Raw genomic sequence first — 114,563 nt, 5'->3', positions numbered from 1 at the left:
GCTGACCGTCCAGGTCATGCACGGCGACCTGGCAGGTCCCAACGTCCTGCTGAAGAACGACGATGTTGCCGCGATCGTGGACTTCGGGCCACCCACACCTGGGTACCTCGCCTGGGAAATCGTGCGTCTCGGCTGTGACCCCAAGAGCGTCCTGTCCAACGGTACGGAGAACTGGCTCACGGGATACACCGACCTCGCCCTCGCCTATCGAGACGCCAACCCCAAGGCACCCGCGGACGACCTCTTGTCCTCGCTTCGCGTCGGCTGTGCAGCCAAACTCTGCGCGACCTTTCCGTTGTCGGCACCAGTGGAACGACCGCACCTCGTCGACGCCGCACTCGAGTCCTACGCGCGGGCACGGCACGAGGCAGCATTGATGCTGCTCGACCGGCTACCCGCCTTGGACGAGACCTTACGTAGCACTATTCGCTGAGTGCATGCCCTTTCGCTGCGAGGACTGCGCGCCATTCCAGCGTCGGCACGCGGCATGATCAATCCCTTCTGGATCGCCGCAACGTCCACATCCTGCTCGTCGACCACCGCACGTACAGGATCAAGCTCCAACCAGGCGGCCACCTCGAACCACCAGACCACCTGGCCTGAGTTGGACCAGGACAGCGTGGACACAACCCGCCGCATCCTGAACGAGCTCCCGAGCCACGTTCACCGCACCCTCTGCCGGATCTCCGAGGGCGCACCTACATAGACCGGCTGTCCGAAGCCGACGTGCGGGCCAGGGATCGCGCACAAGCCCGTCCAGCACGGCATCCTGGGTTCAGCACCGTCGCAGAAGTCGCCGCCGTCCCGCCGGAGGTCTGGATCCGGCTGCCGCAGTTCGCGATCAAGCGGGGTGACGAGCTCAGCTACGCCCTCGACCTGTTCCGCCAGGCGGGCAGACATCACCGGTCGATCTGTTCCTGCGGTGCCCCCGGGAACTCGGTGAACCCTTCGATGATCACGAAGGTCGCATCAAGTTGATCCGACGCAGTTCCGTCCGCTGTCGTGTCTTCGAAATGAAGGAGATTTCTGTTATGTCACAAGGTTTTGAAGTCCAGATCGGTACCTGGAACACCTGGGAACGCGGCATGTACCCGAAACGGGCGGGTGAGAAGGAGCGCTACGACGGTCAGGTCGAGGTCATGCGCACCGAGTTCCCCTGCCATGTGTGGGCGGTACAGGAAATCGGCAACCTGAAGGCGTTCCGCATGCTGGCCGATGACCTGGAAATGAACTGCATGGTCCGCTGGCCGGGCTGGTGGCGCCGGTCCCGGCCTGCGTTCGACCCCGGCGGCCACGGGTTCGGGGTCGGCGTGCTGTGGGATCCGGCGATCGAGGCCATCCCGAACGGCATCGTCGCGATGCGGGGCGCGATGCGCACCTACACCCGCGACGTGTTCTTCCACGGCGTGGCGTCTACCGTGCTCGATATCGGCGGCCACCCGATCCACATCGCGTCCGGGCACGCCACGCCCTGGGGAGCGCCGCAGATTCTGGGCGAGGCGAAACGCTGGGGATCGATCATGACCCGGCCGCACCGTGGTCTGCCCGGGAACTTGGGCAAGCGCGTCATCGCCGGAATGCTGAATACCGACTCGAACGGCATCACCGGCGACAAGATCCGGGGGGCCGACGGAACGTGGCATTACCACATGGCCGACCCGTTCCAGGGCCGGGCCTGGATTCCCGACATGATCTACCAGGTGCCGCAGCCGTACGTGGTCGACCACGCCACCGGCAAACCCGTCCCGATTTGCGACCGTGCCCAGGGCGACATCCTCTGGGCTGGTGGTCTGCGCGACACCTCCGCGGTTCTCGACCTGCCGTTCGAGCCGACGACCGGCTACCACCCCGTCGACCCGTTCATGCCCCGCGACATCGACCATCAGCGCGTCAACACAGAAATGCTGGAACTCGCGACCGTCGTGTCGGTCGAGGTGCTCAAAAGCGCCCGTGCGGAACGGTTGACCGATCACCGGGCGAAGCGGACCACACTTCGGCTGCCCTCGGCGGCCTGACGACGCGACGGCGGACAGCAACCCGGGCTCGCCGGCGCCCACCCGTCTACGCTGTGCTTCGGCACGCGGGGGCGGCTTGGAGAGGGTGTGAGGGCGTGGACGACGGTACGCAGCTGGGTGTCCGGCAGGGCTCGCTGGCGGTGGTGAGGTGACCGGCGCCGGCGGCGCGGCACGGGCGGTGCAGGAGTTCCTTGATCAGGCGCACCACTACTCGCCGCTTATCATGGAAGCGTTCGGCGTCCACGACGGCGACGCCTACCTTGCCGCCGTGACCGAGATGGGCGCGGTCGGGGCGACCGGGGCGGCGATGGTGACATGGGCGTCCGTGCTGGCCGCCGTCGGTACCGATCCCGCGGTGGTGCTGCCCGACCACGTGGCCATCCTTCCGGTCGACAAGCCGGACCTGATCTATCGTCACGCCAGGGCGTTGATCAACACGGCCCGCGCGTGCAGCGGTTCCCCGGACGAGGCGACCGTGATGATCTCGCGGTGGCGCACGACCAGCGACGCACTCGAGGACTTGCAGGTGTGGTGGCTGGTGCGGCTCCTGGTTGGCGTCACGCACCCGGTGCTGGAACAGCTGGGCGGCCTCGGCCAGTACGGCTCGATCTACGAACTCGTCACCGGGCTCTGGCAGGACACGCTGCCACGCAAGTGCATCGCACCGACCGCGGCGGGCTTGGCCGCGATCTCAACAGGCAACATCGACACCGGCCTGGACCATCTGATGCGGACCCCACCCGAAGAACGGCTCAACGCCCTGCTCCTGGTCGCCCACGCCGTCCTGCGCGACGGACAGGTCAGCGCGATCGCCGTCCTCGATGAGGACGGCACCCCCGCCGGGGTGGCCACGGTGGACGACCTGACCGACCCGGGACATCGGCTCGCGGCCAAAGTCGCGCAGGCCATAGCCGCCCAGGACCGAGACGGCTTCGCCGCCTGCAAGCCGAGGATCGCCGAGCTAACCGTTCTCGAGCTCGACAGTTTCATCACGACCATGGCCGTGACCATCGGTCAGTACATCGGCCAGCGCTTCGCCAAGCTCACCTGACATTCTTCCCTCCGGCCAGATTTTGACCGCCGGTGGCCAGGCATTCCGCATCCTTTCGCGGGAACTCACGCGCCACGCCGGGACCATGGTGCGCACCGAATCACCACCAGGTGGTTCACCGGTGAACCAGTTCACAGGTGAACCAGTCGAAGGGCTAGTGGTGGCAGACGATCTGACCTGGCGATTCGAGCTGAAGCTGCGTGATCGCGACGAATGGGTGCCGATCACGCGGAGATGGCCGGCGGCCTGCTCTACGCCGAGCACGTCGGGGTGCACGAGATGGTCGGCATCCACACCGAGGCCGAGGACGCCGCGGCGGAGGAGCTGGACAAGGTCGCCGCCCTCCTGGTGGAGACCGGTGAACCGCTGGGCATGACCGGCGCCCGGATCCTGGTATGGGAGGACTGCCAGATCCGGGGAGAACCTGCAGTGGTGCGCGAGGCGACGGCGGATCAGTTGGCGATCGACCGGCTGCGCCTGGTTACCCGGGAGGTCGAATAGGCGCTGCGACAGGTGGGGCACGCGCGCAAGCTGGTACGCAACTAGATGATCAAGGCCGCGACCGTGGATCGGCTGGGGCGCAACACCATCGCCCGCGTGGTCGACGGAGCATGGTCGCGGCGGCTGGTCCTGCAGTTCCTGGCCGGGTACGACCTCATCGAGGGCATTCGGGACGCGCTGCCGTGGATACGCTCCACCCCCGCGATCTACGCGGGAATGGAGCCTGATCCCGGCATGGAGGAGCTCGGTCCGTTCTGGTTCGGGCCCCTGCGCGTGGAACTCGAGCCCACCGGGCAGGTCTACGCCGGTGTGCGCGACATCGACGGCCCCGACGAAGAGAATCTCCTCGATCCCAGAGGCGAAGATCCAGACGTCGTCGATGCCTTTCGCAAGGCCGAAGCCGACCGCGCGGCTGGCTACGTCGAGGAAGTACTGCCACACCTGACCAGAGCCGGGTTCCGGCTCTACACCAGCGACGGCACACCGGCCACCCGGGCAGGCCTGGCCCGCACCATCAACGGCACCCGGCTGCAGGTGCGGGACGGGTAGCCCGGCGCTCGGCTCGCACTATGTCGTGTCCGGTGGGAAAACTGTCGGACTCGCCTGCCACCCTGAAGATCAGCCTTATCTGGAGCGAGCAGAGAGTTCTCGATGACTACGCGTGCGTCGGATCCGGATCGGTGGCTCGCGCAGCGGTGCGCGTGGCTGCGGTCCACCCTGGAACCGGATCCCGTCGGCCGGTGCCGTCCGTATGTGCTCACCCCGGACGGCGCGGTCTACACCCGCCCGGATCGGCGCTGGGAGGACCGCCGGTGGGCCACGATAAACCGATCCCCTGGGGAAGCCTGGCGGATCGTGCGCACCAGCACCGACAGACCCCGGACCCATTCGCATTCCGTGCCGGTGCACCACACGATCACCGCCGCGGAACGCGACGCCCGCACCCGGGCGCGGCAGGCCCGCGCGACACTACGTCGGCTGCGCCGCTGGCAGGACGATGTCGACCGCGCGATCTTCCACGGCGCTCACACCTGGACCAGCATCGGCTTCCGTGACTTCGTCCTCGGCATGCCCGCCCCGCAGGCCCGCTGGGTCCTGCTGCGGCTCCTGGCCCACCTCCAGGACGGGCGGTGCGCCAGCTGCGGCACCACCCCTGAGCGCCTGGTGCTCGATCACGACCACGAGTCGGGCCTCATTCGCGGTGCTCTCTGCGACGGATGCAACGGCGCCGAAGGCGGCGGCTTCGGCGCCGATCGGCGGGAGCTCCGCCTGGTCGCCTACCGGGCGAACCCGCCCGCCGCCATGTTCGGCTGGCCCTTCCCCGGCGCCGGGGAACGGTGAGAACGGGCAGACCCGGGTCGGTGAACGCTCACCTGCCTGCCGCCTCATACGATCTTGCGCATGTCAGGCACGTCCGGCACCGGAAGTTCCCGGTACACCACCTATATCTCGGTGCAGGCCTACAACACCGCCCATCCGGAAGCGCCGATTGCCACTGAGCGTCGATGCCCGCAACGTGCTGCGCAGCTTCACTTGCGCCGGCGCCGGGCTGGAGGACGACCTGACCGGCGACGAGAAGAACCACACGCTGGACTTCCTGCCCGGCGGCGCACCCGGGCCGGAGGACCCGGACAGGGTCGGTATGGTCATCGCTTCGCGTTGGGGCAACGGCCCCTACCTCGTCCTGGCCGAGAACGTCCCGCTGCGCCAAGCCTGGGAAGCCATCACCGCGCGGTGGCCCTCTACGATCGTCCCTGGCATCGCACGGGATTCTTCGGCCACGACACGGTCGATCTCCTCGTCGGTCGGGCGCGGCAGGCCGTAGTGATCCAGCAGTTTCCCCAGGCCCGCACTGGCCGAGGTCATCGAGCGTTAGATCTTGCGCAACCGCTCACCCAGGGGCATCACCCAATCGGCCATCACCGGACCTCAGCCCTGATTGCCCGGTGACCGTCGTTCCAGCCACCGCCGCCGCAACACCGGCGTAGCCAGCGCGGCGGAGACAGGCTCGCTCTCGACGTCACGGCGCCACGCTTTCAACAGCCGCCGCAGCGCGGCCGGACCTGATTCCTCGGAACTCATGCCCTGCTCATCGCGATCGAACAGGCGTTCGCTACAGCCGCCTCCCGGGAGTCTCAACGCGGTCACAGCGGGTTGGCCACTCCACATCCAGGCGCGACGCCCGAAGCGGGGCGCTGGCGGCGATGATTGCGCAGCTGGTCAGGTCGTCGAGCACGATATCCACCCGGCGTCGTCACCCCGATCGAAATCGTGGCGCCGCGTCCAGCCCGCACCGTGCCTGACCAGGCCCTACACCCCTACATGGCAGGTTCTCGCGTATCCCGGCGGTTCCCTATCACTGGCCTGACGACCAAGCGCCGGTGTCCGGAGAGGCGACGCGGTGTCCTGTCGATTCGCGCGGGTCACGATGCGCTCATCGACAGGACAGGGTAAGGCCCGGGCTCCCGGAAGCTGGGAGGTTGCCGCACCACGCCCTCCGGTGCACGACGTCGCCGACCTGGCGTGCGCGGGTCGTGGACTTCAGCGGATGCTGCGCGGTCAGGTCCGCGTGGCCGACGCGACCGTGGCCTGCACATCGACGCGGTAGCGATCGTAGTCTTGGCCGTGCCCGAAGCGGCTGAGGTGCAGCTCGGCGGGAAGCAGCCGCGCCTGCGCGGCGGCGTCGACCGGACCCGGCCGGGTGCTCCATCGACTGAGTGCGCTGAGCACGACGGCGGGGACACGGCTGGACGTGCCGGTCAGATGCGGGAACCGGTCGAAGACGGCGTCGACCCGCAGCCCGCTGGACAACTGCAGCAGGCAACGGTCGTGCCACACCACCGCGGCGCACTCGGGCCGCAGCCACGTGGAGGTGTGGACCTGGGTCAGCCACGTATCGGCGTCCGCGGTGACAAGATCGTCCGGGACGAACCGGAGGTGCACGGCGGCGGTGTTGACCGCATGTTTCCAGCTGGAACGCCGGTCGTCGTGTGCGCCGGGTGGGAACTCGTGGTCGACGTTGACCACCGTCTCCGCAGGAGCTGTCCAGGTGTGGTTGTCGAGGTACGGGGTGGGGACCCGGGTCACCACCGCGATGCCGCTGCCGCCGGGGTCGGGTGGTAGTTCCCAGGTGACGACGTCGGCGGCGTGCCCGTCCTCCACCATCGGCTGTGGCGCACGGACGGCGGGGAGCTTGCTGATCCAGTCCGAGGGATCGCGGTGGGGACGGGGATCGGTCGCGGTCAGCATCACTGGCACCCCTGCGGCCTCGACGAAGTCGCGGCGCACCCGCTCGGTGTCGGATCCGGGTTCGCGGCGGCGGACGACGGGGACGTCTGGATCGGCGGTGGCCAGCAGCCGGTCGGCGACGGCCGCGGCCGTGGGGCCACCGCGCCAGGTCAGCTCGATGGTGCCGTGATCGGTGATCGTATACGCGACACGGGGCCCGTCGAGCAGGCCGGTCTTGTGCTGCAGGGTCAGCGCGAGCCACCCCACGACCCGCTGCTGATCATGACGAACCTCGGACTCAGTCACCCGGCCGATCCTACCCAGCCCCTGTTGCTTCGGCAGCAGGTTCAGATTCGGGTACGGCGCGCTGCTGTTCACCGTGAAGACAATCCAGTGCTGAGTACGCCGCGGCCGATGAAGGCGCACGTATTTTCCGGATCAAGTCCGCCTCAGGTCGTAGAGCCTCCACGCCTCGTTCAGCAGAAGAACCGGAGCCGCGGCCGCGGCCGCGATATCGTCGATCTTCGTCGACGCCCGGCCCCAGGTGCTGCCGTCCGGGTTGGTAGTGATTCCGCCGGAGCCAATGAGGCTGAGGCGGCTCGCGGGCGTGCCGTGCGCGAAGCCGCTCTGCGACCGCCACAACACCTGGGTACCGACGCTGATCGTCACGCCGTCCGAGGTGCCCTGAGGGTGGACAAGCTCGACCGCGTCCTTGATCACCTGCGTCATGTTCAGGCTCCAGGATCGGATCTTCGACGTGTCATCGATCCCGATCTTGTTCAGCGCGATCGCGGCTTTGGAGATCCGGTCGTCGAGATCCGCCAGGAGTTTGTCGACCTCCGCCTTGTTCTCGGCGGCCAGTGCCCTGGTGTCCGTGACCAGCTTCCGATACTGGTTGTAGTTGTCGACCACGATCCGCAGACTTCGCTCAACGCGGGTAGCGCGATTGGCGGGCGCCAAGACCCACACTGCTTGCGCCGCGCCCATCAGCGCCGACCGCAGGACCGTGTAGTACGCGGCCGGGTAGATGATCTTGGTCGAGGTCAGGGATGCACGGAAGAAGTCGAGGTGCTCGACCGCGTTCAACAGCGCGTTGTATGCCACCGCCGATGTCGGCAGCAATGGAAAAGCTCTGTCATCGGCGGCGACGCTGCTTGCTGGCGCAGGAAACATCGGAGGCTGGTCCATTCGGGATTGCCAGGCATCGATCCACTCGAACATCGTGTTGAGGCGCTGGTCCCACCCGTCAAGCATCTCCATCACGGCAGTTTAGTGGCCTGCTCCAAAGGGCGTTGTCGCCGCGCTCCTGCGGGGAACGATGTCTGGGCCCCGACGTGGTCGTTGCGACGTTTCGGACCTGCAAGCCGCGCCGAGATGGGAATGAGGCATGCCTGCTGACGATTGAGTCAGGTGGCTCCGGAGAGGCATATGCCAGCCTGGGTCGAGTATCTCGATGCCGTCCGCGGTGGCCCGGTCGATCTGGGACCCTCTGTACATGACTGGTGACGCTGACATGGACCGCGATGAGCAGGGCCCGAGTCCGACCTGGACGCTGTGGAGTTCGGCCTACGCCTATGCGCAGGTGATGCGCGAGCTGATGACGGTCAAGCTCGATCCCGCCGGGGAGCGTGCTGAGTACTTCGACGTGCCGACCATGCTCGTCGCCTACGCTCTCGCGAAATACGCTGAGGAGGAAGGCATCGAGGCTGCCCGGCCCTCCGACCTGGCTGACCTGTCCGGCATGGCCCTGTGGGAACGCCTGGAAACACCGCGGCTGCTGGCGTCCCTGGCATCGTTGTCGCTGGACAATCAGGAGGTGGTCCCCGCCGCCGGGGAGCCCGCGCACGAGCTTTTCGTTCGGATGAAATCCGAGGTTGACCGCGCCGCCCGGCCGACGAGCACGCGCTCTGGCGGACAACGCCAAGCTCGGACCGGAACCGGTAAGCGGAGCTGGTTCGAGCGCGGCGAGGATGGACAGGCCTTCGTGGCGAACATGCTGATGAGCTGTGTATCCCCGGCCGATCGTGCCCGCGGTGTCACGTCCTTGCGGGCCATCGTCGACAAGGCCGAAGGCGCCGAGACTGAGGTCCTCCAGTACCAATACTCAAATCCACGATCTTACGAGTTGTCCGAGTACATGGCCCCCGATGAGCCCCTCCCGCCGCGCGGCTCCGCGGCGTGGGGACGACGTGGGCTGAGGGCGGCGCTGAGCGGCCACACCCTGTTGATGCACTACCTCTCCTCGATCCAGGATCGCGACTTCGACCCCAGTTTTTCTGCCTTCCTGTCGGAACCCCGGAAACCGGGTGAGCCGGAGACCGCCCAGGCCGAGCGTGAACAGCTGGCGAAGAAGGTCATGGACCTGCAGATGGTGTTAGCCGACCATGCGCCCGAAGTCGCCGAGGAACTGCTGCGGCTTCGACCTTCAGACAGCGACGTCGCTGTCGAGGCGATCTTGCACGAGGCGCGCCGGTGGTGGACCACGACCGGATACGACGCCACGATCGATGATCTCCTGCCGGCGATGACCGTGCTGTTGGACGGGCTGGTCGTCCCCGAACGCCGGGAGGACGTGCAGAAAGTCCTGCAGATCGTCACCTCTGGAGGGAACGTGCCCCTGGATCGCGCCAGGAATCGAATCCGCGGATCAGCCGCCGATCAGCCGTTCGAGGCAGCCCACCTGGCGGCAGCCTTCACCGCCGCGTTGTGGCAACAACCAGCGTGCGTTCCGGACCCAGACGAGGAATACCTCCGGCTGGCCACCGCGGGTGTGCGGTTGGCAGAAGGCAAGATCGATACACGCCGAGACACAGCGACACCTGCGTCCCAGCCGCAGCCCTCGGCGAGGAAAGCGGACGTCCGCAAGAAAGCCGCTCGGAAGGCATCCCGGAAATCTCGACGACAGGGACGCCGATAGCAGCGGCGGTCTCGGGCCTCGTGCCGCAGGCGGCACGCGTGGTGACAACGGACCAGGGGCGGCCCTCGGGCGCCCCTGGTCCTAGACTCAGCCGCCGTGACCTCCAGCGCCGTGCCGTCGTGGCCTGCTGCCCTGGCCGCCGCCGAAGCGATGACGGCCTGGCACCAACGCGGTGCCCAGGATCCGGATGCGAAGTTTCCCGTCGAGACCACGCGGCTGCTCGCTCTCGCGTTGTGGCGGGTCGCCGCCGAGCACCGCGTGGCCGTCTCGGAGGCGGTACTGGGCGGGCCGGTGTTCGGCTACCTCCGCTGCCCGGAGCGCTTGCTGGCCGAACCATCCCCGCCGGACGCACCCGCGTTCCCGGCCGTCGATGAGCTCAAATCCGTTCTGAGTCACGCGGATTGGGTCATGTCCACCAACTTCATGCAGCACAGCGTCGGCCGGGATCTGGGAAACACCGACGACGGGCGGCCGGACTTCCCCACGGTCGGGGAACGCCTCGATGAAATCGTCCAGGACCCCGGCGGACAGCCACCACTGCCGGAGGCCGCGACGGTGCGCGACCATGCCGGGGTGGTCGGGCCCGCGCTCACCTACCGTGAGTGGCTCCCCACGGACACCGAGCGCGAGATCGCGAAGACCGCGCTGCTCGCGCTACGGAGTTCCCCGGTGGAGCCGACCACCTTTGACCGCTCGTGGCTGGCACGCCTGCGGCGGCTCGCCCTTGCCGGCAAAGTTCTCCGCGGCCTGGCCGGCCTGCATCGGCCAAACAGCTCACCGCTCCTGATCGACCTGCTGACAGCAACCGCAGACCTGTTCGAAGTCGTGACAGAACCCGTGGCGAGTTTGGAGTCCGCGTGGTCTGCGCGTCCCGTGCAGCAGCGGTTGCCCAGCTGGGAACGTCTCCACGTGCCCTTGGGAACCAGAGCCAGGGTCGTCGACACCGAGCACATCGCGGCGTGGGACGTCGGCTCCACGCTCATGGCCGTCTGTACCGGCGACGTCGACCACTGAAACGATGCCACGCTCCGTTTGCAGGCACCCAACCGGAGCGGCATCGACACAACCGCTGTCCCGATTTCACAATCGATGCCGAGGGCCTGAACTGGAGGATAGGGTGACGGCATGAATGCCGCGCGTCAGCAGCTGCTGAAGGAGACCGCCGGCGCCGCCCAGGCGGTGCGTGAGGTCGCGCTCGCGAACCCGGTCGAGCCCGACACCGCCTACCCACTAGGTGAGGTGCTGGACCAGCTCGGTGCGGCACACCGGCGCCTGCTGGAGGCGATCACCGGCTATCCGCACGAACTAGCGGTCGATCCTGACACCGGAGGCATCGACAAGGCCGCGCATCTGCTGGCCAACCTCGTCAGCGCCGTGTCACGTGTGGTCGTGCGTTACCACGGCCAGCGGGAATTCCGGCTGTTCGACCGCGACTCCTTTGCCCTCGTCCTGCGCGAGGCGCTGGTGCAGGCCACCCACTTTCTGGCCGAACTCGGCCCGATCGAGAGCGATGTGCACCGCTATGCCCGGTACCTCGCGCGGGACATGGCCGATCCACGCTGGCGCGCCGCGACGGTACACGCAGCCGCGTTCGCCGAAAGCGCGTGGAAGCGCGCGGTGCGACCGGAAAAGACAGTGCACGAACTCGGGCTGGCGATGCTGGCGGTCAGCCTGTTCGCGACGCACGTCGAGACCGGCGTCAGCTTCGGCCCACAGCCGCAGCTGCGGCTGCGGACTCAGGATCTGCTGGCACCGGTTGCCAAGGACCCGATATGGGTCACCGGGCAGATGGACCTCAAGCGATCCTCGACCGCTGAGGACCGTCAGCACCAGATCGCCGAACGAGACCAGCGGATGGACCAGCTGAAGTCCCGCATCGAGACCGCCCTCGTCGTGGCCGGCGTCGACCTTCACCACCCGGGACCGCAGCATCGCGTACTGGTGGCGCAATGGCGGTACCTGCAGGAACCGGCTCCCCAGGATCACGGCAGCGACCTGGCGATCAACGGCTACGCGTTGCCCTACACCTGGCGGGCGCACCTCGCGGAGGGCGCGGTGCGCGCCTTCGAGTACCTGACGAGCGCTCCGCTCAGCCCGGCCGTGCGGCCGGGCTGACCCCGCCGCCCCGTCGGGCGAACAGTGGGCACTACGCGGGTTCCCGGTGGCCCAAGTGGCGGGCGCCAATCTGCGCGTCCCGGCAGATCCGCTCCACGGTGTCGCGCAAGCTGGACGTCTGCGGGATCACGACCTCGCCGGGGATTCCGAGACGGTCGTCTGGCTCGAACCACGTGGCCATGTCGGCGGTGGAAAATTCGGCCGCTTCGGGCCTGCTCGCGTGGCGGGTAAACGTCTCGATCAGCTCGACCTGCAGGAAGTACAGCAGCGTCCGCCCGCGATGCGCGGCGACCAGGTCCTGTAGCGCGGGGCGATAGAAAGTGGAGCTGAGGATGCCTTCGACGATGACCGGCCAGCCCGCGTCGAGCAGGAAACCCGCCGAGTGCGTGATGAAGCCCGGCGTCAGGCCGCCAGGAACATCCTTCTTCTCCCACAACAGCTGACGCCGCATCACGTCCTGTCCCAGAACGGACAGCCCGCGCCCGTGCCGCCGGCGTACCGCCTCCGCCACCGACGACTTTCCCGCGCCGCTCGGCCCCCTGAGGATGATCAAGAGGCTGTCCGGTGATCCGACCTGTTCACAATCCAGCACGACGACGAGAATGCCAGCCGGGTACGACACCTTTTGGTGCAGGCACGCCGCACCATCAGGACGCTGGGAACGCCACACCGTGAACCCGCCTCGGACGGACTCGTTGCTCGCGGTCGCCGGGCGCGGCTATCGGTTGGGGCACGTGTCGGCCACCGACGATTGGCTCGCTGACACGCTGGCCGTGCGGGTTAGGCGCGAGCCCAGAAGGCGTCGTCAAGGATCCCGTCGGCGGCCAGTTCCTCGTCGTACATGTCGTGGATGCTGTAGCAGGTCCACGCGATCGCCAAGTACTCCCCGAAGGCGTAGCCGCCGCTCGACGGCCGTGTGCGCAGATGCGCCAGCGCGGTGGCCGCGGCGGCCTCCGTGCGCCAGATCGGCATGGCTTGTCCGGCATCGGGGCCCGGCACCAGATCACCGGGAAGTTGGCTGCGCAGCGGCGTCAGGACAGACCGCACGGTCGCCCGGAACTCCCATCCTCCCGGGAGCCCCTCCATCGGCCCGGTGATCGCCAACGCGCGGCCCTGCAGCGCTAGACGGACGTCACGTACATATCCGTCGAACACCGTCCGGACGAGGCCGGTGCACCGGTCGTGGACCTCGCTCACCAGACTCAGGTGAGAGCGCAGGACGGTGAGCTCGGACAGCAACTCGGGCTGTGTCCGCAGCCGCAGATCGGTCCTGTCAGCCTCGACCAGACCGCTCATCGCCGCGGTGACCAGGGCTCCTTGTTCAGGGTGCTCCTCGGTCACCACCGCGGTGATCACGGCGTTGCGGGCCTCGGAATTCCAGCCCGGAGAGTCCACGAGCCGCGACAGTTCAACCTCATCCACACCCCCAGTATCAACTCCGCCCGGGGCAGGTGCGACACACAGCGGGTCCGGCGAGTACCGGCTTCCAGCCGTGTCTCACCGGCCGGGACCGGCACAGGCTGGCAGACTTCACGGCGTGCGCAGCTTCGACGATGAGCAACGATGCCCGGCAGGGCCGCGATGGATCACCCAGATACGCCTGGGGACCGCCGCGCAAGACCTGGGGGACGCCTATGCGCGTACCGTCCGGGCCTGGTGCGGCCAGCAGGGTCTCGACCCGGGCGTACTGCGGTTCGTGGACCGTCCGTTCCGGCACATCACCCTGTCGCTGGTGGACATACCCGCCGACGACGTGTGCACGGGCGTCCTCGCCCGGCTCGAGCAGGAACTGGCCGACCGGCTGGCCGGGTTCAAGCCTTTCGCGCTGTGGTTCGGCCCGGCGGTGGTCAATGAGGTCGCAATCGAGCTGTACGTGCAGCCGTCTCCCCACCTGAACGCGCTGCAAAACCGGGTCGCCAATGCCTACCGCACGGTGTTCCCCGACCACGACCCCGCACCGGTCGGCAAAACGTTCAGGGGTCATTCCGCGATCGCTTACTGTGCAACAGGCTTTCCCGATCAGGGCCTGGCAGGGGCGCTGCTGCGCACTGCTAGCCCGCACGGCGGATTCCTGGGGCCGGCCACGACTGTGATCGAGCAGGTCCTTCTCGCTCCCACCGATGCCTGGTCCCGCCACGGCATGTGGTGGGACGAAGCTCGTGCCCGGGAAATCCCGCTCGACCGCCCCGCGCAACCGGCGCCTCCCGCGAGGCAGCAGCTCGAATGGGACGCGATGCAGCGGCTGGTCGAGCAAGACCGCCGCCGTCAGGCTTGGCTGTTGGACTGGCGTGACGAGATCGCCGCGGCGGCACGGTATGCGCGGGTCCCGATCCCGAGTTTCACGCCGGTCGCCACTCCTGCCGAGCACATCATCCCCCGGCTCGGGCCGGAACTGACCGCGATCGCCCGCGCTGGCGCGAGCATCCGTCGTATGGGTGCCGCGGCTATCGCCCGCGATCCCCGTCACCCGGATTCGATGTACCTGCAAGGACAACTGAGCGGCGCCATCGAGGCGCTGGAAACGGGGCTCGGCCAGCGACTGCGCCTGCCCTTCACGGAAAGCCGCTGGCTCGCCGAGGCCCTCACTGGCGATGACGGACCCGCCCCCGACCTGCCCAGCACCTAACCGGAAGCGCCTTCTCGATCGACCCGCGAACTGGGAGACGTCGCCACAGAAAGCCCGCTACCACAGATTCGAGTGCGGAAATCTGATCGTCACGGCCGCCGGGTCAGCGGCTCGTCTCCGGCTGACTCCTCGACCGGAAGACTGGGGAACAGTGGATGCTCGAGGTGTGCGTGCGCCCACGAACACCGCGAGGCAACCTGGACAATCCAGCCGGTTCTCGCCGACGTCAGGTCCGACCGAGCGGTAGCGGGCTGACGTCGCCTTGATCGCGGCCGAGCAGGATGTTCGCCATGCCATGCACGTAGCGATAGCCGTGCTCGCGGTAGCCGGTCTCCAGCCGCCCGACCAGATCGGCGACCAGTTCGGCCCGCGTCTCCGGCGGTGCGTCACCGGTGGGATCGGAGAAACGCATCGCGGCCTCGGCCACGTCGGCGAAGTCGGGCATCGGGAGGCGATCGTAGCCGCTGATGGTGATCGTCATCGGCGGCAGCGAGTGCGGCAGCAACCGCTCGACCAGCTCGCGCATCGCGGCCTCGTCAGGCCCGTCGATCCAGGACACCCGCCACCGCTGCCCGGCGGGACCGTCCTCAGGCAGGACCTGGACCACCGCCTTCGCGTGGTGGGAAAGGTCCATATGCAGAAATTTGGCCTGCCGATCAGGGGCCGATGCCGCGCGTTCAGATGCCATGACCTCATCTTGTCCCACCGCCCCTGAGTGTGTCACCGAATCGTCACGGCGAGTCCCGACCTGTGTGGACGGGAGAACGCACGTCAGAGGTAGGTCATCCTCGTCCGCTGTGGCTCGCCGGGCTCGTAGCCGTCGGGCAGGCCCGTGGTCTGCGACAACCGGGCGCCGCCGAACATCGTCGCGTCGGTGATGTTCGCGCCGGTCAGATCCGCGTGTTCCAGGTTGGCGTACTCCAGGTCCGTGCCGGCCAGGTTCGCCCCGGTCAGGTTCGCGTGGGACAGGTTCGCCTCAATGCAGCCGCGCGTTGGACAGGTTCGTGTTCGGCATAGTCGCGCCGAGCAAGTCGGCCTCTTTCAAGTGCGCCTCGCTCAGGGAGGCCACACTCAGATCCGCTGCCTCCTTCCGGACACCTCGCATCCGTGCCTTGTCCAGCCGCGCACCGACCAGCAGCGACCTGCGCAGGGACGCGGTCTCCAGGGCGGCCTTCCGCAGATCGGTGTAGGACAGATCGACATTGCTCAGGTCGAGTTCGATGACACCTGGTCCCCGCCCCGGCTGGGAGCCCTACCGCCTCTGGCTCGACGCCGCCCAGGCCGAGCAGATCGGCTACGACCCGATCGCGCTCGCCGCCGAGCCGGATCTGCTGCGCCAGCTGATCGCGGACTCCCCGCCCCACCGGCGCTGCTGATCCTGAACCACCCGCACAACCCCACCGGCGAGGCCTTGGTCCAGCAGGGTATGGACCGGTTGATCGAGATCGCGGCCGAGCATCACCTGCCCGTGGTGTCCGACGAGGTCTACCGCCTCTTCGCCGCCGGCTACGTCTCCGCCGCCCACGCGCCCGCGCGGGATCCGTACCGGCACCTCGTGGCCGACTCCTGCTCCAAAGCGCTCGCCGTCGCCGGGCTGCGGGTCGGGTTCCTGCACAGGGCCGCCGCGGGCCCAGCCGGTCCTCGGTGCTCTCTGCCGGTTTTTCGGCGACGGGATCGCCGTGCACAACGACTCCCGCGATTTCCACAACATCCACTTCCGGGCCGTGCTCGCGGGGGCCCGGTGTTCGTGAAGGTCTTCGAGGACGCGAGCTACTGGAGCCGCTGGACGCCGAGATCGCCGACCGTGTCGCACACCTGGACACGATCGACCCCGAGGCCGCAGATCGGGTCCGTGACCTGCACGCCCGATGGGGACCCACCACCCTGCCCGGAGACATCGGCCTGATGCACGGCGACTTCCACTGGCGCAACATCGGCGTGGCCGCCGGGCAAGCGGTCCTGTTCGACCTCGACAACGTACAGGCCGCGCCGGCTCTGCTCGACCTCGGAAAAACTCGACGACCTCGACCACCTGCCCGACCCCGACCGCTCAAGTGATGCTCCTGTCTGGGCTTCATGGACGGGTATCAGGCCGGGTGTCTGGTTATCGTGCGCAGTCGCCGCCGGAGGATCCGAGTGCCATCGGCCGGGGATTTCCGAAATGAGTCCCCGGGGTGTCTCAGGTGGTCGAGGTCCGCTGGATGTTCAGCAGGGGCGCGTCGGTGTCCTCGAGGTGGTCGAGCACCGCGTCGACGCCATTGCGGATGGAGAGGGCGACTTCGGTGCTGGTGAGCGGAATCAAGGTCATCAGCTCGACCAGGACCTTCCGGTCGGCTCCGAAGATCACGTCGAAGTCGTCGAGATAGGGGTGGCCGCAGACGAGGACGCCGGTGATGTCCGTGTCGGCGAGGAGCGGTTGGTCGTTGCGGATCACCTGGTTGTTGACGACGCCGCGCCGATTCTCCTGGACGATCTCGAGGGTGGCTTGGACGAGGTAGAGCCCGGCGCCGTCCTGGCCGTGCTCGACGGAGCACACGAGTTCCTGCGGGTACACCGCGGTGATGGGCTGGCCGGAGAGGCCGTGGGTGGCGAAGGAGACGTACTCGGGGCGTTCATGCCGCCAGATCTCGACACCGTCGACGTCGGTCGCCCGCGTGCCGTTGCCGAGGTAGCGGGTGAGGTGGTCGTCGAGGGTCTGCTCGGTCATGGTTGCAGCAGCTCCGTGAGATCGGCGGGGAATCCGTACTGGCCTTTGGTGATCTCGGCCGGGGTGTGGCCGTTGGTCTCGGTCGCGGTCTTGTCCGCGCCGCGGTCGAGCAGGAGCTTGATCATGGCGCCGTCAGGCGATGTGCGCCACCGGATGACCGCGAGGTGCAGCGGTGTCGCGCCCGGCGTGTAGACGGCCTGGATGTCCGCGCCGGCGTCGAGCAGTGCGCGGGCGGCGTCGACCTTGCCCTCTTGGACCGCGAAATGCAGCGGCGTGTAGTTGCTGCGGTTTTCGGTGATGTTCACGTCGACGCCGTCGGCCAGGCGGCGCCCGATCGCGGCGACGTCGCCTTTCTGTGCCGCGTAATGAAGTTCGTCGCGTCCTTCGCGGTCCGGATTGGTCATCACACCTCGTTTCCGTTGCACCGTATGCTACCTGGCCTGTATCGCCGGGATTACGGTGATAGTTCGTATTTGTGGCTGTGGTTGGCCTCGGGTGTTTCCAAGCGGTAGCGGCCGGGCTGGTTCTGGTCTTCGATGACTTTCTCGCGGGAGTAGCCGTTCGCTTCGGCTTCGGCTTTGTACCGCCACCATTCCGAGCCTGGCTGGTGCCCGAATTCGTATTTCCCGGGTTCGGGCACGGTCATACCGGCGGGGTCGGGTTTGCCGGTGTCGGGGTCGATCTTGACGAGGCTGCCGTCGGGGTTGTGCGCGGCGGGGATCCGTTCCCGGGACGCTTGGCACACGAAGTCGCCGGAGCCGTCCGGCTGCCGCTCGGCGTCCCGGTAGATCGTTCGTTTGGTGGATTGGCGGAGTTTGACCCGGTTCCGGGTCGGTTCGTAGACCGGCCGTGGACCCGGTGTCGCCGGATCGTCGTGACCTGGAGAATGGGGGTTGTCGCTGTCGTGGTGGCGGCCGAGACCGTCCTTGATGAGCTTCCCGGCGCCGAAGGTGGCGGCGGCGATGACCATGTCGCCGGTGATCTTCCCGAGCGCCCGGTCGCCGCGGCCGGCGGCCCAGTCGTCCCAGGCGACCATCGACTTGAGGGTGTCGACCGGATGGGTGAGGTTGTGGGCCATCGCGGCGACCGTGCCGCCCGGGTCGCTGACCGCACCCCACAGCCCTTCGAGCAGGCCTTGGGCGCTGTCTACCATGCCGCCGTAGAAGTTCGCGTCGGCCTGTTTCCGGGAATCCTGTGGCGCCAGCGCGGCCTCGGCCTTCAGCGCCTCGGCACACCGGTTCCCTTCACCGAGGAGTTGCTGGCGTGCCCGGTGCAGGATGTCGCTGGCGGCTTGGCGTTTCGCCTCACCGGGGTCAGTGAAAGGCGGTGGCTGCACGACGGTCGGGTCGCCGCGCTCGATGTTCGCCCGGTTCTGCGCGTCGGCCTGCGCGCAGGCGTCGCCGTGGGCCTCGACCGCGCGCTGGGTGTCGGCCTCGCCTTGCTTCCACTGGGCGATCGCCTCCGCAGCCTGGGCCTGGGCCCAGGCCAGGCAGTTCGCGAGGTCGGTCAGCGCGAGCGCGGCGTTGTCCAGCGAGTCCCCGGCAGTGCCCCAGCGCGGCACTTCGGTCTGGTGATCGTCATGGAACTGGTTCGACGCCGGCCCCTGCCACGCCCCGGTGTCGATCCGTTTCAGCGCATCACCCACCTCGAGCGCGTCCCGCGCCCGCTCGTGCAGCACCCGGGCGTTCTCAAATACCGCGTCCGGGTCCCCCGGCACCAGCGCTTTCGGATCGTCAGTCTGCCCCAGCCCCGCGACCATCACCGGCCGCCCCCGACACGGGGCGGCGCGCTGACCGAGCCGAGCCCAGGATCGGTTTTCAGGGCTGCGAGGTTGGTGTGCTCGACCGCGCGGTAGGCCTTCGCCGCCGTGCCCAGCAGACCCCCGAGATCGCGAGCGCGATCCGCCAGCGCGTCCAGCCCGACACTCCACCGCCCGCAGAACTCCGCCAACGCGGCATGAACCCCGTCATGCCCGTACAACCGCGGTTCACCGCACAGGCCGCGCAACTCGAAACCCTCCTGGTCGCTCACGACCTCGCTCATGCCTTTGGACGCGCTTTCCAGCACGTCGAGCTCCACATGAAAACCCGGACCATCCACCCCTCGCGATCCCTCCACTGATGCCACCGGCTCCCGCCGGTCCTGAACGCTCGTCAACCCCGCGGTTTCCCAATCCGCATTCGAGCTACGAAATCCGCAGGTGCCGCCTTTGAGAGCACTGGAAATCGGTGTCCGTCATCGGGATCGAGCATCACCGCGACCCCCTCTGGCACTAATTCCATAAAATCGTCGCCCGTCGTGGACAAGTAGTCACATTCACCGGCGTGCACTGCGAGCCGATCCAGCGATGAGAACACCACCGTCCATCGCCCCCGGTCACCCAATTCGGTCACCAGCAAAGCAGTCCGCCGCGGCCGCCGCGCGTAAACCGTCGAGGTCGCGAACACGGCCATGACGTCACCCGGGCTGCGCAGACCGGCCTTGACCTGGCGGGCGACGGTCACGAGACGCGGCTCACCACTCCCCCGCTCACCATGCACGCACGAGACCGTACTAGGAGTGACCCTCCTTGATCAATCCACCCCCGCGACAGCAAACGAGCCCGGACTGGCAGTAAACCGGCTCAGGGGATCACCTGTCGCTGTCCATAATGCGGCGGCACTCGCCTCTGGCCACACCTCGCTCGAGGGCTTCCTGCTCATACCAGCTCTCGGCATCAGAGGTCCTGGGCGCGACTTCCCGGATCACGGTGAACGGGAGCGGCCTTCTGCGGCTCCGTCAACTGCGGCGGTAAATTCCTCAATTGCCCGGCTGCGGAGTCCGTCGCCACGGCGGGAAGTTCTGATAGTTTTTCCAGCGCATCGAGCACCAGACCGGGAGTTTTGAGAATCGATTGGTTCTTGGTGAGGAACGACATTTCGGTAGGCGACAGGTTCCGCGCGACAACGATGCCGTCGACCTTGAGCAGAAAGAGGGAGCCGACCTGGATGCAGGCGCTCTCCTGATTATCCAGCGAGGTGATCAGACGGGCGACCGCTTCCGCCTGCTTTGAGTCCACCTCGGCCTGCGGCTGTTCAAGGAGGCGTACTTCGACGGCGCGCGCGATCCGCGCGACTACCTCGTCGGACTGGTCGGAGGTAAGCCAACGTCGGAATCGGGCGAGCCGCAGACCGAGCCACGATCCGACGATTGGCGGCATCGATTCCGTGATGTCCGCGCCTGACGCGTCCAAGAGGTCGACTAGGGCGAGTTCCACCTCGCTCACGTTGGACCTCGACGACAGGTAGATCGAGATAGGAATGGTGGACGGTTCGGCCGCCGACTTCACCGGTTCTACGGCCTGGAAGATGTGTCCACGACCTGAGAGGGCGGCTTCGTAAGCGGCGATAAGCCGTTTTATAGGCCCCGTGACGCGGGACTGTCCTGCCGATACCGCTGATTCCGCTACGTATACGATCCACTGGCTTCCGCCACCCGCCGTATGGCGAGGAATTTCCGGCGGCTTATTCTGCCCTTCCCTGGCCTCCGCGGGCTGATCATGATCAGGCAGAAGTGTGTCAACTGTACGTACCTTCTGAGCTTGCAGTCCCCGCTGCCCCCGCCCGACCTCGAACTCCACACGCTGGCCTTCGTCGAGCACGCGGAAGTCGACACCCTGGATCGCCGAGTAATGCACGAACACGTCGGACCCGCCACCGTCGGGCGTGATGAAGCCGAATCCCTTCTCCGCGTTGAACCACTTGACCGTCCCGCTCATCAGCCGCCCACGCTGAGCGCTTTCGTCCTGTTCCATCGTCGCCCCTCCGGCCGTAAGCTGCGGTTGACGCCCACTATCCCGGCACGAGCCGGAGGCGGCAAGCGCTCCTATCGCTTCAACAAACTGTCGCGTTCCGCGACTACAGCGACTCCAGGGGACATACCATCGACATCAACGACGTAGCCGATGTCGACATGAAACGATTCCACATAGGTGAATGAGCAATGACCACAGACTCCAAGAAGTACCAGGAAGACCTGGACTACTTCACCGACTACGCACGGGACGACTGGGTTCCCCTGCACAACGTGTTCGTGTCCGCGAGCAACATCCTCGGCGCCGCCAGCCTGCCCCAGATCACCCAGACCGCCGAGACCATGCTCGGCGCGCTCTTCACCCGGAACGTGCGCGTCGGTGACCTCACCGCCCACGAGCCCGGATTCCAGCCCTGGCCCGGGACACCCCGCGAGTGGCTGGAGCGTATCCGTGACAATGTCGAACAACGCCGTGACATACCCGATCCCGGCGAACTCGGCTGGCTCCATACCCCCGCCTAACCGGGCCTAGCCGCCCGCGTTGCGGCCCTCAACCGACCGGCCATCAGCCACGAGGAGCAGCGCCATGCCCACCACGGCCGAACCGCGCGTGGGAGCCCGCGTCCTGCTGCTCGACGCCCAGGACCGTGTGCTGCTCATCCACGCGTGCGATCCCGACGAGCCCGGGCACCGATGGTGGGAACTCCCCGGTGGCGGCGTCGAGGCCAGCGAAACGCTGCATATGACGGCCCGCCGCGAAATTGAGGAAGAGTCCGGCATCGTACTGTCCACAGTGGACCGGAAGCTGTGGACCCGCGAGAGCCGCTTCACCTATCGCGGCCGCGACCATCACCGTCTCGATCACGTCTTCCTCGCCAGGATCAGCGACGACCAGCCCACGGCCGGTCCCACCCCGACCGAGAACGAACGCGCGAGCGTCCTCGAACGCCGCTGGTGGACGATCGCCGAGCTAGAGGCCACGACAGACAAGCTGCTTCCCGCCAGCCTTCCCGCGCTCGTGGAGCGCCTGTTCACAGGCCGGTTCCCGGTTAAGCCGGTTCAGGTGACCGACTGATGACGCCGCGATGTCGTCTCTGCGCGCGCTCTCCACGCGATCGTCCCGTTCGGATGGTCAGTTCTGGGTCACCGGCCATGCCGCGGCGGGGTGACACCGAGCCGGGCACGCGAAGATGTAGAGCATGTTGCCGAGGAACAGGCCGTACTGGTCAGAGTTGAACGTGAAGTTCTGCTCGGGCTGGTCCAGGTGCTTGTCGAATCCGGTGTCCTCAGGCACTTGGCACACGAAAGCCATCTCCGCACCGCAGGGACAGATGAAGTACTCCCGTGCCTGCGCCCAGCACGGGACACCACCGACCTTGAACTCGTCCACCCCGTTTCCCCGAGCGGCGAACACCTCGTCCGCGGGCCGATCGTCCAGCAGCGCGTCTCCGAGCGACCACACCGTGATCCGCTCGGTCGCCGGGCTGAGCTCCAGCAGACGCGGTTGAAGGTACAAGTCCACATCACTGGTGGCGCCGGTGCCGTCGCGGTGAAGCAAGATCCGCCAGAACGCGCCCTCACTGTGAAAGCTCCCCGGCGGCCGGTCCCAGAACTGCTCCGGCAACTGCCCGGATCCATCATCGGCTCCGACCGCGTCGTTGTGCACGGGGCACTGGAAGACCAGCAGATGCTCCCCGCCGAACACGGCGACGTCGACCGGAATGTCGACCTGGAAGAACAACACCATCCGTTCGCCGCAGTAGCACATCGGCCACGGCTCCCCCGCAGGAAGGATCGGCCACCCGCCGACCGAGTCGCGGGCGCCCTGCTCAACCGCCCCGCTCCTCTCACGTACGACATACATCGGGATACCCGCCTCGTGCACCACAGGCTGCTCCGGCAACGCGCTCATCCGCACACCGTAACCGTAAGCCGAGCTCGCGAGCGTGAAGGAACCGATGCAGGCCAGTACCCTTCGGCCGATCCGAGTACCAGAAGAAGCCATGTGGATGGTGCTGGTCATCCCGCAGCTGTTCAAGTCCTTCGCGCTACTGATCGAGCGAGTCGAAGCGACCATGCCCGAACGGGATCCCCTTTGGTCCCCGAACCGACCTAGGTCACGTTTCGAACGGCTAGCGGTCACCGATCACCCGCATGCTATCGATCCGGTCATACAGCTGCCCACCGGACGGCCCGGCGCTCCATCACGGCATGGTCTCCTACGGCTGCACTGACTGGCCGCCTGACCCCGGCCACGGCGTGTGGACCTCCGTGGCTGGTGGCGCCGACGCACCAGCGGTGTTGCAGGCCAACCGGTTACTAGGAGCAGCAACAGACACCGATGAGCGTGGTCCGCCGGTTCCGGATGCTCCGGTACCGGCGGAGCACGTGCCCGTTTGGATGCGAAAGGCCTGCGGCAGTCAATGGCCTCAACTACAAGGGCTCCGCGATTGTCTTGGTGACTCGTCGGTTAGGTGAACCGGCTCGTGACCAGCGTTTTGTCGTCGTGGCGTTTCGCACGCGGCAGAGTCCGCGCGTCAGGGTCGACGTCGTGTTCCCAGGTGTGGCAGCGGGTCAGGATGTCGTGGAGGTCTGGCGCGGTCATCACGCTGATGGTGGGCCAGTCGGTGATGCCCAAGTGCTCCATGGGTGTATAGGCCCCGTCGGTCGCCACGATCGCCCACGGAATCCGGTCGACAGAGATGGTGGCGCGGATGGCCTGGTAGGCCGCGGCCGGGTCGGTTTCCGCGATCCAGTAACCGCCGGGCCGGTTGCGGCGTGCCGTTTGCTGCCGCTGGAGTGCGACCAGCAGCCCGCGGTGGATGTCGTCGAATCCCGTGCCGGCGGCGAGACGCTGCTTGTACTGCAGGCGTTCGGGAATGTCGAGGTGGTCGAGCCGAGGGTCGGTGATGGTGCGGCCGGGCAGCACGAGGAGGTTGTCGCCGAGCATGAGCACGTCGACCTGGCCGTCGCGATGGCGCAGGATGGTCACCGTGCTGGACGGGGATCTACCGGCGGTCAGGCCCAGCTGGGTCGTGGTGGCAGCGATCGCGTCGGCGAGGGCGCCGGCCAGATCGGTGCCGGGATCGTCTTCGAGGCGGTCGCGAAGGTGCCCGCCGAGAGTGTGGGCGTAGGTGGAAGGACTGACCGGGACAGGTGCGTGGGCGCTGGCGCCGTCGAGCACGATGACGGCGTCGCGGGTGGTGAAGACCTTGTCATCGCTGTCGTGGAATGGCGGGTTTTGGGCGACGCTGACGTGGACGGCGTTCATCGTTGCTGTCGGGTCATGCGGCGCGCCAGGAGGAGTTGTCTCGTCGACGCAGGGACGCGATCCGGATGTCGAGTTCTTGCACAGCGTCGATGTCGCCGTGGTGGGCGCGGCGGATGAAGGAGCCCAGAGTGTGCAGATCCCGAAGGCCGGTGAGCGTGGCAAGACCGGGCCAGTCGCGGGGATCGTAGCCGTAGGCGGTGGTGAAGGCGTCCAGTTCGGCGGTGCTGCGTCCGAATCGGATGCCGCCTTGCAGGGTGGGCGCGAGGTCGAGTTCGCGGGGGCCGCAGGCTGGTTCGTCCCAGTCGCCGAGTAGTGCGGTGTGCCCGTTCCAGAGAGTGTTTCCGGGGTAGGCATCACCGTGCAGCATCCCGACGCCGAGGGGGAAGTCGAGGCCGGCGTACTCGGCAAGCAGGCGGTCGCGTTCGGCCACCAGCCACACCTTGCTGTCGCTGGACAAGGTGGCCGAGGAGGTCACGAGGTCCGCGAAGTACCGCAGCGGCGCGGCCGCGGGCAGGTCGATGGGCGGCGAGGGCAGGGCATGCAGCTTGCGGAGGAGCGCTCCGAGGTGCGCGGCGCCGGGCAGTCCTCGCTGGTTTTGGTCGTAGTGCTGCCAGAAGGTGACGACGAAGGCGCCGGCGTCGATCGGCTGGCTGACGTCGGCTGGTTCGGTGCACGGGAAGTCGTGGTCGCGGAGCCAGCGGGTGAGGTGGATGGCGCGCTCCGCGCTGGCCCAGGCGGTGTGTGGGGCGATCTTGGCGATCAGACCCTGGCCGGGGCCGGGGATGCGGTAGACGGTGGTGGCGTGCCGCCGAAGTAGAACCGCGTTACCGGGGTCGAGGCCCGCTTTGTGGCACGCGTGGACGAGGGCGGCGGTGTCCGGGTGATCAGGCACGAGCTGATGGTAGTGCTCGTGGCGCCTGCTGGGCCGCGGTCAGGTAGCCGGTGAGGCGGTCGGCGAGCTCGGCGACGTCGCCGTGACGGCGCCCGGCCAGGGCGTGCGCGTCCGCGCGCAGGCCACCGATGGCGGTGTCGATCTGCCGGATCCGGAGCCGGGTGTCCAGGGTGAGGACGGGTTCGGCGGCGGCGAGAGCACCGGAGACGTTGCCCTGGCCGAGCCGGGCGCGGGTCACGTCCAGCCGGGCCAGTGCTTCGTCGCCGTAGGAGCGGTCTTCCAGCGGGCCGGTCTCGTAGCCGTCGATCGCGGTAAGGGAGTGGCGTTCGGCGCGGTCGTAATCGCCGAGCAGCGTCAGGGCCCCGCCCTGGTAGTAGGTCAGCTTCGTCGCCGGGAAACTGAGCAGCCCGCCGAAGTCGACGACATCGTCCCGGGCGGCGGATGCCGGGTCCAGGTCGCCGAGCCGGGCCAGTGCGTCGCGCGCGGACGGGGCGTCTCCGGCTCGTGCGGCTGACCTGGCGGCGATGGCCAGCAGCCGCTGGCGCGATTGCGTGCTGACCGGGTACTGGAGACCTTCGCAGGCCCGTGCGGCGGCTTCCCCGGGTCGCGAGGACCATTCGAGCATCAGCGCCGCGGAACCTAACGTCCAGGCCCGCAGCGCGTCGCTGCCCGCGACGTTCGCGAAAGTGCTCGCCGACCGCAGCTGCTGCAGCGCCGCTTTGGGGTCGCCCGCGTTCTGGCTGGCGTGCGCCAGCAGCAGGCACAGCACTCCGGACAGGACAGTCGCTTCCTGCGCGCTGCGCGGGCGGTACGCGGTCTGGGTGATGGCAGCCAGGGTTTTCTGCGCGTCGCGGAGGTCGTCGACCACGGTGGACAGTGGCGTGTGGACATAGGCGACGGCGATCCTGCACAGCTCGTCGCGCAGGTAGCGCAGCAGTTCGTCGCTGGAGGCCAGCTGGGCGGCCTCGTCGGCCATCGTCATCGACAGCTTCGCGCCGTCCCGGATCTGCCCGCCGAGATCGAACCGCTCAGGGGCGCCGGCCGGGTCGCCGGGTCCGGCCCCCACCATTGCCCAGAACCGGTTCTTCACCTCTCCAGACGCCTGGTTCAAGGCCACGGTCAGCAACTCCTGAGCTTCCCTGCCCGGTGTGACCGACGATCCGGGCGCGCTCCAGTGGTTGACGGTGCTGGGGCTCAGCCCGAGATGCTCGGCAAAAGTAGTCAGGTTCAGATTCAGCGCCGATTTCAGAGCCATCGCCGATTGCGCCGTCCACCGGAAATTCATTGTCCACGCCCTCCCTATCCCGCTCCACTGTGCCGTCCGGAACCGTGAGCTGCAATAGGGGCTGCAACGCGCATTGCAGTGTACTGCAAGTGGCTGCAACCCGACGGGGTTCCGCGGCAGGCGCGAGCGAGGCACGATCACAACACGGCCGAGACGCCAGGAACGCCCTGGTTATCCGGCCGGCACCAACGGATTCCTGTCGGTTCCGGCCCTGGATCCGGAAAGAGACGACAACGCGAGGAACACCGTGACCTCCGACAGCACGGACACCTGCCTCATGGTGGCCATTATTCACCAGGACGACGTCCTGCAATGCACCCTGACACCGCCATTCCAGGAACCGGAATGGCAATTACCCTCGGTCCCCCACGTACCGGAAAGTTCGATCGAGCACGCAGCCACATGGCTTCTGTCCGATTGGGGTTTCCCCCGAACCCCGCTACACCGGCTCGGGGCCACCAGCCAGACGGCGCACGGCGTGGTCCAGGCCGGAACACTGGTGATGGCCACCGTCGCCCACCGCACGGACCTGCGCATGCGGGCCCCGGACGTCCGCGGCGTGCGGTGGCGTCATCTGCGCGACAGCTCCCCCGGCTCGCGAAGCGCCGTCGACCGCCTCCTGGAAACCCTCCCTCTCACCTCCGAGGAAGCACCGGCCGCACCTACCGGCGCGCACACCTCCCTCTGCGCCTCGCCGGAGAGGGAGGGGTGAGACCCGGCTCGCCCGCGCCAGCGCCGCGACCCTCTCGAACTCGAATGTCACCACGACCAGGTGCTCCGCGCCGTACGCGCCGTGACCAGCTCGCTGCCCCGGACGGCCCCCGACGCCGGCAGCGCAGGCGGCCGCCACTGTCCGGCGCCTTCCCGCCCCGGCGCGGAGCACCCACCCCCATGCCACGTTCACGGCCCTTCGAGGAGCTGATCCCCGTGACACACCAGACCGCTGCCCCATCCGCCACCACCGTGCTCGTCGTCAAGCGCGGTGTGACCTTCGCCGTCGGAGGCCACTGCTGCGACACCTGGGCCTGGAAACAGGCCGGCTACCAATGCGACCACGGGTTCGTCATGTGGCAGTCGCAGGTCGTCGAGGCCCGCTACGCCGCATCCGGCCAGGACGACTCCCGATGATCACGACACAACCGTCCCGGACCGCGCGGCCCACGAACCCGGCCGCTGGCCTGCTGGCTCACCGCGCCGTCCTCGACCTGGACCTCCCGCAGCTTCTCCTGCTCGGCCGCTAGGCCGCCGTACCATGCGTCCGGCTCCCGTCCGCTGCGGCGACTGCGCCCGCGACCACCACACCTGGGGACCGGCGGACACCGAGCCGGAGCGCGACGTCACCGCCTGGACCGTGCGCCTGACCCGACGACACTGCGTCTGCCGCTGTCGCTGCGGGAAAAGCGAAACCACCGTCGTCGCCCGCGCCCGCCGAGCGGACCCGCCCACCGCCTACCTGCCGTTGGCCGGATCCCTGGATCTCGAACGGGAGCGCGCGGTGCTGCTGGCACCCACGGTGCCCCGGCACAGACTGCCCGCCGTCGCCATGTTCGCCGCCGATCTGCTCCCCCACCGCCCGCAGCCCGTGCGGCTCGCACGGCCAGTGGTCCCGTTCGCCGCCACACGACCGGTACACCGGCCACTGCCAAGCCCTGACCTCGCCGTCATGGAACGCGTGCTCACGAAGCTTCACCAGCTGCCCACGAAAGGCCCCAAACACGTGCCCCCGACCAATCTAAACCCCGGCCCACCCTCGTGAGCCCGCTCGGAGCGGTTCCGGCACTGCCGTGGATCGGCACGCTCGTCACGGCCGTCATCGACGGGCACACCATCACCGGCACAGTCATGCCCTACCAGCACTCCCGGGTTCTCCCAGACGACCTTTCCCGTCGCCCTCGGGGCACGGTGGCGCACCATGACCGCAGCCACCGTCACCGAGCTTCCCCACCAGCCACCAGGCCGCCGCGAACCCGACCGGATCGGAGAATGCGCCCCCCACCGCCGCGACGAGATTCGGCCCTCTGATCCTCATCGCAGCCGACCCGGACGCCTGCGAGCCGGTCATTCCCGCGCAACGCTCCACCACCGTGGACACGCAACCCGTGATGCCGTTGCGTCCGCGGTCGGCGACGACATCGTCTTCCACATAAGGAGAAGCCGTGACATACGTCCTCGCGCAGACGTTCACCGACGAGGTGATGACGCGTCTCGACAGCTACGACCGTGCCGCGCACCACGCCGATACCGCGTCCCCGCAACAACTGGCGCAGGCAGTGCTGCTGCTGACCGGCGCGCTGCGGGTATTGCTGGATCAGCACCAGATCGACACCAACGGCGACTGCGAAGCATGTCCTCGCCCGCGGTGGCGGCGCCGGACCCGGTGTCAGCTCCCGCTCAAGATCAATGTCCTGCTCACCGACCTGAGCAACATCGCCGAAGCCACCGGCCGACACGCACTGCGCCCCACCAGCTGAGCCGGACACAACCGGACAGGCAAAGCACCTCGACGGCCATTAAGCACGCCTCGGTTTCCTCCTTGCTTGTGTCCAATGGTGCGCCAGCGGACAAGAGCCTGAACGAGCGCACGGTGGCCGTTGACGTTCTGCTCTTAATGCGGTCGTCGGCGTTGCCCTCGATGGTGAGAGACCTACCTCGCCGAAGAAAATCCGCCTACCGGATAGGGTGAACGTTCCGATCGGGGTGTGATGTGGGGGCGGGCGAATGACCAGGTTCTCGGCAGAGGTCGAACACGTGCTCCGGTCTTCTGGCTGGGAACCAGGGAGGCGTGTCGATACCACTGCCTGGCGGCGCACGCTGGAAGCTGACGGACTGGTGCACATGCATGAAGCTGCTGAACGATTCCTTACCGAGTTCGGCGGGTTGCGGGTGAACCTCAGTGGCGGCGGTATCTCGCGAGCCCGCGAGCCCTTCGAGTTCAACCCTGGTGACGTCGAGTCGGAGACGGACAGGTTTGCCGACTGGGGCACTCATCTCGGCATGAACCTCTTCCCGATCGGCGAACTCGACCGCTACTTCCTCGGAGTCTCGGAGCACACTGACATCGTCCTCGTGGAAACCTGGGTCGCGAGTTTCGGAACCGGTGATACAGCCCTGGAAAACCTGATTCTCGGTGTCGCCCCCAAAGTCATCTCCGAACCCTCATAACCGTGCCGGGCTATCGCGTCCTGCCGCCGGTGGGTGGATACCCACTGCTGCAAGGGTTTTGTCGTCGTGGCATTTCCGGCCAGTGCCGCGTCCGCGTGTCACCCGACTGATCACCGGTTCCGGCATCACCCGCGGCGCCCACCAACGCGTAGTCGCGCAGCCGGATCCGCGGCACGGCTGGCGCGGGTCGAGACCGCTGGCTGGCCCGATCCTGGTCCGCGCTCGTCACGGCTGTGAGCGCCCACGTCACCGAGACCGTCTCGTGCCGCCGGTACCTACGGCGTCGGTCGAATGGTCACGATCCGTTGGGGCGCGGGCGGCCAGTTCCTCACAGCGTCGGATCGCGTCGCGGATCCGCTCCCGGCTGCCGTGTTGGTCGAGACTGGCGTCGCTCAGCTCGGCGAACCGCCGCGTGTAGTAGCCGACTCCGCGGATGTCGGGGATCTCGTCGCGGACGATCTGGATCCGGCTGGGAGTTGGTGCGTCCGCGAACACCGTCTCCCGCCCGTCGGCGTCGGTCACGATCGTGAACGCGGGCCCCGGCGTGCCCCCTAGGACTGGCCCGAATGCGGGGTCCGGCGTCAGCGCCAGCCGCGCTCCGAAGTGCAGGACCCGTACGGTGCAGGCCCGCTCGTCGATGCAGTTTGCCAGCCAGCGCAGTTGAGCGGTCGCGACACGAGGATCGCCTCGCCCGTACTCCAGCACCGTCAGCGCGCTCTCGTTGACCACAAAGGTCGCCTCGGCCGGGGGATTACGGCGCAGCACGGCCATGCGCCGCGGTTGCAGGAGCGCACCCGCGATCGCGGGCAATGGCTGGGACGCTGTCCGCATCGACCACGTCTGCTCGGCGTAGGCGCCGTCCATCAGCAGGTCGGGGAACTCCAGCCCGCCGTAGGAGCGGATCGACACCGCGGTTTCTTCAGCCCGGCATAACGCGACCGCGTCGGCACGAATGCGGTCGAGTGTGTTCGTCGTGGTCACGTCTTCTCCGTTCTCGGGCGGATTCTGGCGCTCACCGGTTCGTCTCACCGGTGGGCGCACACGAGGAGGTGGGGTCACGGCACCTGCACGATGTGACGAGCGTCGGCGGCGAGGACCAGTACGGTCCAGGCCGATCGTTCGGTCCCGGTCATCTGCTGCCATCGTGTGCCGAAGGCCCGCGGATCGTCGGGCCAGGACGCCGCAGGATCCAGCGCACGGACTCGGCGGCGGACGAGGACGTCGCCGGGCTCGAGGCAGCGGAAGTCGCTGCTGAGGTCCGCGACCGCAGCCCCGGCGATCAATGATCCGAGCCGCGGCACATGCCCGAGGATCGTGGCGAACTTCTCGCACGGCACGGTCCGCCACCGGGACTCCAGTTCGCGGGCGACCCATGCCGCGGTGCGCAGGTGACCACGGACATGGCCGAGGCCGGATACCTCGATCACGTCCGCCGACAACTCCAGAATCACTTGGGGTGAGGGAAAAAGACTCGCCCGGCCCAGTGGCGTGTCATAGCTCGTGCCGAATCCCGCCGCGTTGTCCCGATAGACCGCGCGGGCGCGCTCGGGCGGCATGGTGCACCGCAGGGTCGCGCCGACCAGCGCGTCCCACAGATCACTGGACCGGACCCGAGCCACCGGCCCGGCCTCGAGCAGAATGTCGTGCAGCCCAGTGCCGGAGTCGGCGAGCGCGGCCGGATCGACGACGTCGACCCGCGGGTCGGTATCGGGTGGCCCGTCGACGAGTTCGAGGTCGATCTGATGGGCGCCGTCACGGAGTGGGGTCGCCGTCACCAGCCATACCGCGTCCGACGAGCACATCAGCCGCCGCAGGCAACCTTGGTCATCCAGCCGCCACCCGGGATGGTCGGCCATCACCGACGGCCGCCGACTAGCCCGGTCGCCCCCCGTGGCTTCTGGTGGCGTCGACACCGTCACCGTCCCACCTGCTTCCGCAACGTCGCGACGACCAGCTCGGCGGCCTGCCCGGTCGCCGCGCACACGTCACGGGTGTCACCGACGCGGCCGAGCAGCGAGACCCCGACCGCGGCGTCGTCGGCCAGGCCGACCGTGACTGTGCAGTACCACTGCGGATCCCGGGTCGTGACCACCGACGGGAAGCCGCCCACCGTCCCTTCCCGCCACACCCAGCCCTCCTCCGGGCTCCGGGAGGGATACACCGCGCTCAGGCCCTGCCGGTGGGTCGTCGCGTAGACCACCCGCACGGTCCGTGCTGTCGCTGGGTTCTCCCACAGGCAGGTCGGCCCGGCCGGTTCGTTTCGGTCGGGGCTGCCGCTGGCCTCGATGCCCAGGATCTGCTTGACCTGGACTGGGGTGAGGGCGGTCGCGCACGGATGACCGGACAACACCGTGCCCGGCAGCGGGTCACGCACCGCGGGCGCCCCCGCGTACGGCGGGACCCGGGTCGTCAGCCCGATCGTCCGGGTTGTCGTCGGCGACGGCGGCGGGCTCACCGGGGCTGGGCCGCATCCGGCCACGACCGTCGCGAGCACCAGCAGCGTGCTCGGTCCAGCCGCCCTGGCCAGCCTGGTCATGCTGCCGCCTCGATGATGACGTCCGCGCTGACCATCAGATGGTCATTCGGTGTCGCGCCCTTGCTGAGGAGTGGATGGCCGTGGACCGCGTACGTGTCGGGGTCGAACCGGGCCGGTGACTGCTTCGAGAGCACGATGCGATCGATCCGCAGCGCGGTCTCCGGGTCGGTCGTGGTCGGGGTGAAGTCACCGGCGACCTGGCCCGCGTCCCACCACCCATGCTCCAGAAATCGGTCCATCCCTGTGTGCGTGACCCAGGTGCCGTCCGGACGCCGGATGCCTTTCTGGCTGCGCATCCACGGACGGCCCACCCGGTCGCAGAGCGCACCCCAGTTCTCATAGACCGTTTCGCCCTCGGCGGAGCTGGTGGTGTTGAAGTCACCGGCGTACAACGCGTTCTCCGCCGCGACCTGACCGTCCTGATCCGCCTGCTCTATCAGGCCGCTCGGGCCACGGGATCCGTTCCAGTGCACGCATTTCAACCGGAACGGGTGGCCGTTGATGGTGGCGGTGAGGGTGTTGGCCAGCTGGGTCCGCCTGCCGGCGAGCCGATAAGGAGTGCCCGGTTCGACGGTGCGGGGGTCGACGAACAGGCCGGGGACGTTCACCGACCCCGGGACCTTGGAAATCCAGGCACGGTAGGGGACTTCGCCGAACTTCCGGCCATCAGGCCCCCGGGTCGTCCACAGCGAGCCGAGCAGCTTGAGGACCTCCTCGAGCGGATCCGGATCGTGGGACGTGTCGGTGTAATGGGTGCACTCGGACAAGTACAGCGCGTGCGGCGGTTCCTCCAGCGGGCACAAGGTCGCCGCGAGCTTGTCGTGATCGTGAAACCTCGTCCGGCGGTTGTATCCCGCGCGTTTCACGTTCGCTGTCGCGGTCCGGAGCCGTAGCTCGGTGCCTGTCATGTCGTCTCTCCCCTCGTCGACCACGGTCTCAACGCGGCCGTCAATCGTTCTTTCCGTGCCTCACGCGCGTTGCGGGTCAACCACGACCGCACGCGTCCCTCCGGCACACCCACGAGGACCGCGATGTCGACCACAGGAATCCCGTGCGCCCGCCACTCCAACACCGTCCACAAGCGATACGGCGACCGCTCCAAGCGCGGCATCCACCGCACAAACGCACCACCGTTCGTCTGTGGCCCGAACCAGTCGGCGTCCGGGACATCCTCGCCGTGCGCCTCGATAACGAGCTCGCCGATCGTCGGCCACCACGCCGACCGGGCACTCAAGCTGCTGCGCCGCAGGGGCGCCCGTGCCGCGACCGCATCGAGGCCCGGCATCACGCCACTCCCCCGGCACCACGTCCGTACACGCGACCGCTACCCACCGGCACGCTCGGACGCAGAGTCGGTGATCGCCGCCGGCGCATACCGCGCGACGAACGGCAGATGATCGGAAGCTTTCCTTGCCAGATCAGTGGCGACGACCTCGCACGACACCGGCCCGGGCACGACGTTAGATGTGACGATCACGCCGTCGAACCGGCGCGGCCCGCACGCCTGGTCACCCGGCCAATGCCCCACGGTCGCCGCCCACGGGACTTCCAGCGCCGCAGCCGCATCGACCAGGCCACCATCACACAGCACCCGACCCGCCGTCCGATCCGCCGCCCAGCCCCGCGTCCCATCGGCGTTGGTCCAGGTCCGGCACTGGTAGGTGAACTCGGGATGCCAGTCGACCGTGCGGCACGGCTCGCCGCGCCGCACGCGGTACGGGTCGTGGTCGTACTCCGGCCACGGCCCGCCGGTGGCACGGGGTGGCCAGCCCGGCAGGTCCGCCGCGACTCCGTTCCGGTCCAGTCCCACCAGCGTCGCCCGCGGGTGAGGCGGCCGGTACACCCGCTTCACCACCACCTCGCTCTCGTCGGCGCGCTGACGCAGCCCATGCGGCCGTGCATGGAACGACCCGTGCGCCACCGGCTCCCGTGCCCCGACATCGAGGTCCAGCTGCAGATACGCGTGCCACAGCGCCTGACCGGCCACCACAGCGAACCCGCCCGCCGGGCTCAGCTCGTCCGACCACAGCAAACCCAGGTGATAGCGCTGATTTCCGACCGCCACGGCCGGCCGGTTGCGCTGATACTCACGCCGCAAACCGGTCGCCTCGGTCAGCGTCCGCAGCCGCCACCCCGCGCGCCCTGCCTTACTCCGCCGACCGGCCCCCGGCCACCAGCGACGACACCACCTTGTGCCGCCTAATCCGGCCGCCCGGTCGTCGGCGATCAGCTCCTGCACAGCGACCACCAGCGCATCACCTGCCTTGGCCGCCTCCGCCCTGCTGCCGGATCACCTCGTGGCCCAGCTCAGCCCGCTCAAGGTCGTCGCCATAGGCGAACAGGTTGTAACTCATGAACCGGACCTGACCGGACCGCACAACACCTCCGCGCACACCGAATCCCCTCTACAAGCGCCAGCGCCTGCCATCACACGGCGGACAAGCACCGTGACGTCCTTCCCGACTCCGGGCTCGATCAGATTTCCGCTGTGCGACAGCACATCGCCCCTAACACTGATCACCTCAGTAACCGACGCCCGCGCCACCAAGCCCGCCAGGTCTCCGGCCGCAGTCCGGTGGGAACGGGCCCGCCTGTACCCCTCTGGATCCCGTAGCCAGTCCAACAGCGGACGATCGCCTCGCACCGAAGCCCACCAGATCCGGGGACTTGGAGGCGTGGTGCGGTACTGGCGGGCGATCGGAAACCACGTCGTAGGTGCTTCAGAAAGCCGCTCCCAGCAACACTGACAGTCCACGGGGGACGGTCGCGCACGAAATCTTGGTACGCCCCGGCGTCCTTCGCTGACGTGATCGGCACGCGAGGAAGCCGACAGGCACAGCGGAAGAACAATCTGACTCTGGTTCCACGCATCGAGATCTAGCGCATGGACAATGCCCGAGTGGGCCGCCGACACCCCTGCGAGGTGGTAATCCCCTCCGAGGGGCAAAGGAGGTACCCGCCGCATCCATCCGATGGCGGTCAGCGGTGGAGATCGCTGCTGCGGCATCAGCACTCATACGCCGCTTGTTCTCTCCTCACTGGAGCGACAGGTGCAATGCAACTGGCAACATTCACAGTTCTTCCTTCACAAAAACCTGGCCGCGCTCGGCTAGACGACGCCGAACCCGTAGCGATCGGGCTCGGCTGCGGATCAACGGAATCCGGCCCTTCAGGAACATGATCTTGCACTTCGCCAACTGTCCCGACCAGGGCGCCCGCCCTCGCGTAAGCGGGCGCAAACCGGAAGTTTGGTAGCCTTGACCAGCGACGATTCGTGCAGCGCGCTATCTGAGAGGACTTTGTGAAGGTTCCACGCCGCAGACTGGTCACTGATCGTGAGCAAGCAGGTCATACCCAAGAGAGCCTCGCCTCAGCGCTCGGCGTTGACGTGAAAACCGTCCGCAACTGGGAGAACGGCACATACAAGCCCCGCACACTCGTTCTTCAGCAACGTCTCGCCGAGGAACTCCGCATCACTCGCCGACAACTCGCTCAGCGCTTTGTCGCCACAGATGACACACTTGCCCAATCGATCACCCCCGAAGAGGTACAGGTCCATCCAATTCGACTGGAAAGCGTCTTCAATCAAACACTGAACTACGAGCAGTCGGATCGCTTAACCCGCGCAATGCATTTACCGAACTCCGTCGACCAAGCCACTCTTGATTCTTTATCAAAGGTGCTGGCTTTTGTGCGACACCTCGAAGACAACACAAGTTCAGCGATGGTAACATCATCGGTTCGCGAGCTTCACAGCATCGCTGAAGCTTTTGCGAGAGAGGCTCGCTTCAACGTACGCCGCCAGGCAACTGGCCTTCTGTCCGAGATAGAGCAGTATCGTGGCTGGCTCGCGATACCCGGCAGGGATTGGACGACAGCCAGGCGCCACCTCGATCGAGCAGCCATGGTCGCACTGGAGTCCAACGATCCACTTCGGCTGTCTACCGCCCTGTCCTTTGCGGCCTACTCGGCGATCTGACGATTCGATCTCAGTTCCGCGGACGCGCTATCGGAGGCCGCGCAGCGGGACGGTCAGTTAAATCCAGGGCTACGGACCTACGAGATTTTCCAGCGAGCCCAAATTCTCGCGCGATTAGGTTTGAGAGGTAGAAGCGTCCGGCTACTTCTTACTACAGATCACTTCGTCGAACATCTACCAAAAGAAGAAGACATGCTTGCCTCAGGGTACTGGTATACGCCACCATTCTTCCTTGGTCAAAAGGCACTCGTGTTGCACGCGCTCGGTGACCATTCGGGTTCTCGCCAGGCCGCGCGCGATTGCCTTGCTGAGATGCCACCCGGCTGGGCCGAATCGGAGTGGGCGGCACGAAGTCGCGAATTGGCACACGGGGGCTGACTCTCTCGAGGCGGCCTAGCCGGGCGTTCCAACCAGGCCGGCGGTGCCAGTTGACCGGAATTGAACCGGGAGTTTGGTAGTCTTGACCAGCGACGACGCAGGTCAAGGGCTTACCGAGAGGGCTTTGGTGAAGATTAGACGCCTAGAGCTGGTTGCAGATCGTAAGGCAGCTGGCCATACGCAAGAGAGCCTGGCAGCGGCCCTCGGCCTCGATGTGAAAACGGTCCGCCAGTGGGAGAACGGCACCTACAAACCCAGCACGAATTTCCTCCAGCAACGTCTCGCCGAGGAACTCCGCATCACCCGCCGGCAACTCGCTCTACGCCTTGATCCCCCCGCTGACGGCGCACATGACTCATTCGCTGATCACGAGGTAGACGCAGTACGGACAGACGGTGACGTCCGTTCTGCGTCTGTTCGACCCGGCAGCTCCCCTGAGTTGGGCAGAGCGGGCAAGAACGTCATCAACTGGCGAGGCGATTCGTCGCGACCGGGAAACCCTGCGCCCAGCGTGGTGCATTCGGACATACCGCAGCTTCGTCGCGTCCTGGACACGCGGGATCTCCCCGAGGACGGACCTGTTCGCCCTCTATCCGAGCTGACGGTGGCTGTTCAAACGATCGTGGCGCGACGGCTGCAATCTGACTATGCCGTGCTGGCTGCCGACGTCAACGAGCTCTTGCCTGAACTGCACCGAGCGATCCTCTCCGCACCGCCGACGCTGAAGCCTCACTACGCTGGCCTGCTCGCTCGCACGTATCGGGCAGCTGATGCGATCGCGGACAAGTTCGGGTATTACGACCTCTCGGCACGGATCATCGACCTGATGCGAAGCGCCGCGACGCAGTCCGGAGACGAACTGCTCGTCGGCAGCGCCGCGTATGTACGGGGCGAGATCTACTTCGCAACTCACGACCTGGATGCCGGTAGCCGCATGCTGACGGCGGCGGCCAACAAGATTCGCATCAACGCGTCCGAGACTGCTGCGGCCACGTACGGAACCTTGCACATGCGGGCGGCAGTCATGGCCGCGCGGGCGGGGAGTGCACTGCGAGCGCGTGACCACATCGAGGAAGCGAAGCAGGCAGCGCGGCAGGTGAATGAGGGCGTCCACCTGGGAACAGTCTTCGGGGTGCCGTCCGTGCGTATCCATCAGCTGTCACTTGCCGTGGAACTCGGCGACGTCGGCGGCGCCTTGCGACTGGCCAGCGGCTGGGCGCCACCGATCACGATGCCCGCGGAGCGCCGCTCACATTTCTACATCGACCTGGGACGCGCGTTCCACCTCGCCGATCAGCCCGAACGCGTGCTCAGCGCGTTCAGGGAGGCCGGGCGCATCGCACCTGAGCACGTCCGTGAACATTCGCAGGTCATCGACGTGGTCGATCACCTCGAGCTCACCACACGCGGACAGTTGCGTGATGCGTTAGCGGATTTCGCTGCCAGCCTGGTGAAGCCGCAGAGCCGAAGCGGTTTCGGGCTGTAGTCAGGAAGCAAGCAGGCCAGGAAGTTCGGCGAGGGAGTCGATCACCCAGTCAGCGTTCTCACGGATGATCGGATCGCTGGCCCACAAGTACCCCCACGGGCCGCGGCGGACCAGGACTGACCGCAACCCGGCGGCGCGTGCGGGCACGATGTCGTTGTCCCGATGATCGCCGACATAGAGAATCTCGTCCGGCTCCCCCGGCGCGAGCTCGGCAACTTTCTGGAAAAACTCGCCGTCTGGTTTCGCGACTCCCCACTCGCCGGATGTGGCGACGGCATCGACGGGCAACGTGAGTCGCCGGAGCAGCTCGGCGGCTCGGACGGTTTGGTTCCCGGCGATCCCGAGCCAGTAGCCGGCCGCCTTCAAGGCTTCGAGTGCGCGCCGGACGTCGGGATAGAGATCCGACTCCTCGATCCGCTCGCCAACACCGGCCTGTTCCCGTAGCTGCCGCTCGGCAGCAAGATCGAAGCCGGGTCGGATGAGCTGGAACGCCTCAGCGTTGTTGAAGCCAGCCGCCGTAACCGCTCCTACCAGCCCGGACAAGGTGTTCAGCGGGACTCCAAGCCAATCAGCCCACGCCCCCCACTCCCGATCGTCCTTGATCAACGTTTCGCCGACGTCGAACACAACGGAGCGGATCACGCTGGCCATACCCTTTCTCTGATCATCCACTGGGGACGCCCTGGCCCTGCGCCTACCGCAACGACCCGGAATTTCATAAGGGCGTTCAGGTTGTCGACAACGCCGTTCCCCGACCTTAGCGAACGTCGGCAGTGGACGACCGATCCCGAAGGCTGCACCTCGTACGGCCGCGATTCGGCACGATGAACGGTGGATGGTTCGCGCACGGGCTTCGGAGTTGATCGTGGCCCTACGCTGCTGGAATGACAGATCACCTTGTCGTGACCACAGCCACCCCAGACCGCGAGTCCGGCGAGAAGCTCGCGGCCTCAGCCGTCGCATCCCGTCTGGCGGCCACCGCGCAGGTCGTCGGACCGGTCACCTCGTTCTTCTGGCACCTTGGCAAGTCTGGCCAAGGTGAAGAGTTCAACGTGTCGTTCAAGACGACTGACGGAAGGTACGCCGAGCTGGAAGCGCACATCATCGCGAACCACCCATGGGACAAGCCTGAGGTGACGGCCGTCGAGCTCGTCAGGGGCTCCGCCGACTATCTGGCCTGGGCCGAGAACGCGACCCGACCCCGCTAGCGCCCCAGCGAGCGAGCAAGTCGGCGATGGCAGGGCATGTGCAGCGGCGGGCTGGGGCGGCGCGCCACCGTTGTAGTTCCCCGCGCCGGACGTACCGAACTGCCGCCGACAGGCAGCCCCGCCGCGTGGCCGAGTATCTCCACCGCTTGTTCGACCTCCCTTACTAGGAGGTAGGACGGGGCCAGCCAGTCTCCGAGTAGAAATGCGGAGTCTGACCGCTACACCTGGGCGATAACGTCGTAGTGAGCGGCGAGCTCGGCAAATTCCGGCCCACGGCGTCGCGTCGCGCGATCGACGATCCGCTTCATCGTGGCTTTCCCGAGTGGCTGGTAACGCACCCAGTCGGAGGCGAGATCTTTCGCTTCGGCGAGCCACGCCAAGGCCGCGCGATCGCGGCGCAGTTCCGCGGCGGCGGCCGCGAGGTACAGCCGGTGGCCTGCCTCCCAAAACGCGGGAACGTCGCCACCCTCGACATCGGGAACCGTGCCGCCCAGCTGGAGAGCTCGTTCGGGGTCTCCGGAGCGGACAGCGAGGTCCACGCGCTGGAGCGCTGCCACGCGGGGCCCGAAGATCGCGGCTTCCGTCGCGGTGTCGCCGCGTGAGCGGATGGCGGCCGCGTGTGCTGCCGCGAGGAGGTCTTCGGCGCGGTCCGCGCTTCCGGAGGAGAGCGCCGCTGTGGCGGCGTTGAACAGCAGGTTGCCGAAGACACCGGCGCGAACGGGGTCGCGGTCGAGCATTCGGGGTTCGATGACCGCGGCGGCTTCGGTGGCGACGCGTTCGGCTTCATCGGCGCGGCCTTGGCGTATGAGGGTCCAGGCGAGGTAGCGCAGGGAGATCGCGGCTTCGACTTCGGGGGCATCGGATTCGGTGGCGGCGTCAAGCGCGCGGGTGGCCGCGGTGTAGGCGAGGTCGTCGAGGCCGAGGCGTCCGGCGATTCCGGCACCGAGCCGGTAGGCAGTGGACAGAACACGGTGCGCACCTGCCCGTTGTTCATCATGCGTATCGCGGACGACCCTTCGGGCATCGGTGAGCACGGCGGGCAGCGCGTGGAGAAGTTCGTTGTGGCGCCCGTCGACGTAGGCGCGCCAGGCGCTGTGTGCGCTGGTCGTCAGCTCCTCGAGCGGCAGCAGCTCGCGCGACTCGGCGAAGTCTTCAAGGCCGGGGATGCGAGCGTCGGCGGTGATGGCTTTCCGGAGCGGTGCGACGTCGACGTCGCGGGAGTGTCGCCGCTGCGGAACCGCACCAAGCAGCGCGTCGACCGTGACGCCGAGGGCGGTCGCGAGACTTCTCAGGGTCTTCGGTCGACAGGTGGAGCGAATGCCCTGCTCGATCCGAGCCACGGTGTCGATGCCGACGCCGGCGGCTTCGGCCAGTTGTTCCTGGGAGAGGTTCCGCCCTTTGCGGAACCGGGCGAGGTTCTCCGCGAACGGGGTCCGTGTGTCTCCGGTCATGGCGCCTCCGGTTTCCGGCCGTCCAGCCTAACTCCCGACGGGGTATCCGTCTTCGCAGATCACGAGTCGACCGGAACGGGCGGCGTCCAGTGCGGCGGCGACCCGGCGAGCGAGGATCGGCTTCAGCTTGGGTGCGGCGTCGTCGAGCGGCATCAGGTTGACAGAGACGATCTCGGGGTCGGTGATGTCGAGACGCGCCACGTCGTCGGCGCTGATCAGGCCGCCGTCGAAGATGAATGCGAGTCCTTCGGGCATGCGGTCGTCGGCGGGGATGTAGTCGATGACGATCAGTTCTCCCGGCGGCCGGGTGATGCCGAGTTCTTCCCGGATCTCACGGTCGGCGGTGCGCCACGGTGGTTCGTCTTTGTCGCAGGCGCCGCCGGGGATGTCCCAGTGCTCTTTGTAGGACGGCTCCACGATCAATACCCGATCGTTCTCGTCGCGGTAGAGGACGCCGGCGGACATTCGTTTCCGGTTGAGCGAGCGCACGTAGTCGTCGAACGGCAGGAGATCCACGTCGCGGAGGCTAGCGTCTTGGCGCCGATCCGGCTGATCTATGCCTTTCACGCCTAGTTCGCGGCGGTCTTGCCACTCAACTGGTCGTCACGGGCTGTGTTGTGGCCGATCACTCTGCGACAAAGTTCCTGGTATGGGAACTCGCTGGTGGTGACAAGTGCATCGCGTGCTCGTAGCCGTCACGCATGGCCGGGCGATCGACGTGATCGCCGGACTCGTGCGCAGCAACCAGGACGGCAGATGGCTCCGCAGGATAGCGATCGGTCACGGACCAAGCATTCTGCCGAGCACTGCGGAGCGGTCTCCATACCTGACGCCTCGAAGAATTGCCGAGCACGCAGAGTTATTTCTGCTGCTCAAACTCCCAGACCGCCCGGTTGCTTCCGGCCACCGCCCGGTCGACCTTCCTGGTCGTTCGCTCCACACGACCTGAAGATCACCCCAACAAAATCGAGAGGACATTGCACGTGGGTTCCAGTGTCGCCACATCGCGGTTGATGCCGTCAGAGCAGCTGGCGGGTCAGGAGCGACGTAGTCGTGTGCGGGTGATCGACGCGCTGGTTGGCGGCAAGGACAACTACGTCAAGGACCGGGAAGTCGCCGACAAGATCGCTCAGGTGCTACCGGATGGTTTCGAGGGTGCGAAGCGTCTGTTCACCGAGGATTTCTGGTTCCGGGTTCGGGTGTGCCGCATGCTGATCAGCCGCACCGCGGTGTCCCATTTTGTGCTGCTCGGCGTTGATCAGTGTGAGACAAGTGCGGCGCCGCTCCACGCGCTCATTCACCGTGATGCCCCTGATGCGGTCGTGGTGTATGTGGAGCCGGAACTGGACAGCGCAACGCTTGCACTCGAGTTCGACACGAGGACCAAACAGCGTGGGCCTGTCGTTCGAGTGATCCACGACGACATCTACGACCCGGCCCTGCTCACCCGGCTGTTCGAAGGCTCGAGTGTGCCACTGGACCCCTCCGAACCAGTCGCGTTGCTGCACTGCGCCACACTGCCGTTTCTTCCGTCCGGCAGCGGCGTCACCCCGGCGGAGGTCACTGCGGGCCAGATCGACACGCTTCCCAAGGGATCGTTCATCGCTGTGAGCCACCTGTGCATCCCCGACGCCGCGGCCGACAGCGCGGCGGCCGTCAGGGCGGCACATGCCCTCGAAGAGAAATTCGATACGCGGCTTTGCCGCCCGGAAGCGGAGATCGCCACGTTCTTCGGGGGCCTCCCGCTTGTCGTTCCCAGCCCGCTGACAACTGCGCCGGCGCTGGTTCCGTGCTCGAAGTGGTACCCGCCCGGTCCGCTTCTGCAGCGCTTCGCCGTCGACGAATACAACGTGGGAGCCTTGGCGCACAAGGGAAAACCCTGGCCGTTTGCCTAGGCACCACATCGCAGAGGGGCCGCCCCGACCGGCCGTCTCGTCCACAGGGGAGGACACCTTGCATCACACGCCGCAGTCCACGACGACTTCGGACTCTGAAGAACCAGCGTTTCTGCCTGTGCTGGTGTTGTCCGCGACGGAGGACGAGCACCGCGATCACGTGATTCCCCGTCAGTTCCATCGGGATAGATCCGCGGTCGCGGTCGGCTTGGTGGCCGAGTTCATACTTCGAGATGCGGCGACGATCAGCGGCGGGCGAGTGAGGGTTCTCAACGGCACGGCGATCGAGTGGCTGGCCGAGCCGTGCGGTCGCGCGATCCGCGCGATCCTGTCCCGGGAACTGACGGTCGGCGACCTGCTCGCTGAGATCGAGGGCCCTGCGTACACGGTGGCCTGGAGTGTACTGAAGCGAGAACGCGTCGCACGCAGGAGCCTTCTGCGCAGATGGGTCCTGACGGATCCAGACCTGATGATCGAGTGGCGTCATGTGCTCGCGTCCGCGCATCTGGGTCGCAGCACGGACAACGCGCGGGCCGCGGCGCTCTGGGCGATTCTCGACGGTGCCGGAGTGCACCGTGATCAGCTGCAAGCATCGGGTCTGCAGCCGCGCCACCCATGTCCCGAGGTCATTCGCCCTTTGCTGCGGCCTATCAGCCGGACTCCAGCCGTCCGGCGGCAGCTCCGCTGAACCGGCACCGCAGGCCGTCGTCGCGCCCATTGGGTGGCCGTCTTGGCGGTTCCCGCATTCCTGATCCGCGTTTCCCCGTCCCTTTTTTTGTTCGGAGAACCATGATGAGATCGCTTCAGCCGCACCGCAGGCGCTACGCCGCCGCGCTTCGCTCCTTGCTGGGCGCCGCGCTTCTCCTGTCCACGTCCGCCTGTGGTCTGCTCGGCGGGGAGTCCGATCAGCCTTCCGGTGCGCGTCCATCGGTGAAGGCGACCGTGATGACGATCCTGGACTCCGCCCCGCTGCGCTGGGCGGTCGAGCAGGGCTATTTCACGGACGCGGGCATCACCGTCACTCAGATTCCGGCTGAGAGCGGGCAGTACGGGATCGACAAGCTGTCCTCGGGCGACGCCGATATCGCCTACGCCGGTGACGTCGCGATCATCTCCGCGATCGCCAATGGCCGCTTGGAACTCCGGGTGATCGCCCAGGCTGCGATGGCTGGCCCGGAGAACATGTGGATCATGGTCCGTGACGACGGCTCGGTACCGAACGTGACAGACCTGGCCGGGAAGCGGATCGCGCACAACGGCACCAACGGGGTGAGTCACATGCTCACCCGCACCGTCATGGCCACGCACAAGGTCGATACCTCGACCGTCCGGTGGACGACGGCGAAGTTTCCGGACATGCCAGGGCTGCTCGAGCGCGGGGAGATCGATGCCGCGCTGTTGCCCGAGCCGTATGTCACCCCCGCCACCAAACGGCATCTGAAGCAGCTCATCGATCCCGTCAAGGGCGGCGGGTTCGAACAGTCGATCCCGACCGGCAGCTACGTGGTCACGGCCGCCTGGGCGCAACAGCACCCGGCGGAGATCGCCGCGTTTCAGCGGGCGCTGCGCCGCGCCGCGGCCGAGGTGACCTCGAAACCCGAGATCGTGCAGCAGCTCGCCGTGCGCGAGATGAAGGTCGACGCGGGCGACGCGCAATTGATGAAATTGCCGATCTTCCCGCTTTCGCCGTCGGCGGTGCAGCTGCAGCGCTGGGCGGACCTGATGCACAGCTTCGGCGTGGTCAAGCAGCCGGTCCGCATGTCGGACCTGGTCATCGCTCCCCCACCAGACCAGTAGGCCCTTTCCCGTCCGTCCGCCGCCCCGGCACGTACCGCACGAGTGCGGCACCACCCCTCCCAAGACGACGAAAGCACGCAACGATGCCTGAACGCCCACGCCGATCCGCCACCGCAGCGGTACCCATCCCCGATTGTCCACAGTGGATCGTGACACGGGCCGGGGTCCGGGCCGCGCTGGGCGGCCGCTGGGACGACCTGGGGGCCCTATCGGCGGCGTGGCGTATCCGCGTCTGCATGCCAGCCTTCCCGGAGACAATCACGGCCGAACACGAGTTCCGGGACCGTGTCCTCATCCGGGCGGCCAGGAGGTTCCGGCAGTACGTCGTCGTCGACCCCGACCTCCCACCCTGGAAGCCCGTCCACGAGGTGCTGCCGGCCGACCGCGGGGCTCGCGTGCTGTACCTGATCGACGATGCCGAATCCGCGGTGCGGTCCTGGATGGTCGCGGCCTACCGCGAGACCCCGGACGTCAGCTGGATGTCGTCTGCTCCCCGTCTCGGCGCCTGCCTGCGCACGGCCGCCGCGAACGGGGAGATCACCCTCGACGCCCCGATCTGGGTTGTGCTGTCCTCCGCGCTCCAGCACACCTGGGATCCGCAGGCACTGCTCGCTGACCTGTGGGACGTGCTGCCCGCGGACAGCCGGGTGTCGGTCACTCATGTAGCTCCACAGCACCCGGCCACGACCCCGGATTCGGGACGCTCGCCGGTGGAGGCCGCGTTCACGAGCTGTCTGCCATCACCTTTGGTCCTGCGCCCCGCCTCTGACGTGCTGGACATGTTCACCGACCCGCACGCATGGGACCTCATCCGGTGCAGCGGCGTGGAGATCCACGCCCCTCCGTGCATCGCCGCATCACGGTCCACCACGGACACAGCGGCGGAGCTGATCACGGTGATCGCACGCCGCCCGCCCCGCACCAGACCACGTCCGTCTGCCAGCACCGTCGATCACGCGAGGAACCCCGGCCATGACCCCGACGCCTGACCCGTACTCCCTGACCCCGCACGGGACCGTCCCCGACCAGGCAGCCGAACTCAATCAGGCGACCGTCGGCCGCCTCAACGGTGTCCTCCTCAGCACGGCCCTCAAGGCGGACACGACGATGGGGATCTACCCCGTCGACCGGACACTGGCCGCGAGGATCGAGGACGACGTGCCCGGCTATGGCGTGAGCCTGGCCGCACAGCGCATGTTCCTCGACAAGGCCCTCGAGTTCATGGCTAAGGACAGAGGTATCGACCAGTTCGTCATCCTGCGCGCGGGGTTGCCGCTCGGCCCGAAGAAGACAGAGAAAGAAGAGGAAGAGGAAACAGAACACAGCCTGGTCCAGACCCACCTCCCGGCCGCCACCACGCTGCTGGTGGCCCGAGAAACTGTCCCCTGCGCACATCAGACCCTTGTACTGGAGCGCCAGGAGCAGGCACGGGCCGCGACAGTGCTGGCCCCGGTCCACGACGTCCACGGCCCGCTGCACGCCCTGCACGGTCCAGAGAACTGGTCCCTGGACCTCGGGAAACCGGTGGGCCTGACGATGGTCGGAGATCCGGCGCACTGGCCTGGTGACGTCACCGACCTGATGCGCGCCTACCACGAGGAGCTCCCTCCCGGCAGTGTGATCGGGGTGAACACCCTCGGCACCGCGCCCCCGGGAAGCGCGGCCGCCGCCGCGCTCGATGACCTGGCCAGGCACCTGGCCTTCACGCCCGAGCCCCAGCTGACCCCGCGATCTCAGGCTGAGGTCGAAAGCTGGTTCGACGGCACCGGCTGGACGCTCGAACCCCCCGGCGTCGCGCCGGGGTCGCAGTGGGCTAGACCGCAACCTGCCGACATCGCGGGCCCGGAACTTCCGGCGTGGGGCGCGGTCGCGACGAGGGACGCCTCGTGACGACGTCGACCGTGACCGTTCAGGACACCGCTCACCCCGACCTCGCGCACGCTGCGTGGATCGCGGATCTCGTCGACCACGCCGCGATCGACGTGGCCCCGCGCGGGCTGAGCAAGGTCACCGACGCCGGCCCGCTGGACCGCGAGGACGCCGGAAAGTGGCTCTCCGGCCTGCTCGATCGCGAGATCGAGCACCGCCACTCCGCCTCGGAGCATCTGTTCGTCGACGTGACCACCCACCGCGCGGTCCGGCTCGTCCTCTTCCGGCGTGATAACGGCGTGCCGATGTTCTACATGGCGCAATCCCCCGGCACCGGCACCGGCACCGGCGCGGATCTCTACTCGCAGTTCGTCGACGCAGCCCGCTCCGCCCCAGGCCCTGGCGCCAGCTGAGTCCACCGCCCGGCACGACCGGCTGCCCCGTGCGGAGCGTCGTGTCGTCCGAACAGGACTGTCCACCGTGGCCGCGCGAGATGCTGCGAGTACCGCGCCCGGTGGCCCACAGTCGCGCTCCCCGCACGCCCGCGGAGAGCGTCAAGATGCACTATCAGAGAAGGGAAACAGTGACAGCATCAAGTTCGAGAACCCGCCGCCGTGGCGGGTTGCGCGTCGCCGTGGCCGCCCTGGCGGCGTTGTTCGCCACCGGCCTCGGCGCCGCGCCGGTCGCTGCCGCCGACGGCGGGAACCACGGTGCGGCCACGGCCGTACCCGCCAGCACCACCAGCCAGGTCGCCACCGGAGGCGACGATGTGTCGCCGATGATCGTCCGCGGCGAACTCGCCCCGCAGGCCTACGCCGGCGCCGGGTCGATCCAGCTGCTGAAGAACGGCGTGAAGGACTGGCACACCTGCAACGGTGCGCTGATCCACCCCGAGTTCGTTGTCACGGCCGCGCATTGCCTGTCCATCATGTCTCTGGCGCCGCAACGCGCGGACCGGGCTGGCGAGCTGGCGTGGCGTGCGTTCCAGCAGGCACCGCCCCCGCGGCAGGCCGGAGTGGGTACGCAGGCGGAACCGCAGGACCCGTCCCAGTACACCCTGCGGATCGGGTCGACCAACCGGCACTCCGGCGGAGCCGTCCGCCGGGTCACGTCGATCTCGCTCCCGAAACACTGGGAGTGGGGCGTGCCGGACGGTGACGGCTACATCTGGGATCTGGCACTGATCCAGCTGGACCACCCGGTCCCGGGATGGCAGGTCAAGCCCGCGAAACTCGCCTATCCCCAGGCGGGCAGGCAAACCCGGATCATCGGGTGGGGTGTGACCGACCCGGATCCGGCTCACTGGGGTGCGCCGGCACCGACGTGGCTGCGGCAGCTCGACGTGCCGATCACCCCGAAGGACGACTGTGCCCCAGCGGGAATCGGGCGCGGCGAGATCTGCCTGGGCACTGCCCCGGGCGGAGGCACCGCGTGTGCCGGGGACTCCGGCGGCGGAGCGTTGCAGCGGTACGGGCGGACCTGGGTCCTCACCGGACTCGGGTCACGCTCGCACACGCAGGCCTGCGTCTCCTCGACGATCTACACGCAGGTCGCGGAACCGCGATTCCTGCTGTGGATCATCCGCACTATGCACGAGCGTGATGCGCAGACACAGGTCACGCAGGCCGATCTGACGCAGACGGATCTGACGCTCGCGGGTTGACAGAGTGGCGGATCGGTGGCCGACCGGTTCGGACGGTCACCGATCCGCCTTCCACGCCCATCCACCACGAACCGCCTACGGCGATGCGGGACGCACCGTCATTCCCTCTCATTCTCGAAACCACGATTCACCATTCCCGTATCAAAGGATCAGTGTTGTACTCGCTTTTCCGGAAGCCGGCAGCTGACAGTGCCGCTCCCCCGCCTCAGCCTGGTGCCGATGTCGGTGTCCGCACAGGTGATCGCGGGGCTCGTGGGCGAGGCCACGTGACCGCCGAGACCGTCCCGTTCATCGAGGGCCGCGGGCCCTACTGGCCAGACGCTTGCGCCGCCTCCGGCCCGGACTGCCCGGCGCCCTCCTCCGGCGAGGACCTGGTCCGCATGCAACGCCGATGGGCGGAAACCCCGGTCGTGTGCCGGTGCCATCCGCACCCTGCCCGTGTCGGCGCCGTGCTCCGCGACCCGGACACGTACCTGGCGACCGAATGCGACCGGCGGCTCGCGGACGAACTCGCCCGGATCGCTCCCCGCTCCCGGCAAGCCCTGGACGACAGCGACACGTTCACCACCCGCGTCATCCGGCACGCGCTGGCCGACGGCATCACCCAGTTCCTGGACCTGGGATCCGGGCACATCGCCACCAGCGCGGCACACGCCGCCGTCGTCGAGCATCCCGAGGCGACGATCGTGCACGTCGATCACGATCCGCACGTCGACAGCCACAATCTGTGCGATCTCACCGACGACCCGGTTCTGATGACCCGGCCGCGGACCCTCATCCACGCCAACGCGTTCGCCATCGGCCCCATGCTCACGTCCCTGCACCGCAGCGGCGCACTGGACCGGTCCCGGCGGCTCTGCGTGCTGCTGGTCGACCTCCTGTACTACCTCGACCCCGCGAACGACCCGCGCTCGGTGATCCGCCGCCTGGTGAAACGCCTCCCGCCCGGCAGCTGGGTCGCGGTCAACCACCTCACCAACCAGGCACCGTCCACACTGGACAATCCCAGTGCCCGGGCCGCCTTCCGCCGCGACACCGACCGCTGGTGCAGAGCCATGACACGGTGCGTCCCGCCACACCCACACGCCAGCAGACGCAACGAATTCGCCCGCCGGATCGCCGACCTGGACCTCCTCACACCCGGCATCACCACCACCGGTTGCTGGCCCGCCACGGACACCACCCGCCTCCCCCAGGCCCCCTACACCCTCGCCGCTGTCGGCTGTGTTCCTGATCGCAGCGAGCGCGAACCGCGTGTGACCACGGGACACCGGTCATGATTCCGGCCATCCCGCAGTGGCGAGACGAACAAGTGCCCCACTGGGGCGGCCCCTGTCCTCGGCCGGTCACATGCTGCAAAGGGCTCCACACGCCTGTTCAGCGCGCCAGCAACCAGAAGCAGTGGGGCTCTCTGCCCGCCCCGTGCGGACAACGACCGCACCCCGCCCGGGTCGACGACGCGCTCCGCGGCGGCACGCTCGCCTCCCCGCGAGACCGGCTGCTGGCCGCTGAGCTGCTGCGGATCTCCCCGGCCGCGGCCGTGGCGGTCAAGGAACGCGACAGCTTCACCGCGCGTGTCGTCGAGGACGCGCTCGCCGAGGGCATCACGCAGTTCCTGGACCTGGGATGCGGATTCGCCGACGGCAGCGCCACCTACCGGGCGCTCGCCGCCACGCGGTCCACGGGCAGCACGCCGAGGCTGGTGCTCGTCGACCACGACACCGACGTCCACGACCACAACCACGCTTGGCTCGGCCGATCCCCCCGCCGCGGACACCTGTCAGCGCACGCGGTGCGCGGGAACTGCTTCGCGGTCGACACGATGCTCAGCGACCTCAGCAAGGCCCAGATCCTCGACCTCGACCGGCCGGTCTGTGTCCTGCTGGTCGACCTCCTGCACTACCTCGAGCATCGCCGCTCCCCGCGGTCGATCATCCACCGGCTCACGACACGGCTACCGCCTGGCAGCTGGATCGCGATCACCCACCTCACCAACCAGCCGCTGCAGCCCGCACTCCCACCCTCCGCACGCGCTGAGCTGCACGAGGACACCCACCGCTGGTGCCGCGCGTATGAACGCTGCGTTCCCCCGCACCCCCGCGCGTGTAGCCCGGCCACGTTCGCCGACTGGCTGACCGACTTGGAACTCGTCCCGCACGACGAGATCACCAGCCAGGCCTGCTGGCCCGGCCCGGACACCACCCGGCACCTGTGCCCGCCCTTCACCCTCGCCGCGGTCGGCCGGGTCCCCTCCACGACCACCCCGCCATCCGGCACACCCCGCAGTGCGCGTGCTTCCGTTCGCGCCGCCGCCCGCGACATGCTGGCCGGCGTCCTCGCCGACAGCGGCGAGACCCGCGAGAGCTTCGCGGAATCGATCGGATACCCCAGCTCGCAACTTGACCAGGTCCTGAACAGCCGAGCACGCGTCACCCCGGAACTCGCCCACGCCGTCGCACGACGCTACGACTGCGACGCGCTCGCCCTGCTGACCCTGCAGGACCACGCCGAGCTGGCCGCCGCCACAGCCCGGCGGGAACAGACCGCCATCCCCGCCGGATCCGCACCGGCGGCACACCAGCATCCGCTCCGCGTCGACATCGACGAATCGGCCTCGGCGGTCGAGGTGCTCCGCGCCGTCCACACCGCCACCGGACTCAACCGCGGCGCGTTCGCCGACACGCTCGGCTACAACCGCACCACGATCGCCAAAACCCTCTCCGGCCACCAAGTCCTCACCGCGGCCGTGGCCGACAGCATCGCCTGGCACTACGGCCTCGACGCCGCCGATCTGCTCGCCCGCCAGGCCCGTGCCCAGCTCGCCGCTCTCGAGGAACGCGACCGCAGCCCCCGCGTCGCCGACACCCCACCCGCATGACCACGGCGCCCGCGTTTCCGCTACCGAGAAGGAGAAAAACCATGCAGCCCACCGGATCCGGGCCCGCACGCCAGTCCTGCCGGCACCACGCACACGGATCGGCGGGCGCACCGAACACTCCGGCGTCAGTGATGGGCACACACCCCGAAGGAGCTACGGAATGAACGAATCCGATCAGCTCGGCACCGCGCCGCCCGGAGTCCGGCGACACCGCGGGACCCGGCTTCGGCCGCTCACGGCAGGTCGCGTCCGTACCCGGGCTGCTCGCCGGGTACGTCGCTCCAACCGCGCCGTCCGCCGGCGGCGGACAGTCGTGCCACGCACCGATCTCCTCGTGCACCGAGGCTTCTGCGACCACCAGCACGGTCTGGGCCTTCTCGTGGACACGGTGTGGTGGGGCGGCGCGATCGCCCTCGGCGCCGGCCTCGCGATCTGGAGCGGCGAGCTCTACCAGCGGATGCCGCTGTGGTTCGGTTCGCTCGCGGTCGCGGGAGTCGCCGGGGCTGTCCTGGGCCGGATGGTGGGGTCGACGTTCCGCCGCCAGCCCTGGATCCGTGGAGGCGCAGCCGTGATCCCGTTGTTGGTGGCGGTCATGCTGATCGATCTCGGCGCGCCCGCGGACACCGGTTTCGTCCCGGACACCTGGGCCGGGATCCGCGACTACCGCGGCGGATGTCTGTCTGGAACCGAGTACACCGGCCCTGGCGCCGCCCTCGCCCTCACCTCCGACACCGTGACCATCACCGGGTCCCAGGGCGGGCTACTGCGGTTTACCAGAACAGGCCAGCACTGGCCGTCCCTGGCCCGTGCGGAGATCTGGGGGCTCGGCGTCGTCCCGCGCGACCGTGCGACGCGTGAAGCCCTGGCAGACGTCGGCTGTGACTAGCCGCCACGCCGATTCGACCGGGGCCTGGCGTGCCCGGTCCGAGCCGATCACCACACCCGACACGCTCGCCGGGCCGGGTTCGGCCAGATCCCCTCCCGATATGGCCTTGGCGGCCAACAACAACCGCGACGTGTATCGCCAGCCGACGCAGACCAAGTTTCCAACCAAGATGGAGGAATTCGTAGCGTGACCAGTACAGCCCAGCACCCGAAGTTGGGTGCAGGAAGCGTCATTCCGCGTGCCGAGCTGTTCGGCAATCCTGAGCACATGACGCCGTCGATCTCGCCAGATGGCCGGTGGCTGGCATGGGTCGCCCCACACGAGGGCGTGCTCAACCTGTGGGTGAGGCAAGCCGACACCGACGAAGACGCCCGGCCAGTCACGGCCGATCGCGACCGAGGCATCCGCGATTACATGTGGGCACCGGACAGCGAACACCTCCTCTACCTCCGGGATCAGGGCGGCGACGAAAACTCGCACCTCTACGCGGTATCGGTGCGCAGCGGCGACGTCCGGGACCTGACACCGTTCGACGGTGTCAAAGCAGTTCTGCTTGCCTGGGACCTGCAGATCACCGACCGAGTGCTGGTCGGACTGAACCAGACCAATCCCCAGCTGCACGATGTCTACGACCTGTACGTGGCGACCGGCGAACTGGTCAAGGTCCTCGACAATCCGGGGCTTCTCGGTTTGGTGGCCGACAGCCAGCTGGACGTGCGGGCCGGCCTCCGGTCCAATCAGGATGGCGGCCGGACGATCATGGTGCGCGAGGTCGACGGCGAGTGGCGCCCCTTGCTGACGGTCGACCCGATCGACGCTCTGAGCACCGTGCCGGTCGGGTTCGACCGGCACGGTCGCCGGCTGCTCGTGAAGACATCAGCGGACGCCAACGCAACGCGGTTGGTGTGGATCGACGTCGAATCCGGCGAGCACGAGGTCGTCGTCGAAGACCCGATCTACGACGTCAGTTCGGTCCTCACCGACGTCTCGACGAGACTGCCGGTTATGGTGTCGGTCCAGCGTGAGCGCTTGCACACGCAGGCTCTGGTCCCCGAGATCAAGCGCGACCTGGACACGCTCGCCGAGGTCGATGACGGAGACCTTCACGTCGTCTCCGCCGACCGCGCGAACGCCACCTGGGTCGTTTCCTACGCCCATGCCGACGGACCGACCGCCAGCTACGTGTACGACCGGGCCACCAGCCGAGCACGGTTTCTGTTCCATGACCGCCCCCGTCTCGCCACCAGGCTGAAGGACGTCAAGCCGTTCTCCTTCACTGCTCGCGATGGCCTGGAGATCCACGGATACCTGACGTTCCCGGCTGGGAACGCGGAGAAGCTGCCGACCGTGCTCCTGGTGCACGGTGGGCCGTGGTCGCGGGACACATGGCGGCTGAACACGGAAGCGCAGTGGCTGGCCGACCGTGGCTACCTCTGCATCCAAGTCAACTTCCGCGGCTCGACCGGCTACGGCACGGCGTTCACCGCCGCCGGTAACCGCGAATGGGGCGCCAAGATGCACACCGACCTCCTGGACGGCCTCACCTTCGCCGTCGAAGCCGGGTATGCGGACCCGGACAGAATCGGCATCTACGGCGCCTCCTACGGCGGATACGCGGCCCTGGCCGCCGCGGCGTTCACCCCCGAGGTGTTTCGGTGCGCCATCTCCCTGTGCGGGCCGAGCAACCTCGAGACGCTCCTGCGTGCGCTACCCCCGCACTTGACGCCGCTGATCCCCGAGATCTACAGGCAGGTGGGCAACCCGGACACCGAGCCCGACTTCCTGAAAAGGCGATCGCCGCTCTCGTACGCCTCCCACATGACGATCCCGATGTTGATCGCGCAGGGAGCCAACGACCCCCGGGTCCCGCAATCCGAGAGCGACCAGATCGTCGCCGCGCTGCGGGACAACGGCGTACCTCCCGAGTACCTGCTGTTCCACGGCGAAGGCCACGGACTGCAGATACCCGAAAACAGGCTGAAGTTCTACGCCACGGCGGAACGGTTCCTGGCCGAGCACCTCGACGGCTGGTACGAACCCGAACCCGCTTAGAGCTTGTCTCACGTGGTGAGTTTGCGGAGTTTCTTGTGGCAGGTGAGGCTGGCTCCGAGGATGAGGAAGGCGAGGAAGTGTTCGGCTTTGCGTTCGTAGCGCAGGGTCAGGCGCCGGTATCCGGTGAACCAGGCCATGGTTCGTTCGATCACCCAGCGGTGTTTGCCGAGCTTGTCTTTGGATTCGATGCCTTTGCGGGCGATGCGGACCTTGATGCCGCGATCGCGGACCCAGCGTCGCAGGTCGGGCTGATCGTAGGCCTTGTCGGCGTGCAATTTGGCCGGCTTGCGACGCCGCGGACCACGACGGGAGCGGATCGCCGGGATCGCCTTCACCAGTGGCTTGAGTGCGTGGCTGTCGTGGGTGTTGGCGGCGGAGACCGCGACGGTGAGCGGCAGCCCGGCGCGGTCGGACAGGGCGTGGATCTTCGAGCCGGGTTTGCCGCGGTCGACCGGGCTGGGACCGGTCAGAGATCCCCCTTTTTCGAGCGTACGCAGGCTCCGTCCACGATCGCGCGGCTCCAGTCGATGTGGCCCTGGCTGCCGAGTTCGTCCAAGAGTGCGTGGTGCAAGTTCCGCCACAGACCGGCTTGGGTCCACTGGCCGAAGCGGCGGTGCGCGGTCTGGAACGGCACCCCGAACGACGGTGGCAGATCCCGCCACGCACAACCGCTGGTCAGCACGTACACAATCGCCGTGAACACCGCACGAGCGTCCACCGGGGCAGTGCCGCCGCCCTGCGGACGCGGCTCGAACACCGGGATCAACGGCTCAACCAGATTCCACAGCTCATCCGGCACCAACCGCAACGACAACCGATCAACCACGGCAAAGATCATCGCGCATCAGCGACCGATCGCCACGTAAGACACGCTCTTAGCCCCTGCGGGAACTCAAGCATCATGTGCGGTCCGACGGACCGCCTGCGGCACCACGGCAGGTCCAAGCCTGCCGTGGTGCCGCGCGGTCGTCGAGAACCAGCGGACTGACAGCTGCGGCTGACGTCGCGGAGTCCGCGCCACAGCCTGCAATCTGTCCGGCCAGCACCGAACCACAGCCCGCTCCCCACTCCATCACGAAGGCCACACCCATGTTCCACACCATGCACAACCGACTCCTGGCCATCGTCGACACCGGCCTCAACACCCGCCGCCGGCAGCCGCCCCCTGACGTCGGAACCGTCGACCCGCTGGCCACCTACCTCCGCCGACGCGGCTGGCGGATCGTCGACCGCGATTCCTACACCACCGCGATTCTCGACTACCCCGCAAGCTTCCACAGTGGACTCAGCGGCGACGATCGTCGCGTCCCGGCGCTGGACAACGACCTGCAGGAACTCGAAGTGGAACTCGTCCGCCGCGACGGGTACTGGTTCGCCTGCTTCACCTCCTGCGGGACGGTGATCGGCTGCGACCGCCACCGCAGCGTCCCACTCCACATCGGCGTGCACGCTCCGATCTTCACCACGGTGCTGCGCGACCTAGAAGACCAGGCCCGCTTGGTCTCCCCGCACGAGGTCTCCCACTGCCTGCTCTTCGGCGCGTGCGGCCACGAGAACACACCGAACCAGCCCTGCCGGCTTGCCCCGCTGGTCCCGGACGAACCGGCCAGTCTGCGCGTGGTCCCCCGTCACAGTGAGGGAGCGGAATAGATGCCCCACCCGTACCTACCGCGTGTAGGAGCCGTGGTCGCGGGCTGTCTGCTGCCTACCGCGGCGGCACTCGTCACGGCCTGCTCCTCACCGGCTTACGCGGCGCGCTCTCCGCACAGCTGCGCTGGGACCGTGGGACCGCGGCGCCGGGATGCGTGAGAACTCCCCGCCCACAAGCTGTGCCCGGAATTCACCGCCATCGGCGGCGAACACGTGACCTCTGCCGCCGTGGTATACCGCGTCCGACGACCTCACGCATCCACGATGGACAGTCGCGGGCGACCTGGTCGCAGCGATGGCCTCCGCGCAGGGTTTCCACCGCAGCGGTATGACGTCGGACCAGCCGGGCAACTACCCGATCACCCTGGTCGACGACGGCGCGGTCCTCAGCTTCTACGCCTTCCGCAACGCGGTGCTCACCATGACCACCGGCTGCCATCTCAGGCCACAGCACACGAGCCACTCACCCTGATGTTCACGCCGCCGCGGTGACCGCATCCCCTACCTGACCAGGGAAACACCGAAACCATGCTGATGCTGGATCTCACTTACGTCAACTTCGACCTCGGCGGCGCGGAGCATGATCAATCCGCCGTCTACGTCATGGACGCCCTGGTGGAACTGCTGGGCGCCGACGACCGCACACCCGACGCGGGAATCATCGGCGAGGCGAACTTCTGGCGTTTCTTCGGCGGCAAAGGAACCAGCCAGGCCGAGGTCGCGCTGAACACCACCTTCCGCGACCGCAGCTACGTGATCCGCCCCGGCAGCCTCCCGAACGACTGGGGTGAGATCCCGCCCGCGCTGCTGTACGACGCAGCGAAAGTCCACAAGCACGAATGGCACAGCGGCCGGGAACCCGGCTTCCTCGAACGCAACCGCAACCGAGCCCTGCTGTCCCCCCGCGACAGTCCTGACCAGAAGTTCAACCTCTTCGGCTTCCACGGGCACCCCGACGGCGACCAGCGCCGGCACGACGTGACACCGTTCCGCCCCTACGGCGCCCAGGCGGCGACACCGACCGTCGTCCTCGGCGACTGGTTCGGCCACCCCTCCGGACCACGATTCGAACCCGACACCTACCCCGAGCATTTCGACGAGCTCTGCCACTACGCGCCCCGCATGCTGTTCCCCGACGGCATTCCGGTGCCCGGCAAACATCCCTACGACACCCGCGCGCTGGACTACCTCTGCGGCCGCTGGCGACCGGGGCGCCGCGACTGGCGGCACGCGTGGCGACGGAGAAAGCCCGGCCGCCGTGTCGGCGGAGTCGGGTTCAGCCACGCCGGCGAACTCGCGAACGACTACACACCGACCAACTTTCCCGCCCCGAACGGGCGGCCGCCCACCCAGATCGACGCCGCCGTGCTCAACCCGCGCGCCGCAGCGATGCTCGTGCCGGACAGTGTGCTCATCCACGAGCCCGAGGAAACCGTCAACAGCCACAAACGGTTCTCATTCAGGCTTCAGTTCCCTGAGCTGTCCTCTGTGGATAGTGGTCAGGCATGCCTCGCCGCATGAACGACGAGGAGCCCCGGGTACGCGGCGACGCGACCGCGGAGACGGTGCGCGCAGGACGACCGCGTGATCACACCGGGTCCGTCTGTGCTGTCGCCGTCGGCCCGGAGTCACGTTCAAGAAGGCATCATGCCCGGCCTCACACCTGGTCGGCCCGCATCGCCTCCGCGTTCGTCATCGGTGAGGGGGATGACGGATGACCCTGCTCGATCTGGTGCTCACGATCGTCGTCGTGCTGGTGTCCGTCTGCCTCGTCCTGGTCGTGATCGCCGGCGGGATTCTGGCCTGGTACATCGTCGACGCCGAGCGCCGTTCACAGACCACGTTCGAGCGCATCTATCCACCGGTTCCGGAGCCGGAGGAACAGGGCGACGGCGACCCGCCTGCTCGATCGTTCAACACCGACCCCGACCAGGCCGGTCGGCCGTTCGGACCGCTCTACCGCAACACCCCCACCACGACACCGGGCACCGAGACCCGACCAGGAAAGGACTGATCATGCTCTCCCCGCTCCGCAGGATCGCGCTCGGCGTACGCGTCGTGCTCGTCATCGTGACCGCACTGTTCGCCACCGGCCGCGGCTCCACCCTGTCCTTCGACGTCGGTCTGTCCACGCTCGCCGGTGGCGGCGCGGACATCGCCTCCGCCACCAGCGTGGTCGAGATGGCCTGAGGCACCACGCGATGACCGACACCGAGCTGATCGAGTTCCTCCAACGCTGCAGAGCCGACGGCACTGATCTGCCGACCGACCCGAACGTGAACGTTCCGCCGCGTTACCAGTCTGCGGACGAGCGCCCCGAAGACCGGCCGTGCCGCCTCTGCGGGGAGCCCGCCCGGACCGCGCACCGCATCGACACCCCAGCCGGGATACGGTGGCTCAACCTGTGCCCGACCCATTCAACGGCGGTCTTCCGTATCACCCGGCGCGGAAACGTTCCGCCTGCGGAAAGTCGCCACCCGCCACCGACCGGAGAGTCAACCCGCGTTGACACGCTCGGTGGCGTCTGCACCGTCTGCGCACAACCGATGAACCGGCACATCGCAGTCTTCATCGCCGACTGGCCCGCTGGCCGTGATGAACACCGGCCCTGCTCGCCGTCCTGTGCCACAGCCCTGTTCGCACGGTGGGAACGCCACATCGACGACAGCGGGCCACAGCGAGAGTGCCTGCCCGCTACGCCACCTGGACGTGACGCTCGATAGAGCCAACCGGCGAACCGCTGTCATGCAGCACGGTGCGCCCAGGGCCCGCACCCAACGCCCGTCTCCCAGGCAGCGCACGCGACGACCTCACCGCGCTCCGGCGACAACAACGACGTGCGCGGCGGCCCCGCGTACCCATCACCACGCCGCCCGGCATCGACGTCCGTCGGGTTCGGCACACCCCGAAGGAGAACCATGCACGACACCACACCAGCCATGGTTATCGCGGTCGACGGTCCGGCCGCCGCCGGCAAGACCACCACCAGCCTCGTCCTGGCCCGCACCTTCGGCCTCGACTACCTCGAGAGCGGCAAAGCCTTCCGCGTCATCGCCTGCGAAGCGCTACGCCGACGCCGTCCCGTCGACGACCCCGACGCGATCGGGAACCTGTGCGACGAGCTGTTCGCGGACGGCGACTCAGGCAGTGTCCTGGCCTCCGCCCGGTACACGCCGCTGGCACTCCGATCTCCGGATGTCACAGCCGCTGTACCGGTGGTGGCGCGCATGCCGGACGTGCGCCGCCACATCACCGCCCTCATCCACCAGTGGGCGGCCCAGCACCGGCGCTGCATCATCGAAGGGCGCGACATCGGCACCGCGGTCTTCCCCGCAGCCCCCGTCAAGTTCTATTTGACCGCGACCACCGAGATCCGGGCGGCCCGACGAGTCCGCCAAGAACCCGGCCACACCTACGACATAGTCCTGGCCGACGTCAGGCGCCGCGATCTCGCCGACATGACCAGAACGATCGCACCCCTGACCCCAGCGAACGACGCCATCGAGATCGACACCAGCCGCCTCACCATCCGGCAAGTACTCCACCGCATGTCGGCGGTCTGCCGCACCCGAGGAATCGATAACCCCACACCAGACAACCACATCTCGCCGGCGTCCCCGGCGACACCGTCCACATGAGACGACGGCGTCGCAGACCGCAACACAGGCGAGCACTTCTCGCGGACAACGTCATCGCCCAATCCCAGCTGGATCGACGCGCGGTTCCATCGCACAAGGTCGTCTCATCGCTGCCGAGCTGACCGCAGCGCATCGACGAAGACGTTGTCCGCGTTACCGCCAATCTGGATGCTTGTCTTTGAGCACCTGACGGCACGCTTCCAGCAGTTTGAAGGTGATCTCATCGCCGTCGGCGACATCGGGATGCCACCGACGAGCAGCCCGCCTATAGACACGTCTCGGATCCGACCACACCTCGTCGTCGCGGTCTGACAACTCCCACAACAGATACTCCGCCGTCTCCAGCTTCATGATGCGGCGCGGACCGATCTGTTCGTACTGCTCGTGAAACCACGCCAGCCGTACACGCCGGCGTTCGGCCGCGTACGCGGCACGACGGGCGGCGGCGATCCGTTCCCCGTGACGTTCGCGGTAGGCGGCTTGCTTGCACACATCCGAACACCACCGCGGCCGCGGTCCGCGCCCACGACGCTGGTTCCAGCCCAGACCGCACCGCCCGCACGTCAACCGGAGCACACGATCGTCGCCTGGCTCCGCACGCACAGACCGCGCCTGTCGTCCCATGAACGCCGCCTCCCGCATCGCGTGATCACTGTCGGGAAATTCGTAACGCCACACTCCAGGCACCACACCGACGACACCCCGGGCCTCACCGGATCGCGTGACGAATTACCACAGCCCGGTGACCGGCCTCCTCGCAGGTCAACGTGAGCGTTGGGGCCGTCGAACGGCGCTTTGGGCGCCGAGTCGGCACCGAACGCGATGCCCGCTCGATCAAGCGTGGGTAACCCGTCACGCGATGTGCCGATGCCACCCCTGTGACCACAGCCCGGCTGCGCGAGCGGAAAGGCGCCTGCCCTCGCAAGCAGGGTCTGCCGCCCGCAGGTAGGGGGTGCTCCATTGGAGGAACCCCACGACGGCGCGACGAGTCGCCGGGAAGACTGAGGCGGCCAGGCGGGGACGAACCTAGGTGCAGCGATCGCGGTCATGGCGTCGCGCCCCACCTCCTTGGAGGAGAAGGGGCGAAGGGCGGACGGGCTCAGGTTGTCCGACCACGACCTTCCTCCGCGTGGTGCCCGCCGCGAACACGGGCAGCTCGCGGTGGACAGCTACGTCGCGGCCGCGTGGACGACAGGAGCTTTCCCGATCGGCGACGTGCCGGACAACGTCAGCCGCCGAAGAACCAACGACTCGTGCCGTCACCGGCAACGGCTATGCCATATCGGCCAGGAGCAGCGCCAGGCTTCCCAACGGGATCACGCTGCCGTCGCGCCGGGTGATCGTCTGGGCCAGCTGCCGGATCTCCGCGGCCCTGCCCGCGCCGACGTCCTGCCCCGGCTGGGCGGCGGCGTCGAGACGGGCGAGCCGGACCGCACGGCGAAGTCGCGCGATCTGCGCACGATCGCCGGTGCGTGCCGCGATCACCGCCGCGTCGTAGACGCCTGGGTCGAGCAGGAGCGCGGTGTCCGCGGTGATGGCCGGATCGTTCTCATACCGTTCGCGTTCGCCCCGCTCCCACAAGGCACCGAGCGCGCGCTGCCGTCGTCGCACTGCCTCCCGTCGCCGCTCCAGTGGAGTCGCCTGACCACCGCGGCCGTGCCGGCGATCCGGCCCGGCACTCCCGGCCGCGGGCGTGGCTGGTGCACGGCGTTCCGCGTCGCCGTAGACGAGGCGCATCCGCTCGGCCCACGATCGGAAGGTGGTTCCCGCGATGGGCGGATCAGGCAGGTCGGAAGGGAGGCGGGTGATGTCGCGCGTGTCGCCCTGCGCATCAGGATCGACCGGGATCCAAGCGTGCAGCCGCCGCGCGAGATAGATCTTCAGCGGCCCGATCGTCGGTGTGTCGCGATCGACCAGCCACGGCGGCTGCCGGGTTCCGTCCGGGTCGGTGTCCAGCATCCGCACGATCGCCTCATTGCACCAGCCCGCCCGATACAGCGGAGCGAACAACGCGGTCAGCTCCCGGGCCTGGTCCCGCGGCCAGCGAGCGTTCCCGATCAGCGTCAAGACCGCCGCGGTGATCTGCCGGTCGTTGCCCGGGACGACCTTGCCCGGCCACGAGCGGATCTGCCCCGCCCATCCCCCACCACTGCCACGCGCAGTGCTCTGCAACTCGGCGGCGATGATGCCCGGTACCGGGCTGGGTTCGGCGACTGGCTGACTCATCGGACTGACGTGACTTCCTGTGCGCGGGACCTGCAGCGTCCCCCCGATCGTGCCATCGCCACCTGTTAGGGGCGGGTAGCACCAGCGACGTGTCGCCCACGGTGTCATCAGTCGCTGCGACAGGCAGCCCGACGTTCGACCGCCACACACGGCCACGGTACAAGGGGGCCGGCCGAACTTGCCTGCATCGACGTGAGATTCCACAGCTTTGTTGCGTTTCGCGACAGTTCAGCGATACCTCCAGTATGACCAGGCCTGCCGCGTCGGAGCCTGCACCCGACGCGGTGCAGTTGCTGCTCCATTCCTGGGCAGCGCATATCGCCAGCGCGGACTACTCCGACGCGGTGTCTCTGGAGACCCTCATCGAGATGTGGCAGCACCGCCCGCGTGCAGTAAAGGCGGCGATCACGGGCGAGAACACCACCGTCAGCGCGCCCAATACACCAGCGTGGCTGCCGGATGACACCTGGCAGCAGCCCCATCAGCAGTACTCCGAGCATCGTCAACACCATCTCGGCGGGTTCACCGCCTCGCCGCCGCCCAAAGCCCCTTTGAGTTCTCCATGCCCCGGAAACGTGTCCCGCAGAGCCCACCGTGAGCACGCCGCTCCCACAGCCATCGAATGAGGCACTGGCCAGGCCTTGCCTGGTATCGCACGCACTCGTCCACGTGGGCGCAACGCACGCGCCGGCCGCCGAGACCGATCGGCGATGCATCACGTGTGGTCGTTCTCTGCGCAAGGTCCGTGACGGAGCTACCGGCGCGCGCCCGGTGCTCAGTTCGGCAGGGTGGTCGCCGGGGTGTCGTGCTGGCCGACCGCAGCCAGGAGTGCCTGCGGGGTCCAGGTACCGTGCGCGCCGGAGAGCGCGGTGAGGTATTCCACTGACCGGGCCAGGGTCCAGCCGTGGGCGTCGCACAGTCCCGTGGCGAGCATCCGCAGGTATGCCGCGGACGGCGCGACAGGGGCAACCTCGTCGGCGGCCCAAGGGGCGGTGAAAGTCAGAACGGGATACCCGTCGAGACTGCCGACGCGCAGCAGAGTCTCGTAACGGCCAGGGCCGAGCGCGGCCACACCGTCCGCCAGCACCGACGCGAGATCGAGGTCGTCACCGGGCTCGCGGTACATCTCCTGAGCCACGACATCGGCGAACTGCTCCAAGGTGATCAGGTAGGCGCGTGCGAACGCCGCCCCCGGCAGCCCGGGATCGTAGAACGCGCGGCCACCGCCCCACACCGACGACATGGTCGCAAAATAAATCCCGCCGGGCAGTTCGCAGCCGCATGAATCCACCGGCTGCCGCGGATCACGGCACCCCGGATAGAGCCGGGTGCCGCCGTCCGGAACTCCGCCGGCGAGATAGCAGCCGAACCGGACGGCGTTCATGTTCGAGCCATAACTGGCATACCAGACCAAGTCGGATGACCTCGCGCCCAATACGCCCGGAGTTTCCACGATGGCATCCCCTCTCCCCGTCATCTGCGCGTCACACACCACCATGCCCGCGGCGCCGCCAACTCGCGCATCGCCGAGAGGAAGGCCCAGCGGCGACTGACGAGGCCCGGTCAGCCATCCTCGCTGCGGTGCAGCCGCGCGGCGAGGAGCGCCACGAGGTCGACCTCGGTGCCCGGCCCGAACCGCTCGGCCTCCTCGACCGACACCGGTGTCGCACCGTGCCGCAGTCGCGGGCAGACCGGGCAGGCGCCTTCCAGCCCGGCCTGCCAGGGGCGCCCACACGAGTGGCACAGGCCCAATCCGAGCAGCGCTGCCTGAGTGCCGGGGGTAATGGTGGGGATGTTGTGCTGCCAGCGGATACGGGCGGCTTCGATAGCGTGGCGCTGCCCGGCCATGCGCGCGGCGTGCTTCCAGGTCGGATCGTCGGTATGCCTGGCCAGCTCGTCGTACAGCCGGGAGGCGAGGGCGTAGGCCTCGGCCCGGCGGTAGAGGTCGGTCGAGCGGAAGTCCTTCTCGGCCATGCCCAGGCCACGCTCGAGATCTTTCCGCGACAGACCCGGCCGGAACCCGCCGACGTTCCCTGTGCTGGCCGGATCGTTCTCGCGCCACGGGCCGCTGCGCTGATTGCGGACGTGACTGTTGGAATCGTCACCGCCACGGGCCTTCAGGTGATGGCGGCGCTTGCTGCCGGCGTTCTTGGTCATGATCGCCTCTCCACGGCCGGAGCCCACGCCGCCGACCGGCACGATCGACCGTTGTCCGAAGGATGCCGAACTGCACGTGAGTCCCCAACCTCGCCTCCAGGGCGAGTATCGACCCTTGTCCTCGTCGACGTCCGCGTCCTTGCGTGGGAAGGGGACATCTCGGAAGCCGGCAGCGACGTGCGGCAGCCTTTCCGACCGTACCGCACCCTCGTGACCGGCCCGAGACGTACACGACGAGTCGCGTCTACGGGCCAGGTGCGTGAAGCTCCCGGATTCCCGAGTCGCGGCCGACAACGCCAACCCCGGTGCCGAAGAACGACGTCGGCAGCACGGCGCCGTCCTCCGGAGACTCGGCGGAAGCAGCATCGCTCAGCGGCAGTGCGGGGCGAACTCATCGACCAGCGCAGAGCCCGGTCGTCCACGATCTGACTGGCATCAGAGCGACACGCAATTGCCAAGTGGAGGCGTCTGCCGCCCGGCCCCCACCCATCGGCCAGGAGCGCCGAGATGTTTCGTGGTTCCCCGAATGTCGGACCGGCGTGATAGACGGTGGGCATGAACGTTGCTCTGGGCATGGCACACGCAGAGGGCTGTCGTAACCTCCGCAGCGAGCGAACCGGCCGCAGCGCGCTGCGTGCGGTGGCCGTCGTGTCCGTGCCGTGCCCGGCGACCCGACGTGCGGTGGTCACATCGTGTCCCTGACCAGTGAACTCGCCAGCCCCCGAAGCCCGCTCGCCGCGTGGTGCGAGCGAACGTTCGCCGGGACGACGTCGGTGGTCGAGCAGATCGCGTCCGCCGTGCGGGAGGTCCGCCCCATCCGGCCCTCCGGACAGGTCCCGGCCCGATGGTGGGCCGAAGTCGGCGGAGCGTTCGGGCAACGTGTCGCGGACCTCGTACAGCCCGCACCGCCGTACTACGCGCTACTCGGGCTGATCCAGGCCAAGTGGGCGTCCCCGGCCTGGGCGCACGATCAAGCCGCGCGCTACCCCAGCCACCGGGGCCTCACCGGCGACCACCGCGCCCGAGCGCTGCATCTCCGACCGGCCGCCGCGTCCTGGCTCGATCTCGGCGGTGTCCGCGAACCGCGCCTGCCGGGAAACCCGGCCGCCGAGGCGGCATGGGCGGACTTCCTCGAGCGCGGCCGCACCTACCTGGCCCGCCACGCCCCGGCCGGGACCCTCGGCTCCCCCGGCGCCGAAGCCGGACTGGCCCGCCTGTGCTGGCTACTGACCGGCTGCGAGGACGTGTACCGCAGCGGGCTCATCGACGACCGCCTGGCCAGGCTCTTCGACGCCGGACGCCCGACCGCCGACCAACTGCGCGGCCTGGTCGAGCAGCGCCAGGTCGACGAACTGGTCGCCCTCGCGCGGCACCTGCATGACCGCGGAACCCTGTGGGAACTCCGGAAACTCGCCGGCAACCCCGCACCCGGCACACCGCTCGGGATCGCCGGGCCGACCATCGTGCCCCATTGGGCCGACGCCGACCTCCTCCTCGGCGCGATCGACCCCGACCACGGCATCGACACCCACGGCGGAACACTGCTCGACGTCAAAACCGTCGTCAGCGTCCGCGACACCAGCAAAGTCGGACGCTGGCTCTGGCAAGTACTGCTCTACGCGTGGCTCGACACCGCCGACCTGTATCGGATCCGGCGGGTCGGTTTGCTGCTCGGCCGCCACGGCCAGCTGGTCACCTGGCCCGTCGACGAACTCGCCGAACGCCTCCTCGGCCGCCGCGTCACCGGCGACCACGCCCGCGACGCCTTCCACGACATCGCCGGACAGATCATCACCGGCCACGGCCTCCCCTGGCCGGTTCTTTGACCATTCTCGCGGTGAGCAAGCCGTTTCCGCTCGCGACGACCAGCCGGCGCCGGGCGCCGACGGACAGTGGTGTGCCACCCCCGTGGCCTGCACCATCACATGCCACACCCAGCTGCCTCTATGGCTCGGTCGGTGACCGTCCGGAAGGGGGATGCACCATCCAGGACAGTGACAGCGATGTGCGGCATCGCTAATCGACATCAGCCCTCCCAGGCCATTCTGTCGACCTCCTCCGCATGGCGCAGTTCCCGGTTCGACGCGTGAAGCTTCCTGCCGAGATCATGCAGCAGATCGCGTGCCTGCTCAGGACTGACCTCCCGGTCTACGACGAGATCGAGCAGGTGCTGCATCGCAGCCAGCTCGATGGCGATTCCGGACTCAGCACCGGGAAGATGCATCCGCTCGTCGGGGACGGCGATGACGTTGAGCGACACCGTGACGTCGGCGATGGCATGGTCACCGACCCGCGCCGTGAAGGTCCTGTCATGCGGCATGAGACATCTCTTTCCGGTTGAGGTGACCGTGGCTGTGAGAAACCGGCACGGTAGCGCGGCAGCCGCTCCCCTATCGAGAACCCCATCCGCCCGGGGGCAGATCGGCCGCCCCCCTTCGCGGACTCGTGTCCACTAACCGCAGCCTGAGCTCACGCTCCCGCAACGCCTCGCCGGATCACCACATTCTCAGAAGGTCCACCAGGGCTGAGACTCAGGCAGCACGTCACACGGCAGACTCGTCGGCAGCCAGCATGTCAGGGCACCGTTTCGGGTCGCCGAGGACCATGCCCGGGGGCAGGTGCTGGGAGGCCCAGAAGGCCGTCGCCGCCGCGGTGTCCGCGATCGTGGTGGTCGACCACCGGTAGCCGCGCCCGCGGACCAGCGCCGCGTGCAGCAGAACGGTTCCGATACCCCGCCGCAAGTAGGCGTGGTCGACGCGGACTTGTTCCACGACCCCGACCTTGCAGGCACTGCACATCTGCATGTCGAGATCGGCGATGGTGACATCCCGTAGCTGCAGCATGATCTGCTCGATCCCGGCGCGCGCGAACGGAGGCCGCACGGCCAGGTGCAGCCCGGCCGACGTCGCCGACATTCCGTCCCGCGGCCGGAGATCGACTTCGAGCCACTCCGCCCGAGGAAGGCTCAGCCGGACACACAATTCGCAACGGCCAGTCGGCAGATCCAACGCCTGATTCCAGTCGCTGCCGCGCCCGGCGACGTCGAGGTCGTGCCCATTGAGGCACCGCCCATGCCGCACCGCAGACCGCACGACATAGTCGCCGCCTGCGATCGGGTCAGGAGCGGGCACAGCGGGCATGCCCGGAGTATGCGCTCCGCTCCAGCCACCTCTACGCCAGGGTCAATCTAGGTTCTGTTCGGTACCGGACACTTTGTAACGGCCGAACGTCACCCGCTGCACAACCTGTGCCACCGGCCGAAATGACGTGTTCCGCGCACGGCCGCCGAAGCACGAGAACACCTGGATGTGTGACGGCGCACGGCAGCTGTACGCGGCGGTCGCCGCGTACAGCACGCCGATGTGCGAGGACGGCGGTGCTGTTGCCGCCGCACCAGGCCAGCGCTGCCGCGGGGTGCCTGAACGTCGAGGGCCCCACGGCAGCCAGCCCCGTGCCCCTGCGAGCCTCACCCCTACACCGGCCTGACTTCGACCGCGGCCGCCGGCCGCGCCCCGGGGGTTGTTGTCACAACATGCAACGATCGGAAGACTATGCCCCCGTGACCTGGAAACCGTTGCCTCCTCAAGGCGGTACCCCCATCGCAAGGCCGGTCCTCGAACCGATCGCGTGGTGGAAGATCCTCCTCGGATTCATGCTCGGCCTGCTGCTCGCGGCATCGGCGACGATCGCGATGCTCCTGTTCACCACCCCGGGCCTGAGTGGCAAAGACCTCGCATCAGCACGACTCGATGCGATCAAGGTCGGGCTGAGCATCGGTATCGGGTTGGGCGGCGCCTTCGGCCTGTACCTGGCGCTACGCCGCCAACGCGCGACCGAGGCCGACCTGGACAACCGCGAACGCGCCCTCGAACTCCAGGAGCAGGTAGCGCAAACCACGGCCGAGGACGCCGCGGCACGCCGCGTCACCGAGCTGTACACGAAAGCGTCCGAACAGCTCGGATCGGACAAAGCACCTGTTCGCCTCGGCGGCCTCTACGCCTTCGAACGCCTCGCCCAGGACAACCCCGACCGACCACACCTCAGACAAACGGTGGTCAACGTCATCTGCGCCTACCTGCGCATGCCCTTCACACTCCCCGGCGACCCACCCGCCGACGACGAGCGCGATCGTCAGACCCTCAACGCCCTGCTCCAGGACTACCAAGAACGCGTTCAAGAGCGAGAGGTCCGCCTCGCGGCGCAACGCATCCTCGCCACGCACCTCCGGCCCAACAGCCGCTCGGACAACCCGGACGTCACATTTTGGCCCGATATCGACCTCGACCTGACCGGAGCCACACTGATCGAGTGGAAGCTCACCAATTGCCGCGTCGCGCAGGCCAGGTTCGACAAAGCTACCTTCGTCGGCTCGGCCAGATTCGACATCACGACATTTGACCGCGACGCCCGTTTCAGCGATGCGACGTTCACCGCCCCAGCGAACTTCGTTGCCACCGTTTTCCACAGCGTCGCATGGTTCGACCACACGACGTTCGGCCACAACGCCAAGTTTGACAGAGCCAGCTTCCAAGGGGAAACAGCCGTTTTCGACACAGCAACGTTCGACAAAGAAGCAAGTTTCAACAGCACAACGTTCGCGTCTGGCCCCACCTTCGCAGGAGCGACCTTCACCCGCTCGACACAATTCGACCACGCGGAATTCCAGCGCCATGCGCCGTCCTTCGCCAATTCTGCATTTCTGGACACCACCAGCTTCACCGCCACATCCTTCTTCCGCCCGCCTGACTTCATCGGCGCGAACTTCAGCAAAGGATGGCCCAGAGAACTCCAGGAGTTCACGCCCAACAGCATGAAGTCGCTCCCCCCTCCGCAACCGCACAACACAGACGCCTAGTAACCAAGGAACACCACCACGTCAGAGACCCTCACTAACGCTGTTTCGTCTCACCGACATTTACCCATCTCGGTCATCCATTTCGCGGGCTTGTTCGAGCCCACGTCCACTCAGGCTGGGACCCGCATGGTGAGGCTGGCACCATGCCTGACAGCCGCGATGTCGTGCGCACGCTGGCACGATGGACGGGTGGACGACGGTGGATTGGTTCGCAGTGCCTGGCCGGCCAGCACTGGCCGGAGGCCGCCGCCGGCGTTGCCCGAGGTCTCGACCCAACGCTAACCGTGGCCTGTCACCCGGATGCGGGCTAGCCGTACGGCCGAGGTGGGGCCCACGGTGATGACACCGGGTGACCTTTTCGGGGAGGCGCGCATGACGCGGGCAGGGGCGTGGCGCGGCTGGGGCTTAGTGACCGGTGCCGTGGTGCTCGCCGGCGGAACCGGAGCTGCGATCTTATGGTTGTCGGGTCCTGCTGCCGCTGCGATCGGGTCGGTGCTGGCGGTGGCGGTGTATGGCGTGGCCAGCGCACGGGGACGGGCGCTGGTGGAGCGACGCATCGCCCAGCGCGAAGCGCTGCCTGAACACGTGTTGTCCGGCCGACTACGACGCGTATGCGAGGCGGACGATCCGATCCTCCTGCGAGTCCACCCAGCCGGAGCGCGCAACGATAAACCTGATGACCGAATCCCGCCGTATGTTCTACGAGACTTCCAGCCCCGGCTGCTCACCGCGCTAGCCGGCGGCGGCTTCGTCCTCCTCGTAGGCGACTCCACCGCGGGTAAGACGCGCGCGGCGTACGAGGCGATGCGGGAGGTACTCCCCGACCATGTGCTTGTCGCACCCAGTACCCGGGCCTCCCTGGACACCGTGCTTCCCACAGCGCTAGGGCAGCGGCGGTGCGTGGTCTGGCTGGACGATCTGGAGCGTTTCCTGGGCGCAGGCGGGCTGACCGCGACCATGACCGCCAGAATGCTCGGCGACGGTGATCGAGACGTTCTGATACTGGCCACGATGCGCACCGCGGAACACGATCGCTACAGCGTTCGGCAACAGGACACTGTCGACGGGCGTCAGGAAGCATGGCGGGCCGGGCGAGAAGTCCTCGAACTCGCGCAAGTTATCGACGTTCGCCGCGAGTGGAGCGACGCCGAACTGCGCCGCGCCGCGGACTACATCGACGACCCCCGGATCCGGACGGCACTACGCCATTGTCCACAGTTCGGCCTAGCGGAGGCCCTCGCCGCCGGTCCCGAACTGGCACAAGACTGGCGCAACGCCTGGCGCGCCGGCGCCCATCCACGCGGAGCGGCGCTCGTGGCGGCGGCTGTCGGCTGCCGCCGCGCAGGCCTCCACGAACCTGTCCCAGTCAGCCTGCTCGCCGAACTTGCCGAGGACCACCTGGCTCGGCGGCAAGGACCGCTATTGCGTCCAGAACCCTTGGACGACGCTCTAGCATGGGCAACTACCGTCAGTCACGGCACCAGCAGCCTGCTCCTACCGACCCGCCAACCTGGCTACTACCTGGCCTTCGACTACCTCGTCGACCTCACCGGCCACGCCGCCATTAGTCCCGCCACCTGGCACAGACTCATCGAGCACGCCACCCCTGCCCAGGCCTTCGATATCGGCACCGCTGCGCGCGGATACATCCAATACCCCGCAGCAGCCGCCGCCTTCACCAAAGCTGCAGCCAGCAGCGTTCCTGACGCCGACATCATGCTTGCCGACGCGATTGGCTCGTTGGGCGATCTACCTGGTGCCGAACGAATGCTGGAGGAGGCCGTCGCCCGCCGCATCGCGACGATCGGACCAGACAACCCAGGTACACTCCGTGCACGGTTCCACCTCGCTCTGATGACCTCCTACACCGCGGAGTTCGCCGCGGCCGCAACAAGGCTCGAGTCCCTCGTTTCTGACCAGCAGCGAGTCCTGGGAAGCGGCCACACCGACACGCTGACGAGCCGGATGTTGCTCGCCAACTTCGTTGGCATGGCCGGTGACCCAAGTCGCGCGGCAGACCTGAGCACTCGCCTGCGGGGGGAAGCAGAGCAGTCGCTCGGCCCAAACCACATCCGTACGCTAGCTGTTCGCCACCAGATCTGCTTCCATCTTTGGCTGGGCGGCGAGGTACGGAAAGCCCTTGAGCTCGCCACCTGTCTAATCACCGATATGGAAGAAGCCCTGGGCAGCGATCACCCGCACATTTTGAGGAGCCGGTGCCTGAGCGCGAGATTTGTCGGCGAAGTCGGCGACGCAGCTCAGGCCGTCGAACTGCTCGAGCACGCCACACATGACCGCTCCCGCGTGCTCGGAACCGACCACCACCACGTTCTCAGCTCGCGATTTTCCCTGGCTCACTGGCAGGCACGGGCGGAGGAACACGACGCAGCCCTGGCGACGTTCACTGACGCCCTGACTCGTTGGGAAGACGTTCATGGTCCCGGTAACCCGGCAAGGCTGATGGCCACCGACGGCCTCCCCACAGCCGAGGACGAGCGCCTGCCGAACACACCTCTCTGCAGGAAAGAGCTGGCGGACTTCTTGTGGACGTGCCAGCAACTGCTCGGGCAGGAACATCCATTGACCATTGACAGCCGACGGCTTTTGTCCCAGCTACGAGAGGCGACCTGACTCCTTCCTACGCAGTGCTGCCCGATTGATCACCTTGCTCGTCTAACTCGCCGAACGCCTCCTCGGCCGCCGCGTCACCGGCGACCACGCCCGCGACGCCTTCCACGACATCGCCGGACAGATCATCACCAGCCACGGTCTCCCCTGGCCGGTCGCCTGAGGTCCGCTGTGGTGAGTGAGGCTGCCTCGCTAGCCCCGAAAGTCCGACTCACATGGTCTCTCGGCAGCGGCCTGCAGCACCGCGAGAGCTTGCGCTGCGGTCTCGAGGATGTCCCTGGCTGCGGACCAATCCGAAGTCGTCACCACGTCCTCAGAGCTGATGGCCCGATGCCGTCAGACGACCGACGTTCCCGATCGCAGGCTGCTATGGCGGCTTTTCGGGAGCGCACCGTACAGCTTCTGAACGCAGCAATATGCAGCGCAGCGTAATCGTAGTTTCACGACGCCCAGCTGTCTCATTTTGGAGGCTTGGTGTCGCCGTCCTGCAGCACTCCCCGCCGGAAGGACTGAAGGATTCGGTCCCGCTGGTCAAAAATCGCTTCACTCGTCACGTCGAACCGACCGGCTGTCGCCTGCCCGTTCTCGGGGTACCACCGGTGCTTCTATGGTCGTTGGCGAGCGCCACCGAATGCGAACCGGGGCGGCCTCTCAGGCACGAGAGGCCGCCCCTTACAGGTTCCGTCGAGGGTGTCTTGCCTCCGTAGCAGGAACACGAGAACGGAACACACATGACGATAGGTGGTGCGCGAGACGAGTTGCCATCGCGCAACGACAGGGTGTCGCCTGCGCGCGACGAGGAACAGGGGGCGGAATCGTCCGCGCCGAACGCCACGACCGTTGACCGCAGCGACGAACGGCGGTCCCTGGTCCGGCTCGCCGGACGGATCCTCGGCTCCTGGGGAGCTACGGTCCGGCTGGTGATGATCCTGACCGTCATCATCGGTGGACTGTGGCTGCTCAACGCCGCTGTCGACCTCGGCCCGATCCGCCTCGGCAAGCCCTAAACAACCGGAGACGCCCGGCGCCTCGCCACGCCGGGCACTCTCCCACCACGTTCCGGCACGGACGGCGATCAGCGCCACCCGTCCCGCAACGACAGGCCCACCATCCATGCCAACTCTCTCGGATGTGACAAAGCCTTGGCATGAGCCACCTGGCACTGAGCCGGGTAGCAGCCCGGCCAGTCACCAAACACGAGGATTATGAAGCGATGAGCCAGCCACCACACCTCTACCTCGGACCAGCCATCCAGCGATGGCGGCCGAATAGCCCCGCCGATATCCAGAACGCCATCGACAACGGCGCGCTGGAGGAACGGCACTGGCTCGATATCAAACGCAAGCTCAACCACGACAAGCATGACAAGATCGAACTCGCCCGGGACGCGGCCTCGTTCGCCAACGACGGCGGAGTCCTCCTCATCGGCGTGGACGAGGACAGGCCGACTGGGAAGCTCACCCTGGTGCCGACACGGCTTTCGGGCCTGGCGGAAACCGTCGAGCAGATCCTGCATCAGCGCTGTGATCCGCCGCTGTTCGTGCAGTGCCATCCGATCCCCTTGTCGCCGGAAGACACCGAGAACGGCTTCCTGGTGATCGAGATACCGCCGAGCCCGCTGGCACCGCACATGGTCGACGGCCAGTATCACGGCCGAGGCGACAAGACCAAGCACCGGCTGAACGATGGGGCCGTGGAGCGCCTGTTCGCGATTCGGGCTGCCCGCCAGGTCACCGCCGAGCAGCTGATCACGGCTGAAATCGCCCGCGATCCCATCGAGGAGCACCGCGACCAGGACGTCCGTCTGTACGCGGTCGCCCACCCGATCGCCAGCCCTCCCGAACTACTCACTCCGCACCTGATGGGCGAGGAACTGCGAACCCTCGTCACCCGCGCCGCGACGACTCCCCATACGGACAGTTGGCTGCAACCCCTTAATCAGTACGACGAACCACGGGCGGCCGGGCGCGGCTGGCACACCTACGACCTGCACTCCCGCATCCTCGCCCCGGACGCCGTCGGCAAGGACCGTGCCCAGGCCGACCTGGAGATCTCCGATGACGGCTCCATCGCGCTGTTCGCCTCAGCGCTGGTCGGTACCAAACCGATCGGTTACGCCCGACCCGTCAGACAGCGCTACGTCTACGCCGAAGGAGCCGTCGGACTGGTCCGCGCCCTGGTCACGCTCGCCGGCGAGGTCGGAACCAGGTTCGGCTATCGAGGACAGTGGGAGATCGCTGTCGGATTGACCAACCTCAACGGGCTGGTCCACAGCAGAACACCGTCTCTGGGTGAGCCCGATCAGCTTCTGCGATACAGCGCAAGCCGATACGTGCACGGAACGTCAGCCGGTACAGGTGAGCTGCAGGAAGCCCCAGGACCTGTGGTGAGCAGGCTGATGTACAAGTTCGTGCGAGCGTTGGGAGCAGAACGATTCTTCGCCGACGTGTTCGCGCGTGACGGGAAGGACCAGGAGCCCGCATGACCGGTGGTCTTCCGACCGTCAAGCTGATGCTGCCCGCGTCGGTCACGTATCTGACGCCACGGCCATGCGGGCTGAGGTGGACCCTGCTCGCGATCGGCTCCGACAGGGGTTACCGATAGCTGTCACCTCCGCCCTTGCAGCCCGATACCTCCCGATCCGCTGCGCGGCGCCCGGCCTGGACGACGCCGTTCACCGCCATCCGGGTGGGCCCGCCCCGAACCCACATCCTCAGCGAACAGGGGCCATCACCTAGCCACGCCGCGCCAGCTGTGGGCCCGGTTATGCCCTCGTCTCGGCCCGGCGCGAGCGATACAGCGTCGACGCTGAACGACAGCTCACCATGGCAACGCCCTGCCCCCACTGGCACGAAGCCCAGGTCAAGGTAGTTCAGCCTGGCTCAGGCCGGGATCTCTTGGCACAGCTCGGCGACAACGGCGCCGCAGGCCGCGCATTCACTCACGTGATGACCGACCCGCATGCCCTCCCGCCTCCCCAGCCCGTCCCGAACCCACGCGCCCAGTTTTTCCGCCGTCGCCAGACAGCCCCGCGATCGCTCGTCCGGCTCGGGCACGTGCATCTAGAGGTATTCCTGCCGCAGGCGCTCACGCGCCCGGTAGGCCAGGGCGGACACCCCGTTCGGGGTCAGCCCCATCACCGGGGCGACCTGGCTGGGAGTCAGCTCCTCGACTTCGAGGTGCCACAGCACTTCCTGGTGCCGCTGCGTGAGCCGGACGAACGCGCGCGCGGCGAGCAGGCGCTCCAAGCCGGCCAGAGCGGTGTCCCGGAACGGCTCGGTGATCGTGCCCGGGTTACCCGAGTCGATCGCGGTGGTCTCGAGGTCCGAGGTCAGGGTGATCCTGCGTTCCCGGCGTGTCTGGTCGTAGGCGATGCGCCGCAGGGTCGTGAGCAGGTACGCGCGGAACTTCGCGTCCTCGGGGCCGTGGTCCCCGCCCTGCAGGATGTCGAGCACTCGAAGGAACGCCTCGGAGACCAGGTCGTGGGCATCGTGCTCCGAGCTGGCCAGCTGCCCGGCCAGATGGTGCGCCGAGGCCCGATGCCGTACGTACAGGATGCCGTAGGCAGCCGCGCTCGTGGCGGTCTTTCCTTGGCGCACGGCCCGCAGCAGTTCGGAGTCGTTCCATTCCGCGGTGGGTGCCGCGACCGCGACGACAGCCGCGGTGGCCCGCCGCCGATTCCGCGGGCTGTTTGGCCGGTCACCGGTCCGGCGGAAGAGGACGACGGTGGACGGCCGCTCACTGGGCAACACGATGGTGGACACGACTGACTCCCCGCTGGACGTGATCACGACGTGGATGCGAGGTACCGGCCGGATACCACCGCGAAACCCAAAGTCCTAGGACTTTAAGAATTGCATGTCCGACCCCGGATGCGCAATAGTCCTAGGACTTTGGTTCTCCGGCGGCGTGGAAGGGCTGGCGTGGTGGTCAAGAAGCCGACGTACGAGGTGATCGCAGCGAACCTGCGGGGCTCGATTGTCGACGGAACACACCCACCGGGAGACACGCTGCCGCCGCTCAGCCAGCTCACCCGCCAGTTCGGCGCGTCGAAAGAAACAGTCCAGAAGGCAGTGCGGCTGCTGATCGGAGAAGGCCTGGTCGAGACAAGGCGAGGGGTCGGCGGCGGCACGGTGGTGACGGCCGCGCCCGCGCGTGAAGTGATCGTGCGGCAGCGCAAGATCTTCCGGGACGAGCGGGGCTACTTCTTCGATCTAGCGGCACAGCCCTGGGTGGCGATCCGGGATCCGCAGGTTCGGACAGCACCACCCCCTGCCGATATCGCTGTTCTGCTGGGGACGGCACCGGGGCAACCGGTGGTCATCCGCGATCGGGTAATGGGCGACCCCGACACCCTCGAGGTGCGCCACGTCTCCCTCAGCTACCTGCCACCATGGCTGGTTGACGAGCTCCCTGTCATCGCGGAAACCGATACCGGGCCCGGCGGAATCTACGACCGGATGGAGGAACACCTGCAGGCACAGCTGAGAATGGAGGAGCGAATCGGCGCCCGTCAGCCGTCCGCGCAGGAGCGCGAACTCTGGCCCTTGCCGCCTGGCACGTCGATGCTGCGACTACGGCGGATCGCCCGCGGCCCGGACGAACGGATCTGCGAGGTCAACGAGACCGTGTTGCCAGGCCACCTCTTCGAGATCGGCTACACGCTCGAGCGCGCGGACACACCGGACCGATGAACCCGACGGTCGCCGACGAGCGCTGACCCGAGGCCCCTTTCCGACCACCGGTGGGAGAACCGGGGCACCCCCGCCGCGACGTCGGTCAGGCTGGTTCCTGAAGGCGACGGAGTATGTTCGCCAGCAGAATCACGGTGTCGGCGGCGATCCCGGCCTCTCGCCGCGTGGGAGTGGAGCGGTGCTTGATCAGCTGGGCGAACTCGATCGCAGACCGGGCCAGCTTGCGCAACTCGGCGTTCTCCGGCCCAGGGAGGGCGTCCTCGATGTAGCGTTCGATCCGGACCTTGGTCTTGCCGACCGGTGGTTCGGTTTCGCGGTCCCGCAGGTGAAGGTGCGGATCGAATACCTGGCGGCTGAGTGCTTCGGTGATGATGACGCAGTCGTTGCCGACGTTTCGGTAATCCTGTTCGGTCTTGGCCTGCTGAAAGTGGCGCCGCAGTTCGGCGATCTCCGCGTCGACACCGGCCCAGCCGGTGACCGGGCGCGGGCTGATCGGCTGGGCGAGGGTGGAGGACAACGCCTCGTTCTCCAGCTCGATGAGCTCGTCGTGCAGCGGCAGAAACAGGTCGTTCAGCAGGTCGCGGCGCGACTGGTAGGAGTCGCAGCCGTTGCGTTTCCAATGCCCCTTAAAGGTCGCGAAGTCGCGGAAGGGCAGCTCGAAGGTCGTGATCCCGATGCGGCGGACGACCGCGTTCAGGGCGATCAGCGCGATCCGGATCTCCTGCTCGGCCAGTTCCACTCCGCCGCCGGTGCCGAACCTCTCCAACTCCTCGTGGGCGAGACGGGCAAGGCCGATCGCGGCCTCAACGTCGTCGTGGTCGTCGAGCGGCCCCCGGCGAAGCCGGTCCAGCAGGTCGTCGTCGACGCGCCGGGGGCCAAGGTCATCCGGCCAGAGCGGATTGTCTCGGTGCGGTCGGTCGAGGAAGAAGTCATCCGGCTTCAAGGAACTCCCCAGCTCAGCAGTGAACCATGCGCCGGCACCCGCCCGGCACCAGCCTGGCGCTGGGCGGCTCTGGTGCCGATCGGGCCATGATAGGGCGGGTCAGCGACGAGAACCTGCGCGAACCCGGGGTGTCCGCAGGGTGCCTCATCCGGACACCCGGGTGCGACCCATCCAGGACCAGCGTGGGCAGGCACGTCGAGCCCGTATGCACGGGCAGGCCGGCGTACGCGCTCTGAGGACCGCTGAACGCGTGGTAGTCACCCGATCGTGGGGGCGGCCGTATTGGCATCCTTGCCCGATGATTCCGCTGTGGAAACGGTCCTGGCCGGTGACGACATGAGCGAGAAGTCCGGCGGTGGTGATCCGCCTGTCGTCGCGCTCGCGGCGCCCGCAGGGCTGCGAGCGAAGTTCACCAGCCATGCCGACATCGGACCGCGGGGCGATGCCGTGCCCGTGGCCGCGTTCAGCGCGGCCGGCGAAGCGCTGGTCCTCGACGTCCAGGATGGGCGGCTGCATCCGGTCAGCACCAGGGGCTGGTATTCGAGCACCTGTTCACCCATCACAAGATCACGGCGCCCCTGGCTCCGGCGCCCGCCGGGACCCGCGTAGGTCGAGTGGTTCGAAGTGGTCGGCCGACAGGCTGGTGACGCCGTGATGGGATTGGACGACTCCGTGCACCAGGAGCGCGGGTGAGCTGCGCACGGTCTTGTGCTCCCGATCCCAGAGCCGCTGGGTCACGACGATGTTGAGCATGCCGGTTTCGTCTTCGAGGTTGAGGAAGGTGATGCCGCCGGCGGTGGCGGGGCGTTGGCGGTGGGTGACGGCTCCGGCGACCCAGATCGTGGCGCCGTTCCCCGCCCTGGTGACGGCGGCGGTGGTGAGCGCGCCGCGGCCGTCGAGGTACTCGCGTAGGTACTGCATGGGGTGTTCGTCCGGGGAGATGCCGGTGGCCCAGAGGTCGGCGGCGGTGATTTCGAGGGCGGTCATACCGGGGAGCGCGGGGGCATCGAGGCCGGAGGCGATCCCGGGCAGGTGGGTGTCGCGGCTGGCGGCGGCGGGCCCGGCGGCCCAGAGGGCCTGGCGCCGGTCCGGGCCGAGTGATTCCAGCGCGCCGGCGGTGGCGAGCGCCTGCATCGCCGGGGTGGTGAGGTCGGTGCGGTAGCCGAGATCACCGAGGTCGGTGAAAGCGCCGAGCTGGTCGCGTTCGGTGATCAGCCGGTCGACGGCGTCGTCGCCGAGATGGCGGATCCCGCCGAGGCCAAGCCGGATCGCCACGCCGCCCGTGCTGTCCGGGTGGGGTTCCAGGGTCGGATGGGCGAGGCTGCGGTTGATGTCGGCCCGCCGGATCTTCACGCCGTGGTGACGGGCGTCGGCGACCAGGGACTGCGGGCTGTAGAAGCCCATGGGCTGGGCACGCAGCAGCCCGGCGGTGAACGCGGCCGGGTAGTAGCACTTGAAATACGCGGAGGCGAACACCAGCAGCGCGAACGACATGCTGTGCGCTTCCGGGAAGCCGTACCCCGAGAATGCTTTGATCTGTTCGTAGATGGTGTCGGCGAGCTCGCCGGTGATCCCGTTGGCCGCGGCACCGGCGTAGAAGCGGTCCCGGAGTCGTTCCATTTTCGCCGCGGATCGTTTGGCGCCCATCGCGCGGCGCAGCTGGTCGGCCTCGGCCGCGCTGAACGACCCGACGGTGGTGGCCATTTGCATCACCTGTTCCTGGAACAACGGAACACCCAAGGTGCGGTCCAGCGGCCCCGCCAGCAGCGGGTGCGCGTGCGACCACTGCTCCTCGCCGCGGCGGCGCCGCAGATACGGGTGCACGGATCCGCCCTGGATCGGGCCCGGCCGGATCAGTGCGACCTCCACGACCAGGTCATAGAAGGTGCGTGGCCGCAGCCGGGGCAGCGTGCCCAGTTGCGCGCGGCTCTCCACCTGGAACACCCCGATCGCGTCCGCGGCACAGAGCATGTCGTAGACCTTCGGGTCGGCGAGGTCGAGCTGCCCAAGGTCGATGACGGTGTCGTGGTGCTCGGCGATCAGGTCGAGCATGTAGTGCAGCGCCGAGAGCATCCCCAGCCCGAGCAGGTCGATCTTCACCAGCCCCGCCGAGGCGCAATCATCCTTGTCCCACTGCAGGATCGACCGGCCCTTCATACGGGCCCACTCGACCGGCACCACCTCCGACACCGGCGTCCGCGACAGCACCATCCCGCCGGAGTGGATCCCGAGATGCCGCGGGAACCCCTCGATCCGGGCGGCGAGGCCGAGCACGTCACGCGGGATCCCATGCTCGTCCTGTCCGGCGGTCGCGGCGACCCCGCCCCACCGGTCGGCGGCCTTGGCGAACGCGTCCTGCTGCCCGGGGCTGTAGCCGAGCGCGCGGGCGGAGTCCCGGATCGCCGACGGCGCCCGGTAGGTGATCACGTTCGCGACCTGCGCAGCATTCCGGCGCCCGTGCGTGTCGTAGACGTACTGGATGACCTCGTCGCGGCGATCGGACTCGATGTCGACGTCGATGTCCGGGTAGCCGTCACGGTCCGGGGCGAGGAACCGTTCGAACAGCAGCCCGTAGCGCACGGCGTCGACGCTGGTGATCCGCAACGCGAAACACACCGCGCTGTTCGCCGCCGACCCGCGGCCCTGGCAGAGGATCCCGGCTTCGCGCGCGAACCGCACGATGTCCCACACGATCAGGAAATACCCCGGGAACCCCAGCTCGGTGATCACGTCGAGTTCGTAGTCCAGCTGCGCGTACGCCCGCGGCGCGTCCTCCCGCGTTCCGTACCGTTCCCGCGCACCGGCATACGTCAGGAATCGCAGGTAGGAGGCCTCGTCGTGCCCGTCCGGGACCGGGAACGGCGGCAGCTCCGGCGCGACCAACGTGAGGTCGACCGCGCACTCCACCCCCAGCAGCGCCGACCGCTGCACCGCGCCCGGATAACGGGCGAAGATCTCCGCCATCTCCTCCCCCGACCGCAGGAACTGCATTCCCGCCGCCGGCAGCCAGCCCTGCATGTCCTCCATGCTCCGCCGCGCCCGGATCGCCGTGACCGCGTCCGCGTACACCGCGTCCTGCGGGGCCGCGTAGTGCGCGTTCGTCGTCGCCACCGTCGCCAAACCCAGCTCGGCCGCCATCCCCGCCAGCAGGTCGTTGTGCGTCGAATCCAGCGGCAGACTGTGATCGATCAGCTCGACCGCGACCGAATCCTGCCCGAACCGGTCCACCAACACCCGCAGCTCCTCCGCGGCCGCCGACGGGCCGGACTCGGTCAGCGCGCGCCGGACCGCGCCCTTACGGCAACCGGTGAGGACCTGGACGTGTCCGCGCAGGTCCTCCACCACCTGATCCAGCTCGTACCGCGGGGCGCCCTTCTCCCCCGCCAGCTGCGCGGTCGAGATCGTCCGGCACAACCGCTGATACCCCTCCAGCCCGCGGGCGATCACCAGCAGGTGCGTCCCCGCCGGGTCAGGCACCCCGTTCTGCGGGCCGGTCAGCCCCAGCGACAACTCCGCGCCGAACCCCGTCCGGACGCCGAGCTCTTTCGCGGCCTCGGCGAACCGCACCGCTCCGTACAGGCCGTCGTGGTCGGTCAGCGTGATCGCGTCCAGCCCCAGCCGCGCCGCTTCCTCCACCAGCTCCTCCGGATGACTCACCCCGTCGAGGAAGCTGAAGTTCGAATGACAGTGCAGCTCGGCGTACGGCGTCCGCGCCAGGGCGCCACCAGTGTCATCCGATCGCGGCGTCATCAAGTCCGGCGGCGGACCCGCATACCCCTCACGCTTCCGCGACCACGCCGGCGCGTCATTACCGTCACCCGCCGGTGGACGGCCCGACGCGATCCTCTCCAGCTCCGACCAGCTCGCCGGACCACCACTCCACGCCATCGACCACTCCACGACACACCAGAGGAGCCGTGGGGAAGACAGCACCAGCATCGAACATCTGTGCGAGAATGCGTCCTGCCTGCAACTTTGTCAAATCCAGAACGAGCAAAGTTGCATCCATCACAACAGGCGCCGTGGCCGACCAACCGCTGGCAAGCAGCGTCCCCAGTTCGGCTGGCACCGGACCCCGAGGATGGCGGGTCTGCCTAAGCTGTGCGCATGACCCAACAGCGGTTGACGTCGATCGAGATCGAGGGTTTCACGTCGATCCGTTCGGCGCGCGTCGAACTGGGCGCGATGAACGTGCTCATCGGCGCGAACGGCGCGGGCAAGAGCAACTTCGTCCAGGCCTTCGAGCTGCTGGGCAGGATCAGCGAAGATCTGCTGAACCTGTTCGTGGGACGCAACGGCGGCGCATCGGCGCTGATCAACGACGCCGCCGACACCCTGCGGATCAGCCTCAAACTGGAGGCGCCGCCCAACAGCTACCAAGCCCATCTGGCGGCGGCACCCGGCGAAGAACTGATCTTCGACGAAGAAGTCATCTCGTACCACGGCCCCGGCCACGAACAGCCTTGGACGAAATCGATCGGACGCGGGCACCGGGAAAGCCGACTCAACGACGTCGTCGAGGAACGTGGAAGCAACTCGGTGGCTTCGCACATCACCGAGTTGCTTCAGGGCTGCCGCGTCTACCACTTCCACGACACCAGCGTCGACGCGCCGGTGAAGCGCCTTTCCCCGACTGCGGACAACTTGGCCCTGCGCGCGGACGCGGGCAACATCGCCGCGATCCTGCTGCGACTCCGCGACAGCGAAGACCGGGCGGACAAGGTCGCGTATCGCCGGATCGTCGGCGCCATCAGGCTGGTCGCCCCGTTCTTTCGCGACTTCGTCCTCCAACCGGATAGCACCGACCGCATTCTGCTTCGCTGGAGCCAGCAAGGTTCGGACACGATCTTCTCAGCCAACCAGATGTCCGACGGAACCCTGCGTTTCGTCTGCCTCGTCACACTGTTGCTGCAACCGGAACTCCCAGCCTTGCTCGTGCTCGACGAACCGGAACTCGGTCTGCACCCGATGGCCATCGTTCAGCTAGCGGACATGCTGCGATCCGCCTCGACACGCAGTCAGGTCCTGATAGCTACGCAGTCGGTGACGCTGATGAACCAGTTCTCCGCCGAAGACCTGATCGTCGTCGAGCAGCGGAACGGCGATTCGGTCTTCACCCGGCCCAACAAGGCCGCCCTGCAACCCTGGCTCAACGAGTACTCGCTCGGCGAACTCTGGGAAAAGAACATTATCGGCGGACGGCCGGGCTCAATGGGCAGTGCCCTCGATCCTCAATGAAGCCTGCAGGCGCCGGTCCGGCAACCGCCTGCGGCAGCGCCACGCTGATGTCCCGCGACATCGTCGACTACAGCGGGTTGCCCGCTGCCGGTGAAGAATGCGTGACACGCCGTAGAGTCGTCGCCAGCACGTATGTTTAGCGCGCGAAGATCGGCCACGGGCCGGCGAACACGACGACCTGGCTTGCTGGCATCAGGCCCGGTCTCGTCCCATTTCGACCCGCCGCGAACCCGCTGATGCCAGCCTTGGACCGCGCCGCCGGCCGCCGCTCGGTCCGGGCGCTTCTCGTCGACGACGAGGGTTCCCTGGTTCTGATCAGGCGGACGAAACCCGGTGAGGATCCGTACTGGACCACCCCCGGCGGCGGGGTACTGTCCGGGGAACAGCCCGACGATGCCCTCCGGCGAGAGCTCCGGGAAGAACTCGGCGCGACCGCCTCCATCGGCGGCGCCCTCACCCCCTCGACTCCGAGCGTCGCCAGCGACCCATGCCAGACAATCTATCTCGCCCGTCTCCGTACTCTCCGGCCGGAAACCCGATCCGGTCCGGAATGGACAGAGCAGGCCAGCGGCACCTACACGATCGCTATCGTGCCGATCACCGACCTCGCGACCATCAACCTCAAGCCAACCTGGCTGCGCGACCTGACAAGCGCCAACGCGGCCGCCCTGATCGCCGCCGCCAGCCTGCTGTGAGGAACGAACCCTCCCCGTTCGTGAGCAAAGGCGACGAGTTTGGGCCTCGTCATGCGCGGACTGAGCGAAGTCGCGCTGGAAGTTGCCGCGTGATGCCACCGCAACAAGCCGCAGGCCGACGCGCCCTACGACGACAACGTCTTCGCCTACTGACTGGCACGACACTGCCCACGATCGGACAGCGGGCGGCCTTCCTCCGCACGCATCCATCCCTCAGCGGCACTGCGGACGCATCGCGCGACAACTCAACGTCCCGAAGGCCCTCGTGAAAAACCGCGGCGGACGCCACCGGCCGCTGCGTGCCGAGGGCCGTGAGCATCTACGACGACCGCTCAGCGCCGCGAACGGCGACTCGAGCCGATCACGGTTCACGATTCACGGTTCCGAGAATCCACGAGCCCGGAGCCCCCGTAGGAGAATGGCCTGACCAACCTGTCCCGGAAGAAAGTGTCTGATAGAACCGCCTTCACACGCGCCGTGCTGGAATGCGCACAGAGTGGTCGACACCTAACCGCCGACGCGTCGCCGAAGCTCCCAGGGACCACGTTCTGCTTCTGTCTTGGGATTGACCAGTTTCTGTCGTGTACTTGCCGCTTCGTACACACCGATGATCATTGGTATGGCGACCTCGACAACGAAGCGGTATGCAGTCTCCGCCGCCGCGCAGAACGGCTGGTGCTGCCGTCTGCATGTGCCCCTGGATCCGTACGGCGTGGTGTGCGCGTCTCTGGAAGCCGCCGCCCGGCAACAGAATATCCCGATCACGGCTGTAGCCCGGGGCAGCACAGGCGGACGTCACCGAGATCGTGCTGCTTCGCGACCCGAGCGCGCGGTTCGGGACTTCTCTGGGGGGAAGCCAGCCTGAGCAAGGGTTCATTTTTTTGAGTTTCAGCAGCTCATTGGCTATTTCAGCGAACGGTAGCGAGCACGACAGGTGTTATGCAAGCACGAGTTGGGGCCATCCAACGATTGGGGGATTTCGAGGGTGCCGACCGCGTCCGGGTATGTCGAGGTCGCGACTGCGGCCGACGCGTGGACCTGTTCCATGCGATTACCGGCGATGTCGTTCGACTCGGTCCAGACCATCTTGAAGAACCTCGCCCGCAACCATGACTGGCCGGTGAACGCCTTGATCTTCGGTGGTGCCGACGAGCCGGTGACCGAGATCGAGCTTCATCGGGATCCCAGCGTGACGCACGGGGTGCCGAACGTACCGCGATGTTGGGCGGCCGTTCGAAGGCTAGCTGCCGAGACTGGCTGGATCACGTCGCCGCGCAACGCCCCGTCCAGGGGGATCATGGTGGGCTTGGGCTTGCGGAAGGGCTACGACCCCGGAGCACCTCAGTACGAGCCGAGCGAGGTGACCAGTCGACTTGCCACGACGGGAACGGAGCGTACGTGCCACACGGCGCGTCTGGTGTCGGCGCGTCTGGTCAGTGGCAAGGTGCGCGACCACGATGAGGTCGGTGTGGCCGTCCGTGGCCAGGTCGATCTCCTGCCGGTCATCACTGAGCTGGCATACAGGTTCGCACAAGACCGCTTCGTGGTCACCGACTTCACCGGCCGACGCACCTACGCCATGAAGCGCCGTTCCCGGGGTTGAGTATGAGTAGCAGCGGCCGGCGTCGTGGCGACGTTCCGGTCCTAGAGCCTGCGTATTTCTTGCGCGCTCTAGTCGTTGGCAGTGGTACCGGTCGCACGTGAGTCGTCCGGCGGAATCATCTCGACAGTTTTGATCTCGCCGAGGTCGTTTGCGGCCTGGTTGACCGTCTCCAGATGTGGGTTGCGATCGCCAAGGGGATTGTCTTCAGCCCCTGTCTTTTCTTCTGAGGTTGGGCTGTTCTCGTCAGGTGCTTGCCACTTGCGTAGCCGGTAGAGCTCTTTAGGCGTGGGCTCCGGACGAGGTGACTCGGTACCGGAGCTCTCGGTGTATAGGCGGCTTACCCGCTCCAGCCTCTCGTGAAGCAGTTGGCTATGCAGATCCTTCAGTTGTAGGTCCCGCTCTGCGATGTCCTGGCGATGCCGTTGCCACGTCATAATCAGTTCAAGCAAGCGGTGCAATGCGTAGAGCGCGGTCACCCCGTAGCCAACCGGTGCAGAACTGCGGGCGAGATCGCCGAGCACAGTTATCCACGGGCTTGCCAGGGACGTCCGTACAACCCTGACTTGAGCTGGCGGCAGCGCACGCCCTGTCGGTGAGTCCCCAATACGCGAAGGTGTAATAGCTGTGGCGTATCGAGCTAAGGCCAGCAGCGCAGTGACATTCCGCTCGTAATCCTCCAGAGACGGCTGCTCGCCAAGGTTTACTGACAGGTACAGCAGCTCGGCGCCGGTTCTCGTGCTTGTCTCAGCTGAGGTCGTCACCTTGCCATCGTGCCCGACCTCGCCGATGTGCGATGCGCAACACGCTGAGCAGGAGGTCCTGGTCGACTCCCACCGCGCCCAGGTCGCGGAGGCAGCGCCGCGCGATCATGTTCTGGGTCGGTCTCAACGACCAGGCCACCACTCCGGTCGAGTGCCAGCCTTACGAACAACCGATCCGGAACTGGCTGGAAAGCGCCGCGCCCGGCGACGACGTCGTTGAGATCTGGTTCTTTCGCCCCGAAATCCCGATCTGGGAACCGTCCAAACCACGCGGCGGGCAGGACATCGTGGTCGACGGCGGCGTCATCCTGCGCAGTGGCCAGGCATACCGGCTGGTGCTGGAAATCCACGATGCTTTCTGTCACTGCGCTTGGTGCCAGGACGAACCCAGCGTCGCCGGCGAAGCGGAATGGGTGGCCAACCCCGCTGCGTTCGGCTGACCTGACCATCCCACCAAAACGACACGAGAAGAGCGGTGATCCGCCCGTCGCGGCGGGGCGACGCACTCTGCACCGGCGCGACGGTGGGGGACAAGCCGGAAAGCGCGGCTTGCCCCCACCGGCGCGCCGGTGCTCACCGAGTGCGCCCCGCCGCAACGGGACGCACCCCCGGTGTTAGGCGCAGCCGCGTCAGCACGGTGGTGACTGCGTGAGTTCACGACATCGACGTCCACCTGTGTCGGAGGTGTCCCCGTGTCGTGGCATTGAGTGCCGCGCGGCCGCATGGAGCGCCGCAGGACGTTCCGATTCCCTGAACCGGGATTGCCAGGCGTGCCGCAGTTCCCTGAAAACAGCCGAGAGGTACCACATGGACATCATGGACCAGGCCAGCGACCTGATTCTCTGCCGACACCCCCGATACGGGTTCGTCATCGCGGGCACACTGCACCGAGACGTCGCGGCCCTGCTGGGCAAGTACGGCTTCACCCTCAACGAGGCCGGTTTCTTGGCGCTGCCGCTTGACACATCCGAAGACCGAGGTCACGACCTGCTCGGCTGCGCCGCGCAGGTACTCGCCATGACCGGGCACAACTTCAGTGTCCTGCCTGACAAGATCACCGTCGAGTGGGCACGGGCCCAGGAGGCGATCAGTGCGCTGTTCAGCGGCCGGAAACGGCTACTGGCCATGGTTCGCCGCGCACACATCATCCCCGGCTGCCTGCCCGTACCCAGGATCCGCGTGCCCGCAGACCGGGACGAGTTCAATGTGGAAACCCACGCGGTCTACCAGAACCTGTTCAGCGAACACGGCTACCGCGCACCCCGCTGGGTGACCGCGCGCGACAGCTGCACACACCTGCCAGCCGACACGATCCTGGCGATCTACGAGGCGCTCTACCGCTGGTACCAGTTCCTGAACGCCGCTCTTCGCCATATCGACGGCAGGACCAAGGAAAGCCCCTACGACCTCCAGTGGTGCTCCGAAGGTCTCGACGCGGCCATCGACGCCGTCGCGTCGGCGCCCGAGCATGACGTCGTGATCGAACCAGCGACAGTGGCCGAACTACGCGACGGTGACCAGTTCAGTCTGGACGCCAGGCCAGCACTGGTACCTGTGTGTCCGGGACGACCCCGCGGACGCCGCCCTCGCTGCCTTCACCGGCGAGCACGACGTTGACGGCGCACCGCTGCGCGAACATCTCGACGCCGAGCGTGGGCAGGCGTGTTTGGTCCGGCGTGACCTCACCGCACACCCTTAGACCACTGATCTCTGATCTGATCTGACCTGCCCGTCCCTCTGACGGCTCACCCACACCTTCGAGGCAAACCGCCCGGCTCATGCCCGGGCCCGGGGGGCCGCCTAAACAACGGCAGCACTGAGAAGACCTGACTTCCCGCCGGCAGCTCTCGCCGTTCCGCGAAGGCCCGGTGCCGGTTCCCCGTGAACCAGCACCGGGCCTTTTCGCGCTGTTCGCCTTCCGCCCCCTGACGGCACCTGCTCGTGTTCCGTGCCTACGCATGAAAGGACCCACGTGAGAACACCAGCACACCACGCACCTACTGCGCCTCCGGGCGGTCCGCCGTGACCCCGCTCCTGGATCGTCCGCTGGAACATCCCCTCGCCGACCGCGTCCCTGAGCAGATCGCGCAGGACGCCGTCGATCTGGCGCAAGCCGCGCTCGGCTTGCAGCGTCCGGCTACGCCGCCCGGCGCGTTGTCGCTGGCCTCGGTCCGGGGCCAGGCACCGCCGCGTGTCGTGCTCGGATTCGGCCTGGGCGTCGACTCCAGCGTTATGGTGACACTTCACTGCTGTCGCAGAGGTCCCTAGCCAACGCCAGCTTCGCTGTGTTTGGCGTGTTCAGATCCCGGAGGATCTCAACCTTGCTCATGTACAAGACGTCACCGGTGAGAGCGCTCGGCGCACCTGGGCTCGGCGGTGACGAAGCCCAGGTGCTGCGTCGTGCCGGTGTAGGCGACGGGCTGCCGTTCCTACTCGGCCCCGACGGCTCGTACGACCTGGAGTTGAACCGGTTCGTGCGCGAGTTGGACGGGTGGGGTGTGCGCTCGGAACACACGAGAGAGGCGTACGCGCGTGATCTGATGTTGTTCGGCCGCTTCCTCCACGAGCACCGTGGTGGACGGTCCATCTGGGACGCCGGCCAGGACGATCTGCGCGCCTACAAGCGGGCGCGGCGGCGGACCAAGGGCTTCACGGTGTCCGCGTCGACCTGGAACAGGTTCATCGCGGCGCTAGACAAGTGGGTCAAGTGGGCGATACACGAGGAGCTGATCGAGGCCCAGCCGTTCCGCATGGTGGAGAAGACGGTGTTGACGCCCCGCGGGCTGGTACGGGTGCTGTTCAATGCCGAGCGCGAGGTCGAGGACAGCGCCGGGCCGGTGCGGTTCCTGGCCTACGAGGACTACCTGGTGTGGCGGGACGTCGGGTTGCGTGGCCAACTACCCGACGGCTCGCCGGACCCGAGTTGGCGCGGTCGGCACGGCGAGCGCAACGCGGTGTTCGCCGACCTGTTGGTCTGCACCGGGATGCGGCTGAGAGAGGCGTCGAGCCTCCTGGTCACCGAGGTACCGCCGCTGGCGCAGCGGCGGCTGACCGGAGACCTGAACCTGCCCGCGACGATCACCAAGCGCAGCCGGCCGAGGACGGTTTTCGTGTCGCGCCGCGTGCTGCGCGACCTGCACCACTACGTCGACATCGAACGCGACGAACTGGTCGAGCGCCGCCGGGCGGCCGGGGCTTACGGGTGTACGGACGCCTGGATGGGAGTTCGCTCCGCCGGCAAGACTGCTCTGACGCTCGTCGAGGATGGCCGCTCGCGGCCGTACTCGCGGGTGACGATCGAGGAACGGCAGCGACTGTGCCGGGTCGGCGACGACGGTCCGGGTGGTCCGTTGTGGCTGTGGCTCGGTGAGGACGGCTTGCCGCTGTCGCGGTCGACGTGGCAGGCGGTGTTTCGGCGAGCCAACGAACGGTGCGCCCGGTTCGGCCTGGACCTGGTGGTCCATCCGCACGCCCTGCGTCACACATTCGCCGTGCACATGCTCGGGCTGCTGCTGCGCCAGACCGTCCGCGCGTTGCGCATGGAGCCCGGCGAGACCCTGATGAGCCAGCAGGTGAAACGGCTGCTGGTCGGCGACCCGCTGCGCAAGTTGCAGCTACTGCTCGGCCATCGCCAGCGCGAGACGGTCTTCGTCTACCTCGACGTCCTGGACGAGGCGCAGGAGATCGTGCTGTCCGCGCTGCGCGAATGGGATGAACAAGCCGAAGCGCTGAGCAGGGTCCGGCTTGAGGATGGTGCTGCCGCGTGAACCGCACCGAGGGTGCCGGCTCCGGTCGCCGTGGCCGCTGGGCGGCTTTCCCGACCGAGGAGCAGATGCCCGCGCAACCCGCTCCTGTCCCGGACATCGGTCCGCTGGTGCTCCGGCTGCACCTGGATGGCGCCGACCGCACGTTCGACATGTCCGCGTGGCCATGCCCGCGGTTGACCCGCCAGCTTGCCGCGACGCTGCGCACGGTGGCCGCCGACGGACCCGAATCGAGTTACCAGGCGTTCAAGATGAACCTGTTCTCGGTGCGGAAGTTCGTGCGGTTCATCACTGGAGCCGAACCGCAGAACGCCACCGAGGTCGAGTTCAGTGACCTGGAGGCCGAGCACATCGACGCGTTCGAGCAGGCGCTGATCGCCGAGTACGGACCGGACAGTGACCAGCCGCGCATCAGCATCGGTGTGGTGGTCCGGCTGCTCCGCGTGGCGTTCGACGCCAGCCCCACGACGTTCGATCCCGACCTGGCTATCCGGCTGAGGTTCCTCGGACGGGAAACCCGTGCCCGTCAGACGAGACCCTTGGATGCCTACCCGCAGAACGTGTTCGAGGCGATCAGGAACGCCGCGCTGGCGGATGTCCGCGCGATCGCGCGCCGAATACAGGATGGCGAAGCCCGAGCCGCGACGGGCCAGGACCCGAACGTCGGCGGTTGGGATGTGATCGAGAACGTGCTGTGGCACATCGCCCGTCACGGGCCTGTCACGATGCAGTTCCTGCGGCCCCTGGTCGGCAAGAGGCTGGGCAACGGGCGCCCGCTCAACGCGGCGCTCATCCTCACTCGGGAGGACAACGTCGTGTTCCTGATCCTGCTGATCTGCATGACCGGGCTTGAGCCGGAGTGCGCCAAGCGGTTGCAGGCCGACTGCTTGACCAACCCGGCCCGCGGGTTCGTGAGTGTCAACTATGTCAAGCGGCGCGCGCACGGTCGCCGGATCTCTAAGTCCATGCGGGTCAGCGATGGCGGTGCCCTGCACCATCCCGGCGGTCTGATCCGACTGGCGCTGCGGCTCACCGCGCGAGCCCGCGAGTTTAGTGGCAGCACCGATTTGTGGGTCGACTACGGAGACAAGGGCCTGCGGGACTCCTTCCCGCTCGGCGGGCAGGGTCCTTGGGGTCACGTGGACAACTGGCAGAAACGACACGGCATCGACCAGATGACCGACGCTGACGGAACGCCGGTGCGGCTGGATCTGCGGCGGCTGCGCAAGACCTACAAGTCCCAGCAATACCTCAAAGCCACCGGCGTGCTCGCCGACTTCACCCAGGGCCACACCGCCGACGTCGCCGCAAACCACTACGCAAACATCCCCGCCCACGACGAGCTGCACGACCAAGCCGTGGAGAACGGCCTGCGCGAAGCGCTGGACGTCGCGCTGCCGCCGCCGGTGGTACTCGACGAGGACGGCACCCGCCTCGATGCCGGAGAAGGGGACCTGCCACCCGAGCAGGTGCAGGCGCTGCTGTCGCGCGAGAGCGACGTGTTCCTGGCCTCCTGCCGCGACTTCTACGACTCGCCTTTCGGGGCGAAGGGCAAGCCGTGCCCGGTGTCGTTGTGGGGCTGCCTGGAGTGCCCGAACGCGGTGTTCACCACCCGGCACCTGCCGCAGGTTCTGACCTTCCTGGACTTCATCGAGCGCCAGCGGGAGGAGTACCCCGTCAGCGAGTGGAACGTGCGCTACGGCCTGGCGTGGGACCGGATCGTGCGCGGCATCCGGGCCAAGTTCCGAGACGAGCAGATCACCACCGCCCAGACGATCGCCGAAAGCGGTGGGGCACGGTTGCTGCTGCCGCCCGAGTTCTGGGAGGCCGTCGCGTGACCCGCGCCCCCGCACCGCGCCCGTCCGCCGCGCCGGAGCCATCGGCCGATCCCTGGGTGCTGCCCGAGTCCTTGACCACCGAGACAACTGGCCGCGGCCCCCGGTTCAGCGACGACATCTGGGATTTCCGACCGTTCGCGCCCCGCAGCAACGGCTACCTCCGGCTGGACTTCACCGAGCTGCCCGACGAGATCGCGATGCTCACGGCCAAGGAGTTCATCTACTCCCGCATCCACCGCGTGGTCCCGCTGTCCTACGGATCGCGGACCGCCCGACCGATGAAAATCACCAACACCTACAAGGACTTCATCATCGTGCGTCAACTGTTTACCGAGCTCGGCAAGCAGGGCGTGACGCGCTTGGCGCAGGCCCGCCAATCCCACCTGGACGCGACCGCACGCGTCTGGCGTGAGACCTGTGTGCCAAACACGCTGGCTGTCCGGATCGGCGTCATCCAGCACCTGGAGGCGCACAGCCCGTACCTGACCGCGGACCGCCTCACCGTCGTGCCCTGGAAGGGCCGCCCGGCCACCCAGGTCGCCGGGCGGCGACCGGACGAGGAGAACAGCACCCCGCGCATCCCCGAGCCGATCATGGCTCCACTGCTGCGCGCCGCCCTGTTCTACGTCCAGACCGCCAGCCGGGACCTCCTGGCCGCCCAGCGGGAAATCGCCGACCTGGAGCAGGCCCGAGCAGGCGGCCGGTGCCGGCATGGCGAGGCTGTCACCAAGATCGAGGCGTTCCTGGACCGCCGCCGTCAGGAGGGGCGAGGTGTTCCCGCACTGCCGCTGTACTGCCTGGCCCAGCGCCCGACCGCGCCGGTTGTCGACGGCGTCGTGCAAGCCCCGAACGCCGCTCTCGTCGCCCTGATGAGCGGAACCAACAGCTTCCAGGGGCATCCGACACGGCTGATGGAGCAGATCGGCGCCGAGATCGGCTACGAAGAGGGTGGTCTGGACACGCCGATCTCGACGTGGCCGGACACCGGGCGACCCTGGCGAGGGCGGCTGAATCACCGCAGCCTGCATGACGAACTGCACCACCTGCGCACCGCCTGCTGGGTGCTGGTGGCTTACTTGTCAGGACTTCGGGACATGGAAGTCCTGGAGCTGGCGCGGGACTGCGCTGTCACCACCACCGCCGTTGACGGCCGGACCCGCTACAAGCTGCGCGGCCGGGTCTTCAAGGGCCGCAAGCTCACCGGTGACGAGGCCGAGTGGGTCGTGCTCGACGCCGTTCACGAGGCGATCGACGTCCTGCTGCAGATCAACGACGACCCCACGCATCTGTTCGGTTACCGGCTCTGGCCCGCCAGCAAGCCACGGCTGGCGAACAAGCTCACCGAGCGCCTCGGTGGTTTCCGGGACCACGTCAACGAGCTGTTCGGTACCCAATCGTCCGACGGGGTGGCCGAACCGTTCGTCCCCGCCGACGGGGAACAGCAGTGGGTGTTCACCACCCGGCAGTTCCGGCGGAGTCTGGCCTGGCATATCGCACACCAGCCCTTCGGTGTGGTCGCCGGTGCCCGGCAGTACCACCACGCCAAGGTGACCATGTTCGAGGGCTATGCCGGGACCTCAGCATCTGGGTTCGCCGCCGAGGTCGCCGCCGAGGAGGCGGTCGCCATGCTCGACTACGTGGAGGATCTTTACCGGGATTGGAACACCGGCGCCCAGTCCGGCGGTGGGGCGGCCGAGCGGATCAACGCCGAGTTCCAGCGCATTCGGCGCGAGCTGGGTGATCTCCCCGGCGTCGTGTCCGACGAGCTGCGGCTGCGGACGATGCTTCGGCATCTCACCAAGACGCTGCATCCCGGCGTGCTCAACGACTGCTTCTTCAACGCGGCGACCGCGGTCTGTGTCAAGCGAGCCAAGGTCGTCGGGCAGCCCGTTCCGCAGCACAACATGTGCCTGCGCTGTCCGAACGCCCGACGGTCCACAGTGCACCGGCCCCGGCTGGCCGCCGCCCGCAATCAGGCCCTGGATCTCCAGGCGTCCTGCGAGAAAGCCGGTCCGGTCCCGAAACTCCAGCAGGTCGCGCTCACCGGCTACATCACCGAGCTCGACCAGCTCATCGGTGATCTCGACAGCGAGGAGGCGCAGGCGTGACCCGCGTCGCTACCCAAGTCCGCCTGGAGCAGGCGCTGACCCGGCTGCTCGCCGGTCAGCCGACTGTGACCGACGGCGAGCTGACGGTCTCCAACCTGTGCCGGGAAGCCGGTGTGGGCCGCGACTCGTTCTACCGCTCGCCTCCGGAGTTCAAGGACGCCGTTGTTGCGGCACAAGCGAATCGAGAAGCCCAGCAACCTGAACTCGTCGCGCTGCGCGAGGAGATCACCGCCCTCAAGCGGGAACGCAAACAGACCGCCAGCGACCACGCCGCCACCGTGCGGGAACTGGAGGAGACGATCAGGGTCTACGCCAACCAGATCCAGGTCCTCGCCCTGCGCAACTCGGAGTTGGAGGACCAGATCCGACATCTGGCGCACCACGATCCCGACGTGATCTCGCTTCACACCCGGAGGTGACCCCCGTCCACCGACGCTGTGACACCGAGAGCGGCCGGGCGGTTTCTAGATGGCGAGCTGTTCGAGGGCGGCGAGGTACGCCTCGGTGTAGGTCGGGAATTGGGCGACGCCGTCGAGCAGGGTGTCGATGGAGATCTGGGCGCGGATGGCGAGGGCGGCGGTGTGGATCCATTCCCCGGCTTGGGGTGCGATGGCCCAGGCCCCGATGAGCGTCCGCTGGGTGCGGTCGGCGATGAGACCGAGGGTGCCGTCGGGGTCGGTTTCGTAAGTCCAGGGTCGCGCGATCGAGTCGGCGAGGTCGAGTTCGGTGGTGGCGATGTCGAGGCCACGCTGGCGGGCTTGGTCGGTGGTCAGGCCGACAGCGGCGATCTCGGGTTGGGCGAACACGACGCGGGGGATGCCGCTGTAGGTGGTTTGGCGGGGTGTGCCGAGGATGTTGTCGGCCACGACCCGTCCTTGGTACATGGCGACGTGGGTGAACAGCGCGACCCCGGTGACGTCGCCGAGCGCCCAGAGGCCGGCGGTGACGCGGCAGTGCTCGTCGACCTCCAGCGCGCCGCGCGGGTCCGGTGTGACCCCGACAGTCTCCAGGCCGAGCCCGTGGGTGCGGGGGCGGCGTCCGGTGCCGAGCACGACGACGTCGGTGCGCACGGTGGTGCCGTCGTCGAGGTCGATCACCGTATCGGCGCCGTCGCGGCGCGCGGCGGTGGCCTGCCGGCCGAGACGGACGTCGATGCCGTCGGCGCGCAGGTGGGTGGCGACGATGTCCCCGACACGGGGGTCTTCCCGGTCCAGCAGCCGGTCGCCGCGCTGGATCAGGGTGACCCGAGCGCCCATGCGAGCGAGGAATTGGCCGAGTTCGATCCCGACGGCGCTGCCGCCGATCATCACGATCCGCTCGGGGATCTCGCGCAGGGTGGTAGCTTCCCGGTTGGTCCATACGCTGACCTCGTCCAGGCCCTCGATGGGTGGGTGGATCGCGTCGGAGCCGGTGGCGATCACCACGTGCTCGGCGGTGAGTTCCCGGCCACCGGCCCGTACCCGCCACGGGTCCCGGCCCACCAGGGCTGCGGTGGCCTTGATAACCGTGACGCCCTGCTTCTCGTATCCGGTGACCTGCTCTGTGTCGTCGAGGTGGCGGATCATGTAGTCGCGGTAGTCTCGCAGTGCCGCCCAGTTCTGCGCCGGAGTGGACAGGCCGGCCGCGTGGGCGGCTTCGGCGCGGGCCTCGGGTGGGCGCAGCAAGGTTTTGGACGGGATACACGCCCAGTAGGCGCACTCCCCGCCGATCAGTTCCTGCTCGATCAACGCGACCCGCCGTCCGCCCGCGTGCAGGCGCGAGGCGGCGGTCTCGCCGCCCGGTCCGGCGCCGATCACGATTACATCGAAGTCCGTACTCACAGTGGCTGTCCCTTCTCGGTGATGGCGGTTCGGGCGGCGCAGGTGGGCGTCAGCAGCACCCGCCGGGCTCGGGCTCCTCGGATTGAGCGGCGTCCAGCTGCCGGCCGAGTTGATAAGCGTCGGCGACTGGGAGGACCGATCCGCCGGGGTGCTCAGCGAGCCAGGGCGCCGCGGCGTCGGCGTCGGCGAAGAAGTGCACGTGGTTGCAGAAGGAAGCCCGTACGGAGACCAAGTCGTCAGGCGTGACGATGGAGACCATCGCGGTCTGGGGCTCGACATCCCTGACTCGGTCGGGCTCGACGGTGAGCCGTATCGGGGCACCGGTGCTGTGGCAGGGGGATTCAACCTGGGCGGATTGGCCGAGGGTGGCGGGGAAGATGAGGGTGTCCAGGGCACACCAGGTGTAGAGCTGGTGGCCGTCGACGGTGAAACGGTGCGGGGTCGGGCGCAGCGTGATGCCGTAGCCGACGATCCGTCCGGCGTCGTCGTATTCGGTGTCGCGCAGTCGGCCCACCGCCTGCGCAACCTCGTCACCGGCGCGGCCGGTGGCGGCCGCGAGGTCGGCAATCGTGAGGGGTTCGCCGCGGGCCAGTTGCCGCAACAGCGGCTGCCATAGCCATCCGGCCGGGCTGTCCTGGCGGGAGAAGACACTATCCATAGTGGACACCACGGTGTCCAGGTCATTCGTCATCGGGATTGTCCTTCCGAGAGCAGGGTTTCAGGAGGCGCAGCAGGAGAGTTTGGACACGTCGCGGGTGAAGGTTTGGGCGGCGAGTTTGATGCCCTCCGCCATCGTCAGATAGGGGCACCACAGGTCGGCCATCTCGTGCACCGTCATCTGGTTTGCCAGCGCATAGACAGCGGTGGCGATGACGTCCCCGGCGCCCGCGGCGAGCACGTGCGCGCCGAGCAGCCGCCCGGAGCCTTGTTCGGCGACGAGCTTGATCGCGCCGCGGGTGTCGCGGTTGACCAGCGCCCGCGGCACGTACTCCAGCGGCAGCACCCGGCACTTACAGGCGTAGCCCTGCTCCACCGCTTGGACGTCGGTCAGCCCGGCGGAGGCGAGACTGGGCGTGGTGAAGGTGACCGCGGGCAGGTGATGGTAGTCCAGGGTGCGCCCGGCGTCGCCGAAGGCGTTGTCGACCACGACGCTGCCATGGGCCCCGGCGACGTAGACGTACTGCGGGTGCCCGGTGACGTCCCCGGCCGCCCAGACGCGCGGGTTGTCGGTGCGCAGATACTCGTCGACGACCACCTCCCCGCGATGCCCGGTCTTCACGCCCACCGCGTCGAGATTGAGCCCGGCGGTGACCGGGTTCCGCCCAGTCGCGAGCAGCAGCCGCTGCCCAGTCACCCGCTGCCCACCGGCGGTGACGACGACGCCCGAACCATCGGCCTCAACCTCAGTGGCGCGCTCGGCGATCACGGCGATGCCGTCGTCAGCGAACACCCCGGCCAGCAGGCCGGCGAGTTCCGGTTCGGTGTGCGGGGCGAATCGGCCCACGATGCTCACTCGGACGCCGAGGTGGGCGAACAGTTGCGCCTGCTCCAGCCCGACGTAGCCGCCGCCGACGACGACCAACGACTCGGGCAGTTCGGTCTGCTCCATCGCGGTGGTCGAGGTCAGGTAGTCCACCCGGTCGGCTCCGTCGAGGCCGTCGGTACGCGGGGTGGAGCCGGTGGCGATCAGGTAGTGCTCGGCCTCGACCCGGACGTGGCCGCCGTCATGCAGGTTCACCTCCAGCGCCGGTCCCTCGATGAACCGGGCCTCGCCGGGCAGGATCTCCCACCCGTACTCGGCGGCCAGGTCGACGTACTTCTCCGCCCGCAACCCTGCCACCAGCGTGTCCTTGCCACCGATCAGCGCGGCGGCGTCCACCGGGCCCGCGCTGGTGGAAATCCCCGGAAAGTGCTGGTCCAGCGCCACATGGCGGGCCTCGGCCGCGGCCAGCAGTGCCTTCGACGGCACACAGCCGACGTTGACGCACGTCCCGCCAACGGTGCCGCGCTCGATCATCACCACGCTCTTGCCCTTGCCGCGGGCCGCGATCGCCGCCGCGAACGCACCCCCACCCGAACCGATCACCGCCAAGTCGTACCGCACCAGCGATCTCCTCCCACTGACATATTCGTCTTCCCGGATGCATAGATGCTAACCTAAGATTCGTACATCCGGATACGACAGACACTCGATGTGAGGACGGCGACCGTGGCCGACGCTTCCGAACGCAGCAGCACGCTGCTGCCCACCGAGCCGAACGGGGTGGAGATGATGGCGAAATTCTTCCGCGCCCTCGGCGACCCCGCCCGGCTGCGGCTGCTGGAGTTCCTGCTGCACGAGGAACACGCCGTGGGCGAATGCGTCACGCACATCGGCCTGTCCCAGGGCCGGGTGTCCAGTCACTTGGCCTGCCTGTCCGACTGCGGCTACGTGCAGCTGCGCCGCCAAGGCCGCTTCGCCTACTACCGGGTCACCGACCCCCGCGTCGCGGAACTGGTGCTGCTGGCGCGCTCGCTGGCCGCGGACAACGCCGCCGCCCTCGCCGCGTGCATGCGCATCACCGCCCCGAACGCCTGACCAGCCGAGGAGACCGCCTCCATGTCGACCAACCCCGGCTCCGAGAGCAAGCGCACCGCGCTCGCCGCCGCCGGTTTCCTCCTGGTCCCCATCGTGTGTTGCGGCCTGCCGGTGCTGATCGCCGCCGGAGCCCTTGGCGCGGTGGGCTCGGTACTGGGCAACCCCTGGGTCATCGGCACCGCCGTCGTGGTGGTCCTCGCCGCGGTGACGCGGTTCGCGCGCCGGCGCGTCACCCGACACGGCGCCACCCGAGACAACTCGTGCTGCCCGCCCGTGCCACCCGCCCGCGACCAGCCCGATCGGCCACACGAGTCCTCCCACCCCAACCAGGAGTCCTGACCCATGCCTGACGCACCCGCCCCGACCGGACCTGCCGCGCCGCGCTCTCGTCGACGACTCGTCACGATCGCGCTGACCGTTATCGCCGTCGTCGGGATCTCCGTCGTGCTGTATTCGGCGTTTTCCCCGTCGAGCAAGCAGACCGCGTCCCCACCCGCTGCCGACGGCAGCGCAAAGGCCGGGACCACTGCCGCTGCGGGAGCGTTCACCGCCCGAACCCTGCAGGGCGTGCAGGTCGCGGTGCCCGGCTCGCGGCCCAGCGTGCTGTTCTTCTTCTCCGTCGGGTGCGGCGGTTGCGGTCCGGCCACCCACACCCTCGCCCAGGTCCAGCAGGCGGTCGGCACGAAGGCGAACTTCGTCGCCGTCGACATCGGCCCCGGCGAAACCGAGCAGGACATCACAGACTTCCTCACCGCCAACCAGGCCACCAGCCTTGCCTACGCCAGCGACAGCAACGCCACCCTGATCAGCGCCTACCAGGTCACTCAGCTGTCCACCGCCGTCGTGCTGGACGCCTCCGGCAAACCGGTGTTCCGCGCTGTCGAGCCCACCGCCGATCAGATCCGTGCCGAACTGGCCAAGGTGAGCGCGTGATCGGCCCGCTGTTGGCGCTCGCCTTCGGCGCCGGGATGCTCGCCCCGGTCAACCCCTGCGGCTTCGCCGTACTGCCCGCCTTCCTCGCCTACGCCGTCGACACCGGCGACGGCCAGGCGGACGCGCGGCCCGGCGCTTTGTCCCGGCTGGCCGGTGGCCTGCGCGCCGGGCTCGCGCTGACCGCCGGGTTCGCCGGCACCTTCACCGCCATCGGACTACTACTCGCCCTCGGCTTGCGTTCCCTGACCGGTGTCATCCCGTGGCTGGCCGCCGCGCTCGGCGCGATCCTGGCCGTGGGCGGCCTGGCCATGGTCGCCGGCGGACACCTGCCGCTGCGGCTACCCACCCGCCGTTCCGGCACCCCGCGGCAGGGGCCCAGAGGCATGGTGGCCTTCGGCGCCGGGTACGCACTGGCCTCCGCCTCCTGCACGCTCGCGGTGCTGCTCGCGGTCGTCACCCAAGCCCTGGCCAGCACCAACATCTCCGGCGTCCTGGTCGTATTCGCCGCCTACGCCGCCGGCTCCGCCACCCTGCTGCTGTCCCTCGCGCTATTCGCCGCATTCGCCAGCGGCCTGATCAACCGGTTCCTCCGACGGCTGCTGCCCCACATGAACCGCATCACCGGCGCCGTGCTTGCCCTTTCCGGCGGCTACCTACTCCTTTACTGGCTGCCACAACTACTCGGCGGGCACCCCGGCATCGGCGCACTCACCGGCGTCGTCGGCACCGTGTCAGCCTGGATCACCGGACACCAACTTGCGATCGCCATCACCGCACTCGGCCTCATCCTCGTCACCGCGATCGCCACCCTCACCCGCCGCGAACGCCGCCACACCACCACCGACACCGCCGACGACTGCTGCGCACCCAGGCCACAGCCCGAAGAAAATGCGGACCAGGTAGGAGGACCCGGCAGCAGGTGACCTGCCTGCCGGGATCCAACTGGCACGCGGGCCTCTACGATGCGAGCCCGAGGCGGCCGGATTGTCCCCATGGGAGTCCGGCAGGCGGCAAAGCCTTGCTGTAGAAGCAAACCACCACAGTCGACGACGCAGGGCTGCGGACTCTGCATGCCTCCATCTTCACGGAGAATCGCGCAAGCATCGCCCCGCACCACGCCGCCGGTTGCTGAACCGTCGGCATCCGCGAACGCATCGCCCAGCGGGGCGGCGTCTGGCACAACACAGTCTTTTATCGAACGCCGCTCAGCCGTCCGATGATCGGTCGGCCCAGTCTGACTGGACATTTGCCGCAACGAGTGGCCATTCCGCAAAGGCTCGGCTACCGCCAGTTCGCAACGCGGCCATCAAGAGTTCAGTGAGACATGAGGGTCCTTGAGCGGCTACTTCACCGTTCGATGATCGGGCAGATCGATCTGTTCGGTTCCGACTCGGTATCGGCTGCCACGGCGGTGTCCCGACTGGCGGTGAGGCTCGCACGCAGCGCCAGCAATTCGGTAATGGTGTTGTCGATCTCCGCGATCCGGGCGTCGAGTAGATCCCGTACGGCTCCGCACGGGGTGGGACCGGCACGGCGGAGGGTGAGGATGGTGCCGATGTCGTCCAGGGGGAGGTCCAGGGCGCGGGCGCGGCGGATGAAGGTGAGGGTGTCGACGTCGTCCTGGTTGTAAAGGCGGTACCCGGCCGCAGTGCGCTGGGCGGGCGGCAGCAGGCCGCGCTCCTCATACAAGCGCACGGCCTTACGGGTGAGCCCGGCCGCCTGGGCGGCCCGCCCGACGGTCATCGCCTGGGCCATCGTCTGCCTCCTTCGCGTCCCGGCCGCTCGCCTTGACCTTCACCTGGGGTGAAGGTTTTAGCGTCTCCAGTGTAGGACCGGAAACCGAAGGGAGGCGCAGGTCATGGCAATAGTCGAGTGCGAGGTGTACCGGCGCCCGGACCCGGAGCGCGGATGTGAGATGACCGTCACCAAGGGCGCCGTCCCAGGCCACGGTCGCGACCGCAACCCCACCTGTTGCTGCGGGCACACCATGGAGAAAGTCCGCTGAGCCGCGGCCAGCCAGGACGTGCGGGCACCGGGCTGCGCCAGGTGTTCTCCCATCCTGGTTACCGCCGGTTGTGGGCGGCGCGCACCGCTTCTGCCTGGGGTGACGCGTTCGCCACCGTGGCGTTGGGCCTGCTGGTGTGGGACCGCACCGGCTCCGGGCTCGGTGTGGCCGGGGTGATCGTCGCGGAGATCGTCCCGGTGCTGCTGCTGGCACCGTTCGCTGGGGTGGCAGTCGACTGGTTCTCGCCGGTGCGGGTCATGGTGGTTGCCGACTTGGCGCGCGTGCTGGTGGCTGCGGGGCTACCGCTGGTCGCCGGCTCGGTGCCGGGCATCTACGCGGTGGCGTTCGCCATGTCCGCAGCGTCGGCGTTGTTCAATCCGGCCGCCAGTGCCGCGCTGCCCGCGCTGGTGAACGAGGAGGAGTTGATCGCCGGGAACTCGGGGATCTGGACCGCCGCGGTGCTCTCCCAGATCGTGCTCGCCCCGGCTGCGGGTGCCGTGGTCGCGACCGTCGGCTATGGCCTGGCGTTCTGGGTGAACGCAGCGAGCTTCGCCGTCTCGGCGCTGCTGCTGTCCCGCCTGCACCTGCTGCGCCCGGCAGCCGATGCGGCCCGTGCCGCCTGGTGGCATCAGGCCCGAGACGGCATCAGGGTGCTGGCCGGGCACCGGGTGCTGCGAGCCTTGGCCGCTGGTCAGGCCCTGGCGGCGTTGTCGGCCGGAGCGACCAGTGCCCTGCTGGTTGTGTTGATCCGCGAGCGCCTGGGCAGGGGCCCCGCCGGATACGGAATCGCGCTGGCCTGCATCGGCGTGGGCGCCGCAGCAGGCCCGTTACTGCTGACCCGGCTGATCACCGATCCTCGCAAACCCGCGTTCATTTTCGGACCCTATCTGTTGCGCGCCGCCGTAGATGCCGTCCTTGCGAGTGTCCGCGTCCCGGTGGTGGCGTTGGGCAGCCTGGCCGGCTACGGCGGGGGCACCTCTGCCGGCGCAGTCACCTTCAACTCGCTGCTGCAGGCCGAAACCCCACCCGCCGCACGCGGCCGGGTCTTCGCCGCCTTCGATCTGATCTGGCAACTCGGCCGCCTGGCCTCCCTCGGGCTGGGTGGGTGGCTGGCTGATGCGGCAGGGATCACCGCCGTCTACGCCGCAGGGGCTGCACTGCTCGTCGCTGCCGCTCTGATCGGCCGAGCCGGTCTGACCGACCATCGCCACCACCAAGAGAAGAGGCGCTGACGCGAGGACTTCGGCGCCGGCGACGACGCTCGGCCACTGGCATCAGTCCGACGAACAGAGCTCCGACTCCGCAGCGATCACCAGGGGCCGGCTGGAAAATCGCCATTCACACCAGGCCCGCCCTTGGAGAATCCCGAGGTAGGTTCCACCGAGGCGCCGCCGCCCTGCGACACCGTTCCTTCTGCGACAGCTTGACTGTTTACATAACAACAGCCATCCTCGCCCGCTGGCTCACCGATCCCTCCAGTCGTGACTTCGAATTGGAGGAACTCGCTGTAGTGACCGGGATGACCGGTCAGGAATGGCCGGCGACTCTCGCGCTGGTCGAACGGAACCTGTTGCCCCTCATGGCCGCGGCGAATGTGCGCTATCTCCAGATCGCCCGCCGCGGACTGCATCAGGCCGACGGGATCGACATCCTGTCCGACTCCCGCAGTCCCGACAAGTTGCACCTGGTCGGCGCGTGGACGCTGGCGCACGAGATGTTCGACGGCGGCACCGTCCCGCAGACCGCCGGAGACAGGCTCTGCAGCCAGCATTTCAAGGCCTGGCCCTTGGATACCGTCATCGCCGAGCTCACCCAGGGACGGCCCTACCGGCACGTCATGGGCTACGAGGCCGAGGAAACCCGGCGCGCCGCCCGCGACGCCAAGTACAACACCGCACTGCGCACCGGCGAATACCCGCTCCGCGTGTGGGACGGCGGCTGGAACCGTGGCCGTGCCCAGGCCTTCCTGTGCGAGCTTTTCGGCGTCAATACCTGGGTCAAGAGCGCCTGCACCTACTGCCTTCTCTCCGCTTTGCTGCTGTGTCTCGATAGAACGTCCCACCAGCAGTGACCAGCTACAACTGTGTTGCACTCGTGCCTGTCTCGAATGTATGTACGACACATGGAGTTGATCTTCTTCTCGTCCGGCGGCTGGAAGTCCTGGGACGTCCAGCGGCGACCGGTCATCCCGGACGGCATGCCCGTCCTCGTCGACGACGACTTGGCATTCGAGGATGCCTCCGGCCCACGGCCGGCGACCGTGGTCAACCGGTGGCTGCGTGAGTTGCCGTCGAGCGGTTGTCCGGCACCATCCTCATGGGAGTCCTACGCACGGGTCTTGCGGTCCTGGATGGAGTTCATCGCCCAGTTCGGGGTAAGCGTGTTCGACGAGCGGCGCCCGCTCAAGGACGCGTTGAGCGCCTACGCGGTGCACCGGGCATGCGGCCCGGTCGAGGCGCGGTTCGAGGTGAACACCTGGGATCGGCACGTCAGCGTCCTGTCGTCGTTCTACCGGTGGGCGGTCGCCGAAGGCCACGCCCAGGCCGAGCCGTTCACCTACGCACAGGCCAGGACGATCTACGGCGATCAGGTCCGGGACTACCAGGTCAACCTGGCGGTCCGTCGCCGCCCCAAGCCGCATGTGACGATCAAATACCTGGAGCGGGACTTCGAGTCGCTGTTCCTCAAGGCGCTGGCGGGTTTGACGCCGGACGGCGCGGAGGACACCGGCTACCGCGGCCGGGAGCTCGCACGCAACTCGGCGATCGGTCGCCTGGGCCTGGCGACAGGGCTGCGCCGTCAGGAGTTCACGTACCTTCTCGTGCCGGAGATCCCCGCGCTGCCCCCGAAGCCGTCGGCTCTGCCGATCCCGTTCCGGGTGCCGGCGGGGGTGACGAAGGGCCGCAAGTACCGCACGACGTGGATCAGCTATCAGGCATTGGTCGAGGTACATCACTATCTCGACCTGACTCGCCCGCTCGCGGTCGAGGGTTCGACGTGGCGGCCTCCGGAGAGGGCCGGTGAGCCGTTGCTGGTCGCCGAGGTTGACCCGGTCGGGGGCCGGGTGAACGGCAAGCGGGTGCGGTGGGCGTCGCTGCGTCCGGCCGAACGCGTGCGCCTGATCGCCCCGGACGGTGGATCGATGCTGGTCGCGGTGCGCGGTGACGGCGGCCCGTTCACGGCGTGGGCGACGGTGTTCGAGCGGGCGTCGGACCGCATCCGGGACCGGTTCGAGCCCCGGTTTCCCACGGTGAACCCGCACCGGCTGCGGCACTCGTTCGCGATTCGGACGCTGGAGATGCTGGTCGAGGGCTACTACGCCCAGGCGGCCAAGCTGGCCAGGGACACCGACGCGGACGCCGCGCTGGCCTTGTATCTGTCCAAAGCGGACCCATTGATGGTGCTGCGGGACCTGCTCGGCCACTCCTCGGTGCTGACCACGGAGGCGTATCTGCGTCGCCTGGATATGACCCGGATCTACCGCAACGCCTACGAACGGGCCGGCCAGGAGCACGGGCTCGCGGAGATCACCGCGGCCGAACGTGAAGCCGACAACGAGTTCTCCGACGAGTTCGAGGAAGCCATCTGATGCCCGCAGAACTGATCGACGACCCACTAGGCATCGAGTTCGTGTCCACCGCACGGCGCACCACGGCGACCGTCCGCATCGGGAACACCTGCAACCCGCAGTTGGCCCGCGACATGCTGATCGGCCTGACCCACCTGGTCCATCCGCACGGACCGATCGACGAGCTGAAGACCTTCCAGCAGTACGTCACCTCGATCCGCCGGTTCGTGGCCGAGCTGGCCGAGCGCGGCCACACTGGCGGTGCCGCCGACCTGTCTCGGGCGAGGCTGGCCGAGTACTGGATGGGCGCCAGCAACGCCCGCGAGTACAAGACCCGCCGTATGGTGGCCGCGCTGGACCGGGAAACGTCCGTGCTGACGCCGGACGTGCGCGCGCTGGTCGGCGGGCGCCACTTCAACCCGCAGCGCCGCCGCGACAAGCGCCCCTCGATGCCCTACACCGAAGGCGAGTGGCAACGGCTGCAACACGTCTGCCGCACGATCATCCGCGCCACCTTCGCCGAGCACCGCGCGGCGCTGGCCGCGGCCGAGCGTGGCCGTGATCCCCGTGAGCACGGCTGGTCGTTCGACAACCTCTGCTGGCTGCTGCACCGGCAGGGTCCGGTGACGTGGACCGCGTTCGACCGGGAGCACGGCTCCTCGGCGGCCACGGCGTGTATCGAGCTGCTGCCCACGGCGTGCACGGCGTTGTTCGTCGACACCAACGTCGCGCTGGCGTATCGCCTGTTGCTGGGCACCTACATCGGGATCGTCCCGGACGGCATCGAGGCCCTCGGTGTGGAGGACCTCGATTGGGCCGGTGATGCCACGATCCTGCTGGGCTACCTCAAGGGCCGCACCACCCAGGAGAGCGTGACCCTCAACCGGCGGTCGGTGCGGCTGCTGGAGCAGTGGTTAGAGCACTCAGCCCCAACCCGGAACCTGGCCGCACCAGACGCGAGGGCGATGCTGTGGACCCGGTACGTTCCAGGCCGCTACGACGACGTCGTCACCGTGCCGTTCACCTCCGGGCAGGTCACGGAGTGGGTGGAGCGCGGCCATCCGGCGTTGACCGAGGCCGACCTCGCATTGGTCACCGACGACGGCAGCCCACTGCGGCTCGACCGGCGACGCATCCGCACCACCTTCACGTCGCTGCGGGACCGCAAGTCCTGGTTCGGCAGCAGCCGGTCCACGGTGGATCCCAACCACACGCCCGCGATCGAGGGCGACAACTACCTCACCGCGACCACCCCGGCGCAGCGCGACGCGGTCGAAACGATCATCGAGAACAGCCAGGCGGACCTGCTGCGCAAGGCCCAGCCGCCGATCGTGCTGAGCACCGAGGCCACCGCGGAGCTCGTCGAGCGGTTCCCGGACGCGATCCGCGACCTGGGGCTGGAGGACGCGACGGTCACCGAGCTGGTCAGCACCGCGAACCGGGATGTGTTCGTCGCGGCGTGCGCCGATCAGCTGTCCGGCCTGCACGGTCCGGTCGGCAAACCGTGCCCGGCCCGGCCGTGGGTGTGCCTGCTCTGCCCGTTGGCGATCTTCACGCCCCGGCACGCGGTGAACCTGCTGCGCATGCAGGCGTTCTTCGCCCGCCAGTGGCAGCACCTGCCCTCCGCGCAGTTCATGGTGCTGTTCGGCCCCTACGCGCAGCGGATCGACACCATCCTCGCCGCCTTCCGCGACCGCGATCCGGCGCTGCTCGTGCGCGCGGCGCGCGACGTGGCCGACACCGACGCTGAACTGCCCCTGCTCCCGGAGGAACGCACCACCTCATGACCTCACCCATCAGCACCGATCCCGCCGACCCGATCATCGCCCGGTCGCCGTTCGCGGGCCTGGATCTGTGCCGGGCGATCGGTATCACCGTCGCTCCCGGCGCGCAGGGACCGAACTTCGACCAGGACGTCTGGGACTTCAACCCGGTCACCGACCTGGCCGCCTACATGGCGGCGTCGCACAAGCGCTGGAATCTCGCAGCTATCCGGAATCCACTGTGGAGGGTCGTTGCCAAGGAGTACTTGGTAGCGCTGATGGTTCCCACTCATGATGCGGTGCGCGAGCTGCCGAGCGCGTTCCGCGTCGCGCGGACGGTCCCGGCGTGTGTCAACAAGCACTACGAGCTGATCCGCTGGATGAACTGGCTGACCGACAACGGAGTGGCCGAACTGGGGCAGGTCAACGATCACCTGTGCGAGTCCTACATCGCTGAGCGCCGCACCGGGCGCGACAAGGACGGCGCGATCGTCGAGAAACGCGGCGCGGTCAACGGCGCCGCCCAGGTCGTCAGCGGTCTCGCCCAGTATCGCGACCTGTTCACCGCCGACCGCTACCCGGCGGGTTTCCGTCCGTTCGGTGGCCGGGCGGCCGTCGCTGTCGCCGGTTTGAAGACGCCGACCGAGAACAGCACGCCCCCGGTGCCGGCCGAGATTCTCCAGCCGATGCTGGCCGCGGCCCTCTACGTCGTGGACACGCTCGGCCCGCAGGTGGTGGCCTTGACGCGCCGTGTCAAGGCGGAACGGGAACGGGTCAACCGGCTACCGGAGCCACGCAGTCCGGGTTGGGGAGTGCTGCTGGCGGCCATCAACCGGCGTGTGGCCGAGGGGCGGCCGTTCAACCGTGTCCCGTCGCGTATCGAGCCGATCACCAGGTACGCCGTCGACGAGTCCGACCCGCTGTGGGAGATCTCGCTGCGCGACGTCGCGGCCGAGGCCGGCTTCGGTCACTTCCGCGGCGAATGGCTGTCAGTCCTGCGGCCCGCGCTGGAGCGGGCCGTGGCCCAGGTGGGGATCGACGAGCCGATCGGCCGGAACGCCACGCTCGTCGCGCGAGCCGACGGCGAGGGTGAGGTGCCCTGGACCCTGCCGTTGTCCGAGCGCCACGCCCGCGTCCTGCCCGACGTTGTGCGCACGGCGTGCCTGCTGGTGGTCGCCGCCGCGACGGGCATGCGCTCCAGCGAACTGTTCGAGCTGACCCTGGGATGCCGGCTCCCGCCCGAGCGCAAGGCGGCCGGCCTGGTCCGTTACCGGCTGGCTGGGAAGGTCATCAAGCACCGCGGGCACGGCGGCGAGGCCGACGAGTGGGTGGTCGTGGGCGAAGTCCATCGGGCGATCGCGCTCGCCGAGCAACTGCTGGACGCCGAGGCCGAACCCGGCACGTTGCTGTTCGGCAGGACGGTCTTCAAGAACACCTACATGACCTTCCGGAAATGGGTGAACAGCCCTGCGGGACAGCGGCTCGGGCTTACGCCGGTCCCCGAGGCGCCAGTGGAGCTGCGGATGCTGCGCCGCACTCTCGCGATCGAGTTGGCCTACCGGCCCGGTGGGCTGCTGGCGGCGAAGGTCGCGCTGAAGCACATCAGTGTGGTCACCACCGAGGGCTACGCCGGGAAGCCCGGCGGTGCCCAGGCGAAGTTCCTCGCCGAAGTCGGGCAGGAGGAACAGAAACGCAACCTCGGCCTGCTGCTCGACGAGATCGACAACTACCAGCGTGGTGTGCGGCCCTCGGGGCCGCACGCGCACGACCTGATCGAGTTCTTCGACGCGGTCGACGGCAAGCTCACCGACGAGCAACGGGCGGCACCGAAGATCATTCTCAACGATCAGGAACTACGTCGGATGCTGGCCAAGCGCGCCAAGACGCTGCACCTCGGTGTGGCGAACTACTGCTGGTTCACAGACCCTGGCAAGGCCCTGTGCCTTCGGCTGGCGGGCACTCCGAGCGCTGACCGGCCGCTGATCGGGATGTGCGACTCGGCCCGATGTCCGCAAGCCACGCACCACTCGTGCCACCGCCCCGTGTGGGAGGAGGCCGTGCACAGCACGACGGTGTTCCTCGGCAACCTCGGCCGCGCCCAGAAGACCGAGCGGACCCGGTTGGAGACGCAACTGGACCGCGCACAACGAGTCCTGGCCGACATCGACGCCGCCAGCACCCCGGCGGGCACCGACACGGAGGAGAGCTGAGGTGGGGCGGCTCAACGATCAGACCCGCGGGCAGAAGGAAGCCGCGATCCGAGCGGCGATGGACCGGCTGTTGCGTGGGGAGATCCCGCCGGGCGGCAAGTGCGACGTCAAGACCCTCGCGGCCACGAGTGGTGTTACCCGCGCCGCGCTCTACAGCACCTACCTGCACCTCAAGGAGGAGTTCGAGCGGCGCCGCGAGCAACTCCGCGAGGCCGGCGTCATCGCCGATCCGCGCGAGGCCCAGATCGGAAGGCTGAAGGACCAGGTCGGTGTTCTGCAGCAACGGGTTGTCGATCGGGACGAGGAGGTGGCTGCCCTCAAGGTGTTCCGGACCGAGGCCGTGTCCCGGCTGGCCGCCCAGCACGAGGAGATCGTGCGCCTGCGAGCCGCGTTGGCCAGCACGAGCAACGTCCGCGATCTGTCCGTGTCCCGCAATCGAGTCCCTCGCGGGTCGTAGCCGCGGCGGGTGGGCGCCAACGCTGACCGGCTCACAGGCCGATCAGGAACAGGATGCCCGCGGCGAGCAGTCCGATCTCGACCAGCAGGACGAACATGCGGTCGCTGATGCGGCCGACGATCTTCTTTCCGACCCAGGCTCCGAGCAGGGTGGCCGGGGTGAGCGCGGCGCCGTAGAGCAGCACCTGGCCGGTGAGCAGGTCCCCGGCGCCGTAGGTGGCGATCTTGGTCAGGTGCATGGTCAGCGCGCTGGCGGCTTCGGTGCCGATATAGGCGGCGCGAGTCAGGCCGACGGCGAGGAAGAACGGCGCGGTCAATGGTCCGACGGACCCCAGCAGCGCCGACCCGAGCCCGGACGCGGCACCCACCGCGGCGAAGGCTGGTTCGCTGGGTGTGCGTGGCCGGCGTTGGAGCCGCCGCCAGATCACCACGCCGATCAGGAACACCCCGAGCAGTCGCTTCAACGGAGTCAGCGGTGCGTGGGTGAGCAGGAGCCCACCGATCACCGCGAACGGCACGGCACCGAGCGCGAACCAGCCGATCAACGGCCAGCGAAGGTCACGGCGGTTGAGCCAGACCCGAGATCCGTTGCTGGACAACTGGGTCAGCGTGAGCATCGGGACGGCGGCGCGGAGTCCGAACAGGACGGTGAACACCGGCAGCAACAGGACCCCGCCTCCGAAGCCCGCGACTGCGGAGAGCAGCGCGAGACCGAACGCGGCCACCGACGCGCCGAGCACCGTGAACAGGACGGTCGTCATCGCGCGGGGCGGTTGAGTCCGGTGAGCCGGGCGACGGCGGCGAAGCCGTCGTCGGTGCCGGGCCAGTGCGCACGGACCGCGTCGATCCCGGCGCGGCGCACGACGCCGCGCAGCACGGCGGTGACGATGATCGCGTCGTCGGCGTAACCCAGGACCGGGATGAAGTCGGGGATCAGGTCGATCGGCATGGCGAGGTAGGCCAGCAGCAGCCCCAGCCGGACACGGACGCCACGCGGCAGGGTCTTGTCGGCAGCAAGCCGGCGCACCAGGCGCAGCACATCGGGCAGGAGCCGCAGGGCTTCGCGCAGCAGCCCTCCGCGTGGCCGGGCGATGGCCAGCACGACGACCAGGACGAGCCAGGCCAGCAGCAGGGCTGCGGCGATGCCGATGAGCAGGTCCCACCAGAACGAGCCGGTCACGGCTGGTCCACCACTCGCAGCGAGCGCGGCGTCGACGCGCTAGCAGGAGCGGATTCCGGGGCTTCGGCGTGCAGCGCGGCTTCCTCGAACGCGGCCAGCTCGGCGGCAGCCTCCTCGACCGCGTCGCGGGCGGCCTGGCCGCCAGGTGCGGCGAAGTAGTCACGGGCGGCGATCTTGGAAAGCCAGGTGCGGAAGCGGTCCAGGTCAGCCTCGGACTCCTCGACCTCGGCGTAGGTGGCGTTGCCGCGGGCTTGTTCGTCGGCCAGCTCTTGGCGGAGTTCGGGCAGCCGTTCGAGCACTTCGGCGTATTCGGCGTCGCGGGCGGCGTTGAGCTCGGCGATCACGGCCTGTTCCTCGGCCGGGTCGGTGAAGGCCATCGACAGCACGCGGGCGGTGCCGCCCTGGTGGCGGATCCGGTCTGCCAGCCGCCGGACCTCGCGCACCACCTCCGGGCGGGCGGGTAGCAGGCACACGGACTGTTGCAGGTAGAGCGCGCCGAGGGAGCGCAGCTTGCGCCACACCTGCACTCGCAGCGTGCCCGCGCCGCCCGCGGTCGAGGCGCTGATCAGCAACCAACCCCGCTCGTCTGCTTCGTTCGTCACGCCGCTATGTTACGGGCGTTACAACACGCTGGTCCAGGTGCCCCGAGGAGATGCCGATGACTGTTCACCACCCCACCGCCCATCGGTGGCCTCGCGACGGCCTGCTGGTGCGCGCCGGCATCGCCGCCGCCGGCATGGTCGCGGCGGCCGGGATGTTCGCCGGGGTGGCCGACTTGGTCACCGATCGGCACGCCGCGCTGGTCGACAACGGCGTGCTCGCCGAGGTGGCCGAGCACCGCGCGGGCCCGTGGACCGGGTTCTTCGAGGCCGTCTCCACGGCCGCCGAGATCCCGCTCGCCATCGTGGTCGTCGCGCTCGCCGCGGCGCTGGCGTGGCGGGGTCGGTCGTGGGCGCCGCTGGTGCTGGCCGGACTGACCGGAGCCGGGTCGGTCGTGCTGGCCACAGTCGTGAAGAACCTCGTCGGACGGGACCGGCCGGCATCGTGGTGGCAACTGCTGCCCGAGAGCGGCTTCTCCTTTCCCTCACGGCACACCACCGTGGCCACCGCGCTGCTGATGATCGCCGCCTACCTGCTCGCCCAGCACACCAGCACGCTCGTCGCGAGCCTGGCCTGGTGGCTCGGCGCCCTCGCACTCGCCGCGCTCGTGGCCGCCAGCCGTGTCTACCTCGGCGTGCACTGGGCCACCGATGTCACCGCTGCCGCCGCACTGGGCGCCACGTGGGCCTTGACGGTGATCACTGCCCACCTGCTCCTGCGGCGACGCCGACCGTCGAGCACCGCCGGTGACTAACGGTCGGGCATGTGACCGGCGAAGACGGGCTTGACTTCAATATCGCCGAATCTCGATTCCATCACATCTGACTGTTATCATCGTCTGGTGACGATGAATAGTTCGGATGGGTGCCTCGCGTCGAGCGGGGCGGTGTTGGATCCTGCGGTGGCGTTGTTCCACAGCCTCTCGGACGCCACCCGGCTGGCGATCGTGCAGCGCTTGGCGCATGGGGAGGCGCGGGTCTCCGACCTGGTGGCCGCGCTGGGGATGGCGCAGTCCACGGTCTCGGCGCACGTGGCCTGCCTGCGTGACTGCGCGCTGGTGGTGGGCCGGCCGCAGGGCCGTCAGGTGTTCTACAGCCTCGCGCGCCCGGAGCTGATGGACCTGCTGGCGTCGGCGGAGACGCTGCTGGCCGCGACCGGCAACGCGGTGGCCCTGTGCCCGAACTACGGCACCGACGCCCCGACGGATACGACTCCGGACAGCGCGATTCAGGACAGCAAGGAGAGCGCTCGATGAGTGACGCGTGCGGCTGCGACCACGACGAACCCGTGGACGAGGAGGCCGAGGAGCACGAGCCGGAACGGCTCTGGCAAATCAAGGAACTCCAGTTCGCGGCAATCTCCGGGGTGTTCCTGCTCGCCGGGCTGATCACCGGCTGGGCCGACGCGCCGCGCACGGTCGAGCTCGTGCTGGAGGCGGTGGCGCTGCTGATCGGCGCCTACACCTTCGTGCCGTCTACGCTGAAGCGGTTGGTGAAGGGCAAAATCGGCGTCGGCACGCTGATGACCATCGCCGCGGTCGGCGCGGTCATCCTCGGCGAGGTCGGCGAGGCCGCGATGTTGGCCTTCCTGTTCTCCATCAGCGAGGGCCTGGAGGAATACTCCCTGGCCCGCACCCGCCGTGGCCTGCGCGCCCTGCTGTCCCTGGTGCCCGAGCAGGCCACCGTGCTGCGCGACGGCACCGAGACCGTCGTGTCCCCGGCCGAGTTGCGGGTCGGCGACCGGATGCTGGTCAAGCCCGGTGAGCGGATCGCCACCGACGGCATCATCCGCGACGGCCGCACCGCGCTGGATGTCTCGGCGATCACCGGCGAATCCGTACCGGTCGAGGCCGGACCCGGTAGCGAGGTGTTCGCTGGGTCGATCAACGGCACCGGCGTGCTCGAAGTCGAGGTCACCACCACCGCCGAGGACAACTCCCTAGCCAGGATCGTGCGGATCGTCGAGGCCGAACAAGCCCGCAAGGGCGCCTCCCAGCGGCTGGCCGACCGCATCGCCAAGCCGTTGGTGCCCGGCGTCATGATCGCCGCCGCGCTGATCGCGGTGATCGGCAGCCTGCTCGGCGACCCGGTCACGTGGATCGAGCGGGCCCTCGTGGTGCTGGTGGCCGCTTCACCCTGCGCGCTGGCGATCTCCGTCCCGGTGGCCGTGGTCGCGGCGGTCGGCGCGGCCAGCAAACTCGGCGTGCTGGTCAAGGGCGGCGCCGCGCTGGAAGCGCTCGGCGCAGTCCGCGGGGTCGCGTTGGACAAGACCGGCACCCTCACCGCCAACAGGCCCGCCGTCATCGACGTCGCCACCACAGGCGGCGCCACCCGTGACCAGGTCCTGCACCTGGCGGCGGCCCTGGAGGCCCGCAGCGAACACCCGCTCGCCCGCGCGATCCTCGCCGCCGTCGACGACGTGACCCCGGCCTCGGACGTGGAAGCGGTCACCGGCACCGGGCTCACCGGCCGCCTGGACGGACGCACTCTCCGCCTCGGGCGCCCCGGCTGGCTCGACCCCGGCCCGCTCGCCGCCGACGTGGAGCGGATGCAGCAGGCCGGCGCGACCGCGGTGCTGGTCGAGGACAACGGCCAGGTCATCGGGGCGATCGCGGTCCGCGACGAGCTGCGCCCCGAAGCCGCCGAGGTCGTGTCCCAGCTCCGCCGGGACGGCTACCACGTCGCGATGCTCACTGGCGACAACCACGCCACCGCCACCGCCTTGGCCAAGGACGTCGGCATCACCGACGTGCACGCCGAGCTGCGCCCAGAGGACAAGGCCCGCCTGATCGAGCACATGCGCGGGCAGCGGTCGACAGCGATGGTGGGCGACGGCGTCAACGACGCACCCGCCCTGGCCACAGCCGACCTCGGCATCGCGATGGGCGCCATGGGCACCGACGTGGCGATCGAGACCGCCGACGTCGCGCTCATGGGCGAGGACCTGCGGCACCTTCCGCAGGCGTTCACCCACGCCCGCGGCGCCCGCCGGATCATGCTGCAGAACGTCGGCCTGTCCCTCGGGTTGATCACCGTGTTGATGCCGCTGGCGTTGTTCGGCGTGCTCGGCCTGGCCGCGGTGGTGCTGGTGCACGAGCTGGCCGAGGTCGTCGTCATCGCCAACGGCGTCCGTGCCGGCCGCACCAAACCCTTGCAGGCCACGGCCATCACCGGCCAGCCGGCGCTGACGCCCACGGCGGCGGGTGTCACCTCGTGACCACTGGCGAATCCACCCGGACGGCCAGGGCGACCCGAGCGCGGGTCGCCCTGGCCGTGACCGCCGCGCTGCTGGCCGCGGTAGACCTGAGCCTGAAAGCCTGGGCCAGCCGAGCATTGGCGGACGGGAGCTCGGTGGATCTCGGGGTGATTCAGCTGCGGCTGACGTTCAACCCTGGGGTGGCGTTCAGCCTCGGCGACACCCTGCCCGGCTCGGTCGTGCTCGGTGTCACCGGGCTGATCGTCCCCGGGCTCGCGGTCTTCGCCTGGCGCACTTCCCGCACCGCGACGTTGCCCATGCGGCTGGGGCTGGCCGCAGTGCTGGCCGGGGCGATCGCCAACCTCGCCGACCGCGCGGCCGACGGGATCGTGACCGATTACCTGCACACCGGCTGGTTCCCCACGTTCAACCTCGCCGACGTCTTCATCACCCTCGGCGCCGCAGCGCTGGTCCTGACCAGCCTCCGCGCCACCGACAGCGCGGCCAATAAGGCCAGCGAACCATCGACTCACGCGGAACACCCGAGCGCATCCGAGAACCGGTGACGACCGAAAGCCTCTTGTGGCTGCTGCGTGATACCCGCGCCTCCCACAAGCTCTGCGAGCCGCAACAGCAGACCTTCGGCGGCAAGTACCGCGCAGTGATCCCGTTGACCTGAAGGGCAATCCGCCTGTCGACGACGCAATCGCGACACTTGCGGACGATATGATCTAGAGCACACAGGTGTAGCGGGAAACGAGACACATGACCGTCCCCTTCGGACTGACATCCGTACGGCATCAACTCGCTCGACCTGGACACAGTCTCATCTAGACACGGTCACTGCGGCGAGAAATTGTCCGTTCGCATTAGCGAATGATACTGGCCGGAAGGAAGCCGTCGCCCGGTTCATCGCCGAGCCCGACGCCGGAGTGCTCGCGCTCGCGATGGAGTTCGTCTCCACAGCGCTCAACCCCACGCAGGGCCTGATCAAGGGCCAGCGGCTGCTGTCGTTGCTGCAGGCCTCGCCCGGCGCCGGTGACGTCCTCGCCGCGTTCGAACAGCGGATCACCACAGTGCCGTGGGCGGTCTACGACGTGCGCCGCACGCTCTCGCCCCGCGTCGACGGCAAGAACAACTTCGCCCGCTCGGTCCGCATCCTCGACATAGGCACCCCGGACGAGACCCGTGCCCGGCTCGCCCAGCGTGCCCACTGCGCCGCCGTTCCGCTGACGGTCGGCGACCCCGCATTCCCCGACGACACCCAGCCCCGCGTGTGGCTCCGCCACCGCGACCGTCAGCGGCTCGACGGCGGCATGGCGACCGCCGAGCGATTCCTCACGATCGCTCCCGCCACCGCCCGAACCAAAACCGGGCCTGCGTTTCCCAACGCCTGGGCGGCGGCCTCGCAGCTCGAACTCACGGCCTGACACCACATTCTGACCATTCCCGCCCGCGCTGAAGGAGCTTTCGCTATGCCCGACACGACTTGTGGAACCTCGATCGTCCACGCCTGCCCGCCGCACCGGGTGCGTGCCGTGCTCGAGGCCCTGCACGGCTACGGCCTGTACTACGACGGTCCCGCGGACGTCGACACTGATTCCGATACGCAGGTCCGGAAAGCGCTGCACCTCGGCGAACCCTATACCGACGACGAGTTCTGCTGTGGCGACGCGGGCAGGCTCGCCGATTGGCTGATCACGTTCGCTCCCGAGGCAGCATTCACCATCTACGAGGATCCCGCTCGCGAATGGGTTGGTACCTACGTCACCTACGTGCCTGGGCTGGGTTCATTCACCGCTGACTGCGACAACCAG

At 68.0% G+C, this 114,563-nt stretch carries 122 protein-coding genes and 1 pseudogene (2 of these 123 cut by a window edge); 77 read left to right on the top strand and 46 right to left on the bottom strand.

Annotation, left to right across the window (positions count from 1 at the left end; translation table 11 throughout):
• From NQK81_RS02215 to NQK81_RS02180, 8 genes are all read left to right on the top strand, one after another.
• Positions 1–433, top strand: the 3' portion of a protein-coding gene (locus NQK81_RS02215; protein ID WP_257486816.1) for a phosphotransferase enzyme family protein. Its footprint begins 668 nt before the window's first position; 433 of the gene's 1,101 nt are visible here — the last part of the coding sequence; its start codon lies off the left edge, out of view; the stop codon is at positions 431–433.
• A gap of 293 nt (positions 434–726) precedes the next feature.
• Positions 727–978, top strand: a complete 252-nt coding sequence (locus NQK81_RS02210; RefSeq protein ID WP_257486815.1) for a hypothetical protein — start codon at positions 727–729, stop codon at positions 976–978.
• A gap of 53 nt (positions 979–1,031) precedes the next feature.
• Positions 1,032–2,015: a hypothetical protein gene (locus NQK81_RS02205; RefSeq protein ID WP_257486814.1), complete on the top strand. Its 984-nt coding sequence runs from the start codon at positions 1,032–1,034 to the stop codon at positions 2,013–2,015.
• Positions 2,016–2,163: 148 nt separating this feature from the next.
• Positions 2,164–3,066, top strand: coding sequence for a hypothetical protein (locus NQK81_RS02200; RefSeq protein WP_257486813.1), 903 nt, complete (start codon positions 2,164–2,166; stop codon positions 3,064–3,066).
• A 213-nt stretch (positions 3,067–3,279) separates the two neighbouring features.
• Positions 3,280–3,567 (top strand): hypothetical protein, encoded by a 288-nt coding sequence (locus tag NQK81_RS02195; RefSeq protein WP_257486812.1) that lies wholly within the window; start codon positions 3,280–3,282, stop codon positions 3,565–3,567.
• A 45-nt stretch (positions 3,568–3,612) separates the two neighbouring features.
• A complete protein-coding gene (locus NQK81_RS02190; RefSeq protein WP_257486811.1) occupies positions 3,613–4,116 on the top strand; it encodes a hypothetical protein in 504 nt (167 codons plus the stop codon).
• Positions 4,117–4,218: 102 nt separating this feature from the next.
• A complete protein-coding gene (locus tag NQK81_RS02185) occupies positions 4,219–4,908 on the top strand; it encodes an endonuclease domain-containing protein (protein ID WP_257486810.1) in 690 nt (229 codons plus the stop codon).
• A gap of 148 nt (positions 4,909–5,056) precedes the next feature.
• Positions 5,057–5,392 carry a hypothetical protein gene (locus tag NQK81_RS02180; protein ID WP_257486809.1) on the top strand — a complete coding sequence of 112 codons (336 nt, stop codon included), beginning with the start codon at positions 5,057–5,059 and terminating at the stop codon, positions 5,390–5,392.
• Between the two features lie 104 nt (positions 5,393–5,496).
• Here NQK81_RS02180 and NQK81_RS02175 read toward each other — a convergent pair whose 3' ends face one another.
• The 3 genes from NQK81_RS02175 to NQK81_RS02165 form a co-directional block, all read right to left on the bottom strand.
• The gene (locus NQK81_RS02175; RefSeq protein WP_257486808.1) at positions 5,497–5,649 is read right to left on the bottom strand and encodes a hypothetical protein; all 153 of its coding nucleotides are present in this window, start codon (positions 5,647–5,649) and stop codon (positions 5,497–5,499) included.
• A gap of 477 nt (positions 5,650–6,126) precedes the next feature.
• Entirely contained in the window at positions 6,127–7,101 is a 975-nt protein-coding gene (locus NQK81_RS02170) for a hypothetical protein (protein WP_257486807.1), read from the bottom strand.
• A 132-nt stretch (positions 7,102–7,233) separates the two neighbouring features.
• Positions 7,234–8,055, bottom strand: a complete 822-nt coding sequence (locus NQK81_RS02165) for a hypothetical protein (protein WP_257486806.1) — start codon at positions 8,053–8,055, stop codon at positions 7,234–7,236.
• A 235-nt stretch (positions 8,056–8,290) separates the two neighbouring features.
• On the opposite strand from NQK81_RS02165, the gene NQK81_RS02160 reads away from it, so the two are divergent.
• From NQK81_RS02160 to NQK81_RS02150, 3 genes are all read left to right on the top strand, one after another.
• Positions 8,291–9,712, top strand: a complete 1,422-nt coding sequence (locus tag NQK81_RS02160; protein ID WP_257486805.1) for a hypothetical protein — start codon at positions 8,291–8,293, stop codon at positions 9,710–9,712.
• 96 nt (positions 9,713–9,808) lie between these two features.
• Complete coding sequence (locus NQK81_RS02155) at positions 9,809–10,726, top strand: hypothetical protein (protein WP_257486804.1); 918 nt, start codon at positions 9,809–9,811, stop codon at positions 10,724–10,726.
• 111 nt (positions 10,727–10,837) lie between these two features.
• Entirely contained in the window at positions 10,838–11,827 is a 990-nt protein-coding gene (locus NQK81_RS02150) for a hypothetical protein (protein ID WP_257486803.1), read from the top strand.
• 31 nt (positions 11,828–11,858) lie between these two features.
• Here the strand turns inward: NQK81_RS02150 and NQK81_RS02145 are convergent, their stop codons facing one another.
• Both NQK81_RS02145 and NQK81_RS02140 read right to left on the bottom strand, forming a co-directional pair.
• Positions 11,859–12,419: an AAA family ATPase gene (locus tag NQK81_RS02145; protein WP_257486802.1), complete on the bottom strand. Its 561-nt coding sequence runs from the start codon at positions 12,417–12,419 to the stop codon at positions 11,859–11,861.
• 188 nt (positions 12,420–12,607) lie between these two features.
• Entirely contained in the window at positions 12,608–13,249 is a 642-nt protein-coding gene (locus NQK81_RS02140) for a hypothetical protein (protein ID WP_257486801.1), read from the bottom strand.
• Positions 13,250–13,364: 115 nt separating this feature from the next.
• Between NQK81_RS02140 and NQK81_RS02135 the strand changes: the two genes are divergently transcribed.
• Positions 13,365–14,453, top strand: coding sequence for a 2'-5' RNA ligase family protein (locus tag NQK81_RS02135; RefSeq protein ID WP_257486800.1), 1,089 nt, complete (start codon positions 13,365–13,367; stop codon positions 14,451–14,453).
• 226 nt (positions 14,454–14,679) lie between these two features.
• On the opposite strand, the gene NQK81_RS02130 is transcribed toward NQK81_RS02135, so the two are convergent.
• The 3 genes from NQK81_RS02130 to NQK81_RS45335 all read right to left on the bottom strand — a co-directional run bounded on the left by NQK81_RS02130 (position 14,680) and on the right by NQK81_RS45335 (position 15,618).
• A complete protein-coding gene (locus NQK81_RS02130) occupies positions 14,680–15,087 on the bottom strand; it encodes a hypothetical protein (protein ID WP_257486799.1) in 408 nt (135 codons plus the stop codon).
• Between the two features lie 137 nt (positions 15,088–15,224).
• Positions 15,225–15,392 (bottom strand): pentapeptide repeat-containing protein, encoded by a 168-nt coding sequence (locus NQK81_RS45565; RefSeq protein ID WP_503827238.1) that lies wholly within the window; start codon positions 15,390–15,392, stop codon positions 15,225–15,227.
• Positions 15,393–15,429: 37 nt separating this feature from the next.
• A complete protein-coding gene (locus NQK81_RS45335) occupies positions 15,430–15,618 on the bottom strand; it encodes a pentapeptide repeat-containing protein (RefSeq protein ID WP_371878938.1) in 189 nt (62 codons plus the stop codon).
• 55 nt (positions 15,619–15,673) lie between these two features.
• On the opposite strand from NQK81_RS45335, the gene NQK81_RS02125 reads away from it, so the two are divergent.
• From NQK81_RS02125 to NQK81_RS45325, 3 genes are read left to right on the top strand one after another with little or no spacing between them, the layout of a single operon-like run.
• Positions 15,674–15,829, top strand: coding sequence for a hypothetical protein (locus tag NQK81_RS02125; protein ID WP_257486798.1), 156 nt, complete (start codon positions 15,674–15,676; stop codon positions 15,827–15,829).
• 35 nt (positions 15,830–15,864) lie between these two features.
• Positions 15,865–16,359, top strand: coding sequence for an aminotransferase class I/II-fold pyridoxal phosphate-dependent enzyme (locus tag NQK81_RS45330; RefSeq protein ID WP_371878849.1), 495 nt, complete (start codon positions 15,865–15,867; stop codon positions 16,357–16,359).
• The gene (locus NQK81_RS45325) at positions 16,248–16,511 is read left to right on the top strand and encodes a phosphotransferase (RefSeq protein WP_371878937.1); all 264 of its coding nucleotides are present in this window, start codon (positions 16,248–16,250) and stop codon (positions 16,509–16,511) included. The genes NQK81_RS45330 and NQK81_RS45325 overlap by 112 nt, the downstream gene beginning before the upstream one ends.
• Before the next feature lie 121 nt (positions 16,512–16,632).
• On the opposite strand, the gene NQK81_RS02115 is transcribed toward NQK81_RS45325, so the two are convergent.
• From NQK81_RS02115 to NQK81_RS02090, 6 genes and pseudogenes are all read right to left on the bottom strand, one after another.
• On the bottom strand, positions 16,633–17,160 hold the full coding sequence (locus NQK81_RS02115; RefSeq protein ID WP_257486796.1) for a suppressor of fused domain protein: 528 nt from the start codon (positions 17,158–17,160) through the stop codon (positions 16,633–16,635).
• A complete protein-coding gene (locus tag NQK81_RS02110) occupies positions 17,157–17,564 on the bottom strand; it encodes an ankyrin repeat domain-containing protein (RefSeq protein ID WP_257486795.1) in 408 nt (135 codons plus the stop codon). Before NQK81_RS02110 ends, NQK81_RS02115 begins: the two co-directional genes overlap by 4 nt.
• 50 nt (positions 17,565–17,614) lie before the next feature.
• Positions 17,615–18,919, bottom strand: coding sequence for a putative T7SS-secreted protein (locus NQK81_RS02105; RefSeq protein ID WP_257486794.1), 1,305 nt, complete (start codon positions 18,917–18,919; stop codon positions 17,615–17,617).
• Positions 18,919–19,239 (bottom strand): hypothetical protein, encoded by a 321-nt coding sequence (locus NQK81_RS02100; protein WP_257486793.1) that lies wholly within the window; start codon positions 19,237–19,239, stop codon positions 18,919–18,921. The genes NQK81_RS02105 and NQK81_RS02100 overlap by 1 nt, the downstream gene beginning before the upstream one ends.
• Before the next feature lie 74 nt (positions 19,240–19,313).
• Positions 19,314–19,664, bottom strand: a complete 351-nt coding sequence (locus NQK81_RS02095) for an SseB family protein (RefSeq protein ID WP_257486792.1) — start codon at positions 19,662–19,664, stop codon at positions 19,314–19,316.
• Positions 19,665–20,719: 1,055 nt separating this feature from the next.
• A pseudogene (locus NQK81_RS02090) lies at positions 20,720–20,920 on the bottom strand (cold-shock protein); the annotation flags it as partial.
• Between the two features lie 221 nt (positions 20,921–21,141).
• On the opposite strand from NQK81_RS02090, the gene NQK81_RS02085 reads away from it, so the two are divergent.
• Positions 21,142–21,474, top strand: coding sequence for a hypothetical protein (locus NQK81_RS02085; RefSeq protein WP_257486791.1), 333 nt, complete (start codon positions 21,142–21,144; stop codon positions 21,472–21,474).
• A gap of 64 nt (positions 21,475–21,538) precedes the next feature.
• Positions 21,539–22,027 (top strand): NUDIX hydrolase, encoded by a 489-nt coding sequence (locus tag NQK81_RS02080; protein ID WP_257486790.1) that lies wholly within the window; start codon positions 21,539–21,541, stop codon positions 22,025–22,027.
• 57 nt (positions 22,028–22,084) lie between these two features.
• Here NQK81_RS02080 and NQK81_RS02075 read toward each other — a convergent pair whose 3' ends face one another.
• From NQK81_RS02075 to NQK81_RS02060, 4 genes are all read right to left on the bottom strand, one after another.
• Positions 22,085–22,864: a hypothetical protein gene (locus tag NQK81_RS02075; protein ID WP_257486789.1), complete on the bottom strand. Its 780-nt coding sequence runs from the start codon at positions 22,862–22,864 to the stop codon at positions 22,085–22,087.
• 558 nt (positions 22,865–23,422) lie between these two features.
• Positions 23,423–24,223: a hypothetical protein gene (locus NQK81_RS02070; RefSeq protein ID WP_257486788.1), complete on the bottom strand. Its 801-nt coding sequence runs from the start codon at positions 24,221–24,223 to the stop codon at positions 23,423–23,425.
• A 13-nt stretch (positions 24,224–24,236) separates the two neighbouring features.
• Positions 24,237–25,115 (bottom strand): phosphotransferase, encoded by an 879-nt coding sequence (locus NQK81_RS02065; RefSeq protein WP_257486787.1) that lies wholly within the window; start codon positions 25,113–25,115, stop codon positions 24,237–24,239.
• On the bottom strand, positions 25,108–26,370 hold the full coding sequence (locus NQK81_RS02060) for a hypothetical protein (protein ID WP_257486786.1): 1,263 nt from the start codon (positions 26,368–26,370) through the stop codon (positions 25,108–25,110). The genes NQK81_RS02065 and NQK81_RS02060 overlap by 8 nt, the downstream gene beginning before the upstream one ends.
• 277 nt (positions 26,371–26,647) lie before the next feature.
• Between NQK81_RS02060 and NQK81_RS02055 the strand changes: the two genes are divergently transcribed.
• The 5 genes from NQK81_RS02055 to NQK81_RS02035 all read left to right on the top strand — a co-directional run bounded on the left by NQK81_RS02055 (position 26,648) and on the right by NQK81_RS02035 (position 29,562).
• Positions 26,648–27,112 (top strand): hypothetical protein, encoded by a 465-nt coding sequence (locus tag NQK81_RS02055; RefSeq protein ID WP_257486785.1) that lies wholly within the window; start codon positions 26,648–26,650, stop codon positions 27,110–27,112.
• A 215-nt stretch (positions 27,113–27,327) separates the two neighbouring features.
• On the top strand, positions 27,328–27,528 hold the full coding sequence (locus NQK81_RS02050; protein ID WP_257486784.1) for a hypothetical protein: 201 nt from the start codon (positions 27,328–27,330) through the stop codon (positions 27,526–27,528).
• 124 nt (positions 27,529–27,652) lie between these two features.
• Entirely contained in the window at positions 27,653–28,156 is a 504-nt protein-coding gene (locus NQK81_RS02045; RefSeq protein WP_257486783.1) for a hypothetical protein, read from the top strand.
• 400 nt (positions 28,157–28,556) lie between these two features.
• Entirely contained in the window at positions 28,557–28,871 is a 315-nt protein-coding gene (locus NQK81_RS02040; protein ID WP_257486782.1) for a hypothetical protein, read from the top strand.
• Positions 28,872–29,118: 247 nt separating this feature from the next.
• A complete protein-coding gene (locus NQK81_RS02035; protein ID WP_257486781.1) occupies positions 29,119–29,562 on the top strand; it encodes an SUKH-3 domain-containing protein in 444 nt (147 codons plus the stop codon).
• A gap of 246 nt (positions 29,563–29,808) precedes the next feature.
• On the opposite strand, the gene NQK81_RS02030 is transcribed toward NQK81_RS02035, so the two are convergent.
• The 5 genes from NQK81_RS02030 to NQK81_RS02010 all read right to left on the bottom strand — a co-directional run bounded on the left by NQK81_RS02030 (position 29,809) and on the right by NQK81_RS02010 (position 34,346).
• Positions 29,809–30,543, bottom strand: a complete 735-nt coding sequence (locus NQK81_RS02030) for a Scr1 family TA system antitoxin-like transcriptional regulator (RefSeq protein WP_257486780.1) — start codon at positions 30,541–30,543, stop codon at positions 29,809–29,811.
• 74 nt (positions 30,544–30,617) lie between these two features.
• Positions 30,618–31,418: a DNA glycosylase family protein gene (locus NQK81_RS02025; RefSeq protein WP_257486779.1), complete on the bottom strand. Its 801-nt coding sequence runs from the start codon at positions 31,416–31,418 to the stop codon at positions 30,618–30,620.
• Positions 31,419–31,477: 59 nt separating this feature from the next.
• The gene (locus NQK81_RS02020) at positions 31,478–32,098 is read right to left on the bottom strand and encodes a DUF3558 family protein (RefSeq protein ID WP_257486778.1); all 621 of its coding nucleotides are present in this window, start codon (positions 32,096–32,098) and stop codon (positions 31,478–31,480) included.
• Positions 32,095–33,006, bottom strand: coding sequence for a hypothetical protein (locus NQK81_RS02015; protein WP_257486777.1), 912 nt, complete (start codon positions 33,004–33,006; stop codon positions 32,095–32,097). Before NQK81_RS02015 ends, NQK81_RS02020 begins: the two co-directional genes overlap by 4 nt.
• 416 nt (positions 33,007–33,422) lie before the next feature.
• Entirely contained in the window at positions 33,423–34,346 is a 924-nt protein-coding gene (locus tag NQK81_RS02010) for a hypothetical protein (protein ID WP_257486776.1), read from the bottom strand.
• 1,053 nt (positions 34,347–35,399) lie between these two features.
• Here NQK81_RS02010 and NQK81_RS02005 point away from each other — a divergent pair.
• Both NQK81_RS02005 and NQK81_RS02000 read left to right on the top strand, forming a co-directional pair.
• Entirely contained in the window at positions 35,400–36,077 is a 678-nt protein-coding gene (locus NQK81_RS02005) for a helix-turn-helix transcriptional regulator (RefSeq protein ID WP_257486775.1), read from the top strand.
• 460 nt (positions 36,078–36,537) lie between these two features.
• A complete protein-coding gene (locus tag NQK81_RS02000; RefSeq protein WP_257486774.1) occupies positions 36,538–37,941 on the top strand; it encodes a helix-turn-helix transcriptional regulator in 1,404 nt (467 codons plus the stop codon).
• Here the strand turns inward: NQK81_RS02000 and NQK81_RS01995 are convergent, their stop codons facing one another.
• Positions 37,942–38,583, bottom strand: a complete 642-nt coding sequence (locus tag NQK81_RS01995; RefSeq protein ID WP_257489978.1) for an HAD family hydrolase — start codon at positions 38,581–38,583, stop codon at positions 37,942–37,944.
• 260 nt (positions 38,584–38,843) lie between these two features.
• Between NQK81_RS01995 and cutA the strand changes: the two genes are divergently transcribed.
• A complete protein-coding gene (gene cutA / locus NQK81_RS01990; protein ID WP_306856025.1) occupies positions 38,844–39,149 on the top strand; it encodes a divalent-cation tolerance protein CutA in 306 nt (101 codons plus the stop codon).
• Positions 39,150–39,367: 218 nt separating this feature from the next.
• On the opposite strand, the gene NQK81_RS01985 is transcribed toward cutA, so the two are convergent.
• Positions 39,368–40,600, bottom strand: coding sequence for a helix-turn-helix domain-containing protein (locus NQK81_RS01985; protein ID WP_257486772.1), 1,233 nt, complete (start codon positions 40,598–40,600; stop codon positions 39,368–39,370).
• Between the two features lie 27 nt (positions 40,601–40,627).
• Complete coding sequence (locus NQK81_RS01980; protein WP_257486771.1) at positions 40,628–41,116, bottom strand: NUDIX domain-containing protein; 489 nt, start codon at positions 41,114–41,116, stop codon at positions 40,628–40,630.
• 545 nt (positions 41,117–41,661) lie between these two features.
• Here NQK81_RS01980 and NQK81_RS01975 point away from each other — a divergent pair.
• The 11 genes from NQK81_RS01975 (at position 41,662) to NQK81_RS01925 (ending at position 53,640) form a co-directional block, all read left to right on the top strand.
• Positions 41,662–42,495: an SAM-dependent methyltransferase gene (locus NQK81_RS01975; protein WP_257486770.1), complete on the top strand. Its 834-nt coding sequence runs from the start codon at positions 41,662–41,664 to the stop codon at positions 42,493–42,495.
• 118 nt (positions 42,496–42,613) lie between these two features.
• Positions 42,614–43,183, top strand: coding sequence for a hypothetical protein (locus NQK81_RS01970; RefSeq protein ID WP_257486769.1), 570 nt, complete (start codon positions 42,614–42,616; stop codon positions 43,181–43,183).
• A gap of 104 nt (positions 43,184–43,287) precedes the next feature.
• Positions 43,288–44,292, top strand: a complete 1,005-nt coding sequence (locus NQK81_RS01965) for an ABC transporter substrate-binding protein (protein WP_257486768.1) — start codon at positions 43,288–43,290, stop codon at positions 44,290–44,292.
• A gap of 149 nt (positions 44,293–44,441) precedes the next feature.
• The gene (locus tag NQK81_RS01960; protein ID WP_257486767.1) at positions 44,442–45,281 is read left to right on the top strand and encodes an SAM-dependent methyltransferase; all 840 of its coding nucleotides are present in this window, start codon (positions 44,442–44,444) and stop codon (positions 45,279–45,281) included.
• The gene (locus NQK81_RS01955) at positions 45,265–46,182 is read left to right on the top strand and encodes an SAM-dependent methyltransferase (RefSeq protein ID WP_257486766.1); all 918 of its coding nucleotides are present in this window, start codon (positions 45,265–45,267) and stop codon (positions 46,180–46,182) included. The genes NQK81_RS01960 and NQK81_RS01955 overlap by 17 nt, the downstream gene beginning before the upstream one ends.
• Complete coding sequence (locus NQK81_RS01950; RefSeq protein WP_257486765.1) at positions 46,179–46,574, top strand: hypothetical protein; 396 nt, start codon at positions 46,179–46,181, stop codon at positions 46,572–46,574. The genes NQK81_RS01955 and NQK81_RS01950 overlap by 4 nt, the downstream gene beginning before the upstream one ends.
• Before the next feature lie 170 nt (positions 46,575–46,744).
• Positions 46,745–47,824 carry a S1 family peptidase gene (locus NQK81_RS01945; RefSeq protein WP_257486764.1) on the top strand — a complete coding sequence of 360 codons (1,080 nt, stop codon included), beginning with the start codon at positions 46,745–46,747 and terminating at the stop codon, positions 47,822–47,824.
• 266 nt (positions 47,825–48,090) lie between these two features.
• A complete protein-coding gene (locus NQK81_RS01940; RefSeq protein WP_257486763.1) occupies positions 48,091–49,104 on the top strand; it encodes an SAM-dependent methyltransferase in 1,014 nt (337 codons plus the stop codon).
• A complete protein-coding gene (locus NQK81_RS01935; RefSeq protein WP_257486762.1) occupies positions 49,101–50,702 on the top strand; it encodes an SAM-dependent methyltransferase in 1,602 nt (533 codons plus the stop codon). The genes NQK81_RS01940 and NQK81_RS01935 overlap by 4 nt, the downstream gene beginning before the upstream one ends.
• Before the next feature lie 313 nt (positions 50,703–51,015).
• Positions 51,016–51,588, top strand: a complete 573-nt coding sequence (locus NQK81_RS01930) for a hypothetical protein (protein WP_257486761.1) — start codon at positions 51,016–51,018, stop codon at positions 51,586–51,588.
• Positions 51,589–51,774: 186 nt separating this feature from the next.
• Positions 51,775–53,640, top strand: a complete 1,866-nt coding sequence (locus NQK81_RS01925) for a S9 family peptidase (RefSeq protein ID WP_257486760.1) — start codon at positions 51,775–51,777, stop codon at positions 53,638–53,640.
• Between the two features lie 8 nt (positions 53,641–53,648).
• On the opposite strand, the gene NQK81_RS01920 is transcribed toward NQK81_RS01925, so the two are convergent.
• Positions 53,649–54,478, bottom strand: a protein-coding gene (locus tag NQK81_RS01920) for an IS5 family transposase (protein WP_371878847.1) whose coding sequence is annotated in 2 segments (ribosomal slippage) — positions 53,649–54,127 and positions 54,127–54,478 — 831 coding nt in all. Because the reading frame shifts where the segments join, the coding sequence is not laid out codon by codon here.
• A 263-nt stretch (positions 54,479–54,741) separates the two neighbouring features.
• Between NQK81_RS01920 and NQK81_RS01915 the strand changes: the two genes are divergently transcribed.
• The 6 genes from NQK81_RS01915 (at position 54,742) to cmk (ending at position 58,928) form a co-directional block, all read left to right on the top strand.
• Entirely contained in the window at positions 54,742–55,290 is a 549-nt protein-coding gene (locus NQK81_RS01915) for a hypothetical protein (protein ID WP_257486759.1), read from the top strand.
• A 295-nt stretch (positions 55,291–55,585) separates the two neighbouring features.
• Positions 55,586–55,762, top strand: a complete 177-nt coding sequence (locus NQK81_RS01910) for an LppA family lipoprotein (RefSeq protein WP_257486758.1) — start codon at positions 55,586–55,588, stop codon at positions 55,760–55,762.
• Between the two features lie 56 nt (positions 55,763–55,818).
• Positions 55,819–56,811 carry a hypothetical protein gene (locus tag NQK81_RS01905; RefSeq protein ID WP_257486757.1) on the top strand — a complete coding sequence of 331 codons (993 nt, stop codon included), beginning with the start codon at positions 55,819–55,821 and terminating at the stop codon, positions 56,809–56,811.
• 193 nt (positions 56,812–57,004) lie between these two features.
• Entirely contained in the window at positions 57,005–57,304 is a 300-nt protein-coding gene (locus NQK81_RS01900; protein WP_257486756.1) for a hypothetical protein, read from the top strand.
• A gap of 2 nt (positions 57,305–57,306) precedes the next feature.
• Positions 57,307–57,480, top strand: coding sequence for a hypothetical protein (locus NQK81_RS01895; RefSeq protein ID WP_257486755.1), 174 nt, complete (start codon positions 57,307–57,309; stop codon positions 57,478–57,480).
• A 728-nt stretch (positions 57,481–58,208) separates the two neighbouring features.
• Entirely contained in the window at positions 58,209–58,928 is a 720-nt protein-coding gene (gene cmk / locus NQK81_RS01890; protein WP_257486754.1) for a (d)CMP kinase, read from the top strand.
• A 153-nt stretch (positions 58,929–59,081) separates the two neighbouring features.
• Here cmk and NQK81_RS01885 read toward each other — a convergent pair whose 3' ends face one another.
• The gene (locus NQK81_RS01885; RefSeq protein WP_257486753.1) at positions 59,082–59,420 is read right to left on the bottom strand and encodes a hypothetical protein; all 339 of its coding nucleotides are present in this window, start codon (positions 59,418–59,420) and stop codon (positions 59,082–59,084) included.
• A 780-nt stretch (positions 59,421–60,200) separates the two neighbouring features.
• A complete protein-coding gene (locus tag NQK81_RS01880) occupies positions 60,201–61,154 on the bottom strand; it encodes a hypothetical protein (protein ID WP_257486752.1) in 954 nt (317 codons plus the stop codon).
• A 284-nt stretch (positions 61,155–61,438) separates the two neighbouring features.
• Between NQK81_RS01880 and NQK81_RS01875 the strand changes: the two genes are divergently transcribed.
• The gene (locus NQK81_RS01875; protein ID WP_257486751.1) at positions 61,439–61,780 is read left to right on the top strand and encodes a hypothetical protein; all 342 of its coding nucleotides are present in this window, start codon (positions 61,439–61,441) and stop codon (positions 61,778–61,780) included.
• A gap of 149 nt (positions 61,781–61,929) precedes the next feature.
• Here NQK81_RS01875 and NQK81_RS01870 read toward each other — a convergent pair whose 3' ends face one another.
• Positions 61,930–62,538: a histone deacetylase gene (locus NQK81_RS01870; protein WP_257486750.1), complete on the bottom strand. Its 609-nt coding sequence runs from the start codon at positions 62,536–62,538 to the stop codon at positions 61,930–61,932.
• 179 nt (positions 62,539–62,717) lie between these two features.
• Positions 62,718–63,311 carry a hypothetical protein gene (locus NQK81_RS01865; protein WP_257486749.1) on the bottom strand — a complete coding sequence of 198 codons (594 nt, stop codon included), beginning with the start codon at positions 63,309–63,311 and terminating at the stop codon, positions 62,718–62,720.
• A 692-nt stretch (positions 63,312–64,003) separates the two neighbouring features.
• Here NQK81_RS01865 and NQK81_RS01860 point away from each other — a divergent pair.
• The gene (locus NQK81_RS01860; protein ID WP_257486748.1) at positions 64,004–65,137 is read left to right on the top strand and encodes a hypothetical protein; all 1,134 of its coding nucleotides are present in this window, start codon (positions 64,004–64,006) and stop codon (positions 65,135–65,137) included.
• A 200-nt stretch (positions 65,138–65,337) separates the two neighbouring features.
• Here NQK81_RS01860 and NQK81_RS01855 read toward each other — a convergent pair whose 3' ends face one another.
• Together NQK81_RS01855 and NQK81_RS01850 are read right to left on the bottom strand one after the other, a co-directional pair.
• Complete coding sequence (locus NQK81_RS01855; protein ID WP_257486747.1) at positions 65,338–65,631, bottom strand: hypothetical protein; 294 nt, start codon at positions 65,629–65,631, stop codon at positions 65,338–65,340.
• Positions 65,632–65,854: 223 nt separating this feature from the next.
• On the bottom strand, positions 65,855–66,451 hold the full coding sequence (locus NQK81_RS01850) for a hypothetical protein (protein ID WP_257486746.1): 597 nt from the start codon (positions 66,449–66,451) through the stop codon (positions 65,855–65,857).
• 419 nt (positions 66,452–66,870) lie between these two features.
• Between NQK81_RS01850 and NQK81_RS01845 the strand changes: the two genes are divergently transcribed.
• A complete protein-coding gene (locus NQK81_RS01845) occupies positions 66,871–68,166 on the top strand; it encodes a pentapeptide repeat-containing protein (RefSeq protein WP_257486745.1) in 1,296 nt (431 codons plus the stop codon).
• A 372-nt stretch (positions 68,167–68,538) separates the two neighbouring features.
• Positions 68,539–70,797 (top strand): tetratricopeptide repeat protein, encoded by a 2,259-nt coding sequence (locus NQK81_RS01840; RefSeq protein WP_257486744.1) that lies wholly within the window; start codon positions 68,539–68,541, stop codon positions 70,795–70,797.
• 7 nt (positions 70,798–70,804) lie between these two features.
• Here NQK81_RS01840 and NQK81_RS01835 read toward each other — a convergent pair whose 3' ends face one another.
• Complete coding sequence (locus tag NQK81_RS01835) at positions 70,805–70,933, bottom strand: hypothetical protein (protein WP_257486743.1); 129 nt, start codon at positions 70,931–70,933, stop codon at positions 70,805–70,807.
• Between the two features lie 592 nt (positions 70,934–71,525).
• On the opposite strand from NQK81_RS01835, the gene NQK81_RS01830 reads away from it, so the two are divergent.
• From NQK81_RS01830 to NQK81_RS01820, 3 genes are all read left to right on the top strand, one after another.
• Entirely contained in the window at positions 71,526–71,801 is a 276-nt protein-coding gene (locus NQK81_RS01830) for a hypothetical protein (protein ID WP_257486742.1), read from the top strand.
• Between the two features lie 140 nt (positions 71,802–71,941).
• A complete protein-coding gene (locus NQK81_RS01825) occupies positions 71,942–73,279 on the top strand; it encodes an AlbA family DNA-binding domain-containing protein (RefSeq protein WP_257486741.1) in 1,338 nt (445 codons plus the stop codon).
• Positions 73,276–73,398, top strand: a complete 123-nt coding sequence (locus NQK81_RS01820; protein WP_257486740.1) for a hypothetical protein — start codon at positions 73,276–73,278, stop codon at positions 73,396–73,398. Before NQK81_RS01825 ends, NQK81_RS01820 begins: the two co-directional genes overlap by 4 nt.
• A gap of 278 nt (positions 73,399–73,676) precedes the next feature.
• Here NQK81_RS01820 and NQK81_RS45320 read toward each other — a convergent pair whose 3' ends face one another.
• Together NQK81_RS45320 and NQK81_RS01815 are read right to left on the bottom strand one after the other, a co-directional pair.
• A complete protein-coding gene (locus tag NQK81_RS45320) occupies positions 73,677–73,856 on the bottom strand; it encodes a zf-HC2 domain-containing protein (RefSeq protein WP_371878848.1) in 180 nt (59 codons plus the stop codon).
• Positions 73,857–74,558 carry an RNA polymerase sigma factor gene (locus NQK81_RS01815; RefSeq protein WP_257486739.1) on the bottom strand — a complete coding sequence of 234 codons (702 nt, stop codon included), beginning with the start codon at positions 74,556–74,558 and terminating at the stop codon, positions 73,857–73,859.
• Positions 74,559–74,717: 159 nt separating this feature from the next.
• On the opposite strand from NQK81_RS01815, the gene NQK81_RS01810 reads away from it, so the two are divergent.
• Positions 74,718–75,488: a GntR family transcriptional regulator gene (locus NQK81_RS01810; protein ID WP_257486738.1), complete on the top strand. Its 771-nt coding sequence runs from the start codon at positions 74,718–74,720 to the stop codon at positions 75,486–75,488.
• An 85-nt stretch (positions 75,489–75,573) separates the two neighbouring features.
• Here NQK81_RS01810 and NQK81_RS01805 read toward each other — a convergent pair whose 3' ends face one another.
• Positions 75,574–76,431 carry a hypothetical protein gene (locus NQK81_RS01805; protein WP_257486737.1) on the bottom strand — a complete coding sequence of 286 codons (858 nt, stop codon included), beginning with the start codon at positions 76,429–76,431 and terminating at the stop codon, positions 75,574–75,576.
• 309 nt (positions 76,432–76,740) lie between these two features.
• Between NQK81_RS01805 and NQK81_RS01800 the strand changes: the two genes are divergently transcribed.
• The gene (locus NQK81_RS01800; protein ID WP_257486736.1) at positions 76,741–77,040 is read left to right on the top strand and encodes a hypothetical protein; all 300 of its coding nucleotides are present in this window, start codon (positions 76,741–76,743) and stop codon (positions 77,038–77,040) included.
• Here NQK81_RS01800 and NQK81_RS01795 read toward each other — a convergent pair.
• Positions 76,999–80,319 (bottom strand): error-prone DNA polymerase, encoded by a 3,321-nt coding sequence (locus NQK81_RS01795; protein WP_257486735.1) that lies wholly within the window; start codon positions 80,317–80,319, stop codon positions 76,999–77,001. The genes NQK81_RS01800 and NQK81_RS01795 overlap by 42 nt on opposite strands.
• Positions 80,320–80,538: 219 nt before the next feature.
• Between NQK81_RS01795 and NQK81_RS01790 the strand changes: the two genes are divergently transcribed.
• The 3 genes from NQK81_RS01790 to NQK81_RS01780 all read left to right on the top strand — a co-directional run bounded on the left by NQK81_RS01790 (position 80,539) and on the right by NQK81_RS01780 (position 83,967).
• Positions 80,539–81,669 carry an AAA family ATPase gene (locus NQK81_RS01790; protein WP_257486734.1) on the top strand — a complete coding sequence of 377 codons (1,131 nt, stop codon included), beginning with the start codon at positions 80,539–80,541 and terminating at the stop codon, positions 81,667–81,669.
• 236 nt (positions 81,670–81,905) lie between these two features.
• Positions 81,906–82,364, top strand: coding sequence for an NUDIX domain-containing protein (locus tag NQK81_RS01785; RefSeq protein ID WP_257486733.1), 459 nt, complete (start codon positions 81,906–81,908; stop codon positions 82,362–82,364).
• A 985-nt stretch (positions 82,365–83,349) separates the two neighbouring features.
• Positions 83,350–83,967, top strand: a complete 618-nt coding sequence (locus NQK81_RS01780) for a hypothetical protein (protein ID WP_257486732.1) — start codon at positions 83,350–83,352, stop codon at positions 83,965–83,967.
• Positions 83,968–84,035: 68 nt separating this feature from the next.
• Here NQK81_RS01780 and NQK81_RS01775 read toward each other — a convergent pair whose 3' ends face one another.
• Complete coding sequence (locus tag NQK81_RS01775; RefSeq protein ID WP_257486731.1) at positions 84,036–84,728, bottom strand: hypothetical protein; 693 nt, start codon at positions 84,726–84,728, stop codon at positions 84,036–84,038.
• A 107-nt stretch (positions 84,729–84,835) separates the two neighbouring features.
• Here NQK81_RS01775 and NQK81_RS01770 point away from each other — a divergent pair, with 107 nt between their 5' ends.
• From NQK81_RS01770 to NQK81_RS01740, 7 genes are all read left to right on the top strand, one after another.
• A complete protein-coding gene (locus NQK81_RS01770) occupies positions 84,836–85,168 on the top strand; it encodes a hypothetical protein (RefSeq protein ID WP_257486730.1) in 333 nt (110 codons plus the stop codon).
• Positions 85,169–85,535: 367 nt separating this feature from the next.
• Positions 85,536–86,345 carry a hypothetical protein gene (locus NQK81_RS01765; protein WP_257486729.1) on the top strand — a complete coding sequence of 270 codons (810 nt, stop codon included), beginning with the start codon at positions 85,536–85,538 and terminating at the stop codon, positions 86,343–86,345.
• A 405-nt stretch (positions 86,346–86,750) separates the two neighbouring features.
• Positions 86,751–86,996, top strand: a complete 246-nt coding sequence (locus NQK81_RS01760) for a hypothetical protein (protein WP_257486728.1) — start codon at positions 86,751–86,753, stop codon at positions 86,994–86,996.
• Between the two features lie 59 nt (positions 86,997–87,055).
• A complete protein-coding gene (locus tag NQK81_RS01755; RefSeq protein ID WP_014805453.1) occupies positions 87,056–88,495 on the top strand; it encodes a tyrosine-type recombinase/integrase in 1,440 nt (479 codons plus the stop codon).
• Entirely contained in the window at positions 88,492–90,330 is a 1,839-nt protein-coding gene (locus tag NQK81_RS01750; RefSeq protein WP_257486727.1) for a hypothetical protein, read from the top strand. The genes NQK81_RS01755 and NQK81_RS01750 overlap by 4 nt, the downstream gene beginning before the upstream one ends.
• The gene (locus NQK81_RS01745) at positions 90,327–92,438 is read left to right on the top strand and encodes a hypothetical protein (RefSeq protein ID WP_183127415.1); all 2,112 of its coding nucleotides are present in this window, start codon (positions 90,327–90,329) and stop codon (positions 92,436–92,438) included. The genes NQK81_RS01750 and NQK81_RS01745 overlap by 4 nt, the downstream gene beginning before the upstream one ends.
• A complete protein-coding gene (locus tag NQK81_RS01740; protein WP_014805450.1) occupies positions 92,435–92,857 on the top strand; it encodes a hypothetical protein in 423 nt (140 codons plus the stop codon). Before NQK81_RS01745 ends, NQK81_RS01740 begins: the two co-directional genes overlap by 4 nt.
• A gap of 45 nt (positions 92,858–92,902) precedes the next feature.
• Here the strand turns inward: NQK81_RS01740 and NQK81_RS01735 are convergent, their stop codons facing one another.
• The 3 genes from NQK81_RS01735 to merA all read right to left on the bottom strand — a co-directional run bounded on the left by NQK81_RS01735 (position 92,903) and on the right by merA (position 96,362).
• Complete coding sequence (locus NQK81_RS01735; protein WP_257486726.1) at positions 92,903–94,234, bottom strand: dihydrolipoyl dehydrogenase family protein; 1,332 nt, start codon at positions 94,232–94,234, stop codon at positions 92,903–92,905.
• A 73-nt stretch (positions 94,235–94,307) separates the two neighbouring features.
• A complete protein-coding gene (gene merB / locus NQK81_RS01730; RefSeq protein ID WP_014805448.1) occupies positions 94,308–94,949 on the bottom strand; it encodes an organomercurial lyase MerB in 642 nt (213 codons plus the stop codon).
• 27 nt (positions 94,950–94,976) lie between these two features.
• Positions 94,977–96,362 carry a mercury(II) reductase gene (merA, locus tag NQK81_RS01725; protein WP_014805447.1) on the bottom strand — a complete coding sequence of 462 codons (1,386 nt, stop codon included), beginning with the start codon at positions 96,360–96,362 and terminating at the stop codon, positions 94,977–94,979.
• Positions 96,363–96,467: 105 nt separating this feature from the next.
• Here merA and NQK81_RS01720 point away from each other — a divergent pair, with 105 nt between their 5' ends.
• From NQK81_RS01720 to NQK81_RS01705, 4 genes are read left to right on the top strand one after another with little or no spacing between them, the layout of a single operon-like run.
• The gene (locus tag NQK81_RS01720) at positions 96,468–96,836 is read left to right on the top strand and encodes an ArsR/SmtB family transcription factor (RefSeq protein WP_014805446.1); all 369 of its coding nucleotides are present in this window, start codon (positions 96,468–96,470) and stop codon (positions 96,834–96,836) included.
• A gap of 21 nt (positions 96,837–96,857) precedes the next feature.
• Positions 96,858–97,175, top strand: a complete 318-nt coding sequence (gene merT, locus NQK81_RS01715; protein WP_014805445.1) for a mercuric ion transporter MerT — start codon at positions 96,858–96,860, stop codon at positions 97,173–97,175.
• 3 nt (positions 97,176–97,178) lie between these two features.
• Entirely contained in the window at positions 97,179–97,769 is a 591-nt protein-coding gene (locus NQK81_RS01710; RefSeq protein ID WP_014805444.1) for a TlpA family protein disulfide reductase, read from the top strand.
• Positions 97,766–98,692: a cytochrome c biogenesis CcdA family protein gene (locus NQK81_RS01705; RefSeq protein ID WP_014805443.1), complete on the top strand. Its 927-nt coding sequence runs from the start codon at positions 97,766–97,768 to the stop codon at positions 98,690–98,692. The genes NQK81_RS01710 and NQK81_RS01705 overlap by 4 nt, the downstream gene beginning before the upstream one ends.
• 424 nt (positions 98,693–99,116) lie before the next feature.
• Here the strand turns inward: NQK81_RS01705 and NQK81_RS01695 are convergent, their stop codons facing one another.
• Positions 99,117–99,524 carry a heavy metal-responsive transcriptional regulator gene (locus NQK81_RS01695; protein WP_014805442.1) on the bottom strand — a complete coding sequence of 136 codons (408 nt, stop codon included), beginning with the start codon at positions 99,522–99,524 and terminating at the stop codon, positions 99,117–99,119.
• Positions 99,525–99,815: 291 nt separating this feature from the next.
• Here NQK81_RS01695 and NQK81_RS01690 point away from each other — a divergent pair, with 291 nt between their 5' ends.
• From NQK81_RS01690 to NQK81_RS01665, 6 genes are all read left to right on the top strand, one after another.
• Positions 99,816–101,006 (top strand): MFS transporter, encoded by a 1,191-nt coding sequence (locus NQK81_RS01690; protein ID WP_014805440.1) that lies wholly within the window; start codon positions 99,816–99,818, stop codon positions 101,004–101,006.
• 278 nt (positions 101,007–101,284) lie between these two features.
• Positions 101,285–101,845 carry a hypothetical protein gene (locus tag NQK81_RS01685; protein ID WP_257486725.1) on the top strand — a complete coding sequence of 187 codons (561 nt, stop codon included), beginning with the start codon at positions 101,285–101,287 and terminating at the stop codon, positions 101,843–101,845.
• A gap of 51 nt (positions 101,846–101,896) precedes the next feature.
• Positions 101,897–103,363 carry a tyrosine-type recombinase/integrase gene (locus NQK81_RS01680; protein ID WP_257486724.1) on the top strand — a complete coding sequence of 489 codons (1,467 nt, stop codon included), beginning with the start codon at positions 101,897–101,899 and terminating at the stop codon, positions 103,361–103,363.
• Positions 103,363–105,129 (top strand): hypothetical protein, encoded by a 1,767-nt coding sequence (locus tag NQK81_RS01675; protein ID WP_257486723.1) that lies wholly within the window; start codon positions 103,363–103,365, stop codon positions 105,127–105,129. The genes NQK81_RS01680 and NQK81_RS01675 overlap by 1 nt, the downstream gene beginning before the upstream one ends.
• Positions 105,126–107,315, top strand: a complete 2,190-nt coding sequence (locus NQK81_RS01670; RefSeq protein WP_257486722.1) for a site-specific integrase — start codon at positions 105,126–105,128, stop codon at positions 107,313–107,315. The genes NQK81_RS01675 and NQK81_RS01670 overlap by 4 nt, the downstream gene beginning before the upstream one ends.
• 1 nt (position 107,316) lies before the next feature.
• Positions 107,317–107,772, top strand: coding sequence for a hypothetical protein (locus NQK81_RS01665; protein WP_257486721.1), 456 nt, complete (start codon positions 107,317–107,319; stop codon positions 107,770–107,772).
• A gap of 31 nt (positions 107,773–107,803) precedes the next feature.
• On the opposite strand, the gene NQK81_RS01660 is transcribed toward NQK81_RS01665, so the two are convergent.
• From NQK81_RS01660 to NQK81_RS01650, 3 genes are read right to left on the bottom strand one after another with little or no spacing between them, the layout of a single operon-like run.
• Positions 107,804–108,532 carry a sulfite exporter TauE/SafE family protein gene (locus NQK81_RS01660; protein ID WP_257486720.1) on the bottom strand — a complete coding sequence of 243 codons (729 nt, stop codon included), beginning with the start codon at positions 108,530–108,532 and terminating at the stop codon, positions 107,804–107,806.
• Entirely contained in the window at positions 108,529–108,951 is a 423-nt protein-coding gene (locus tag NQK81_RS01655) for a YkvA family protein (protein WP_257486719.1), read from the bottom strand. The genes NQK81_RS01660 and NQK81_RS01655 overlap by 4 nt, the downstream gene beginning before the upstream one ends.
• Positions 108,948–109,553 (bottom strand): Chromate resistance protein ChrB, encoded by a 606-nt coding sequence (locus NQK81_RS01650; protein ID WP_257486718.1) that lies wholly within the window; start codon positions 109,551–109,553, stop codon positions 108,948–108,950. The genes NQK81_RS01655 and NQK81_RS01650 overlap by 4 nt, the downstream gene beginning before the upstream one ends.
• A 56-nt stretch (positions 109,554–109,609) precedes the next feature.
• Between NQK81_RS01650 and NQK81_RS01645 the strand changes: the two genes are divergently transcribed.
• The 6 genes from NQK81_RS01645 to NQK81_RS01620 form a co-directional block, all read left to right on the top strand.
• Entirely contained in the window at positions 109,610–110,305 is a 696-nt protein-coding gene (locus NQK81_RS01645; RefSeq protein WP_257486717.1) for a phosphatase PAP2 family protein, read from the top strand.
• A 93-nt stretch (positions 110,306–110,398) separates the two neighbouring features.
• Positions 110,399–110,806, top strand: coding sequence for an ArsR/SmtB family transcription factor (locus NQK81_RS01640; RefSeq protein WP_371878936.1), 408 nt, complete (start codon positions 110,399–110,401; stop codon positions 110,804–110,806).
• Positions 110,803–112,767, top strand: a complete 1,965-nt coding sequence (locus NQK81_RS01635) for a heavy metal translocating P-type ATPase (RefSeq protein ID WP_257486715.1) — start codon at positions 110,803–110,805, stop codon at positions 112,765–112,767. Before NQK81_RS01640 ends, NQK81_RS01635 begins: the two co-directional genes overlap by 4 nt.
• Positions 112,764–113,312, top strand: a complete 549-nt coding sequence (gene lspA, locus NQK81_RS01630; RefSeq protein ID WP_257486714.1) for a signal peptidase II — start codon at positions 112,764–112,766, stop codon at positions 113,310–113,312. Before NQK81_RS01635 ends, lspA begins: the two co-directional genes overlap by 4 nt.
• 366 nt (positions 113,313–113,678) lie before the next feature.
• Positions 113,679–114,176, top strand: coding sequence for a hypothetical protein (locus NQK81_RS01625; RefSeq protein WP_257486713.1), 498 nt, complete (start codon positions 113,679–113,681; stop codon positions 114,174–114,176).
• A 45-nt stretch (positions 114,177–114,221) separates the two neighbouring features.
• On the top strand, positions 114,222–114,563 hold the 5' portion of the coding sequence (locus NQK81_RS01620; RefSeq protein ID WP_257486712.1) for a hypothetical protein. The gene runs 351 nt beyond the window's last position; 342 of the gene's 693 nt are visible here — the first part of the coding sequence; its start codon is at positions 114,222–114,224; its stop codon lies off the right edge, out of view.

This window comes from Amycolatopsis roodepoortensis, from assembly GCF_024628825.1.
GTDB lineage: Bacteria > Actinomycetota > Actinomycetes > Mycobacteriales > Pseudonocardiaceae > Amycolatopsis > Amycolatopsis roodepoortensis.
This window is presented reverse-complemented; position numbering and strand designations above follow the sequence as displayed.

Coding starts and splice junctions, on each gene's coding strand:
- NQK81_RS02205 (WP_257486814.1), top strand. CDS start 1,032: ATGTCACAAGGTTTTGAAGTCCAGATCGGTACCTGGAACACCTGGGAA.
- NQK81_RS02195 (WP_257486812.1), top strand. CDS start 3,280: ATGGGTGCCGATCACGCGGAGATGGCCGGCGGCCTGCTCTACGCCGAG.
- NQK81_RS02190 (WP_257486811.1), top strand. CDS start 3,613: ATGATCAAGGCCGCGACCGTGGATCGGCTGGGGCGCAACACCATCGCC.
- NQK81_RS02185 (WP_257486810.1), top strand. CDS start 4,219: ATGACTACGCGTGCGTCGGATCCGGATCGGTGGCTCGCGCAGCGGTGC.
- NQK81_RS02175 (WP_257486808.1), bottom strand. CDS start 5,649: ATGAGTTCCGAGGAATCAGGTCCGGCCGCGCTGCGGCGGCTGTTGAAA.
- NQK81_RS02165 (WP_257486806.1), bottom strand. CDS start 8,055: ATGGAGATGCTTGACGGGTGGGACCAGCGCCTCAACACGATGTTCGAG.
- NQK81_RS02160 (WP_257486805.1), top strand. CDS start 8,291: ATGACTGGTGACGCTGACATGGACCGCGATGAGCAGGGCCCGAGTCCG.
- NQK81_RS02150 (WP_257486803.1), top strand. CDS start 10,838: ATGAATGCCGCGCGTCAGCAGCTGCTGAAGGAGACCGCCGGCGCCGCC.
- NQK81_RS02130 (WP_257486799.1), bottom strand. CDS start 15,087: ATGGACCTTTCCCACCACGCGAAGGCGGTGGTCCAGGTCCTGCCTGAG.
- NQK81_RS02125 (WP_257486798.1), top strand. CDS start 15,674: ATGACACCTGGTCCCCGCCCCGGCTGGGAGCCCTACCGCCTCTGGCTC.
- NQK81_RS02115 (WP_257486796.1), bottom strand. CDS start 17,160: ATGACCGAGCAGACCCTCGACGACCACCTCACCCGCTACCTCGGCAAC.
- NQK81_RS02110 (WP_257486795.1), bottom strand. CDS start 17,564: ATGACCAATCCGGACCGCGAAGGACGCGACGAACTTCATTACGCGGCA.
- NQK81_RS02105 (WP_257486794.1), bottom strand. CDS start 18,919: ATGGTCGCGGGGCTGGGGCAGACTGACGATCCGAAAGCGCTGGTGCCG.
- NQK81_RS02085 (WP_257486791.1), top strand. CDS start 21,142: ATGACCACAGACTCCAAGAAGTACCAGGAAGACCTGGACTACTTCACC.
- NQK81_RS02080 (WP_257486790.1), top strand. CDS start 21,539: ATGCCCACCACGGCCGAACCGCGCGTGGGAGCCCGCGTCCTGCTGCTC.
- NQK81_RS02075 (WP_257486789.1), bottom strand. CDS start 22,864: ATGAGCGCGTTGCCGGAGCAGCCTGTGGTGCACGAGGCGGGTATCCCG.
- NQK81_RS02070 (WP_257486788.1), bottom strand. CDS start 24,223: ATGAACGCCGTCCACGTCAGCGTCGCCCAAAACCCGCCATTCCACGAC.
- NQK81_RS02060 (WP_257486786.1), bottom strand. CDS start 26,370: ATGGCTCTGAAATCGGCGCTGAATCTGAACCTGACTACTTTTGCCGAG.
- NQK81_RS02045 (WP_257486783.1), top strand. CDS start 27,653: ATGCGTCCGGCTCCCGTCCGCTGCGGCGACTGCGCCCGCGACCACCAC.
- NQK81_RS02035 (WP_257486781.1), top strand. CDS start 29,119: ATGACCAGGTTCTCGGCAGAGGTCGAACACGTGCTCCGGTCTTCTGGC.
- NQK81_RS02025 (WP_257486779.1), bottom strand. CDS start 31,418: ATGGCCGACCATCCCGGGTGGCGGCTGGATGACCAAGGTTGCCTGCGG.
- NQK81_RS02020 (WP_257486778.1), bottom strand. CDS start 32,098: ATGACCAGGCTGGCCAGGGCGGCTGGACCGAGCACGCTGCTGGTGCTC.
- NQK81_RS02015 (WP_257486777.1), bottom strand. CDS start 33,006: ATGACAGGCACCGAGCTACGGCTCCGGACCGCGACAGCGAACGTGAAA.
- NQK81_RS01985 (WP_257486772.1), bottom strand. CDS start 40,600: ATGACCGGAGACACACGGACCCCGTTCGCGGAGAACCTCGCCCGGTTC.
- NQK81_RS01965 (WP_257486768.1), top strand. CDS start 43,288: ATGAGATCGCTTCAGCCGCACCGCAGGCGCTACGCCGCCGCGCTTCGC.
- NQK81_RS01955 (WP_257486766.1), top strand. CDS start 45,265: ATGACCCCGACGCCTGACCCGTACTCCCTGACCCCGCACGGGACCGTC.
- NQK81_RS01935 (WP_257486762.1), top strand. CDS start 49,101: ATGATTCCGGCCATCCCGCAGTGGCGAGACGAACAAGTGCCCCACTGG.
- NQK81_RS01915 (WP_257486759.1), top strand. CDS start 54,742: ATGCACAACCGACTCCTGGCCATCGTCGACACCGGCCTCAACACCCGC.
- NQK81_RS01910 (WP_257486758.1), top strand. CDS start 55,586: ATGGCCTCCGCGCAGGGTTTCCACCGCAGCGGTATGACGTCGGACCAG.
- NQK81_RS01905 (WP_257486757.1), top strand. CDS start 55,819: ATGCTGATGCTGGATCTCACTTACGTCAACTTCGACCTCGGCGGCGCG.
- NQK81_RS01900 (WP_257486756.1), top strand. CDS start 57,005: ATGACCCTGCTCGATCTGGTGCTCACGATCGTCGTCGTGCTGGTGTCC.
- NQK81_RS01895 (WP_257486755.1), top strand. CDS start 57,307: ATGCTCTCCCCGCTCCGCAGGATCGCGCTCGGCGTACGCGTCGTGCTC.
- cmk (WP_257486754.1), top strand. CDS start 58,209: ATGCACGACACCACACCAGCCATGGTTATCGCGGTCGACGGTCCGGCC.
- NQK81_RS01880 (WP_257486752.1), bottom strand. CDS start 61,154: ATGAGTCAGCCAGTCGCCGAACCCAGCCCGGTACCGGGCATCATCGCC.
- NQK81_RS01870 (WP_257486750.1), bottom strand. CDS start 62,538: ATGAACGCCGTCCGGTTCGGCTGCTATCTCGCCGGCGGAGTTCCGGAC.
- NQK81_RS01865 (WP_257486749.1), bottom strand. CDS start 63,311: ATGACCAAGAACGCCGGCAGCAAGCGCCGCCATCACCTGAAGGCCCGT.
- NQK81_RS01855 (WP_257486747.1), bottom strand. CDS start 65,631: ATGCCGCATGACAGGACCTTCACGGCGCGGGTCGGTGACCATGCCATC.
- NQK81_RS01850 (WP_257486746.1), bottom strand. CDS start 66,451: ATGCCCGCTGTGCCCGCTCCTGACCCGATCGCAGGCGGCGACTATGTC.
- NQK81_RS01840 (WP_257486744.1), top strand. CDS start 68,539: ATGACGCGGGCAGGGGCGTGGCGCGGCTGGGGCTTAGTGACCGGTGCC.
- NQK81_RS01830 (WP_257486742.1), top strand. CDS start 71,526: ATGACGATAGGTGGTGCGCGAGACGAGTTGCCATCGCGCAACGACAGG.
- NQK81_RS01825 (WP_257486741.1), top strand. CDS start 71,942: ATGAGCCACCTGGCACTGAGCCGGGTAGCAGCCCGGCCAGTCACCAAA.
- NQK81_RS01820 (WP_257486740.1), top strand. CDS start 73,276: ATGACCGGTGGTCTTCCGACCGTCAAGCTGATGCTGCCCGCGTCGGTC.
- NQK81_RS45320 (WP_371878848.1), bottom strand. CDS start 73,856: ATGCACGTGCCCGAGCCGGACGAGCGATCGCGGGGCTGTCTGGCGACG.
- NQK81_RS01795 (WP_257486735.1), bottom strand. CDS start 80,319: ATGGCGTGGAGTGGTGGTCCGGCGAGCTGGTCGGAGCTGGAGAGGATC.
- NQK81_RS01790 (WP_257486734.1), top strand. CDS start 80,539: ATGACCCAACAGCGGTTGACGTCGATCGAGATCGAGGGTTTCACGTCG.
- NQK81_RS01785 (WP_257486733.1), top strand. CDS start 81,906: ATGCCAGCCTTGGACCGCGCCGCCGGCCGCCGCTCGGTCCGGGCGCTT.
- NQK81_RS01770 (WP_257486730.1), top strand. CDS start 84,836: ATGTTCTGGGTCGGTCTCAACGACCAGGCCACCACTCCGGTCGAGTGC.
- NQK81_RS01765 (WP_257486729.1), top strand. CDS start 85,536: ATGGACATCATGGACCAGGCCAGCGACCTGATTCTCTGCCGACACCCC.
- NQK81_RS01755 (WP_014805453.1), top strand. CDS start 87,056: ATGTACAAGACGTCACCGGTGAGAGCGCTCGGCGCACCTGGGCTCGGC.
- merB (WP_014805448.1), bottom strand. CDS start 94,949: ATGACGAATGACCTGGACACCGTGGTGTCCACTATGGATAGTGTCTTC.
- merT (WP_014805445.1), top strand. CDS start 96,858: ATGTCGACCAACCCCGGCTCCGAGAGCAAGCGCACCGCGCTCGCCGCC.
- NQK81_RS01710 (WP_014805444.1), top strand. CDS start 97,179: ATGCCTGACGCACCCGCCCCGACCGGACCTGCCGCGCCGCGCTCTCGT.
- NQK81_RS01695 (WP_014805442.1), bottom strand. CDS start 99,524: ATGGCCCAGGCGATGACCGTCGGGCGGGCCGCCCAGGCGGCCGGGCTC.
- NQK81_RS01680 (WP_257486724.1), top strand. CDS start 101,897: ATGGAGTTGATCTTCTTCTCGTCCGGCGGCTGGAAGTCCTGGGACGTC.
- NQK81_RS01675 (WP_257486723.1), top strand. CDS start 103,363: ATGCCCGCAGAACTGATCGACGACCCACTAGGCATCGAGTTCGTGTCC.
- NQK81_RS01670 (WP_257486722.1), top strand. CDS start 105,126: ATGACCTCACCCATCAGCACCGATCCCGCCGACCCGATCATCGCCCGG.
- NQK81_RS01660 (WP_257486720.1), bottom strand. CDS start 108,532: ATGACGACCGTCCTGTTCACGGTGCTCGGCGCGTCGGTGGCCGCGTTC.
- NQK81_RS01645 (WP_257486717.1), top strand. CDS start 109,610: ATGACTGTTCACCACCCCACCGCCCATCGGTGGCCTCGCGACGGCCTG.
- NQK81_RS01640 (WP_371878936.1), top strand. CDS start 110,399: ATGAATAGTTCGGATGGGTGCCTCGCGTCGAGCGGGGCGGTGTTGGAT.
- NQK81_RS01635 (WP_257486715.1), top strand. CDS start 110,803: ATGAGTGACGCGTGCGGCTGCGACCACGACGAACCCGTGGACGAGGAG.